This window comes from Pseudomonas sp. PDM15 (assembly GCF_014851565.1).
Lineage (GTDB): Bacteria > Pseudomonadota > Gammaproteobacteria > Pseudomonadales > Pseudomonadaceae > Aquipseudomonas.
On the sequence record NZ_JACVAA010000001.1, the window covers coordinates 222,010 to 336,480 of the forward strand.

The window sequence follows — 114,471 nt, forward strand, 5'->3', positions numbered from 1 at the left end:
GTATCGACTACGACATCGGCCTGGCCGGCGGGCTGAAGAGCATGCTGTTCGGCGGCGAGGGCATCCTGCTCGCGACCCTCAAGGGTACCGGTACCGTGTGGGTACAGAGCCTGCCGTTCTCGCGCCTGGCCGAACGCATCTACGACGCCACCTTCCGCGCCCGCGAGGAAGTGCGTGCCGGCGGCAACAAGTAGCAACCTGCGACATCCCGCCCGCGCGGCAGGCGCGGGCTGCGGGTAAACTGTGCGCCTTCCCGATCAAGAGCCTCTCCCATGAGCGAAGAACGCAACGCCATTCCCCTGATTCTCACCGGCATCGCCAGCATCGTCGGCACCATCGGCGTGCTCTGGTATTACGGTTACGTGCATTTCGCCAAGCAGGAGGATGCACTGCTGCTGGCCGAGTTCACCATGCTCAAGACGGTCGCCGGAGAGGACTACAAGGTTTCGCTCAAGCCTGCCAATCAGGTAGCCCAGTGCATCGATGGCGTGCTGGTGCTGTTCGATACCCAGCAGAAGGGCCTGACCGGCGTGCTGGTGGACGACAAGAAGCAGGCCGTGCGCTGCATGGGCCAGGAAACCCCGCAGGCAGCACAGCAGTAAGTCGCGGCTGCCGAGGAGGAGCGCGATGCAGATCGAAGTCTTCCACGGCGACATCACCACCCTGGCGCTGGACGCCATCGTCAACGCCGCCAACAGTTCGCTGCTCGGCGGTGGCGGCGTGGATGGCGCCATCCACCGCGCCGCCGGCCCCGAGCTGCTGGCCGCCTGCCGCGCATTGGGCGGTTGCCCCACTGGCGAGGCGCGCATCACCCCGGGTTTTCGCCTGCCGGCTCACTGGGTGATCCACACGGTGGGGCCGGTCTGGCAGGGCGGTGAACGTGGCGAGCCGGCGCTGCTGGCCGCCTGTTACCGCAACAGCCTGGCCCTGGCCGATACCCAGGGCTGTTCCAGCATCGCCTTTCCCGCCATCAGTTGCGGCGTCTATGGCTATCCGCCGGAGGCGGCCGCGCGCATCGCCGTGACCGAGCTGCGCCGCCCGCGCCCCGCAGGCAGTATTCTGCAGCGCGCCGTGCTGGTGGCCTTCTCCGCGGAAATGGCAGCCCTCTACCGGGCTGTACTCGGCCCATGAAAAAGCCCCGCCGAGGCGGGGCTTTTTTCACGCAGTACCTTTACAGCCGTGCGCGCGGTGCCACTGGACCCTGGCCGTGGGCGATGGTCACTTCCACCCGCCGGTTAAGGGTGCGCGAGTCGGCGGTGTCATTGCTGGCCACCGGATAGTCCTGGCCGAGGCCATGGGTGGTGATGCGACGCGGATCGACACCCATGGCCACCAGGGCGCTGCGCACCGAGTCGGCACGTGCCTGGGACAGGCGCAGGTTGTGGTCGCGGGTGCCGGTGCTATCGGTGAAGCCTTCCACCACCACCTGACGTTCCGGGTTCTGCAGCAGGTAATTGCCCAGTTCCTGCACGTTCTGCATGCCGGCGCTGGTCAGCTGCGCGCGGTCCACCTCGAACAGCACGTCACCCAAGGTGACCACCGAGCCACGCTCGGTCTCTTGGGCCTGCAGGTGTTGCAGCAGCACGTCGACCTGCTGGTTGCGCGCGTCCAGTTGTGCCTGGGTACGCTGGGCCGGAGCGGTCTTCAGCGCCTCTTCGGCGTTCTTCTGCAGAATGGTTTCCTTGGCCACGTCGATGCGCCGGTTGGCCTGGTAGGCCAGGTGGTCGACCTGCACGCTGCCCTGGCCCGACTCGTAGGCCTGGTTGGCACGGGTCAGCATGTCTCCGGCCTCCTTGGTTTCCACGCCAGCCAGGGTCTGGGCCTGCGGGTTGGCCTGCAGCTCGGCGTAGCCGGCGCGTGCCTTTTCCAGGTTGGGATTCGGTTCGTGGGCGCAGCCCGCCAGCACCAGGGCCAGGGCGGAAAGGGTGAACAGATGGGTCGTACGGTTCATGAGCGTCGCTCCTCCATGGTCACTGCACGATGATCGGGGTACGCGATCCTTCTTCACGGATCTGCTGCACGCCCTGCTGGGCGTCATCCAGGTTGCGCTGTGCCTTGGCGGCCAGCGCACGGCGTTCGGCTACACGGGCATCGGCCTCGGCCTGCTCGATCAGGCGGCGGGCCTGCTCGTATTCCTGGTCCTGCAGCAGCAGCTGGGCCTGGGTCATCTTGTCCTGCGCCGCCTTCATGTCCGCCGGAGCGTACTCGGGGCCGCCAGCGGCCTCGGCACTCTTGATCACCGCGCTGGCGGAAGCGAGCTGTTCGGTGGGCGGGTTGCCGGCGCAACCGGCCAGCGCCAGGCTGCCGCCGATGGCGAGGGTGAGCAGAAGTGTTCTCGGGCTGTTGATCATGGTGTTTGGCTCCATGCAGTTCCATTGTCAAAACGAGTTACCTGCCGGATGTCGGTGGATTGGCGAAGAAGCCTTGCCAATCGCCACCGTTTGCCCCGGCCTAGTGCTGTGACTGCCACCCGAAAACGAACGTTCAAGATTTTTCACGCGTATGAAAAAGGCCCCGGGTGGGGCCTTGGCAGGACGGGCGGCTCAATGCTTGGTGCTGTCGCCCTGCGCGCTCAGTTGTTGCAGGTACTTGCGCGACAGGGCGAGGAAGCGCGGCGTGGGCCCGATGTCCTCGTACAGCGGGTCGCCCTGCTCGTCGGTAGCCACCACCTTGTGGCCCTTGACGTAGGGCAGGCTGGCCTCCAGTTCCTCCAGCGCCGAACTGATCAGTTCGCCGAGCAGCTCCTCGGCGCTGCGCTTCGGATACATCTCGGACAGCGCCGCCAGGCGCGCCGCCGACTCCAGGTCGAGATGGATGTGGTACTGGCTCTGGGTCAGGCGACCCTTGGCGTTCTGCTCCCAATGGCGGGTGAGTTCTCGGATTTTCATAGGCACCTCGATTGCCCTTTCATGGACGGATAGCGGCCCGGGAACATCCTGTAGGCCGGACACGGGCGCTTTTGACGCCCGCAAGGTTGAGACTAGCTTGCTGGCGTTCGACCGCTGGCAGTTCGTCGTGTGCTTGTAAGAATGGGTCGCCCTGTGCAAGCTGAAGGCTCTATCCCGAGGGAGAGAAGGGTCATGGCAGAGATCGATGCGCGCCTGCGCGAAGAGGTTCACCTGCTCGGCGAGCTGCTCGGCGACACCATTCGCAACCAGCTCGGCGAGGCCTTCCTGGCCAAGATCGAGCTGATCCGCCAGGGCTCCAAGGCCGGGCGCAAGGGCTCTTCGGCCGGCGAGCAGCAGTTGCGCGAGACCCTCGCCGCGCTCAGCGACGACGAGTTGCTGCCGGTGGCGCGTTCGTTCAACCAGTTTCTCAACCTGGCCAATATCGCCGAGCAGTACCACCGCATCCGCCGCCGGCGCCCGGACGAGGCACAGCCGTTCGACGACCGCGTGCTGGCCGAGCTGCTGCAGCGCCTGGTGGCGGGCGGCCACAGGCCGGAGCAGCTGGCGCGCCAGCTCGGCCGCGTGGACATCGAGCTGGTGCTCACCGCGCACCCCACCGAGGTGGCCCGGCGCACGCTGATCCAGAAGTACGACGCCATCGCCGCCCAGCTGGCGGCCCTGGACCATGCCGATCTGTCTGCCGCCGAGCGCGAGCAGGCCCAGCTCAAACTGCGCCGGCTGATCGCCGAAGCCTGGCATACCGAGGAGATCCGCCGTAGTCGGCCCAGCCCTGTGGATGAGGCCAAATGGGGCTTCGCGGTGATCGAGCATTCCCTGTGGCAGGCGTTGCCGAGCTTCCTGCGCAAGGCCGACCAGGCCCTGCACGACGCCTGCGGCCTGCGCCTGCCGCTGGAGGCGGCGCCGGTGCGCTTCGCCTCCTGGATGGGCGGCGACCGCGACGGCAATCCGAATGTCACCGCCGAAGTCAGTCGCAAGGTGCTGCTGCTGGCGCGCTGGATGGCTGCCGACCTTTATCTGCGCGATGTCGACCGCCTGGCCGCCGAGCTGTCCATGCAGCAGGCCAGCGACGAGCTGCGCCTGTGCGTCGGCGTGCATCCCGAGCCCTACCGGGCCCTGCTCAAGCAGCTGCGCGAGCGCCTGCGGGCCACTCGTGCCTGGGCCGAAGCGGCGCTGGATAACGAGGTTGCACCCGGCCCCGAGGTGCTGCACGACAACCGCGAACTGCTGGAGCCGCTGGAGCTTTGCTACCACTCTCTGCATGCCAGCGGCATGGGCGTGATCGCCGAGGGCGAGCTGCTCGACTGCCTGCGTCGCGCCGCCTGCTTCGGCCTGTTCCTGGTGCGCCTGGACATTCGCCAGGATGCCGCGCGCCATGCCGCCGCCATGGCCGAGATCACCGATTACCTGGGCCTGGGCAACTATGCCGAGTGGGATGAGGCGCAGCGCCTGGAATTCCTCCTGCGCGAACTGGACAACCGCCGCCCACTGTTGCCGTCCCACCATCGCCCCTCGGCCGAGACCGCCGAGGTGCTGGCAACCTGCCGGGTGATCGCCGCCGCGCCAGCGGCTTCTCTGGGCACCTACGTCATCTCCATGGCCGGTGCTCCGTCCGATGTACTGGCGGTGCAACTGCTATTAAAGGAGGCCGGCCTGCAGCGACCGATGCGGGTTGCACCCTTGTTCGAGACCCTGGCCGACCTGGACAACGCCGGCCCGGCCATCGATCGCCTGCTCGGCCTGCACGGCTACCGCGCGCGCCTGCACGGTCCGCAGGAAGTGATGATCGGCTACTCCGACTCGGCCAAGGATGCCGGTACCACCGCCGCCGCCTGGGCCCAGTACCGCGCCCAGGAGACCCTGGTCAGCGTCTGTCGCAAGCACGAAGTGGAGCTGCTGCTGTTCCATGGCCGCGGCGGTACCGTCGGCCGTGGCGGCGGCCCGGCTCACGCGGCGATCCTGTCGCAGCCGCCGGGCTCGGTGTCCGGACGTTTCCGCACCACCGAGCAGGGCGAGATGATCCGCTTCAAGTTCGGCCTGCCGCAGCTGGCCGAGCAGAACCTCAACCTGTACCTGGCCGCCGTGCTGGAGGCGACCCTGCAGCCACCGCCCGCGCCGGAACCGGCCTGGCGCGCGGCCATGGACCGCCTGGCCGCCGATGGTGTGGCCGCCTACCGCGCGGTGGTGCGCGAGCATCCGCAGTTCGTCGAGTACTTCCGCCAGGCCACGCCGGAGCAGGAGCTCGGCCGCCTGCCGCTGGGCAGTCGCCCGGCCAAGCGCCGCGCCGGTGGGGTGGAGAGCCTGCGTGCTATCCCCTGGATCTTCGCCTGGACCCAGACCCGCCTGATGCTGCCGGCCTGGCTGGGCTGGGAGCAGGCCCTGGATAAGGCCATCCAGGGTGGCGGCAAGGGGCTGCTGGAAGACATGCGCGAGCATTGGCCATTCTTCCGCACGCGTATCGACATGCTGGAGATGGTGCTGGCCAAGGCCGACCTGGCGATTGCCGCGCTGTATGACGAGCGGCTGGTCAGTTCCGAGCTGCGACCGCTGGGTGCGCAGTTGCGCGACCTATTGTCGCAGTGCCGCTCCATGGTGCTGGGTCTGACCCACCAGTCGGAGCTGCTCACCCACAGCCCGGAGACCCGTGAGGCGATCACCGTACGCAACATCTACCTGGACCCGCTACACCTGCTCCAGGCCGAGCTGCTGGCCCGTTGCAGACTGCGTGAGAACCCGGTGGACAGCCCTCTGGAACAGGCTTTACTGGTGAGTGTCGCGGGCATCGCAGCAGGGCTGCGCAACACCGGCTGAAGCCCCGCCGCCTCCGACTTTCGGTGGCTTGTGCCGCACCGAAGCGCTGTGTATTGTGGCCCTCCTTTTGGCCGCTCAGTGACGCCGAAACCCAAATATTGAGATTGGCCCCACGAGGCGAATCCGACGACTTTCTGTCTTTATTTTGAGGAGCACTTCGATGCGCGTGATTCTGCTGGGGGCGCCCGGTGCCGGCAAAGGTACCCAGGCTGGTTTCATCACCAAGAAGTTCGGTATTCCGCAGATCTCCACCGGCGACATGCTGCGTGCCGCGGTCAAGGCCGGCACCGAGCTGGGCCTGCAGGCCAAGAGCATCATGGAAAGCGGCGGTCTGGTCTCCGATGACTTGATCATCAATCTGGTCAAGGAGCGCATCGCTCAGCCGGATTGCGCCAAGGGCTTCCTGTTCGACGGCTTCCCGCGCACCATTCCCCAGGCCGAAGCCCTGAAGGAAGCCGGTGTGACCATCGACAACGTGGTCGAGATCGCCGTCGACGACGAAGAGATCGTCCAGCGCATCGCCGGCCGTCGTGTGCACGAGGCCAGCGGCCGCGTCTACCACGTGGTCTACAACCCGCCGAAGGTGGAAGGCAAGGACGACGAGACCGGCGACGAGCTGGTCCAGCGCAAGGACGACACCGAGGAAACCGTGCGTCATCGTCTGTCCGTCTACCACTCGCAGACCAAGCCGCTGGTGGACTTCTACCAGAAGCTGGCCGCTGCCGAAGGCACCCCGAAGTACAGCGCCATCGCCGGCGTCGGCTCGGTGGACGAGATTACCGCCAAGGTGTTCGCCGCCCTCAACTGATTGGCTGCGCGTCGGCCATGCGTCGTTGGGAAACGGCCTCGGGTGCTCATTTACAGCATGTAAACTCCGCGCCCTCGGCCATTTCCCGCCTAGCCTGGCTCTAGCTCGCTCAAGCAGTCGCACAGTACAACGGCCCGCATTGCGGGCCGTTGGCGTTTATACTGCCCGCCTTTTTCTGTCCCCACCGGATATGCCGATGACCACCCTGCTGGCCCTGGATACCGCCACCGAAGCCTGCTCCGTCGCCCTGCTGCATGACGGCAAGGTGCTCAGCCACTGCGAAGTGGCGCCACGCCTGCATGCCCAGCGCCTGCTGCCGATGATCCACGACCTGCTCGGCGAGGCCGGGGTGGCCCTGGCCGCGGTGGACGCCATCGCCTTCGGCCGCGGCCCGGGTGCCTTCACCGGCGTGCGCATCGCCATCGGCGTGGTCCAAGGCCTGGCGTTCGCCCTCGACAAGCCGGTGCTGCCGGTTTCCAACCTGGCGGTGCTGGCCCAGCGTGCACTGCGCGAGCATGGCGCGCAGCAGGTGGCCGCTGCCATCGATGCGCGCATGGACGAGGTGTACTGGGGTTGCTACGCCGCCGAGCAGGGCGAAATGCGCCTGCAGGGTATCGAAGCAGTGTTGGCACCGGAGCGTGCCGAACTGCCGCGTGGCGCCAGCGGCGACTGGTTCGCCGCCGGCACCGGCTGGGGCACCTACGGCGCGCGCATCGCCCTGACGCCGAGTGGTAGCGACAACGCCATGCTGCCGCATGCCCAGGATCTGCTGAGCCTGGCCACCTTCGCCTGGCAGCGCGGCGAGGCATTGCCGGCCGATGAGGCCCAACCGGTCTACCTGCGCGACAACGTGGCCACGCCCAAAGCCCCCAAGCCCTGAGCTTGCCGCTTCGCTGTCGCGCCTTCCGTCCGCTGCCGGCCTGAGCAAATTGCCATTTTTATCTGGCGCCGCTAAATTGCCACCCACGTATTCCGAGCAGTAACCGATGCGTCTCGACGGCCTCTCTTCCTCTTATTCGCTGGATCGCAGCTCTCGCCCGGGCAGCGCGGTCACGCCTTTCCGCGAGGCACAGCGCGAGGTCGAGCAACGCCGTGAACAACCCGCTTCGCCGTCCGCCACCCAGGGTTACGAGCAGCTCGCCCAGCCGCGCAAGGTACAGGCCGGCAACGCCAGCAGCGACAGCCTGCCGGCGCGCTACCAGGACAGCGTCAGCCAGCAGCAGCGCGGCTTCAGCGCCAAGGCCAACCAGGCTCTGGCCGCCTACGGCAACACCGCCGGCTACACCGAAGACCGCGACGCCAGCGAAGTTCTCGGCCTCGACCTCTACGCCTAAACTGTTTTCGATCTCGCGAGCTAGCGCCAGGCTAGGCGGGTAAGGGACGAGGGCGCGGAGTTTACAGACGCTAAATGAGCACCCGAGTCCCTTACTCAACGACGCATGGCCGACGCGCAGCAGATCGAATGCCTTATTTCCTCGGCTGCCCGTCTTGGAGCGAGCCGGCCTGGCGCGGCAGCTTCTATCCCGCCGACCTGCGCCCCGCCGATACCCTGAGCCACTACGCGGCCACCTTCAATGCGGTGGAGGGCAATACCACCTTCTATGCCCGGCCTGCGCCGCAGACCGTGCAGCGCTGGGCCGAGCAGATGCCGGGGCACTTTCGCTTCTGCGCCAAGCTGCCGCGCGACATTAGCCATAACGGCGATCTGCGCGACCATATCGCCGCCACCACCGACTTCCTGCAGCTGCTGGCGCCGCTCGGCGAGCGGGTCGCGCCCCTGTGGTTGCAGCTACCCGCCAGCTTCGGCCCGTCGCGCCTGGGTGAGTTGCTGGCCTGGCTCGGCGAGTTTTCCGACCGCGCCATTGCCGTGGAGCTGCGCCATCCGGCGTTCTTCGCCAGGGAAGAGGACGAGCGCCTGCTCAATCGCAGCCTGCAGGAACGCGGTGTGGAACGTATCTGCCTGGACTCGCGGGCATTGTTCGCCTGCACTTCGCGCGATGCGGCGGTGCTGCATGCCCAGTCGAAGAAGCCGCGCCTGCCGCCACGGCCGACGGCATTCAGTGCCAGCCCGCAGCTGCGTTTCATCGGCGGGCCGGATCTGGACGCCAACCAGGCCTTCCTCGAACCCTGGCTGGACAAGGTCGCCGCCTGGATCGAGCAGGGCCTGACGCCCCATGTGTTCCTGCATACCCCGGACAACCACCTGGCGGCGGCCCAGGCCCTGCGCTTTCACGCCGCCCTGAGCGAGCGCCTGCCTGGCCTGCCGGCCCTGGCGCAGGTGGAACCCGAAGTGGAGCAGCTCGGTCTGCTCTGACAGGGGCGCGCCTTTCTGTCCGCCATGCGGGCGGCTAGGGTTGCCACTTCACTCAGCGCAAGGAGCAGCACCATGAGTACCCAGCGAGAACGTGGCGAAACCTTCCGGGCTCTGCATCGGGGCGAGGGCCTGCTGGTCCTGCCCAATCCGTGGGACGCCGGTTCGGCGAAGATGCTCGCCCAGCTCGGCTTCCAGGCACTCGCCACCACCAGCGCCGGCCTGGCCTTCTCCCTGGGGCGGCGCGACGCGGAAGGTGCGGTGAGCCGCGACGAATGCCTGGCCAATGCCCGCGCGATAGTTGAGGCGACGCCGCTGCCGGTGGCCGCCGACCTGGAGAATGGCTACGGCGATGCCCCCGAGGACTGCGCGGAAACCATTCGCCTGGCTGCAGGGATCGGCCTGGTCGGCGGCTCCATCGAGGACGCCACCGGGCACGCCGATACGCCTATCTATCCGCAAGACCTGGCCGTGGAGCGCATCCGCGCTGCGGTGGAAGCGGCGCGTGCGCTGGACTTCCCGTTCACCCTGGCCGCGCGGGCGGAGAACTTCCTGCACGGCCGCGCCGATCTGGACGACACCATCCGCCGCCTGGTGGCCTATGCCGAGGCCGGTGCCGACGTGCTCTACGCACCTGGATTGCGCAGCCGCGAGGAGATCAAGGCGGTGGTTGAGGCGGTGGCGCCGCGACCGGTCAACGTGCTGGTCGGCTCACCCAGCCTGCGCCTGTCTTTGGCCGAACTGATCGAGCTGGGGGTGAAGCGGGTCAGCGTCGGCTCCAACCTGGCGCGGGTCGCCTATGGCGAATTCTTCTTCGCCGCCGGCGAGCTGGCCCGCGGCAGCCTGGCGGCGATGGGCGAGGCCATGCCGTTCGACGAGATCAACGACCTGTTCGGCTGACGGCATGCGCCGTGCGTTCTGCTTGCTGGTTCTGTTGATGCTGTTCGGCACACCGCTGGCGATCTACCGCGGCTGGCTGCCCGTGCCGCCAGCATGGAACCCCTGGACGCCGTTGGACGTGCGCCAGCCGCCCAACCTGCTGACCGGCTACAAGCTGATGCGCCTGCAACGCGATCCCGAGCTATGCCGGATGGCGCTGGACAGCAGCGTGCTGCGCTACACGGCGGTGGCGGACAGCGAGCCAGCCGCTGGTTGCGCCGTGGAGAACGCGGTGCGGGTACAGCGCGCCGGTGTGCAGTTCAGTTCGGCGTTCCTCGCCAGCTGCAAGCTGGCCGTGGCCTACGCCCTGTTCGAGGAGCATGGCCTGCAGCCGGCCGCGCGCCAGGCGTTCGGCCAGCCGGTCGCGCGGGTCGAGCATCTGGGCAGCTTCGCCTGCCGCAATATCGGTACCAGCCAGCGTCGCAGCCAGCACGCCAGCGCCAACGCCCTGGATATCGCCGGCTTTCGCCTGAAAGATGGGCGGCGCATCAGTGTGGCCAGGCACTGGGAGGGGGCGGGGCAGGAGGCGCTGTTCCTGCGCCAGGTGCGCGACGCGGCGTGTTCCAGTTTCAATGTCACCCTTGGGCCGGAGTACAACGCCGCCCATCGCGATCACTTCCACCTGGATATGGGGCTATTCCGCCTGTGTCGCTAGCGCCTGGGTAATCGTTAGCGGCGCGCCAGCAACAAGTCGGCGGCCTGGCCGCGGCGGCCGTCGGCGAACTCGAACTGGCCGAGCTGGGCGATCTCGTCGTAGGCGCCAAGGGCCTGCTTGACGTCATGGGCCTGCAGCTCGATGGCGGCCACGCTAGCCTGGGCCAGGCTCTGGGTTTGCTGTTTGCCGGCGGCGTCGAAGCGCAGCAGGCGCAGGCGATCGAACACCGCGTCCTGGGCATCGATGCGGCCATCGCGGTTGTCGTCGTACCTGGCCAACTCGGCAAAACCGTTGGCGGCGCCGTTCTGGTCGCCGAACAGCTCGCGACCATCGTCGATGCGGCCATTGCCATTGCGGTCCAGCGCCAGCAGCTCATCGTCGCCGCTGGGGGCGCTGATCCGGTCGCTACGTCCATCGGCATCCAGGTCGAAGCGCACGGCGTCGTCCAGCCCACGGGTGGTGAAGCCGTTGCTGGCCAGGTCCAGTACCAACGGATCGGTCTTCTGTGGTTGCGGGTTGGAGGTCACGTTCAGCTGGAGCTCGCGTTGCTGAAGTACCTGCTGGAAGCTGGCGGCCTGGGCCATGGCTTCTACCGGTGGAGCGTCGGCGGCTGGTTGGCTTGCCTCTGCGGTCTCCGTGGGAGCGGGCTGATCGCCCTTGGGCATCAGGGTGCGGCGCAGGATCTGGTAATCGAGAGAGTCGCGCAGGCCGGCGTCCAGCTGCTTGTCCAGCGCGGAGGGGCGGGGCGCGGAAAGGGCGTCGAACATGGGGAACTCGTTGCGGCCACCGTTGGCCGCCTCTGGCAGAATAGGGCGTTACTGTTCTATCGGCCGCGCGCCGTCCCTGTTGAGCGTTTTTTGAGCATATTTCCCGATGAGTGACGAGCGGCCTATAACCAGAATTCGAGTCGAGGCCCAGTTGCCCGCATTTGCCGCGTCTGCCGGTCGCTGGGCCGAGCGCCTAGGGCTGCCGTTGGAGGGTGAGGCCGAATTCGCCCTGCAGCTGGGCGAAGAAGGGCTGCAGCTGGCCGAGCTGGGGCCGCAGGCACCAGGGCCGGTGCGGGTGGATTTCGTCGAGGGTGCCGTGGCGCACCGTCGCCTCTATGGCGGCGGCAGCGGGCAGATGATCGCCAAGGCGGTCGGCGTGCAGCCGGGGGTACGCCCGTGCGTGCTGGATGCGACGGCGGGGCTGGGGCGGGATGCCTTCGTCCTGGCCAGCCTGGGTTGCGCGGTGACCATGAGCGAGCGTCAGCCGATCATCGCCGCCCTGCTCGAAGACGGCCTGGCGCGCGCCGCCCATGACGCCGAGGTGGCGCCCATTGCCGCGCAGATGCGTCTGCTGCAGGGCAATGCCATCGAACTGATGCGTGATTGGCAGGGCGAGCCGCCGCAGGTGATCTACCTGGACCCGATGTTCCCGCACCGCGACAAGAGCGCACTGGTGAAGAAGGAGATGCGCCTGTTCCGCCCGCTGGTGGGCGACGATCCGGACGCCCCGGCGTTGCTCGAGGCCGCCCTGGCCCTGGCTAGCCACCGGGTGGTGGTCAAGCGCCCGCGCAAGGCGCCGATCATCGAAGGCGCCAAACCGAGCTACGCGCTCGAGGGCAAGTCCAGCCGCTACGACATCTATCCGAAGAAGGCGCTGAAGTCCTAGGGCCGGTAAGCGCGCACGAACAGTTTCACCACTTCCTGCACGTGCTCCTCGGCCTCCTGGGCGCCGAGCGGCTGGGCGACGCCCATTAGCAGACGGAAGTGGCAGCCACCCTTGATCAGGCAGAAGAAGTGCTCGGCAGCGTGCTGTGGGTTGTCGACCTGCAGCTGGCCGCGGCTGTTGGCCTGCTCCAGCAGATGCTGCATGGCATCGATCACCCGCTGCGGCCCGGCGCTGAAGAACAGCTGCGACAGCTGCGGATTCTGCGCGCCCTGGGCCACCATCAGGCGGTGCATCGCCAGGGATTCCTCGCTGTTGATCAGCGCATTGAAGCCGCGGGCGATGGCCAGCAGGGCCTGCTCGATGCTGCTGTCCGGACGCAGCTCGAAGAACAGCGGCGGCAGCTGCTCCGCGCACTTGGATTCCACTGCGCAGGCGAACAGCGTCTCCTTGTCGGTGAAGTGGCTGTACACCGTGAGCTTGGAAACCCCGGCCTCGGCCGCGATGGCATCCATGCTGCTGCCGTCGTAGCCGTTGTGCATGAACAGGCGCTTGGCGGCTTCCAGAATGGCCAGGCGCTTGGCGGGATCCTTGGGCCGTCCGGGGCCGCCGGTGGACTGAAAAGATTTGTCGGACATTTGGCTTTTTAATACTGGACTGGCGAGTTCGCTATTTTTACTATACCGGGCAGTATAAGTATTCCAAGCATCTTTTGCGAAAGGTCGTCCATCATGCTCCGTCATGCTCTGTCGCTCGCTGTGCCTCTGTCGCTGATCTCCCTGCTGGTTGCCTGTGGCAACGGTGAAACCGTCGAGGCTCCGGCGCGTCCGGCTATGGTGGTGCATCCGCTGCCGGCGGCGGATGCGGTGGATACCTACCCCGGTGAAGTGCGCGCGCGCTTCGAGCCGGAGCTGGCGTTCCGCATCGGCGGCAAGATCGCCAAGCGCCTGGTAGATGCCGGTGACCGGGTACGCAAGGACCAGCCGCTGGCCGAGCTGGACGCTGAGGACGTCAAGCTGCAGCTGGAGGCGGCCCGGGCCCAGGTCAACGCCGCCGAGGCCAACCTCAAGCTGGTGCGTTCCGAGCGTGACCGTTACAAGACCCTGCTGGCTCGCCAGCTGATCAGCCAGTCGCAGTACGACACGGTCGAGAACCAGTACCGCGCCGGTGAGGCACGGGTGAAGCAGATCAAGGCCGAGTTCGATGTGGCCAGCAACCAGGCCGGTTACTCGGTGCTGCGCGCCTCCCAGGATGGTCTGGTGGCGCGCCGCCTGGCCGAAGTGGGTCAGGTGGTGGCCGCCGGCCAGACCGTGTTCACCCTGGCCGTCGATGGCGAGCGTGAAGTGCTGATCAGCGTGCCGGAGCACGCCCTGGAGCGTTTCCGCATCGGCCAGGAAGTCAGCATCGAGCTGTGGTCGCAACCGGACAAGCAGTTCCCCGGGCGCATCCGCGAGCTGTCGCCGGCCGCCGACGCCCAGTCGCGCACCTTTGCCGCCCGCGTCACCTTCATCGATCCCAAGGTCAAGGCCGAAGTAGGGCAGAGCGCCCGTGTGTCGATCACCGCCGATGGCGAGGTGCCGCTGTCGGTGCCGCTGTCCGCGCTCAGCGCGGAGAAGGGCAAGCCCTTCGTCTGGGTCATCGATCCCAAGGAATCAAAGGCCGTGCGCACTCCGGTGCGGGTCGGCGCCTACGGCCAGGAGCGCGTGTCGATCCTGGAAGGCCTGAAGGAGGGCGACTGGGTTGTCGCCGCCGGCGTGCACGTGCTGCTCGATGGGCAGAAAGTGCGTCCGGTGGATCGCGACAACCGCCTGGTTGCACTGGCGCACAAGGAGTAAGCCATGTCCTTCAACCTGTCCGAGTGGGCGCTGCGCAACCGCAGCGTCGTCCGTTACCTGATGCTGGTGCTGGCGGTGATCGGCGCGCTGTCATACACCAAGCTGGGCCAGAGCGAAGACCCACCTTTCACCTTCAAGGCCATGGTCGTACGTACCGACTGGCCGGGCGCCACCGCCGAGGAAGTCTCGCGGCAGATCACCGAGCGCATCGAGAAGAAGGTGATGGAGACCGGTGACTACCAGTTCGTCAATTCCTACTCGCGTCCGGGCGAGTCGGTGGTCACCTTCATGGCCCGCGACGATATCGTCTCGAAGAACATTCCCGAGCTCTGGTACCAGATCCGCAAGAAGGTCGGCGACATCAAGCACACCCTGCCGCCGGGTATCCGCGGGCCGTTCTTCAACGACGAGTTCGGCACCACCTTCGGCAATATCTACGCGCTCACCGGAGAGGGCTTCGACTACGCGGTGATGAAGGACTACGCCGACCGCCTGCAACTGCAGCTGCAGCGGGTCAAGGATGTGGGCAAGGTCGAGCTGCTCGGCCTGCAGGATGAGAAAATCTGGGTCGAGCTGTCCAACGTCAAACTGGCCACCCTCGGTCTGCCGCTGGCGGCCGTGCAGCAGGCGCTGGACGAGCAGAACGCGGTGGCCTATTCAGGCTTCTTCGAGACGCCGACCGACCGCGTACAGATGCGCGTGTCCGGGCGCTTCACCTCGGTCGAGGAGATTCGCGACTTCCCCATTCGCGTCGGCGACCGGACTTTCCGTCTCGGCGACGTGGCCGAGGTGCATCGCGGCTTCAACGATCCGCAGGCGCCGCGCATGCGCTTCATGAGCCAGGACGCCATCGGCATCGCCGTGTCGATGAAGGCCGGCGGCGACATCCTGGTGCTGGGCGAGGCCCTGGAGCACGAGTTCGCCCGCCTGCAGCAGACCCTGCCGGTGGGCATGGAGCTGCACAAGGTGTCCGACCAGCCGGCTGCGGTGAAGACCGGTGTAGGCGAGTTCGTCCAGGTACTGGTCGAAGCGCTGATCATCGTGCTGCTGGTCAGCTTCTTCTCCCTCGGCCTGCGTACCGGCCTGGTGGTGGCGCTATCCATCCCGCTGGTGCTGGCGATGACCTTCGCCCTGATGCACTACTTCGGCATCGGCCTGCACAAGATTTCCCTCGGCGCGCTGGTGCTGGCGCTGGGCCTGCTGGTGGACGACGCGATCATTGCCGTGGAGATGATGGCGATCAAGATGGAGCAGGGCTACGACCGTTTCCGCGCGGCCAGCTTCGCCTGGACCAGCACGGCCTTCCCCATGCTCACCGGTACCCTGATCACCGCCGCCGGCTTCCTGCCGATCGCTACTGCGCAATCCGGCACTGGCGAATACACCCGCTCGATCTTCCAGGTGGTGTGTATCGCTCTGCTGGTGTCCTGGGTCGCCGCCGTGGTGTTCGTGCCGTACTTGGGCGACCGCTTGCTGCCGGACCTGGCCAAGCTGCATGCGAAAAAACATGGCGGCAACCCGGAAGGCCATGACCCCTACTCGACCACCTTCTATCAGACCGTGCGCGAAGTGATCGAGTGGTGCGTGCGTCGGCGCAAGACGGTGATCCTGGTCACCATCGGCCTGTTCGTCGCCTCCATCGTGCTGTTCCGCTTCGTGCCGCAGCAGTTCTTCCCGGCCTCCGGGCGCCTGGAACTGATGGTCGACATCAAGCTCACCGAGGGTTCGTCGCTCAAGGCCACCGAGGATCAGGTCAAGCGTCTGGAGGCCAAGCTCAAGGATCATCCCGGCATCGACAACTACGTGGCCTACGTCGGCAATGGCTCGCCGCGCTTCTATCTGCCGCTGGACCAGCAACTGGCCGCGACCCGCTTCGCCCAGTTCGTCATCTTGGCCAAGAGCATCGAGGATCGCGAGAAGCTGCGCACCTGGCTGATCGAGGTAATGAACGAGGACTTCCCGTTCGCCCGTACCCGTGTGTCGCGCCTGGAAAACGGCCCGCCCGTGGGCTTCCCGATCCAGCTGCGCGTTAGCGGCGAGCACATCGACGAAGTGCGCGCCATCGCCCGCGAAGTGGCGGCCAAGGTGCGCGAGAACCCGCACGTGTCCAACGTGCACCTGAACTGGGAAGAGCCGAGCAAGGTCGTCTACCTCAATATCGACCAGGAGCGTGCCCGCGCCCTGGGCGTGAGCAGCGCCGACCTGTCGCAGTTCCTGCAGAGCTCGCTGACCGGCTCCAGCGTCAGCCTGTTCCGCGAGGACAACGAGCTGATCGAGATCCTCCTGCGTGGAACCGTGCGCGAGCGCCAGGCCCTGGAGCTGCTGCCGAGCCTGGCGGTGCCGACCAGCAGCGGCCAGAGCGTGGCCCTGTCGCAGATCGCCACCCTGGAGTATGGCTTCGAGGAGGGCGTGATCTGGCATCGCGACCGCCTGCCGACCGTCACCATCCTCGGCGACATCTACGGCAACGAGCAGCCGGCCAGCCTGACCAAGCAGATCCTGCCGACTCTGGAGTCGATCCGCGCCGAGCTGCCCAGCGGCTATCTGCTGGAGGTGGGGGGCACCGTGGAGGATTCGACCCGTGGGCAGAAGTCGGTCAACGCCGGCATCCCGCTGTTCATCCTGGTGGTGCTGACCCTGCTGATGCTGCAGCTCAAGAGCATGTCGCGGGCGGCCATGGTGTTCCTCACCGCGCCGCTGGGGCTGATCGGCGTAACCCTGTTCCTGCTGGTGTTCCAGCAGCCGTTCGGCTTCGTCGCCATGCTCGGCACCATCGCCCTGTCCGGCATGATCATGCGCAACTCGGTGATCCTGGTGGACCAGATCGAGCAGGACATAGCCGCCGGTCTGGACCGTTGGCACGCCATCATCGAGGCCACCGTTCGGCGCTTCCGCCCCATCGTGCTGACCGCCCTGGCGGCGGTGCTGGCGATGATTCCGATGTCGCGCAGCGTGTTCTTCGGGCCGATGGCGGTGGCCATCATGGGTGGCCTGATCGTCGCCACGGCGCTGACCCTATTGTTCCTGCCGGCGCTGTACGCAGCCTGGTTCAGGGTCAAGGAGAGCGAGCCGCAGCCCCGTTGAGGTTGTGCGCATGATGAAAAGCCCGGCAGATGCCGGGCTTTTTCATGGTGCTCGGTTATCGGTTTGCGCGGCAGCCTGGCTTCCCGCGACTAAGGTTGTCTGTAGTCAGTGCCTTTTCCTGGTTGCACTGGGTTATGCCTCTCGTCGGAGATATGGGTTGCACTTGGTTGCACCATTGTTGTCGAGCGGTTTACTCTTCGGTCACGCGCGCCACCTGCGCACCACTCAGACAGGATTACCGATGGCTACCACCACCCTCGGCGTGAAACTCGACGACGCCACCCGCGAACGCCTCAAGCAAGCCGCCCAGCAGCTCGACCGCACACCGCACTGGCTGATCAAGCAGGCGATCTTCAATTACCTGGAGCAGGTCGAAAGTGGTCTGACCCCGGCCGAGCATTCCGGCCTGGCCGCCGCGGCAGGTGAAGAGTCGGTCGACGCGCTGAGCGAGCAGGGCCTGCAGGTCTTCCTCGATTTCGCCGAGAGCATCCTGCCGCAGTCCGTGCTGCGTGCCGCCATCACCTCCGCCTATCGCCGCCCCGAGACCGAGGCGCTGCCGATGCTGCTGGAGCAGGCGCGCCTGCCGAAGGAGCTGGCCGAGTCCGCCAACAAGATGGCCCTGGGCATCGCCGAGAAGCTGCGCAACCAGAAGAGCGCCGGTGGCCGTCAGGGCCTGGTGCAGGGCCTGCTGCAGGAGTTCTCCCTGTCGTCCCAGGAGGGCGTGGCGCTGATGTGCCTGGCCGAGGCGCTGCTGCGCATCCCGGACAAGGCCACGCGTGACGCGCTGATTCGCGACAAGATCGCCAACGGCAACTGGAGCCAGCACCTGGGCCAGAGCCCGTCGATGTTCGTCAACGCGGCCTCCTGGGGCCTGCTGATAACCGGCAAGCTGGTATCCACCCACAACGAGGCGGGCCTGTCGTCCTCGCTCAACCGCCTGATCGGCAAGAGCGGCGAGCCGGTGATCCGCAAGGGCGTGGACATGGCCATGCGCCTGATGGGCGAGCAGTTCGTCACCGGTGAGACCATCGGCGAGGCCCTGGCCAACGCCACCAGCATGGAGAGCAGAGGCTTCCGCTACTCCTACGACATGCTCGGCGAGGCCGCGCTGACCGAGGAAGACGCCAAGCGCTACCTGGCGTCCTACGAGCAGGCCATCCATGCCATCGGCAAGGCCTCCCACGGCCGCGGCATCTACGAAGGTCCGGGCATCTCGATCAAGCTGTCCGCCCTGCACCCGCGCTACAGCCGCGCCCAGTACGACCGAGTGATGGACGAGCTGTACCCGATCCTGCTGGGCCTGACCAAGCTGGCCAAGCAGTACGACATCGGCCTGAACATCGACGCCGAGGAAGCCGACCGCCTGGAAATCTCCCTCGACCTGCTCGAGCGCCTGTGCTTCGCCCCGGAACTGGCCGGCTGGAATGGTATCGGCTTCGTCATCCAGGCCTACCAGAAGCGCTGCCCGTATGTGATCGACTACGTCATCGACCTGGCCAAGCGCAGCCGCCACCGCCTGATGATCCGCCTGGTGAAGGGCGCCTACTGGGACAGCGAGATCAAGCGCGCCCAGGTCGAAGGCCTGGAAGGCTACCCGGTGTACACCCGCAAGCCGTACACCGACATCTCCTACATCGCCTGCGCCCGCAAGCTGCTGGCCGTACCGGAAGCCATCTACCCGCAGTTCGCCACCCACAACGCCCACTCGCTGTCGGCCATCTACCAGATCGCCGGGCAGAACTACTACCCGGGCCAGTACGAGTTCCAGTGCCTGCACGGCATGGGCGAGCCGCTGTACGAGCAGGTCGTCGGCTCGATCAAGGACGGCAAGTACAACCGTCCGTGCCGTATCTACGCCCCGGTCGGCAGCCACGAGACGCTGCTGGCCTACCTGGTCCGCCGCCTGCTGGAAAACGGCGCCAACACCAGCTTCGTCAACCGCATCGCCGACCACAGCATCTCGCTGAAAGAGCTGGTGCTGGACCCGGTCGAGCAGGTCGAGCGCATGGCCGCGCAGGAAGGCACCCTGGGCCTGGCGCACCCGCGCATCCCGCTGCCGCGTGACCTGTACGGCGAAGGCCGAGTGAACTCCAGCGGTATCGACCTGGCCAACGAACACCGCCTGGGCTCGCTGAGCTCGGCGCTGCTGTCGTCGACCAACACCAACTACGTCGCCGGCCCGATCCTCGGCTGCGACACGCCGAACCCGGGCCCGGCCGAGCCGGTGCGCAACCCGGCCGACCACCGTGACCTGGTCGGTCAGGTGCATGAGTCCAGCGAAGCCGACGTGAAGAGCGCGATCCTCTGCGCCCTGTCCAGCGGGCCGATCTGGCAGTCGACCCTGCCGGCCGAGCGCGCCGCCGTGCTGGATCGTGCCGCCGACCAGATGGACGGCGAGATCCAGCACCTGATGGGCCTGCTGGTGCGCGAGTCCGGCAAGACCTTCGCCAACGCCATCGCCGAAGTGCGCGAGGCCGTGGACTTCCTGCGTTACTACGCCGCCCAGGCGCGTACCTTCAGCAACGACAGCTACCGTCCGCTGGGCCCGGTGGTGTGCATCAGCCCGTGGAACTTCCCGCTGGCGATCTTCACCGGCCAGGTCGCCGCCGCTCTGGCCGCCGGTAACACCGTGCTGGCCAAGCCGGCCGAGCAGACCCCGCTGATCGCCGCGCAAGCCGTGCGCATCCTGCTGGAAGCTGGCGTGCCCGGTGGTGCCGTGCAGCTGCTGCCGGGCCGTGGCGAGACCGTCGGCGCCCGCCTGGTGGGTGACGAGCGCGTGCGTGGCGTGATGTTCACCGGTTCCACCGAAGTGGCCGGCATCCTCCAGCGCAACATCGCCGGCCGCCTGGACGCCCAGGGCCGCACCATCCCGCTGATCGCCGAGACCGGTGGCCTCAACGCCATGATCGTCGACTCCTCGGCCCTGGCCGAGCAGGTGGTGGTCGACGTGGTCAGTTCCGCCTTCGACAGCGCCGGTCAACGCTGCTCGGCCCTGCGAGTACTGTGCGTGCAGGACGACGTGGCCGACCGCGTGGTGGAGATGCTCAAGGGCGCCATGGCCGAATACAGCATCGGCTCGCCGGAGCGCCTGAACACCGACATCGGTCCGGTGATCGACGCCGAGGCCAAGGCCGGCATCGAGGCACACATCGAGAAGATGCGCGAGAAGGGCCGCAAGGTGTTCCAGGCTGCCCGTTCCAGTGGCGAAGAGCTCAAGCGCGGCACCTTCGTGCTGCCGACCCTGATCGAGCTGGAAAGCTTCGATGAGATGAAACGCGAGATCTTCGGCCCGGTACTGCACCTGGTGCGCTACCAGCGCGAAGACCTCGGCAACCTGCTGCAGCAGATCAACGACAGCGGCTACGGCCTGACCCTCGGCGTGCACACCCGCATCGACGAGACCATCACTCAGGTGGTGGACACCGCCAAGGTCGGCAACCTGTACGTCAATCGCAACATCGTCGGTGCCGTGGTCGGCGTGCAGCCGTTCGGCGGCGAGGGCCTGTCCGGTACCGGTCCGAAGGCCGGCGGCCCGCTGTACATGTACCGCCTGCTGTCGACCCGTCCGCAGGAGGCCGTGGCCCAGCACCTCAAGGGTGACAACGTGCAGGCGCTGACCGCGCCGGCCGACCTGGCCAAGGCGCGTGCCGCCTTCGCCGAGTGGGCGGCCAAGGAGCAGCCGGCCACCGCCGCGCTGTTCGAGCAGTTCAGCGGCCTGTCGCAGAGCTACTCCAGCCACCTGCTGACCGGCCCTACCGGCGAGCGCAACAGCTACACCCTGCTGCCGCGCGAGCGCGTGCTGTGCCTGGCCGAGGAGCGTGGCGACCTGCTGGCGCAACTGGCCGCCACCCTGGCGGTGGGCAGCCGTGCGCTGCTGCCGGAGGCTCATCGCGAGCTGGTTGCCGCGCTGCCGAAAGAGGTGCGGACGCACATTGATCAGGTGGCCGACTGGACCGCGGTCGACGCCGAGTTCGACGCCATCCTGCACCACGGCGATTCCGACCAGCTGCGTGAAGTCTGCCAGCAGGCGGCTCAGCGCAAGGGCGCGATCATCGGCGTGCACGGCCTGAACAAGGGCGAGACCGACATTCCGCTGGAGCGCCTGCTGATCGAGCATGCCCTCAGCGTGAACACCGCGGCGGCCGGCGGCAACGCCAGCCTGATGACCATCGGCTGAGATCAAGCCCGTGCGCAGCGATGCGTGCGGGCGAGATGACCGAACAGGTCGCGCCAGAGAAAGCCGGCTGAAAGCTTTCCCTGGCATGCTGCTCCACAGTTTTGATTGCGGGTGCTTATGGTGCCCGACCCGGCAATGGCGGATCCTCGCCCGCGCCACGCGCCGTACACCCGCAGTGGGGGCTACCCGCCCGGTACGCCGCGTTACTCCCCGAAGCCGGACTCGTTCCGGCACCCGGCAGGGCCACAAGCCCGGCCACAAAAAAAGCCCGGCATTTGCCGGGCTTTTGCTTTTCCGCTGCAGCGCTTTTACAGCGCGCCGAAGACCTTCTTCGCCAGGCTGGTGGCGGCACCGGCTGGGTTCTGGCGGATGCTGGCTTCCTGCTCGGCGATCATCTTGAACAGGCCGTTCAGGGCCTGCTCGGTCACGTAGTTCTCGACGTTGGCGCTCTTAGCGTCGACCACACCTAGGGCGGCGGCCTGGCCGGCGAAGCTGTTGTACTGCTGGGCCACGCCGACCTTGTCGGTGGCCTGCTTGACGATGGGCAGGAACTTGGCGCGGATCTGCTCGCGGCTGGTCTTGTTCAGGTACTGGGTGGCGGAGTCTTCACCGCCGGCGAGGATGGCCTTGGCATCGCTCACGGTCATCTTCTTCACCGCGTCCACCAGAATCGCCTGGGCCTGCGGCACGGCGGCTTCGGCGGCCTTGTTCATGCTCGCTTCCAGCTCTTCCACCTGCTCGCCCATGCCCATCATCTTCATGGTCTGCGCGGCCTTGCCCAGCTTGCCGGGCAGCTCGATGCGCACCTCGTCGTTGTTGCTGAAGCCTCCGGGTTTGCCGAGCTGCTTCACCGCGACTTGCGCACCCTGGGTCAGCGCGTCCTTGAGGCCGCCGCTGGAGTCGCTCTGGGTCAGGTCGGAAAGGGACAGGGCATAGGCGCCAGCGGACAGCAACAGGCCGGCGGCGAGAGTGGTGAGGCGGAGCATGGAGGCTTCCTTACTACGGTGAGGTTCCGGCGAGCTTAGCGGAGTGGGGCGGGGGAGCCAAACCCTGAAGTGGTATCCACTCGCGGCGCTTATGGGATTCTACCCACGCTTTGGTATGGGGCGATTCATCCCGTGCCGCGTGCCAGTTGCGAGAGCCGCACGGCCAGTTCGGCGCGGCGGAAGGGTTTGGCGAGTACCTCGAAGCCATGCATCTGCGCCGGCGACAGGTTCGAGTAGCCGGTGATGATCAGCACCGGCAGGTCGGGCAGGCGCAGGCGCAGCTCCTGGGCCAGCTGGGCGCCGGTCTTGTCCGGCATGATGTGGTCGGTGACCAGTACGTCCGGTACCAGTCCCGCGTCGATCAATTGAAAGGCCGCCGCGGCCGAGGCGGCTTCGCTGACCTCGTAGCCCAGGTCCTGCAGTTGCAGGCTGGTGGTGTGGCGGACCATCTCCTCGTCGTCCACCAGCAGTACCCGGGTCGGCCGGGGCGCCAGCGGGGCATCGGTCGGTTCGCTGCCTTCGCCCGTCGCTGCCCCTTCGGTGATCGGCAGCCAGATGCTCACCTGGGTGCCGAGGCCAGCTTGCGAGGCGATGGCGAGGCCGCCGCCGGACTGGGCGGCCAGGCCCTGCACCATCGACAGGCCGAGGCCCGTACCCTTGCCCACGCCCTTGGTGGAGAAGAAGGGTTCCACGCAGCGGCGCAGGGTTTCCTCGTTCATGCCGCTGCCGCTGTCGCCCACCTTGAGGCAGACGTAGCGCCCGGCGGACAGGCCGCTGACCTGGTCGGCCGCAACCTCGTCCAGCGCCGCGCTGATTTCCAGCCGGCCGCCGTCGCTCATGGCATCGCGGGCGTTCACCGCCAGGTTGAGAATGGCCAGCTCCAGCTGGTGCGGGTCGACCACCACCGCCGGCAGCTGCTGCGGAATCTCGACGGTCACCGCGATCATCGGGCCGATCGAGCGCTCCATCAGTTCGCGCATGCCGTTGACCAGGGCCTTCAGTTCCACCACCTGGGGCTTGAGTGTCTGCCGGCGGGCGAAGGTCAGCAGGCGTCCGACCAGGATGCGCGCGCGATCCGCCGCCTGCAGCGCGCCGTCGACCAGGTCCCTGGAGCGCTCGTCGTTCAGGCGTCGGCGGATCAGTTCCAGGGTGCCCATGATCGGAGTCAGCAGGTTGTTGAAGTCGTGGGCGATGCCGCCGGTGAGCTGGCCGATGGTCTCCATCTTGCGCGCTTCGTGCAGCTGCGCTATCGCGGCCTCGCGCTGTGTGACCATCGAGGCGACGCGTTCCTCCAGGCCCTCGTTCAGCTCGCGCAGCTCTGCTTCGGCGCGCACCCGGGCGCTGATATCCATGCACACGCAGAGCACCCCGCTGGCGTTGTGCTGTTCGTCCAGCAACGGAGTGATCTGGTTCTGCACCCAGACCGGCGTGCCGTCGGGGCGGGCGTAGCGCTTGATGATCTCGAAGGGCGCGCCGTCGTCGAGGTTGCGCTCGCGCTGAAGCTCTTGGGCGGTGAGGTCGTCCGGATGAGTGATGTCCTGCATGCGCAACCCGAGCAGGGCCTCGCGCGGCCGGCCGACGATCTCGCAGTAGCGGTCGTTGACCCGGATGAATTGCCAGTGGCGATCGCACACGGCGATGCCGGCGCTGGCCTGATCGAACATCGCCGACAGCTGCGCCGAGCTGGCGCGCAGTGCCGCCTCCGCCCGCGCATGGCTGATCGAGGCCCAGGCCTGCAGGGCGGCCTCCTGGGCCAGGCGCAGCTCGTGCTCGGCAAAGGGGTGGGGCTGGCGATAGTGAATGACCAGCGTCGCCTCCAGTGCGCCCAGGCGAACGACCGGTACATAGAGCGCGGCGGCCAGGTCGAGCTCGGCGCACAGCGCCGCTTCGCCGACACTCAGCCCGGCCTCGCCGGCGATATTGGCGCGGGCCACGGTCTGCCCGGCGCGCAGCGCCGCCAGCAGGCCGTTGCCGAAATCCCGGTAGCGGTGCACGCCGGCGGCGGAGCGCACGTCCTGGGCGTGATCCCGATGCACGCTGAAGCTCACGCCGTCGCCATTGTCCTCGCCGTAGAACACGCGTGCCGCACCCAGTGCCTCGGCGAGCCGGCGCAGGGCGCTGGCCTCGATCTGCTCCGGCTCGAGGCTGGCGGGCAGCGCCTGGCCGAGGGCCAGCAGGAACGCCTGGCGGCGCTCGAACTGCACGCGCTCGGTGGTCTCGGTGACGATGCACAGCACGCCTCCGACCGAGCCATCCGTCTCGCGCACCGCCGAGTAGGACACGTCGAAGTAGACGGTTTCCCCATGCCCATGGCGTTCGATGTAGAAGGGGCGGTCCTTGGCCGAGAAGGTCTCGCCGGTCTCGCGCACGCCGCGCAGCAACGGTTCGAGGTCGTCCCACAACTCGGTCCAGTTCTCCACGGCCGGGCGACCCAGCGCCCGCGGATGCTTGGCACCGATGCTGGGCGCGTAGGCGTCGTTGTACAGGGCGACGAACTGCGGCCCCCAGAACAGCACGATCTGTGCCTTGGCCGGCAGCACGGTGGCCATCAGGGTCTTGAGGCTGGATGACCAGCCGATGGGAGGCCCCAGGGGCGATTCGGACCAGTCGTGGCTCTGCAGCGAAGCGCTGATGCTCCCGCTATCCAGCGGCTGGTCGGGGTGTTCCAGGGGGACTCGATCTGGGCCGATATCGAAGAGCAGTTCCATGTGTTTGCTCAGCAAGGCAGGAGCTGAGCTCGATTGAGTTCAGTCACCCACTATGAAAGCAGACTGGCCCGTTGCGTTCCATCTGGATGAGGACGTGGCTTCAACACTGCGCAGATAGCCAGCGATCGTTCGCTAAGCGGAGATGATCAGGGGAATTTGTCCATCAGGTCGGCTGGGCCTTCCAGCACACGAGCTGCTGCTGCCACTCCTGGATCTCGGGAAAGTGGCAGCGGACCTGGATGGTGGCTCAATTGGGCGCGTTGAGCGGGCTTCCTTCATCCGGCTTGCTGGGTTGCTCGATGCCGGGGTCGTTGGGATCTCTCCAGTCTTCCGGGCGCTGTTCGTTCGGTGATTGTTCCTCGCCTTCGTCCGGGTAGATTCCCGGCTCGATGGGGGGCACAGGGTCCTGTGGGTCGTCGGCGCCCATGGGGTTGGCGTAGTGGATCTGGGTCATGATTCACCTCCCAGGCCGAGATGGCCTGTAGGGTTTCGATGACTCAGGACTGCGCGCGGTTCAAGCAATCGACGGTATGGTCATGCCGGGTCTCAGGCGCGAAGCGGCATGGGCTGCGCTGCGTCGAACGCCAGGGTCTGGCCGTCCGCGGGAATCAGCAGCCTGTCGTCCACTCCCGCACTGCGCGCCGCGTCTGCCAGCGCCGCTCTGCTGACCGGGCAGTGGCTGATGGCCTCCAGATGGTTGGCCACCACCATGCCCTTGGCCAGCCGGGCGAACTTGATGACCTCCTCGAGCCCCATGATGATGTCGCCACCCAGGTCGAAGCGCGCGCCGCCGGCGGGCACCACGCTGACCTGGGGCTGATGCCGCAGGACGAACTCGCGCACGGTGGGCGTGAGGATGGTGTCGCCGGCCAGGTAGAGGCTGGGTTCGTCGGGCATGTCGATCAGGTAGCCGACGCCGTGCTCCATGAGCTTGCCGACCAGTCCCAGGCCGTGGGTGCAGGCAACCGTGCGGATGCTGCCGCCGAGGAAGGGGCTGGGCTGGTCATGTTGCTGTGGCAGTGGCTGGACGTTCAGGCCCAGCCGCGCGAGATGCGGCGCATCGTGCGGCGTGCAGATCACCGGAATCTGCCTCTCGCGCAGCCAGCGCGTGCCGGCGCGATCCAGGTGGTCGAAGTGGCCGCGCTGGCAGTGGGTGATCAGGCAGTGGGTGACCGACTCGAGCGCGGCACCGGTGCCGGCCGGCAGTTCGACCAGCGGGTTGCGCTGCCGGGCGCCGAACAGGCGCAGCGGCGGCAGCGCGTCCTTGGCGGCCAGCATGGGGTCGACCAGGACGCGGTGCGGGCCGAGCTCGAGAATGATGGTGGCGTTGCGGATTTGCTGGATGTTCATCATGTGCCCCTCTGGGTGGTGGCTCTATGGTGCCGAGCGGGGGGCATCGCCATAATGGCAGGAACAGACATATTCAGTTCCTTTTAAGCCATATCGTTTTGCCGAGAAGAAAACATGCGAATCGGTCTCCTGCTGTTTCCCCGGTGCATGCCCGCCGGGCTGTTCGCCTTTGCCGACCTTCTGCATGCGGCCAACCGACGGACCGGCCGCGGCTTGTTCGAGGCCGACTATGTGGCCTTGCAGGCGGGGCCGGTCGAGTGTGCCCACGGCGTCACCCTGCAGGCGACGGCGTCCCTCGCCGAGCGGGAGCTCGATGCCCTGCTGATCCCGGGCTTCTGGGCAGAATCGGCACGGCAGGTCGACGAGGCGCTGGCCGCGCATGCGCCGCTGGTGCGCGCGCTGTCGATGGGCAACCGGCGCCTGCAGCTGTGGAGCTATTGCACGGGCGTCGGCCTGCTGGCGGCCAGTGGTCGTCTGGATGGCCAGCCGGCCACGGTGACCTGGTGGCTGGCGGAGACGCTGCGCCAGCGTTTCTCCAGGGTGCAGTGGCAGAGCGAGCAGAACTGCGTGTTCAACGCGAACACCGCCACGGCGTCGGGAGTGAATGGTTATCTGCCGATTGCCCAGGCGCTGATCGAGCGCAGCGTCAGCGCCGAGGTCGTCCGCGATCTGAGCAGGCTCATGGTGCTGCCGCGCCCGGTGGTGCCGCATCCTGCGTTTCAGGGCATGAGCCTGATGGAGCAGGGCGGCAAGCTGCTGCGCCAGCTGCATGCCCTGGTCGAGCAGCTGCCGGCCGAGCAGATCACGGTGGCGTTGTTGGCGGGCCGGCTGGGCATGTCGGAGCGCACGCTGGCGCGCAAGGTGCTGGGCGAAACCGGTCAGGCGGTGGCGAGCTACGCCCGGCGGATCAAGCTGAACCAGATCAGCGAGCGTCTCATGCTGACAGCGGCGTCCGTCAGCACCATCAGTGCCGAGCTGGGCTTCAGCAGCGATTCCAACATGCGGCGCATGTTCAAGGAGCTGACCGGGCTGACCCCGGCCGAATACCGACAGCGCTTCGGCAGGCTCTAGCGCTGGGCTTCTAGGGGGTGCGGTACTGTTCCAGTCGGTGTTGCCAGGATGGCGCCTGTTTCAGCGTGCCGATCACCCGATTCAGCTCCGGAAGCAACCGGGCATAACCAGTCGGCACTAGCAGGGAGCGTTGATAGGTGCGCAACGGCGGCTGGGCGACATACAGCTGGCTGCGCAGACCTTGCTGCTCCTGGAAATAGAAATCGAGGGTGCGCTTGCCAATCACGGCGGCGCCTAGCCAGCCACGTTGCAGCCGAAGCAGGTTGGCGCTCTCGCTGATGCCTGCCTCGCGGCTGATCCGCTCCTTGCCGAGCAGGTCGTCCAGCTCCGGGTAGCGATGCCCACTAACCACGCCCAGGCGTCGCCCGCCAAGCTGGTCGGCGGAAAGCCTGCTGACCTCGCCCTGGCTGCGGGAGACCAGTAGGTTGGCATCGTCGATGAAGGCCTCCGTCCATAGATGGCGTGGCGCGTCTCCGAACCAGTCGGGGCTGGTGCCCAGCACGATGCCGTCGAGCTGGTCCTTCGACAACAGATAGTCCAGGCGCCTGCGTGGAATCTGCCGCACGACGAAGCGGTACTGGGGCAGGTAAGCGTTCAATTGCTCGGCCAGGTCGTAATACAGCCCCTGCTGGCGCTTGCCATCGATCACATAGGGTGGCTTGTGCTGATAGCTGAACAGGGTGATTTCCTCGACTGCGTGTGCCGAGGCGCATAGCCAGCAGAGGCTCAGCAGCACAAGCCTGAACGACACCTGCAAGCCGGGTAGAGTCCATCTCATTGACTGATCTCCCTGTTCCGGGCGCCGCACCTGCGGAGATATTTTCTGGCGCGTCTCGGAATGACTGCGTAGCTCTGGCCGTCGCCGGCGCAGGATGAAGCGAATGAGACCTACACAACTGACTGCATTGCCCTCCTCATAATTCCATTGTGGCAGACGCGGCCGGACTGAAGGTGCTGCCGATTCGCCAGGTGGATGCATTGGCGGCGAGGCCGCAGCCGTCGAAGCATCAAAAAAAAGGCCGCATAAGCGGCCCTTTTACTGGTGCTGCGAGTCTCAGACCGGCTCTTGCGCTTCCTCGCCGCGCTCCAGCGCCACCTGGCGTATGGACAGGCGGATTTCCGCCGGCAGCACGCGCTTGGCCGCGCCCTCCACCAGTTCCGCCAGCTGTGGATGGTGGCTGAGCTTGCCTTCGCCATTCTGGCGCAGCACGCCCTGGTCCAGCAGGGTCTGGATGAAGTGGCGGAACAGGCTCTTGTCGAAGAACTCCGGGGCGTTGAGGCCATGCAGGATCGACAAGCGCTGGGCCATGACCACGCAGAGGTTCTCCAGCTCCTCGGCACTCAACGCGTACTGGCCGGCGTTGAGCAGCAGGGCGGTGGCCATGTAGAAGCGCTGCAGGGTCTGCACGATGGCGCGGGCCAGCAGAGTGAGCAGGACGAACTGGCGCGAGCTGGGTGCCGGGCGGATGAACATGTCGTCCTCGCGGCGCAGCAGGCCCTGCTCGACGAAGGCCTCCAGCCACTGGTCGACCACCCCTTCCAGTTCCTCCAGGTCCCAGCGGATGAACAGCTCGGACTGCAGGTACGGATACAGCGCGGTGCTGTAGCGCAGGATCTGCTCGCGGCTCATGCGCGAGCTGCTGAGGAAGAAGCTGGCCAGCAGGGCGGGCAGGGCGAACACGTGCAGCACGTTGTTGCGGTAGTAGGTCATCAGGACGGCGTTCTGCTCGTCCAGGTAGAGGATCTTGCCCAGGGCGTCCTTCTGCTCCGCCAGCAGGTCCATGCTCTGCACGTAGCGGATCAGGTCCTGGCCATCGCCTTCCGGCAGGGTGGCGTGGGGCGAGTAGGGCACCTTGCGCAGCAGCGCCAGGTACAGGTCGAGCACACGGCCCAGGGCCTTCTCGTCCAGCGCCAGCTTGCTGGTGGAGAGCAGGGCCAGGCCGACCAGGTTGACCGGGTTGATCGCCGCCGCCTCGTTGAGGTGCTGCGCCACGCGTTCGCCGAGGCGGTTGGTGGTGCGATTCAGCCACTCGGGGCGGTACTGGTCGCCATAGTCCTGGGTGCGCCAGTCCGGCTGCTCGTGGTCGAGGAACTCGGCCAGCTTGATCGGCTCGCCGAAGTTGACGCGCACGCTACCGAAGCGCTGGCGGCGAATGGCGCCGATGACCTTGAAGATGTCGAAGATCGACTCCTTCTTCTTCGTCGCGCCGCGCAGTTCGCCCAGGTAGGTACGGCCTTCCAGCACGCGCTCGTAACCGATATAGACCGGCACGAAGGCGATCGGCAGGCGCGACGAGCGCAGGAAGCTGCGCAGGGTGATGGCCAGCATGCCGGTCTTCGGCTGCAGGGTGCGGCCGGTGCGGGAGCGGCCGCCCTCGACGAAGTACTCGACCGGGAAGCCCTTGCTGAACAGGGTGTGCAGGTATTCGTTGAACACCGCGGTGTACAGCGGGTTGCCCTTGAAGGTGCGGCGCATGAAGAAGGCGCCGCCACGACGCAGGATGCCGCCGACCACCGGCATATTGAGGTTGATGCCGGCGGCGATGTGCGGCGGCGTCAGGCCGTTGCGGAACAGCAGGTAGGACAGCAGCAGATAGTCGATGTGGCTGCGGTGGCAGGGCACGTAGATGATCTCGTGGCCGTGGGCGATGTCGCGCACCGCCTCCAGGTGGTTGACCTGGATGCCTTCGTACAGCTTGTTCCAGAACCAGCTGAGCACCGTCTCCAGGAAGCGGATGGCGGTATAGGTGTAGTCCGAGGCGATCTCGTTGCCATAGCGCAGGGCCTGGGCCTCGGCCTTCTCCTGGCTGATTTTCTCGCGCTCCATCTCCTCGCGGATGGCCTGGCGCACCAGCGGGCCGTGGATCAGGCCTTTCACCAGGTTGCGCCGGTGCGACACGTCCGGGCCGATCACCGTGGTCTTCAGGTTGCGGAAGTGCACGCGCAGGATGCGCTGGACCATGCGCAGGGTGCGCTCGCGGCCCTTGTTCTGGTCGAGCAGTTCGCGCAGGTGGATCGGTGCGGAGAACTGCACGCGGGTCTTGCGGCCGAGGATCAGGATGCTGACCAGCTTGCGCAGACGCCCGGTGACGGCCCAGGTGTCGGCGAACAGCAGCTTCCACGGGCTGGTCTCGCGATCCGGCGACTGGCCCCAGAACACGCTGACGGGGACGATCTGCGCGTCATCCAGGGCATTGCTGTCGAGGCCGGCGAGGATGCGCTGCAGGGTCGGCGGTGTACCGCGCTTGTCGTGGCCGCCGAACCAGCTGGGTGAGCGGGTCAGGTAGAAGAAGCCGGCCGGCTCCAGCTGGCCGCCGAGCGCCACCGGCAATACCGGGCGCGGCAGGCCGGCCTTGCTGCATTCCCGGTCCACTACCGCCAGGTCCGCTGCCGAGGGCTGCTGCAGTACATAGAACACTGGCTTGCTGCGATCCAGGCGCAGGTTGAAGGACGACTGGTTGATGGTTTCCGAGCGTACCCAGAGGAACAGCAGGCGACGCAGGGCACCAAAGGCGAGGCGGCGGAGCGGGGAGCGGGTCATAGATTGCGGCTGTGAAAAAACGAGCATGCGCTCGGGGCGGCTAGTGTGCCGTATTCGGTGGGCGGCGGCAAAAAGCCCTGCAGGTACAAGTGTTCACCGGCGCGCCGCGGATTTCCTGGCCTGCAGGCCGGCCTGCAACTTTTCCTAATGGCCGTTGTCTTGCCTTGCCGCGGGTCGACTTTTATAGTCCGCCAGCGTTTGCAAAGGCCCCCGAGGTCAGCATGGCCCGGGGCTTATCCCGTAGGGACAAGAGCCATGATCGAAATAAAAAATCTAACCAAGCGTTTTGCCCAACATACGGCCGTCGATGGCCTCAGCTTTCAGGTCCAGCAGGGGGAAGTGCTGGGCTTTCTCGGCCCTAACGGGGCCGGTAAATCCACCACCATGAAGATGCTCACCGGGTTCCTGGCGCCGACTTCCGGCACGGCCAGCATTCTCGGATTCGACATCCAGAGCGACACCCTCAAGGCCCAGCAGCAGATCGGCTACCTGCCCGAAGGCGCGCCCTGCTATGGCGACATGACGGTGCGTGGCTTCCTCGAATTCATCGCGGAAGTTCGTGGTTATCGTGGCGCAGAGAAGAAGCAGCGGGTGCTGCGTGCGGTGGCCCAGGTGGAGCTGGACAAGGTGCTGGAGCAGAGCATCGAGACCCTGTCCAAGGGCTTCAAACGCCGCGTCGGCCTGGCCCAGGCGATCCTCCATGATCCGCGCGTGCTGATCCTCGACGAGCCCACCGATGGCCTCGATCCGAACCAGAAGCATCAGGTGCGCCAGCTGATCCAGAGCCTGGCCAAGGACAAGATCGTGATCATCTCCACCCACATCCTCGAAGAGGTGTCGGCGGTTTGCACCCGCGCCGTGGTGATCGCCGCCGGCAAGCTGGTGGCCGACGGTACGCCGCTGGAGCTGGAGAGCCGCTCGCGCTACCACCAGGCGGTGACCCTGGTCGCCGCTGGTGAGCTGGACCGCCAGGCCCTGGCCGCTCTGCCGGGCGTGATCGCCGTGGAAGACAACGCCGAGGGCAGCCTGACCCTGGTGGCCGCGCCTGGCCAGGTGATCTTCCCGCAGGTCAACGAACTGATCCGCCAGCGTGGCTGGCAAGTGACGGAGCTGGACGTGGAACGTGGCCGGCTCGATGAAGTGTTCCGCAGCCTGACCCGGGGAGAAGCGGCATGAAGCAGTTGCCCGTGATCTTCAAGCGCGAGCTGGCCAGCTATTTCGCCACACCGCTCGCCTACGTGTTCATCCTGATCTTCCTGGTGCTGTCCGGGGTCTTCACCTTCTACCTCGGTGGCTTCTACGAGAGCGGCCAGGCCGACCTGTCGCCGTTCTTCAACTTCCATCCCTGGCTGTACCTGTTCCTGGTGCCGGCCATCGCCATGCGTCTGTGGGCCGAGGAGCGCAAGTCCGGCTCCATCGAGCTGCTGATGACCCTGCCGATCACCCGCGCCGAGGCGGTGCTGGGCAAGTTCCTCGCCGCCTGGGTGTTCGCCGGCATCGCCCTGCTGCTGACCTTCCCGATGATCATCACGGTCAACTACCTGGGGGAGCCGGACAACGGCGCGATCTTCACCGGCTACTTCGGCAGCTGGCTGCTGGCGGGTTCCTACCTGGCCATCGGCTCATGCATGTCGGCCCTGGCGAAGAACCAGGTGATCGCGTTCATCCTAGCCGTCAGCGCCTGCTTCCTGTTCATCGTCAGCGGTTTCCCGATGGTGCTCGATGCACTGGCATGGGCGCCGCAGTGGGCCGTTGACGCGGTCGCCTCGCTGTCCTTCCTGACCCGCTTCGATGCGATCAGCAAGGGCGTGATCGATCTGCGCGACCTGCTCTATTTCATCACCCTGATGGGCGCCTGGCTGGCCGCCACCGCCATCGTGGTCGATCTGAAGAAGGCTGACTGACCATGAAGAAACTGATGTATTCCGGCGCCGGCCTGCTGCTGATCGCCGTGGCCTTCCTGGCCTTCAACATGCTCTCGGCCCTGGGCCTGGGCAACGTACGCCTGGACCTGACCGAGCAGAAGCTCTACACCATCTCCGAGGGTACCGAGCGCATCCTTGGCGAGCTGGATGAGCCGATCAACCTGTACTTCTTCTACTCCGACAAGTCCGCTCGCGACCTGGCCGTGCTGCGTAACTACGCGGTGCGTGTGGAGGAGATGCTCAAGGCCTATGAGCGTGCGGCGAACGGCAAGATCAAGCTGCACATCATCGACCCCGAGCCGTTCTCCGAGGACGAGGACAAGGCTGCCGGCTTCGGCTTGCAGGCCGTGCCGGCGAACCAGAGCGGCGAGCAGATCTACTTCGGCCTGGCCGGCACCAACGCGGTGGACGACAAGCAGGTCATCCCGTTCTTCCCGCTGGATCAGGAGGAGTTCCTCGAATATCAGCTGAGCCAACTGGTGCAGGGTCTGGCCAAGCCGGAGCGCCCGGTGGTCGGCCTGCTCTCGGGACTGCAGCTCAACGGCGGCTTCGACATGATGGCGCGCCAGCCGATGGCGCCCTGGATGGTGATGGAAGAGGTCCGCCAGCTGTTCAAGATCGACAGCCTCAAGGCCGGTATCGACAAGATCCCCGACCAGGTCTCGGTGCTGCTGCTGGTGCATCCGAAGAACTTGCCGCAGCCGACCCTGTACGCCATCGATCAGTTCGTCCTGCGCGGCGGCAAGCTGCTGGTGTTCGTCGACCCGCTCAGCGAGGCGGACAACGCGCCGCCGATGATGCCGGGCGATGACGAAGGCAAGGCCTCCGACCTGGAGCCGCTGTTCAAGGCCTGGGGCCTGCGCATGGTGCCGGACAAGGTGCTCGGCGACGGCTCCTACGCGCTGTCCGTGAGCATGGGCCAGGGCCAGCGCCCGGCGCGCCATGCCGCCTGGCTGGCGCTGCCGAAGCGGGCGATGAACCAGGACGACGTGGCCACCTCCAGCCTGGAGAGCCTGAATATCGCCACCGCCGGTATTCTCGAGCCGCTCGAAGGCGCCAAAACCCAGTTCGTGCCGCTGCTGCAGAGCTCCGAGTACGCCATGCCCTTCGACGCCGCGCGCTTCGCTGCCCTGGGCAACCCGGAAGAGTTGATCCGCGACCTGGAGCCGACCGGCGAGCGTTATGCCATCGCCGCGCGCATCAGCGGCCCGGCGCAATCCGCCTATCCGAACGGCATCGAGGGGCAGAAGCACGGCCTGAAGTCGGCGGAGAACATCAACGTGATCGCCGTGGCCGACACCGATCTGCTCACCGACCGCATGTGGGTGCAGGTGCAGGACTTCTTCGGTCAGCGCGTGCCGCAGCCGTTTGCCGACAACGCCGGTTTTGCCATCAACGCCCTGGACAACCTGTCCGGCAGCGATGCGCTGATCAGCGTGCGTTCGCGCGGCCGCTTCAGCCGTCCGTTCGAGGTGGTCGAGGCCCTGCAGCGCGACGCCGAGGCGCAGTTCCGGGTCAAGGAAGAGGACCTGCAGAAGCGTCTGGCCGAGACCGACCAGAAGCTTGCCTCGCTGCAGCAGCAGGACCCGAGCAAGCCTCTGGAGCTGACGCCCGAGCAGCAGGCCACGGTGCAGCAGTTCATCGCCGAGAAGCTGCGCATCCGCAAGGAACTGCGTGAGGTGCGCTTCCAGCTGAACGCGCAGATCGAGGACCTTGGTCGCACCCTCAAGCTGGTCAACATCCTCGCCGTGCCGCTGCTGCTGACCCTCGGCGTGCTGGCCCTGTGGCTGTGGCGCCGGCGCAAGGCCGCGTGACCCGTGCAAGGGGGGAGGGCGTGGCCCTTTCCCCTTCGCCTTCCCTTTTCGTATTCACCGACTCCTTGATTGAGGAGAACAGCCTATGAATCGTAAAACCCTGTTCGTGCTGGGCGTGCTGGCGCTCGCCCTGGTGGCCGGCTGGTACTTCACCAGCCAGGTGCAGAAACCCCGTGCGTCCGTGCAGGCCGAGGCCTGGTTGCCGGGCCTGCAGGCACCGCAGGTCGAGGCCATCGAGATCCAGCGCGTCGGCCAGCCGCTGGTGCGTCTGCAGCGTCGCGAGTCGGGCTGGGTGCTGCCGGACAAGGCCGATTACCCGGCCGATCAGGCGGCCACCGGCGCGCTGCTCAAGGCGCTGGCCGAGTCGCGCAAGGTCGAGCCGCGTACGGCCAATCCCGAGTTGTACGGGCGTCTCGGCCTGGCCGACAAGGGCGACCCCGAGCAGCAGGGCGTGCGTGTCACCCTGAAGTCCGCGGGTCAGCCGCCGCTGCCGTTGCTGATCGGCAAGCCCGGCCAGCAGTCCGGGCACCTGGTACGCCGCGCCGACGAGGCGCAGAGCTGGCTGGTCAGCCAGCGCATCGAGCTGCCGGCCACCGAGCTGGAATGGCTGGATCGCCGCATCACCGCAGTGCCGTTCAGTGCGGTGCGTGAACTGGATCTGCAGCATGCCTCCGGCGAGCGCCTGAGCCTGGTTCGCGACAAGCCCGAGGATGGCAGCCTGCAGCCGCGCGAACTGCCCAAGGGCAAGCGCCTGGCCTTCGACGGTGCCGCCAACGGCATGGGCCAGTTCTTCGCCGACCTGCGTTTCGCCGACGCCGCGCCGCTGGCGCAGCTGACCTTCGAAGGCAAGCCGACGCTGCAGTTCAGCCTCACCACCTTCGCCGGGAAGACCCTCAAGGGCCGCCTGTATGGCAAGGCCGATCAGCACTGGCTGTTGCTGGAAAAGGGTAGCGGCCTCGCGCCCGAGGAACTGTTCGGACGCAGCGACTGGGCCTATCGGCTGGAAGATTACCAGTACCAGAGCCTGGCCAGAAAGCTGACCGATCTGCTCGCAGCGGACTGATCGAAAAAGCGCTGCAGGCCAGGTTTCACGGGCCTTGCAGACGGCCGAAAAAATCCCTTGGCAAGACGAACGCTTGTTTTATACTCGCGAGGCGGTCGCATCAGGACGCCTTTCGGAATACCGCTCCACGCTCGTGTTGGCCGGGGTCGGAAAGAAGAAGAAGAACGTTTGCGCCGAACCGTCGAAGCCCATCAGGGCAACAACAAAATCGAGAATCGAGGGAAGTGGTAATGGCTGATCGTGAGGTCGGAACCGTCAAGTGGTTCAATGATTCCAAGGGGTATGGCTTCATTCAACGCGAAAGCGGTCCGGACGTATTCGTCCACTACCGCGCCATCCGTGGCGAGGGTCACCGTTCACTGGTTGAAGGCCAGCAGGTCGAGTTCTCCGTGATCCAGGGCCAGAAAGGCCTGCAAGCGGAAGACGTATCGAAGGTCTGACAGAAGACCCGCTGCACAACAAAAGGCCCGTCATCGACGGGCCTTTTGCTTTTCGGAGTTCATGTAGGAGCGAGCTCTGCTCGCGAAGTTCTTCGGCGCAGATTCGCGAGCAGAGCTCGCTCCTACAAAATTGGTGGGGGGCAGATCACTCGGTACGCCAGATAAATTCCTGCTCGCCCTCGGCGTTGACCTTGATCCAGCGGTCGGCGTCTTCCTCGCCCTGTTCCTCGCTCCAGCCGCCGGTGGAGCAGCGGATCTCCACGCCGAGTGCGGCGAAGGCGGCATGGGCGCAGGCGACGTCGTCGGCCCAGGGCGTGGCGTCGCTCTCCAGCATCAGGCTGTGCCACTTGCCCACGGCCTTGGGCAGGAACACCACCGGAATCGCGCCGGCCTGGCACTTGAAGGTCTGGCCACGCTGCTGCCACTCGCTGCAGGAGCCGAAGACCTCGCTCAGCCAGGCAGTGATGGCGTCCTGGCTGGCGTCCTTGAGGTAGATCTCGATATCGGGTTGGCGCATGGCGGGCTCTCTAGATTTTCTCGATCCAATCGTAGCGGATGGAGATGGTTACCTCGAAGGATTCGGCGATTACCGCGGCGCGGCGTTCGGCGCTGGCGCGCCAGCCGTGCGGGGTCATGGCCAGCAGGTCAGCGCGTGCATGGGCATCGGCCAGCGGTAGCGGGAAGCTGATGGTCTCGCTATGGGCCAGGCGCATGCCCGCAGGGATCAGCTCCAGGTGTTTCTGGTCATCGTAGTCGCGCACCTCGTCGTACAGCTTTTGCCGCAGCTGCATCAGGTGCACGCGGGTCGGGCCCATGCGCAGCAGGCCGCCGCCGGGCTTGAGCAAGCGCAGGGCTTCCTGCCAGTCCAGCGGGCTGAATACGCTGGCGAGCAGGTCGCAGCTTTCATCAGCTAGAGGTACGCGGGCCATGCTCGCTACTAGCCAGCTCAGCTGTGGGGCGCGCTTGCAGGCACGTTTCACCGCCTCGCGGGAGATGTCCAGAGCATAGCCGTCGGCATCCGGCAGCAACTCGGCGAGCTGCGCGGTGTAATAGCCCTCGCCGCAGCCGATATCCAGCCAGGTGCGTGGGCTGCGTTCGGCGGCCAGTTCGGCCAGGCGCTTGGCCAGCGGCGCGTAGTGACCGCCGTCGAGGAAGCGCCGGCGTGCCTCGACCATGGCCTGGTTGTCACCAGGGTCGCGGCTGTTCTTGTGCTGCACCGGTAGCAGGTTGTAGTAGCCCTGGCGGGCGCGGTCGAAGCGGTGGTTGGCCGGGCAGGCCAGGCCGTTGTCGACTGCGCTCAGTGGCGCCTGGCAGATCGGGCAGATCAGACTCATGCCAACAACTTCACCAAGGTCTGGTAGTAGACCTCGGTGAGCAGGTCCAGGTCGCTGGCCAGCACCCGCTCGTTGATCTGGTGGATGGTGGCGTTGACCGGGCCCAGCTCGACCACCTGCGTACCCAGGGTGGCGATGAAGCGCCCGTCCGAGGTGCCGCCGGAGGTGGACGGCGTGGTCTCACGACCGGTGACGGACTTGATGCTGGCCGCCACGGCGTCGAGCAGCTCGCCCGGCTGGGTGAGGAACGGCAGGCCGGACAGGGCCCAGTCGATGTGGTAGTCCAGGCCGTGCTTGTCGAGGACGGCGTTGACCCGCTGCTGCAGGCCTTCCACGGTCGACTCGGTGGAGAAGCGGAAGTTGAACACCGCCTTCAGCTCGCCCGGAATCACGTTGGTGGCGCCGGTGCCGGAGTTGAGGTTGGACACCTGGAAGCTGGTCGGCGGGAAGTAGGCGTTGCCGTCGTCCCAGTGCTCGGCGGCCAGTTCGGCCAGGGCGCCGGCGGCCAGGTGGATGGGGTTCTTGGCCAGGTGCGGGTAGGCCACGTGACCCTGCTTGCCGTACACGGTGAGGGTGGCGCCGAGGGAGCCACGGCGGCCGTTCTTCACCACGTCACCGAGCAGGGTGGTGCTGGAGGGTTCGCCGACGATGCACCAGTCCAGACGGTCGCCGCGCTCGCGCAGGCGCTCGACCACGGCCTTGGTGCCATGGTGGGCCGGGCCTTCCTCGTCGCTGGTGATAAGGAAGGCGATGGCGCCCTTGTGGTTCGGGTGGTCGGCGACGAAGCGCTCCACGGCGATGATCATCGACGCCAGGCTGCCCTTCATGTCCGCCGCGCCACGGCCGCAGAGCATGCCCTCGTCGTCCACGCGCACGTCGAACGGCTGGTACTGCCAGGCTTCCAGCGGGCCGGTGGGTACCACGTCGGTGTGGCCGGCGAAGCACAGTACCGGGCCGTCGCCGCCGCGCTTGGCCCAGAAGTTCTCCACTTCCTCGATGCGCATGCGCTCCACCGCGAAGCCGAGTGCAGCCAGGCGGCGCATCATCAGCTCCTGACAGCCCTCGTCGACCGGGGTCACGGAAGGGCGGCGGATCAGGTCGAAGGCGAGCTCCAGGGTGGGGGTGAGGGCGGTCATTGCGGCTCCGGAACAGCGGAAATCAGAAAGGCCGCCATCTTAAAGCAAAACGGCGGCGCAGGGTCCGAAGACGCTGGGCCGCCGTTTCGACGGGTGATGTGCGGTCAGGCCGCGCCAGCCGGCTCGCCGGCGTCCTTTTCCTGCGGCTTGGGCAGGGAGGACAGCATGGCCATCAGCAGTGCCGCCAGGTACGGCAGCGACTGCACCAACAGGGTGGCGACCCAGAACTTCACGTCGGCGTTGCCGATGTCCTGGGCGAAGCTGATGCCGATCGCCGCGCCCCACAGCAGGAGCATGACGAACACCTCTTCGCGGGCCTCGGCCAGGGCCACCATGATGCCGTGGTTGCTGGCCATCTTCGGTGTGCGGAAGAACGGGATTGTCTTGGTGAAGGTCCCGTACAGCACGGCCTTGGCGATGGTGTGCGACAGCGCCAGGCCGGCGATGGCCGCCTGGAACGAGCGCGCCAGGTCCACGCCCACCGCCTTGCGGTAGAGGAACATGATCTTGCCGAACTTGAAGAAGAACAGCGCCAGCGGCGGGATGGCGAAGATCATCAGCGGCGGGTCGACCCGGTTCGGCACAATGATCATCGCGGCCGACCAGAGCAGGGCACCGATGGTGAAGAAGATGTTCAGGCCATCCGCAATCCACGGCAGCCAGCCGGCGATGAAGTGGTAGCGCTGGCCGCGGGTCAGCTCCGAGCCTTCGCCGCGGAACAGGCTGCGCGCGTGGCCCTTCATGATCTGGATGGCGCCGTAGGCCCAGCGGAAGCGCTGCTTCTTGTAGTCGATGAAGGTGTCGGGCATCAGGCCCTTGCCGAAGCTTTCGTGGGCGTAGGCCGCCGAATAACCCTTCTCGAACACGCGCAGACCCAGCTCGGCGTCTTCGCAGATGGTCCAGTCGGCCCACTTCAGCTCGTCCATCACGCTGCGGCGGATCATGGTCATGGTGCCGTGCTGGATGATCGCGTCGCGGTCGTTGCGGGTCACCATGCCGATGTGGAAGAAGCCCTTGTACTCGGCGTAGCAGAGCTTCTTGAAGGTGCTCTCATCACCGTCGCGGTAGTCTTGCGGCGATTGCACCACGGCGATCTGCGGATCGCTGAAGTGCGGCACCATGTGCTTGAGCCAGTTCTTGTTGACGCAGTAGTCGGAGTCGATCACCGCCACCACCTCGGCATCCGGCGCGGTGTGCGGCAGGATGTAGTTCAGCGCGCCGCCCTTGAAGCCCTCGATGGGCGCCACGTGGAAGAAGCGGAAGCGCGGACCCAGTTGCTGGCAATAGGCCTCGACTGGCTCCCACACCTTCGGGTCCTTGGTGTTGTTGTCGATGATGATGACTTCATAGTCCGGATAATCCAGGGCCGCCAGGGCGTCCAGGGTCTGTTTCACCATCTCCGGCGGTTCGTTGTAGCAGGGCACGTGGATCGACACCTTGGGCCGGTACGCGGTGTCGGCCAGCACCGGCAGGAACGGCCGGCGGCGGGTGCGGGTCCACGCCGTTTCGGCCAGCTCGTGGGCCTCGGTGAGCAGGACGATGAACACGCCCAGCGCGCCGATGCCGAGCAGGCCGCCGACGGTCAGGCTGAACCAGGTGCTGTACTGCTGGCTGTAGTCGTAGGCGATCCACACCAGGGCGGAGCCGCCGACGAAGGCGACGAAGGTGAGGAAGGTGCGGCCACGCTGGCGCAGGGCGGAGCCGTCGATCAGCATCAGGGCCAGGGCCAGCAGGCCCATTACCACCGAGGCAACGGCCAGGATGCGCCATTGCGGAATGGCCACCACCGGGCCTTCGAAGGCGAACTTGGCCTGGCGGTCGAGGTTGTACACACCCCAGTAGGCACCTACCGAGCCTTCCTCGCTGGCCTTCCACGGCTGGTCGAAGGCCTCGATGACAAAGTAGTTGTAGCCCTTGGCGTTCAACGTGTTGACCAGGGTGCGCAGGTACACGGCCTGTTCGGCCTGGTCGGCTTCGGCGCCGCCACGGGTGCGGCCGTTGCTCGGCCAGCCCACTTCGGAGAGCAGCAGGGGCTTCTTCGGGAACAGGCGCTTCATGTCCTTGGCGCGCTCGAGGACGAACTCGGTGGAGTCCTCCATCGGCACGAACTCCCAGTACGGCAGCACGTGGGCGGCGATCAGGTCGACGTGTTTGGCCAGCTCGGGGTTTTCCTGCCAGATGTGCCACTGCTCGGAGGTACTCACCGGCACCTTGACCGCGGAGCGCACCCGGTCGATGTAGGCGATCAGGTCCTTGACCTCGATCTCCTGGCGGAACAGTGCCTCGTTGCCCACGGTGACCCGCACCACGCTGCGCGATTCGTTGGCCAGCTCGATGGCCTTGGCGATCTCGCGCTCGTTGCGCTCCAGGTCGTTGCCGATCCACACGCCGAGGGTCACGCGCAGGCCGAATTCCTCGGCCAGGCGCGGGATGTCCGCCAGCTTGCCGTCCACCGAGTAGGTGCGAATGCTGTCGGTCTGTTTGCTCAGCAGTTCCAGGTCGGAGCGGATCTGCGCGTCGCTCGGATAGACGCCGGTCTGCGGGCTCTGCCCGACACGGAACGGCGAGAAGGAGAAGCCGGAGATCTGCTCCGGCCAGTCCGGGGCACTGACCGGACGGTTGTAGAGTGCCCAGAGGCCGGTGAACAGGGCGGCGACCGCCACGATGACCACCAGATTGATACCGAGTTTGCGCGTTGGCATGGCTACTTAGAGGTTCCGCAGAAAGGAACAGGGAAAGGGCCGGCGGACGCCGGTCGGCGCGCATGCTACCCCGCAGCCACTGGCCTGTATAGCACCGCCGGACCTGCGACAGGCGCGCCTGTCCGGCTTGGGCAGGCGCAGCCGCTGTGGAGTTCCATCGCGCGTTGTCACAGGGCGCGCAGGAGGAGGCGTGCACAGGCCGGCAGGTCGATCGCTGGGGACTCGCCGCTGGCGTCGCGGCGCTGCAGCTGGGTCAGCACTTCGTCCACGGCCTCGGCATCCAGTCCGTGGGCGGACAGGCGAGTGGCCACGCCCATGCGCCGGAAGAAGCCCTCGGTGGCGGCGATGGCGGCGACGATGCGCTGCTCCGAGCTACCCTGCAGGCCCCACACCCGTTCGGCGTACTGCAACTGTTTGGCCAGGTGCGTCGGTTCGCGCTCGCTGAGCAGCGCCGGCAGCAGCAGGGCCATGCTCTGTGCATGGTCGAGGTGATAGAGCAGGCTGAGCTGGCGACCGAGCACGTCCAGCCCGTCGTCCTGCAGCGCGCCGCAGGCGAGCAGGCCGCTGCGCGCCTGGCTGGCGCACCACATCAGGTTGGCCCGGCTGGCATAGTCCAGCGGGTTGGCCAGGGCTTTGGGGCCTTCCTCCAGCAGGGTCAGCAGCAGGCCCTCGGCCTGACGGCTCTGCAGCGGCGTGTCGTGGGGCAGGCTGAGGTACTGCTGCAGGGTGTGGACGAAGGTGGCGACCACGCCGTTGCCGATCTGCCGTGGCGGCAGGCTGAAGGTGGCGCAAGGATCGAGCACGGCGAAGCGTGGGTACAGGCATGGGCTGGAGAAGGGCAGGCGCGCCTGCAGGCCGGCGTGGCAGAGCACGCCGTGCGGGTTGCTCTCCGAACCGGTGGCGGCCAGGGTCGGTACGCAGCCCAGGGGCAGGGCGCGGCGGATCGGCGTACCGCTGAGCAGGTCGAACGGCTCGCCGGGGTAGGCGAGGGCAGCGGCGATGAACTTGCTGCCGTCGATCACCGAGCCGCCGCCGACGGCGAGGATGAAGTCGCAGTGCTCGTGGCGGGCCTGCTCCACCGCGCGCAGCAGGGTGTCGTACTGCGGGTTGGCCTCGATCCCGGCGAAGCGGCTGACCCAGTGGCCGGCCAGGGCCTGCTCGACCTCCTGCCACACGCCGTTCTGCAGGATGCTGCCGCCGCCGTGGGTGACCAATACCCGGCTGTCGGCAGGAATATGCTGGGCCAGGCCGGCGATCTGCCCGGCGCCGAACAGGATGCGCGTCGGGTTGTAATAGTTGAAGTTGCGCATGGCGAGCTCTCCGCATGCATCCTTGCACTATAGACAAGGCCCCGCGGCGGCCGGCGCCGCCTTATAATGCCGGCCGGTTTGCGAGGTGGTGCGATGACGACAGATGAACAGCGCTTCGGCGGCATAGCTCGGTTGTACGGGCGCGAGGGGCTGGAACGCCTGGCAGCGGCGCATGTGGCGGTGGTCGGTGTCGGCGGCGTCGGCTCCTGGGCGGCCGAGGCTCTGGCCCGTTCGGGGGTCGGCGAGATCTCGCTGTTCGACCTGGACGACGTGTGCATCACCAACACCAATCGCCAGATCCACGCCATCGACGGCGCGGTGGGCAAGGCCAAGGTCGAGGAGATGGCCGCGCGCATCCGCGCCATCAACCCGGCCTGCAAGGTGCACGCGGTGGCCGACTTCGTCACCCGCGAAACCATGGCCGAGTACATCACCGAGCAGCTGGATGCGGTGATCGACTGCATCGACAGCGTGGCGGCCAAGGCTGCGCTGATCGCCTGGTGCAAACGACGCAAGATCCAGATCGTCACCACCGGTGGCGCCGGTGGGCAGGTCGACCCGACGCAGATTCAGGTCGCCGACCTCAACAAGACCTTCAATGATCCACTGGCGGCCAAGGTGCGCAGCACCCTTCGCCGCGACTACAACTTCTCCCGTACGCCGGGGCGCACCTACAGCGTGCCCTGTGTGTTCTCCACCGAGCAGCTGCGCTACCCCAAGCCGGACGGCACCGTGTGCCAGGCCAAGGGCTTCGTCGGCGAGGGCGTCAAGCTCGACTGCGCCGGTGGTTTCGGCGCGGTGATGATGGTCACCGCCAGCTTCGGCATGGCCGCGGCGGCGCGCATCATCGACAAGCTGGTGGCCGGTGCACGGCGCCCGGCCGAGCGTGCGGGCAAGCCCGACTAGCCTTTTTCCGCGCCGCATGGCGCCCTGAGAGTTCCCATGAACAACAATGACGTGCTGCGCAGCCTGCGCTACCTGCTGGATATCAGCGACGCCCAACTGGCCGGCATCTGCCAGTTGGCCGACTACAGCCTCGCCCCCGAGGCGGTGGCGCCGTTGCTGAAGAAGGACGACGAAGAGGGCTTCCAGCCCTGCACGGATGAGGTGCTGGGGCATTTCCTCGCCGGCCTGGTGCTGCACAAGCGCGGCCGTGACGAGAGTCGTCCGCCGCTGCCGGTGGATGAGCGCCTGACCAACAACATCGTCTTGAAGAAGCTGCGGGTGGCCTTCGAGCTGCGCGACGACGACATGCACGAGATCCTGCGTGCCGCCGATCTCCCGATGACCAAGGCCGAGCTCAGCGCGCTGTTCCGCAGCCCCGAGCACAAGAACTACCGCGCCTGTGGCGACCAGCTGCTGCGCAACTTCCTGCGGGGCCTGACCCAGCGCCTGCGCGGCTGACGGGTGGGGCCGCCCGTCCGTGCGGCTCGGCTAAGCTCTACTGGGTATGGGGTGGCCTGGCCATTCCTGCAGCGGGACGTGTGTCGTGAGGTGCCCAGTGTTCCAGTCGTCTGTCTGCCCCTGCTACAGGTTGTCACGCATATTGCTGCTGCGCTGGCTGCTGCTCGGCATGCTGCTGGCACTCGCCCCGTTGGCGCAGGCCGAGCGCGTGGTGCGTATCGGTACTGGCGACTGGGTCCCCTATGTCGACCAGCATCGCGCGGATGCCGGCGCCCTGGCTCGCTTGGTCAAGGCCGTGTTCGCCGCGGCCGGCCACCGGGTGGAATTCGTTTTCTATCCCTGGGATCGCAACGTGCTGATGCTGCAGCAGGGCGCGCTGGATGCGATCATGCCCTACAGCTGCAGCCCCATGCGCCTTGACTACGGGGTGTGCAGCGAACCGCTGGTGCGTGGCGAGGTGGTGCTGTTCCACCGCAAGGACTTGGTGTTCGACTGGGCCCGCGTCGAAGACCTCAAGAACTACCGCATAGGCACCACCCTCGGCTATTCCTACGGGCCGCAGTTCGACGCCGCCCTGCAGAAGGGCATGCTGCGCATCGAGCAGAACAGCAAGGAAGACACCGCCTTCCGCCTGCTTGAACTCAAGCGCATCGACCTGCACCCGCAGGACCGTGCCGTGGGCTATTCCATGCTGCGCCGCCTGTTCCCCGGCGAGCAGGGCATCACCCACCACCCGCGCTACCTCAACACAGAGCCGCTGCGCCTGCTGTTCCGCAAGAGCGACCCGGAGGCCGAGGAGTTGCTAAGCCGCTTCAACGAGGAGCTGGCGCGCTTCGCTCAGCGCGGCGAGCTCAAGCGTCTGCAGGAGGCGCTGTACTCCGGCGACGCCGACAACTGGAGGCCGCGCCTCTAGCGCGCCGCGCGGCTGGTTAGCAGCGGTAGCAGCAGCGGCAGCACGGCGAGGCCGGACAGCAGGTGCTTGATGCTGTGGCCGGACAGCCACTCGCCACTCAGGTGGAACAGGTCGCCGTCGTTCAGCTCGCACAGCTTGGCCAGGGCATACCAGGCCACGCACAGGCCCAGCCTGAGCGCGTGGGCATCGCGCCGAGGCCGGCAGCAGGCGAGCATGACCAGCAGGAGCATGCCGCCGGCCTGCAGCACTATCCAGGGCAGCAGGTTGTCGTCGGCGCGCCAGGCCAGGAGCGCCGCGCTGCCGCCGAGTGCCACGCCAAGCACGGTCATGCGAGCCGCGCTGAAACCCAGGCGATCGGCAGCGGCCAGGCCGAGAATGGCGGCGAACAGCACCAGCATGCCGAGTCGGTCATAGAGCAGGCCGGCGTCGGCAGGTGCCAGGTGATAGGCGCTGGAGCCGAGGAAGGTCAGCAGCAGCCCCAGGCACAGCAGAAGATAAAGGCCCTTCCAGCGCACGTCGGCGACATGCCGTAGGCGACTCATGCCGAACAGGCCGAGCAGCAGGAACGGCAGATTGCTGAGCACGTCGAGGGCGTGGGGGATGCCGAGCAGGGCGCGCTGGTCGGCGAAGGCGTGGTACAGGGCTGGCTGCTGCACCGCCGGGCCGAAGGCGGCGATGAGGGCCAGGCAGAGGCCGAACAGGCCGAGGATGGCAGTGCTGCCGCTACTGCGTTGTGGTGCCGAGATGCTGTGCATGGCCTGCTCCTTCAGGTCGTTGCTGTGGGCGGCAGTCTGGTTTTCTTCGCAGTGAAAGTCTCTTCCTGGTGTGCTCAGTAGCGTATAACTGCCTATATGGTTCATTAGGACGATACTTATGGGCGCAACAACGGATCTGGTCGATATCATCAAGCGCGAGCTGAAGGCGCAGCAGCTCACCTACGCCGACCTGGCTCGCGAGCTGGGCATGTCCGAATCCAACGTCAAACGCATGCTGGCCAAGGCGGATATGCCGCTGTCGCGGGTGGATGCGATCTGTCGGGTATTGCAGCTGGAGTTCGCCGACCTGGCCCGCCAGGTGGCGGACGCCCAGCCGCTGCTGGCTACCCTGAGCCTGGAGCAGGAGCAGGCCGTGGTGGGCGACGAGAAGCTGCTGCTGGTGGCCATCTGCGTGCTCAGCCAGTGGACCTTCGAGCAGATGGTGACGGCTTATCGCCTGAGCGATGCCGAGGCGGTGCGCGCGCTGATCCGCCTGGACCGGCTCGGGGTGATCGAGCTGAAGCCGCTCAACCGTTATCGCCTGAAACTGGCCAAGACCTTCCGCTGGCAGCCGGATGGCCCGGTGATGCGCTACTTCCGTAAGCAGGCGCTGCAGGACTACTACGCCGGTGACTTCGCCGGCAGCGATGAGGGCCTGCTGCTGGTGCATGGACGCATCAGCCGGGCGCTGGCGCCATCCTTCGTCGAGCGCCTGCAGCGGGTGGCCCAGGAGTTCGCCCAGCAGCACCTGGCCGACCAGAAGCTGGCCGAGAGCGAGCGTGAGGGATACACCCTGGTGCTGGCGATGCGCCGTTGGGAGTTCGCCCTGTTCGAGGCGATGCGCCGCTGATCAGCTCGCCGCCAACTCGCGCATGCGCTGCAGCACGGCGTTCAGGCCGTTGCTGCGCGAGGGGGAAAGCTGGCGGGCCAGGCCCAGCTGGTTGAACCACTCGGACAGATCCAGTTGCTGTAGCTGAGCACTGTCCAGGCCCTCGACCCGGGCCAGCAGCACGGCGAGCAGGCCGCGGATCAGGCGGGCGTCGCTGGCGGCGCGGAACTGCCAGGCGTCGCCGTTGCGCGCGCCGACCAGCCAGACCTGGCTCTCGCAGCCGCTGACCCGGTTGACTTCGCTGTGCTCGGCTTCGCTCAGTGGCTGCAGGCGCTCGCCCCATTGCATCAGCAAACGAGCGCGCTGCTCCCAGCCGGGACAGGCGGTGAAGGCGTCCAGCGCCTCCCGGGCAGCGGCCGGCAGGCTCATCGCAGCAGCTCCAGGGCCTTGTCCAGAGCGGCGAAGAAGCGCTCCAGGTCGGCTCCATCGTTGTACAACCCGAGGGAGACGCGGATGGCGCCGGGCAGGCCCAGCTGTTTGAGCAGCGGCATGGCGCAGTGGTGGCCGGTGCGCACGGCGATGCCCTGGTCGGTCAGCAGGTGGGCCAGGTCGGCGCTGTGCACGCCGTTCACGGTGAAGCAGGCCAGGGCCAGCTGCGGCTCGCCGAGCAGGCGCACGCCGTCGCGCACGGCCAGGCCGGCGAGCAGCTTGGCGTGCAGCGCGGCCTCGTGGCCGGCCACGGCGGCGGCGTCCAGGCTGCTGAGGTAGTCCAGTGTCGCACCCAGGGCGATGACGCCGGAGATCGGCGGCGTGCCGGCCTCGAAGCCTAGCGGGGCAGGGCGGAAGCGGGATTCCTGGTAGTCGGCCTGCAGCACCATCTCGCCGCCGAACTGCCAATGGCGCAGCTGCTCAAGGGCTTCACGCCGCCCATGCAGCAGGCCAACGCCATCCGGGCCGTACAGCTTGTGACTGGAGCAGACGTAGAAGTCGCAGCCCAGTGCCTGGATATCGTGCCGGCCGTGAACCGCGCCTTGGGCGCCGTCGACCACGGTCAGCGCGCCTTGGGCACGAGCCAGGGTGATCAGCTCAAGCACCGGCTGCCAGCGGCCGAGCACGTTGGACAGCTGCGACACCGCCAGCAGGCGGGTGCGGGGGCCGATCAGCGTGGCTGCCTGCTGCAGGTCGACGCTGCCACTGGCGTTCAGCGGCAGGACCACCAGCTCCAGGCCGCGGCGCAGTGCCAGCTGCTGCCATGGCAGCAGGTTGGCGTGGTGTTCGAGGGCGCTGACGACTATCTGCTCGCCCGGCTGGAACAGATGCTCCAGGCCGAAGGCCAGCAGGTTCAGCGATTCGGTGGTGCCACGGGTGAAGACGATCTCCTCACGGCTGGCGGCGTTCAGCCAGGCCACGGCCTTGTCTCGGGTCGCCTCGAAGGCGCGGGTGGCACGCTCGCCGGGCAGGTGCTGGGCGCGGTGCACGTTGGCCGCGCCGCTGCTCAGGTAGCCGAACAGGCTGTCCAGCATGGCCTGGGGCTTCTGCGCGGTGGCGGCGCTGTCCAGGTAGGTCTGGCCTTCGGAGTCGAGGGCCAGGATGCCGGGGAAGTCGGCGCGCCAGGGAGAGGTGAGGGACATGGGCTGCGGCACTGCTGGGAGATGTGCTGAGTATAAATAGACAGGCCGGGCATTAGCCCGGCCTGTTCACCATCACACGGCCGAAAATCGGTCTGAAGCTGCTGCGCTAGGCCATGCGGCTTTGAAATCACGCTCAGGCTGCTCATTTACACTCAGTAAACTGCGCGCCCTCGCCTGATTTCGCCTTGCCTTGCCTGGCCGTCGCTCGCGACGCTTCAGCTCCGATTTTCAGTTATGCGCGTGCAGAGCTTCGTTGAGCTCGATGGCGGTCTTGTTGGTCTTGCACTCCACAGCGCCGGTCTGCGAGTTGCGGCGGAACAGCAGGTCCGGCTGGCCGGCCAGGTCGCGGGCCTTGAGTACCTTGACCAGGTTGTTCTGCTCATCGAGCAGGGCCACCTTGGTGCCGGCGGTGATGTACAGGCCGGATTCCACGGTATTGCGGTCGCCCAGTGGGATGCCGATGCCGGCATTGGCGCCGATCAGGCAGCCTTCGCCGACGCTGATGACGATGTTGCCGCCGCCGGACAGGGTGCCCATGGTCGAGCAGCCGCCGCCCAGATCCGAACCCTTGCCGACGAATACACCGGCGGAAACGCGGCCTTCGATCATGCCCGGACCGGCGGTGCCGGCGTTGAAATTGACGAAGCCTTCGTGCATCACGGTGGTGCCTTCACCGATGTAGGCACCCAGGCGCACGCGGGCGCTGTCGGCGATACGCGCGCCGGCCGGCACCACGTAGTCGGTCATTTTGGGGAACTTGTCCACCGAGAACACTTCCAGCAGCTCGCCCTTCAGGCGGGCCTCCAGCTGGCGCTCGGCCACTTCAGCGAGATCGACGGCGCCCTGGCTGGTCCAGGCCACGTTCGGCAGCAGCGGGAAGATGCCGGTCAGGTTCAGGCCGTGGGGCTTGGCCAGACGATGCGACAGCAGGTGCAGCTTGAGGTAGGCCTCGGGAGTGGAGGTCAGCGCGGCGTCTTCGGCCAGCAGGGTGACCACCAGCGGGCGCTGGCTCTCGGCCAGGCGGGTGAGCAGGGCGGCCTGGGTGGCGTCGATGGCCTTCAGGGCGTTGGCCAGCTCGCCGGCCTGGTTGGTGGTGATGGCGATGGCCTGGTTGCCACCGGCATAGCCCAGCTTCTCGGCGACGGCAGAGACCAGCTCGGCGGCCGGATTGACCAGCGGCAGGGCGTAGAAGACTTCCAGCCAGGTGCCCTGGCGGTTCTGGGTGCCGACGCCGAAGGCCAGGCTGAACAGGGATTGCGACATGGTGTGTTCCTCGTAACTCGAAATAGGGTTGAAATCAGGCGGCGCGCCCGTTCACTTGAATGCTGCGGCGTAGAGATCCGGCTTGAAGCCGACCAGGGTCTTGCCGTCCAGGTCCAGTACCGGACGCTTGATCATCGACGGCTGAGCCAGCATCAGTTCGATGGCCTTGTCCTGGTTCAGGTCGGCTTTCTGCGCGTCGTCCAGCTTGCGGAAGGTGGTGCCGGCACGGTTCAGCACGGTTTCCCAGCCATGTTCGGCGCACCATTTCTGCAGGTTGGCGCGGTCGATGGCGGCAGTCTTGTAGTCGTGGAAGGCATAGCTCACGCCCTGCTCGTCGAGCCAGGTGCGGGCCTTCTTCATGGTGTCGCACGCTTTTATGCCGTAGAGGGTGTAGGACATCGGGGTTCCTCGCGGGGGCGGTCGGCCCACTGCGCTTGCATTGCGTAAAACAGGGGTGGCGATTATGCCATGTCGGACGAGCGACAGCCCGGCATGCTGCCGGAAGATCGTTTCACGATCCTTTCACTCGTGGCCGGGCAGGGTGAGCGTGACGCTCCTACTGCCCGGCCCTCGTGCCGGGCTTCTTTTTCGGCCATCAGCCCTGCACGAAGCGGCGGATGCGTTCGGCTGCTTCGATGCATTCGGCCAGCGGCGCGACCAGGGCCAAGCGTACGCGGCCGGCGCCCGGATTCTCGCCATTCACTTCACGCGATAGGTACGAGCCGGGCACCACGGTGACGTGCTCCTGGGCGAACAGCTCGCGGGTGAAGGCGGTGTCGTCGCCCGGCGTCTTGGCCCACAGGTAGAAGCTGCCGTCCGGGCGCTGTACGTCCAGCACCGGCTGCAGGATCTCCAGCACGGCGTCGTACTTGGCGCGGTACTGGTCGCGGTTGGCGCGCACGTGGGCCTCGTCCTGCCAGGCGGCGACGCTGGCCAGCTGGGTCTGAATCGGCATGGCGCAGCCGTGGTAGGTGCGATACAGCAGGAAGGCCTTGAGGATGTCTGCGTCGCCGGCGACGAAGCCGGAGCGCAGGCCCGGCAGGTTGGAGCGCTTGGACAGGCTGTGGAACACCACGCAGCGCCTGAAGTCGCTGCGGCCCAGCTCGGCGCAGGCGGTCAGCAGGCCGGGCGGTGGATTCTCTTCATCGAAGTACAGTTCGCTGTAGCACTCGTCGGCGGCGATCACGAAGTCGTGCTGGTCGGCCAGGGCGATCAGTTTCTTCAGCTGCTCCATCGGTACCAGCGCACCGGTGGGGTTGCCCGGCGAGCAGAGGAAGAGGATCTGGCAGCGCTGCCAGATGTCGGTCGGCACGGCGTCGAAGTCCGGGTTGAAGCCGTTGTCTTCCAGGCACGGCAGGTAATGCGGCTCGGCGCCGGCCAGCAGGGCCGCGCCTTCGTAGATCTGGTAGAAAGGGTTTGGGCTTACCACGAGCCCCTTGGCCTCGCGGCTGACCACCGTCTGGGTGAAGGCGAACAGTGCCTCGCGGGTACCGTTGACCGGCAGCACATGGCGGGCGGCATCCAGCCAGCCGGCCGGCACGCCGAAGCGGCGCTCGCACCAGGCGGAGATGGCTTCTCGCAGTGCCGGAATGCCGAGTGTGGTGGGATAGACGGCCAACTGGTCGAGATTGTCCGCCAGGGCCTTGGCCACGAAGTCCGGCGACTTGTGCTTGGGCTCGCCGATGGACAGGGCGATCGGGCGCTTGTCCGCCGGCGGGGTGGCGCCGGCGAGCAGGGCGCGCAGCTTCTCGAAGGGGTAGGGCTGCAGCTGGGTCAGGGCGTGGTTCATAGCGTCTCTTTCTTACGGGGGCGGGCAGCCGGCTGGTGCCGGGCCCGGTTCAGATGCTGATCGAGCCGAGGTTGACGGTCTCGCCATTGGCCTGCGACAGCTGCTGGACGATGGCGTCCTGCAGGCGGGCGCACAGCTCCGGGTCGGACAACGGCTGGTTGCACGCGTCGGTGATGAAGAACACGTCCTCCACGCGCTCGCCGAGGGTGGCGATCTTGGCGTTCTGCAGCGACAGGTCGAAGTCGAGGAAGATCTTGCCGAGTCGCGCCAGCAGGCCGGGGCGGTCGGGCGCGGTGATCTCCAGCACGGTGACCGGGCGCTGGGCGTCGTTGTGGATGGTCACCTGCGGCGCGAAGGCGAAGTGCTTAAGCTGGCGCGGTACCCTGCGCTGGATGATGTTCGGGTAGTCGTCCGGGTTCTTCAGCGCTTCCACCAGGCCGTCGCGGATCTCCTTGATGCGCGCCGGATTGTCGCCGATGCGGCCGCCGTCGGCGTCCAGGACGATATAGGTGTCGAGGGTGAACTGGCTGGTGGAGGTGATGACCCGGGCATCATGGATGTTCAGGTTGAGCTGGTCCATGGCGGCCACGGTCACGGCGAAGAAGTCGTGCTGGTCCGGGGCATAGATGAATATCTGGGTGGCACCCTCGAACTCGCGCTGGGCGGTTTCCTTGATCAGCACCAGAGGGTCGTTGCCGGCCGGGTGCTGGAGGATCGCCTCGGTGTGCCAGGCCACGTCGGCCGCGGCATGACGCAGGAAGTAGTCGTCGCCGAGCTGGCTCCACAGCTGTTCGGCGTCATCCTGGTCAATGCCGCCGCGCACCAGGATGTCGATGGCCGAGCTCTGGGTCTGGCGGATCTGCTCTTCGCGATCCAGCGGGTTCTCCAGGCCGCGGCGCAGGGCACGCTTGGTCTCGGTGTACAGCTGGCGCAGCAGGCTGGCGCGCCAGGAGTTCCACAGGCTGGGGTTGGTGGCGTTGATGTCGGCCACGGTCAGCACGTAGAGGTAGTCCAGGCGGGTCTGGTCGCCGACCAGCTGGGCGAAGTCGAAGATCACCTGCGGGTCGGACAGGTCCTTGCGCTGGGCGGTGGTCGACATCACCAGGTGGTTCTGCACCAGCCAGACGATCAGCCGGCTATCCCACAGCGGCAACTGGTGGCGCGCGCAGAAGGCCTCGGCATCCACCGCGCCGAGTTCGGAGTGGTCGCCACCGCGGCCCTTGCCGATGTCGTGATAGAGGCCGGCCAGGTAGATCAGCTCAGGCTTGGGCAGCTTGTCGATGACCTTGCTGGCCAGCGGAAATTTCTCCGCCAGTTCCGGCCACTTCAGCTTGCGCAGGTGCTTGATCAGGTTGAGGGTGTGCGCGTCCACGGTATAGATGTGGAACAGGTCGTGCTGCATCTGCCCGACTATGTGGCCGAACTCCGGCAGGTAGCGGCCGAGGATGCCGTAGCGGTTCATCCGTCGCAGGTTGCGGTGGATGCCCTGGGGCGATTTGAACAGCTCGATGAATAGGCTGGTGTTGCGGATGTCGCGGCGGAATTCGTCGTCGATCAGGCTGCGGCTGTCGCGCAGCAGGCGGATGGTGTCGGCGCGCACGCCCTTGATCTCGGGGTGCTGGGCCATCAGCACGAAGACTTCGAGGATGGCGAACGGAGTGCGCCTGAACACGCCGGGGCTGGTTACCTCGATATAGCCATCGCGCACCTGGAAGCGGCTGTTCAGCGGCTGCGCCTGGCCGCGTTCGCCTTCGCGCAGCAGTACGTCCTCGAAGTGCTGGTTGATCAGCTCGCTAAGCTCGGCGACGCCCATCACCACTCGGTAGTACTTCTGCATGAAGCGCTCGACGGCCAGCTTGCCGTCGCCATCCTCGAAGCCGAGCAGGCCGGCGATCTTGCGCTGGTGGTCGAACAGCAGGCGGTCCTCGGCGCGACCGGCCAGCATGTGCAGGGCGTAGCGCACCTTCCACAGGAATTCCTGGGCCGAGGCCAGCATGCTGTACTCGCTGTCGACCAGGAAGCCCTCTTGCACCAGGGAGTGCAGGTTGAGGCTGCCGAACTGGCGGCGGGCGACCCAGAGGATGGTCTGGATATCGCGCAGGCCGCCGGGCGAGCCCTTCACATTGGGTTCGAGGTTGTATTCGGTGTCGTTGTACTTGGCGTGGCGCGCCTTGGCTTCCTTGCGCTTGGCCAGGAAGAAGTGCTTGCTCGGCCACATCTGCTCGGTGCTGGTGACCTGCTGCATGCGCTGGCGCAGGCGTTCGGGGCCGGCGATGGTGCGGCTTTCCATCAGGTTGGTGACCACCGTCAGGTCGGCGCGGGCCTCCTCGGCACACTCGTCGACGCTGCGCACGCTCTGGCCGACTTCCAGGCCGATGTCCCAGAGTAGGGTGAGGAAGCCTTCGATCGGGGTGCGGAAGACCTCGTGGTCGGCGCTGTCGAGCAGAATGAGTAGGTCGATGTCGGAGTTGGGGTGCAGCTCGCCGCGGCCGTAGCCGCCGACGGCCAGCAGGGCGATGTCGGCGTCCTCGCTCCAGGCGAAGCGCTTCCAGGCTTCCTGAAGGATCTGGTCGACGAACCAGGCGCGGTCCTCGACCAGGCGACGAATGTCGCGGCCCTCGCGGAAGCGCCCGTCGAGCACCTCGCGCGCCTGCTTGATGGCCTTCTTGAAGGCCGCGATGGGACTGGACTTGAGCGCCAATTCCGCCTGGAACTGGCCGCGATCAAACAACTCCGGGTCCATCTGCGGCATGCGTGCCTACCTTCTGTCTATATGTATGGGCTCAGGCCGAGGTGCGCGGCAGGGTATCGTCGCTGCGCAGGGTGAGGATCTCGTAGCCGTCGGCGGTGACCAGCACGGTGTGCTCCCACTGGGCGGAGAGCTTGCGGTCCTTGGTGATGGCGGTCCAGCCATCGCCGAGCAGGCGGGTTTCCGGGCGGCCCTGGTTGATCATCGGCTCGATGGTGAAGGTCATGCCTTCCTTGAGTTCCATGCCGGTGCCGGCGCGGCCGTAGTGCAGCACCTGCGGCTCCTCGTGGAACACCGCGCCGATGCCGTGGCCACAGTATTCGCGTACCACGGAGAAGCCCTGCTTCTCGGCGTGCTTCTGGATCACCTCGCCGATGTCGCCCAGGCGCGCGCCCGGCTTGACCAGCTGGATGCCCTTGTACATGCATTCCTGGGTGACCTGTGCCAGGCGCTGGGCCCACTCCGGCACCTTGCCGACCATGAACATCTTGCTGGTATCGCCGTGGTAGCCGTCCTTGATCACGGTGACGTCGATGTTCAGCACATCGCCATCCTTAAGCGGCTTGTCGTTGGGAATGCCGTGGCAGACCACGTGGTTGATCGAGGTGCAGACCGACTTGGGGAAGCCCGGGCGGCCCGGGGCGGCGCCGTAGTTGAGCGGGGCGGGAATGGCCTTCTGTACGTTGACGATATAGTCGTGGCAGATACGGTCGATTTCCTCGGTGGTGACGCCCGGTTTGACGTGTTCGCCGATCATCTCCAGCACTTCGGCGGCCAGGCGGCCGGCCACGCGCATCTTTTCGATTTCGGCAGGAGTCTTGATGGTGACGGTCATGCGGTCTCTCTCGGCGCCAGCGGCGCTAGGCAAATCGGGGAAGACGGCGATTCTAGCAGAAAGCCGCCCGGCGGCGGCATGGGGCTAAAGTGGGGTTTGGCTAGCCTGTCCGGGCTTTGTGTGGTATAAAACGCGCCGCTTTACGGCCAGTGGGCTCGTAAAGCACTAACCCGCACACGTATCGACACGATTTCCTGGGTGCCCGCAAGGGTTGGAGATTGGGATGCGTGGAGGCCTAACCCGACTTATCAAGGAACTATCATGTCCCAAGTCAACATGCGCGATATGCTGAAGGCCGGTGTGCACTTCGGCCACCAGACCCGTTACTGGAACCCGAAAATGGGCAAGTTCATTTTCGGCGCGCGTAACAAGATCCACATCATCAACCTGGAAAAGACCCTTCCGATGTTCAACGACGCCCTGTCGTTCGTCGAGAAGCTGGCTTCCGGTAAGAACAAGATTCTGTTCGTCGGCACCAAGCGTTCCGCCGGCAAGATCGTCGCCGAAGAAGCCGCACGTTGCGGTTCCCCGTACGTCGATCACCGCTGGCTCGGCGGCATGCTGACCAACTTCAAGACCATCCGTGCTTCGATCAAGCGCCTGCGCGAGCTGGAAACCCAGTCCCAGGACGGCACCTTCGCCAAGCTGACCAAGAAAGAAGCCCTGATGCGCTCCCGTGATCTGGAAAAACTGGATCGCAGCCTGGGCGGCATCAAGGACATGGGCGGTCTGCCGGATGCTCTGTTCGTGATCGACGTTGACCACGAGCGCATCGCCATCACCGAAGCCAACAAGCTGGGCATTCCGGTCATCGGCATTGTCGATACCAACAGCAGCCCGGAAGGCGTTGACTACATCATCCCGGGTAACGATGACGCCATCCGCGCCATCCAGCTGTACATGGGTGCCATGGCCGACGCCGTGATCCGTGGTCGTGGCAACTCCGCTGGCGGCACCGACGAGTTCGTCGAAGAAGCTGCCTCCGAGGCCAGCGAAGGCTGATAACGGGATAAAGCATCCCGTTGCGCGAGAAGGGGGCTAGGCCCCCTTTTTGCCACTTACGAATTTTGTGCCCGACGTGGTCGGGTTGAATGGTTGAAACACCACTTCAAGAGGATTAGGAACATGGCAGAAATCACTGCAGCCCTGGTTAAAGAACTGCGCGAGCGTACCGGCCAAGGCATGATGGAGTGCAAGAAGGCTCTGGTTGCCGCCGGTGGCGACATCGAGAAGGCGATCGACGACATGCGCGCCTCGGGTGCCATCAAGGCCGCCAAGAAGGCTGGCAACGTCGCCGCTGAAGGTGCCATCGCCGCTCGCGTCGAAGGTGGTCGTGGCCTGCTGATCGAAGTCAACTCGCAGACCGACTTCCTGGCCCTGCAGGACGACTTCAAGGCCTTCGTCAAAGAAAGCCTGGACGAAGCCTTCACCCAGAAGCTGACCGACGCCGCTCCGCTGATCGCTTCCCGCGAATCCGCGCGTGAGGCCCTGGTTGCCAAGTGCGGCGAGAACGTCAACATCCGTCGTCTGGCTGCCGTCGAAGGTGACGTCGTAGGTTCCTACCTGCACGGTCACCGCATCGGTGTTCTGGTTGTCCTGAAGGGCGGCAACGAAGAACTGGCCAAGCACGTTGCCATGCACGTTGCTGCTTCCAACCCTGCCGTTCTGAGCCCGTCGGACGTTTCCGAAGAGCTGATCGCCAAGGAAAAGGAAATCTTCCTGCAGCTGAACGCCGAGAAGATCGCCGGCAAGCCGGAGAACATCGTCGAGAACATGGTCAAAGGCCGTATCGCCAAGTTCCTGGCTGAGGCCAGCCTGGTCGAGCAAGCCTTCGTCATGGATCCGGAAGTCAAGGTCGGTGACCTGGTCAAGAAAGCCGGCGCCGAAATCGTTTCCTTCACCCGCTACGAAGTGGGCGAAGGCATCGAGAAGGTCGAGGCTGACTTCGCTGCCGAAGTGGCTGCTCAGGTAGCCGCTGCCAAGCAGTAAGACGGTTCTACACTGTCGCATCGAAGAGGCTGCCCGCTCACGCGTGCAGCCTCTTTTGCAAAGCGCGGGAGCATCCCGCACGAATTCACCGGGCAGTAGTCTGACTGCCGGGTAAGATAAGTAGCCAAACAACGCCGCAGGAGAGATTCGCAATGGCTCAGCAGGTGAGTGGTCGTCAACCTCGCTATAAACGCATTCTGCTCAAACTAAGCGGCGAAGCCCTGATGGGTTCGGAAGAGTTCGGCATCGATCCCAAGGTGCTGGATCGCATGGCGCTGGAGGTCGGCCAACTGGTTGGCATCGGCGTGCAGGTTGGTCTGGTGATCGGCGGCGGCAACCTGTTTCGCGGCGCTGCCCTGTCTGCCGCCGGCATGGATCGGGTCACTGGCGACCACATGGGCATGCTGGCCACCGTGATGAACGCCCTGGCCATGCGCGACGCCCTGGAGCGCTCGAATATCCCGGCGCTGGTCATGTCGGCCATCTCCATGGTCGGTGTGACCGATCACTACGATCGTCGCAAGGCCATGCGCCACCTGGGCACCGGTGAAGTGGTGATCTTCGCCGCCGGCACCGGCAATCCGTTCTTCACCACCGACTCGGCGGCCTGCCTGCGCGCCATTGAGATCGATGCCGACCTGGTGCTGAAAGCCACCAAGGTCGATGGCGTGTACACTGCCGATCCTTTCAAGGACCCCAATGCCGAGAAGTTCGAGCGCCTGACCTACGACGAGGTGCTCGACCGCAAGCTCGGTGTGATGGACCTGACGGCCATCTGCCTGGTGCGCGATCACAAGATGCCGCTGCGGGTCTTCAATATGAACAAGCCTGGCGCCCTGCTGAACATCGTGGTGGGCGGCGCCGAAGGAACCCTGATCGAGGAGGATGCACAATGATCAACGAGATCAAGAAAGACGCCCAAGAGCGCATGGTCAAATCCCTGGAGTCGCTGGGGCGCAACCTGGCCTCCATTCGTACCGGTCGTGCGCATCCGAGCATTCTGGATAGCGTCAAGGTCCCGGCCTACGGCAGCGACATGCCGCTGAACCAGGTTGCTGCGATCACCGTGGAAGATGCCCGTACGCTGAAGATCGTCGCCCACGACAAGACCCTCAGTGCCGCGATCGAGAAGGCGATCATGACCTCCGACCTCGGTCTGAACCCGAGCAGCGCCGGCGCCACCATTCGCGTGCCGATGCCTGCCCTGACCGAAGAGACCCGCAAGGGCTACACCAAGCAGGCGCGTGGCGTTGCCGAAGATGCCAAGGTGGCGGTGCGCAACGTGCGTCGCGATGCCCTGGCCGAGCTGAAGAAGCTGTCCAAGGACAAGGAAATCAGCGAAGACGAAGAGCGCCGCGCCGCCGATGAAGTGCAGAAGCTCACCGACAAGTTCGTTGCAGAAGTCGACAAGGCCCTGGAAGCCAAAGAAGCCGACCTGATGGCGGTGTGATGTGAGCAAGGCCAAGCAGGAAGCGCCGCCGGCGATACCGCGTCATGTCGCCATCATCATGGATGGCAACAACCGCTGGGCGAAGAAGCGCCTGTTGCCCGGCGTGGCCGGGCACAAGGCTGGCGTCGATGCGGTGCGCGCAGTCATCGAGGTGTGTGCCGAGGCCGGCGTCGAGGTGCTGACCCTGTTCGCTTTCTCCAGCGAGAACTGGCAGCGTCCGGCCGAAGAGGTCGGCGCGCTGATGGAGCTGTTCCTCGGCGCACTGCGTCGCGAGGCGCGCAAGCTCAAGGACAACGCCATCAGTCTGCGCATCATCGGTGATCGCTCGCGCTTCCATCCGGAGCTGCAGGCCGCCATGCGCGAGGCCGAACTGCAGACTGCCGGCGAGAATCGCTTCGTTCTGCAGATCGCCGCCAATTATGGCGGCCAGTGGGATATCGCCCAGGCTGCCCAGCGTCTCGCCCGGGAAGTCCAGGCCGGTCACCTGCAGAGCGAAGACATCACCCCCGAGCTGCTGCAGAGCTGCCTGGCCACCGGTGATCTGCCGCTGCCGGACCTGTGCATCCGCACTGGTGGCGAGCATCGCATCAGCAACTTCCTGCTCTGGCAGCTGGCCTATTCCGAGCTGTACTTCTCCGACCTGTTCTGGCCGGATTTCAAGCACGAGGCCATGCGCAAGGCGCTGGCCGATTTCGCTACCCGCCAGCGTCGCTTCGGCAAGACCAGCGAGCAGGTGGAAGCCGAGGCTCGCCAATGCTGAAGCAGCGCATCATCACTGCCCTGATCCTGTTGCCCATCGCCCTGGGTGGCTTCTTCCTGCTCGATGGCTGGGCGTTCGCCCTGTTCATCGGCGCCGTCGTCACCCTGGGTGCCTGGGAGTGGGCGCGCCTGGCGGGGCTGTCCGCCCAGCCGCAGCGCGTTGCCTATGCGCTGGTGGTGGCGGCGTTGCTCTACGGCGCGTACCTGGTTCCGGCTTCGGCGCCCTGGTTACTGGGTGCCGCGGTGCTCTGGTGGCTGGCTGCGACCCTGCTGGTGCTGAACTACCCGGATAGCAGCCGCTACTGGGGCGGCTTGCCCGGCAAGCTGCTGATCGGGCTGCTGATTTTGCTGCCGGCCTGGCAGGGGCTGGTGCAGCTCAAGCAGTGGCCGCAGGCCAACGGTCTTATCATCGCGGTGATGGTGCTGGTCTGGGGTGCTGATATCGGTGCCTATTTCGCCGGCAAGGCGTTCGGCAAGCGCAAGCTGGCGCCGCGCGTCAGTCCCGGCAAGAGCTGGGAAGGTTTCTTTGGTGGTCTGGCGGCCAGCCTGCTGATCACACTGGTGGTAGGTCTGCAGCAGGGCTGGCAGGCCCGCGGGCTGCTGCTGGCGCTGGCCGGTGCGTTGCTGGTGGTGGCCGCTTCGGTGATCGGTGACCTGACCGAGAGCATGTTCAAGCGCCAATCGGGAATCAAGGACAGCAGCAATCTGCTGCCGGGTCACGGTGGCGTGCTGGACCGTATCGACAGTCTGACCGCCGCCATTCCGCTGTTTGCCGTGCTGCTGTGGCTGGCGGGCTGGGGCGCGCAGTGAGTCAGCTGCAACGCATCGTCGTGCTCGGGGCGACCGGCTCTATCGGTCTCAGCACCCTGGATGTGATTGCGCGCCACCCGCAGCGCTACCAGGCCTTCGCCCTCAGTGGCTTCTCCCGTCTGGCCGAGCTTGAACAGCTGTGCCTCAAGCATCGCCCGCAGTTTGCCGTGACCGCCGATGAGGCCAGTGCGCGAACTTTGCAGGGCTGCCTGCAGGATGCGGGCTTGTCGACTCGGGTGCTGGTGGGTGAGGGCGGTCTGTGTGAGGTGGCCGCCCATCCGGAAGTGGATGCGGTGATGGCCGCCATCGTGGGTGCCGCCGGCCTCAAGCCGACCCTGGCTGCTGTTCGTGCGGGCAAGAAGGTGCTGCTGGCGAACAAGGAGGCGCTGGTGATGTCCGGCGACCTCTTCATGCAGGCGGTTCGCGAGCATGGCGCTACGCTGCTGCCGATCGACAGCGAACACAACGCGATCTTCCAGTGCCTACCCGGCGATTATGCTCGTGGCCTCGGCGCGGTCGGTGTGCGCCGCATCCTGCTGACCGCTTCCGGCGGTCCGTTCCGCGAAACGCCGCTGAGCGAGCTGGAGCATGTCTCGCCGGAACAGGCCTGTGCTCACCCGAACTGGTCCATGGGGCGCAAGATCTCAGTGGACTCGGCGAGCATGATGAACAAGGGGCTGGAGCTGATCGAGGCCTGCTGGCTGTTCGATGCGCGCCCCGAGCAGGTCGAGGTGGTGATTCACCCGCAGAGCGTGATTCATTCCCTGGTCGATTACGTGGATGGCTCGGTGCTGGCCCAGTTGGGCAACCCGGATATGCGCACGCCGATCGCCAATGCCCTGGCCTGGCCTGAGCGCATCGATTCGGGGGTGGCGCCACTGGACTTGTTCGCCGTTGCTCGCCTGGATTTCCAGCATCCCGACGAGCAGCGCTTCCCCTGCCTGCGCCTGGCTCGCCAGGCTGCGGAAGCCGGTGGTAGTGCGCCGGCGATGCTCAATGCGGCGAACGAGGTCGCGGTCGCCGCGTTTCTCGAGCGGCGCATCCGCTTCCCGGAGATCGCGCGTATCATCGAGGACACCCTGAATCGCCAGGCGTCGGCTACGGTCGCGGACCTGGATGCGGTGCTGGCGGCGGATGCCCGGGCCAGAACCCTGGCAATCGACTGGTTGAATCGCCACGGGCGCTGAGGCCCGGAGGAAGACGGAATGAGCGGGTTGTACATGATCTTCGGCACCCTGATCGCGCTCGGGGTGCTGGTCACCTTCCATGAGTTCGGTCATTTCTGGGTGGCGCGACGCTGCGGCGTCAAGGTACTGCGCTTCTCCGTGGGCTTCGGCACACCGCTGGTGCGCTGGTACGACCGCCATGGCACCGAGTTCATGGTGGCGGCCATTCCCCTGGGGGGCTACGTGAAGATGCTCGACGAGCGCGAGGGTGATGTGCCGCTCGAGCAGCTCGATCAGGCCTTCAATCGCAAGTCGGTCAAGCAGCGCATCGCCATAGTCGCTGCGGGCCCGGTCGCCAACTTCCTGCTCGCCATCCTGTTCTTCTGGATCATCGCCATGCTCGGCTCGCAGCAGGTGCGCCCGGTGATCGGCCAGGTTGAGCCGGAAAGCCTGGCGGCGTCGGCAGGGCTGCGTGCCGGCCAGGAGATCGTGGCGGTGGATGGCGAGAGCACGCCGGGCTGGTCGGCGGTCAATCTGCAGCTCGTGCGCCGCCTCGGCGAGAGCGGCATCGTTCAGGTGCAGGTGCGCGAGCAGGGTTCGACGCTGGTCGCCGAGCGGCAGCTGGTGCTACGTGACTGGCTGCGCGGCGTCGACGAGCCGGAGCCTCTGGCCTCCCTTGGCATTACCCCGTGGCGCCCGGCGACTCAGCCGGTGGTCAACGAGCTCGACCCGGAAGGACCGGCGCAGAAGGCTGGCGTGCGTCTGGGCGACCGCCTGCTGGCGCTCGACGATCAGCGTCTGGACGAGTGGCAGCAAGTGATCGACTGGGTGCGCACTCGCGCTGGCGATCAGGTGACGCTGCGCCTACAGCGCGATGGTCAGCAGCTTGAATTGCCGGTAACCCTGGGCGCTCGTGGCGAAGGCAAGGCCCGCGGTGGTTACCTCGGGGTGGGGGTTAAGGGCGGCGAGTGGCCGGCGCAGATGCTCCATGAAGTCCGTTTTGGCCCTCTGGATGCGGTCGCCGAGAGCCTGCGTCGTACCTGGAGCATGACCGCGCTAACCCTTGATTCGCTGAAGAAAATGCTGTTCGGCGAGCTGTCGGTAAAAAACTTGAGTGGGCCGATAACCATTGCTAAAGTGGCGGGCGCTTCGGCTCAGTCCGGCGTGGCGGATTTCCTCAATTTCCTCGCCTATCTGAGCATTAGCTTGGGGGTTCTCAATTTGCTGCCCATTCCCGTTCTGGATGGGGGGCATTTGCTGTTCTACCTGGTCGAGTGGGCGCGTGGTCGTCCGCTATCCGAGCGGGTGCAGGGTTGGGGCATTCAGATCGGTATCAGTCTGGTGCTTGGGGTGATGTTGCTGGCCCTGGTCAATGACTTGAGTCGTCTGTAACGAATAGCTGAATTCCGAATCTGCCGCGTATCGCGGCAGTTTCTTTATTATCAGTTGGAATAAGAAAGGACTTCATGAAACGTCTGCTGCTACCTGCGGTCCTCGCCGCCCTGATGATCGCCGAAGTTCACGCCGAGTCCTTCACCATCACAGACATTCGCGTCAACGGCCTGCAGCGGGTTTCCGCCGGCAGCCTGTTCGGTGCTCTACCGCTCAATGTCGGCGATCAGGTCGATGATCGCCGTCTGGTGGATGCCACTCGCTCGCTGTTCAAGACCGGTTTCTTCCAGGACATCCAACTCGGCCGCGAAGGCGACGTGCTGGTGATCAGCGTGGTCGAGCGTCCGTCGATCTCCACCGTCGAGATCGAGGGCAACAAGGCGATCACCACCGAAGACCTGATGAAAGGCCTGCAGCAGTCCGGCCTGGCCGAAGGCGAGATCTTCCAGCGCGCTACCCTGGAAGGCGTACGCAACGAGCTGCTGCGCCAGTACGTGGCCCAGGGCCGCTACTCCGCCGAGATCGAGGCCGAGGTGATTCCTCAGCCACGTAACCGCGTGGCGCTGAAGATCACCATCAACGAGGGTTCGGTCGCCGCCATCCAGCACATCAACGTGGTCGGCAATAGCGTCTTCCCGGACGAAGACCTCACCGCCCTGTTCGAACTGAAGACCACCAACTGGCTGTCGTTCTTCAAGAACGACGACAAGTACGCCCGCGAGAAACTGTCCGGTGACCTGGAGCGCCTGCGTTCCTATTACCTGGACCGCGGCTACATCAACATGGATATCTCCTCCACCCAGGTATCCATCACCCCGGATAAAAAGCACGTCTACATCACCGTCAACGTCGAAGAAGGTGAGAAGTACAGCGTCAGCGAAGTCAAACTCTCCGGTGACCTGAAGGTGCCGGAAGAGGAAGTGAAGAAGCTGTTGCTGGTCAAGGAAGGGCAGACCTTCTCGCGCAAGGTGATGACCACCACCTCCGAGCTGATCACCCGCCGCCTGGGCAACGAAGGCTACACCTTCGCCAACGTCAACGGCGTGCCGCAGCCCAACGACGAAGACAAGACTGTTGCCATTACCTTCGTGGTCGACCCGGGCAAGCGTGCCTACGTCAACCGAATCAACTTCCGCGGCAACACCAAGACCGAAGACGAAGTGCTGCGCCGGGAGATGCGCCAGATGGAAGGCGGCTGGGCCTCGACTTACCTGATCGACCAGTCCAAGACCCGTCTGGAGCGCCTGGGCTACTTCAAGGAAGTCAACGTCGAGACCCCGCAGGTGCCGGGCACCGACGACCAGGTCGACGTCAACTATAGCGTGGAAGAGCAGGCATCCGGTTCGATCACCGCCAGCGTCGGCTTCGCCCAGAACGCCGGTCTGATCCTCGGCGGCTCGATCAGCCAGAACAACTTCCTGGGTAGCGGTAACAAGGTCAGTCTCGGTCTGACCCGCTCCGAATACCAGACTCGCTACAACTTCGGCTTCGTCGACCCCTACTGGACGGTCGACGGCGTCAGCCTGGGCTACAACGCCTTCTACCGCACCACCGACTACGACGAGTTGGACTATGACGTATCCAGCTACTCGGTGGACAGCCTGGGCGCTGGCATCAGCATCGGCTACCCGATCAGCGAAACTGCGCGCCTGAACTACGGCCTGACCATCCAGCAGGACTCGCTGGACACCGGCGACTACACGGTCGATGAGATCCTCGCCTTCATCGATGAGGAGGGCGACAGCTTCCTCAACCTGAAGGCCTCCATCGGCTGGTCCGAGTCGACTCTGAACCGTGGTGTGCTGGCCAACCGTGGCCACTCCCAGAGCCTGGTGCTTGAAAGCACTGTACCGGGCAGCGACCTGTCGTTCTTCAAGCTGGACTATCGTGGCCAGAAGTTCGCGCCCTTGACCCAGTCGACCGCTCTGCGCTTCCACACCGAGCTGGGCTATGGCGACGGCTACGGCTCGACCAACGGCCTGCCGTTCTACGAGCACTACTACGCCGGCGGCTTCAACTCCGTGCGTGGCTTCGAAGATAGCACCCTTGGGCCGCGCAGTACGCCGAGTGTGGCTCGTGACGCTAACGGCAACCCGATTCCGGGTGGTGAAGGCACCGGCCCGGGGGCCGACGGCCGCTATACCGATGACCAGGATCCGCTGCCCTACGGCGGTAACGTGCTGATCCAGGGTGGTGTGGAATACCTATTCCCGCTGCCATTCGTGAAGGACCAGCGTTCGCTGCGTACCGTGCTGTTCTGGGATGTCGGTAGCGTGTTCCTCACCGATTGCCCGACCAAGACAGCCTCTACTCAGAGCATGAACACCAGCGGTTGCGGCAGTATCGATGCGAGCCAACTGGCCAGCTCCGTTGGTGTAGGGGTCACCTGGGTCACCGCTTTGGGCCCGCTGAGCTTCAGTCTGGCGGCACCGATCAAGAAGCCGGACGATTCCGATCCGCAGATATTCCAGTTCTCTCTGGGCCAAACTTTCTAATTTGCTAGACAACAGTGTTTTGTTGCAGGAGTGCATCGTGCGTAAGTTGACTCAACTGGTTCTGGTTGCCGCCACCCTGATGGCAACCCCGGCCTTCGCCGAGATGAAAATCGCGGTGATGAATTATCAGATGGCCCTGCTCGAGTCCGATGCCGCCAAGAAATACGCCGTGGATGCCGAGAAGAAGTTCGGCCCGCAGCTGAGCAAGCTCAAACAGCTCGAATCCGATGCCAAGCGTATTCAGGACCGTCTGGTGAAGGATGCCGAGAAGATGCAGCAGGCCGAGCGTGAGCGCCTGGAGCTGGAATTCAAGCAGAAGGCCCGCGATTTCCAGTTCCAGTCCAAGGAGCTGAACGAAGCCAAGGCGATCTCCGACCGCGACATGCTCAAGCAGCTCAAGCCGAAGCTGGACAAGGCCGTCGAGGAAGTGATCAAGCAGGGCAACTATGACCTGGTCCTGGAGCGTGGCGCCGTGGTCGACGTCAAGCCGCAGTACGAGATCACCCGTCAGGTCATCCAGCGCATGAACTCGCAGCGCTGAGCATGAGCGCCGTGGTCTTCACCCTCGGCCAGCTGGCCGAGCGTCTCGGCGCCACCTTGCGTGGCGCCGCGGACAAGCCGATTCGCGGTCTGGCGACCCTGCAGGACGCCGGCCCCGATCAGCTGAGTTTCCTGGCCAACACGCAGTACCGCAAGTTCCTGGCCGAGACTCGCGCCGGCGTGGTGCTGCTGACCGCCGCCGACGCCGAGGGTTACGCCGGTGATGCTCTGGTGGTGGCCAGCCCCTATCTGGCCTTCGCCCAGCTTTCCCATCTGTTCGATAGCAAGCCCGTATCCGCTGCCGGTGTGCATCCGACTGCGCTGATCGCTGCTGATGCTAAGGTCGATCCAAGTGCCAGTATCGGCGCTTATGTGGTGATCGAGAGCGGTGCGCAGATCGGTGCGGCCGTCACCATCGGTGCCCACTCCGTGATCGGTGCGCGCAGCGTGGTGGGCGAGGGCGGCTGGCTGGCGCCTCGCGTCACTCTCTATCACGATGTGAGGATCGGTAAGCGCGTGGTCATCCAGTCCGGCGCCGTACTTGGTGGTGAGGGCTTCGGCTTCGCCAACGAGAAAGGTGTGTGGCTGAAAATCGCGCAGATTGGTGGCGTGGTGCTGGGCGACGACGTGGAAGTCGGGGCCAATACCACCATCGATCGTGGCGCCCTGGCCGACACGGTGATTGGCAACGGCGTGAAGCTGGATAACCAGATCATGATCGCGCACAACGTGCAGATCGGCGACCACACCGCCATGGCCGGCTGCGTCGGTATTTCCGGCAGCACCAAGATCGGCAAGCACTGCATGATCGCCGGTGGCGTCGGCATGGTTGGTCATATCGAAGTGTGTGACAACGTGTTCGTGACCGGCATGACCATGGTCACCCGCTCGATCACCGAGCCGGGCGCCTATTCTTCCGGTACTGCCATGCAGACTGCGGGTGACTGGAAGAAGAGCGCCGCCCGCATCCGTCAACTGGACGACATGGCGCGGCGCCTGCGCGAGCTGGAAAAGCGCCTCGCCGCCGTGACCCCGGACGACCAGGCCACATCTGATGCCTGATCGTGCCCAGGCACGCCCCTTTTTTTAGTACAGGCTTTCTGCAAATGATGGACATCAACGAGATTCGCGAATATCTGCCGCACCGCTACCCGTTTCTGCTGGTAGACCGCGTCGCCGAGCTGGATATCGAAGGCAAGACCATTCGCGCCTACAAGAATGTCAGCATCAACGAGCCGTTCTTCAATGGTCACTTCCCCGAGCACCCGATCATGCCGGGTGTGCTGATCATCGAAGCCATGGCCCAGGCGGCCGGCATCCTCGGCTTCAAGATGCTCGATGTTAAGCCGGCCGACGGCACCCTGTATTATTTCGTCGGCTCCGACAAGCTGCGCTTCCGTCAGCCGGTCATGCCGGGCGATCAGCTGGTGCTCGAGGCCAAGTTCCTCAGCGTCAAGCGCAGCATCTGGAAATTTGCCTGTCAGGCCAGCGTCGATGGCAAGGAAGTCTGCTCGGCCGAAATCATCTGTGCGGAACGCAAGCTATGAGTTTGATCGACCCTCGCGCCATCATCGATCCGTCGGCCAAGCTGGCGGATGACGTTCAGGTCGGCCCCTGGTCGATCATCGGACCGGATGTGGAAATCGGCGAGGGTACGGTGGTTGGCCCGCATGTGGTCCTCAAGGGCCCGACCGTCATCGGCAAGCACAACAAGATCTACCAGTTCTCTTCGGTCGGTGAAGACACCCCGGACCTGAAGTACAACGGCGAGCCGACCCGGCTGGTGATCGGCGATCACAACGTGATTCGCGAAGGCGTGACCATTCACCGTGGCACGGTGCAGGACCGCTCCGAAACCACCATCGGCGACCACAACCTGCTGATGGCCTATGTGCACATCGGTCACGACAGCGTGATCGGCAACCACTGCATCCTGGTCAACAACACCGCGCTGGCCGGCCATGTGCACATGGACGACTGGGCGATCCTCTCCGGCTTCACCCTGGTCCACCAGTTCTGCCGCATTGGCGCCCACAGCTTCTCCGGCATGGGCACCGCCATCGGCAAGGACGTACCGGCCTACGTCACCGTGTTCGGCAACCCGGCCGAGGCGCGCAGCATGAACTTCGAGGGCATGCGTCGCCGTGGCTTCAGCGCCGAGGCCATCGCCGCTCTGCGTCGGGCCTACAAGGTGGTGTATCGCCAGGGGTTGACCGTCGAGCAGGCGCTGGCCGAGCTGGCCGAGTCCGCCGCGCAGTTCCCGGAAGTGGCGGTGTTCCGCGATTCCGTCCAGGCGTCGACCCGCGGCATCACCCGCTGATCATGAGCCGTCCCCTTCTCGTTGCGCTGGTGGCCGGAGAGGCCTCCGGCGACATCCTCGGCGCCGGCCTGATGCAGGCGCTCAAGCAGAAACATCCGCAGATCGAGTTCATCGGCGTCGGCGGTCCGCGCATGGAGGCCGAAGGTCTGGTATCGAGCTTCCCCATGGAACGTCTGGCGGTCATGGGCCTGGTCGAGGTACTTGGTCGTCTGCGTGAGCTGCTGGGCCGTCGCAAGCGCCTGGTCAAGGAGCTGATCGCCGCGAAACCGGATGTGTTCATCGGTATCGATGCCCCGGATTTCAACCTGACCCTTGAGCTCAAGCTGCGCCAGGCCGGGATCAGGACCGTGCACTATGTCAGCCCGTCCGTCTGGGCCTGGCGGCAAAAGCGCGTGCTGAAGATCCGCGAAGCCTGCGACCTGATGCTGACGCTGTTCCCCTTCGAGGCGCGCTTCTACCTGGATCATCAGGTGCCGGTGCGTTTCGTCGGCCATCCGTTGGCCAATACCATTCCGCTGCAGGCCGATCGCGACGGTGCGCGCGAAGCCCTGGGCCTGACGCCGGACGACAGCGTGGTTGCGCTGTTGCCGGGCAGCCGTGGCGGCGAGGTGGCGCGTCTCGGTGAGCTGTTCCTCGATGCCGCCGAGCGGCTGCGCGCGTTGCGGCCGGGTGTGCAGTTCGTGCTGCCCTGCGCCAACGTCGAACGCCGCGCCCAGCTGGAAGCCATGCTCGCCGGGCGCAACCTGCCGCTGCGCCTTCTCGACGGTCGCTCCCACGAGGCCCTGGCGGCCTGCGACGCGGTGCTGATCGCCTCCGGTACCGCCACTCTCGAAGCCCTGCTGCACAAGCGGCCGATGGTGGTGGCGTACAAGGTGGCGCCGCTGACCTACCGCATCCTAAAGCGCCTGGTGAAGAGCCCCTATATCTCGCTGCCCAATCTGCTGGCCGAGCGCATGCTGGTGCCGGAGCTGATCCAGGATGCCGCAACACCCGACGCTCTGGCCCAGACCCTGGCGCCGCTGCTGGACGATGGCGCGGTACAGACCTTGGGCTTCGACGTGATTCATCGCGCCCTGCGCCAGGATGCCTCGCAGCAGGCCGCCGACGCCGTGCTCAAGCTGGTGGTGCAGGCCTGATGCAGCTCGGACTGGATTTCGCCCTGGTCGAGGAGCTGGTCGCCGGTGTCGACGAAGTCGGCCGCGGTCCGCTTTGCGGGCCGGTGGTTACCGCCGCGGTAATCCTCGATCCGGCTCGGCCGATTGCCGGCCTCAACGATTCGAAGAAGCTCACCGAGGCGCGCCGCGAGAAACTCTTCGACGAGATCCGCGAAAAGGCCCTGGCCTGGTGCATCGCCCGCGCCGAGGTGGAAGAGATCGACCAGCTGAACATCCTGCATGCCACCATGCTGGCCATGCAGCGCGCAGTGGAGGGTTTGAGCGTTACCCCGAAGCTGGCGCTGATCGATGGCAACCGCTGCCCGAAACTGGCGGTGCCCAGCGCGCCGGTGGTGGGTGGCGATGCTCAGGTGCCGGCCATCGCGGCGGCGTCGATCCTGGCCAAGGTCAGTCGTGATCGCGAGATGGCCGAGATGGAAAAACTCTATCCGGGCTACGGCATCGCCGGGCACAAGGGCTATCCGACGCCCGTCCATCTGGAAGCCCTCAAACGCCTGGGTGCCACGCCCATCCATCGGCGCTCGTTTGCGCCGGTACGCAATGTGCTGGAAGGGATCGAATAAGCACCACATGGCTGGTTCGCAAGCTGTTGTTTAAGTCGAGGCCCGGTACAATCCGGGCCTTATCGTTTCTGTGTCACCAACGGGATTGTCATGACCGCTACCTTCGTCCATCTGCGCCTGCACACCGAGTTTTCCCTGGTCGACGGGCTGGTACGGGTCAAGCCGCTGGTCAAGGCCGTGGCCGGGGCAGGCATGCCGGCGGTGGCCGTCACCGACATGAGCAACATGTGCTCGCTGGTGAAGTTCTACAAGACCGCCATGGGCGCCGGCATCAAGCCCATCTGCGGCGCCGATATCTGGCTGGCCAGCCTGGACGAGGATGGACCGCTGTCGCGTCTGACCCTGCTGGCGATGAACGCCCAGGGCTATCGCAACCTCACCGAGCTGATCTCCCGCGGCTGGGCCGAAGGGCAGGACAATGGCCTGGTGATCATCCAGCGCGATTGGGTCAAGGAGGCGGCCGAAGGCGTGATCGCCCTGTCCGGTGCCCGTGAGGGTGAAGTGGGCATGGCCCTGCTGGCCGGTGAGCCGGGGCGTGCCGAGGCCCTGCTCAATGAATGGTTGGCGGTATTCCCGGAGCGCTTCTACCTGGAGGTGCAGCGTACCAACCGGGTCAATGACGAGGAGCATCTGCATGCGGCGGTAGCGCTGGCCACGCGCACCGGCGTGCCGCTGGTGGCGACCAACGACGTGCGCTTCCTCAAGCCGGGCGACTTCGAGGCCCACGAGACCCGCGTGTGCATCGGCGAGGGTCGCACCCTGGATGACCCGCGCCGCCCGCGCAACTACTCCGAGGAGCAGTACCTCAAGTCGCCGGAGGAGATGGCCGAGCTGTTCGCCGACCTGCCCGAGGCGCTGGAGAACACGGTCGAGATCGCCAAGCGCTGCAACATAGACGTGCAGCTGGGCAAATACTTCCTGCCGGACTTCCCCACGCCCAACGGCATGGCTATTGACGACTACCTGCGCCACGCCTCCTTCGAGGGCCTGGAAGAGCGCCTCGCGGTGCTGTGGCCGAAGGACACCACGCCGAATTACGAGGAGAAGCGCCAGGTCTATGTCGACCGCCTGAACTTCGAGCTCGACATCATTATCCAGATGGGCTTCCCCGGTTACTTCCTCATCGTGATGGACTTCATCAAGTGGGCGAAGAACAACGGCGTGCCGGTCGGCCCGGGCCGGGGTTCGGGCGCCGGCTCGCTGGTGGCCTACGTGCTGAAGATCACTGACCTCGACCCGCTGGCCTATGACCTGCTGTTCGAGCGCTTCCTCAACCCCGAACGTATTTCCATGCCCGACTTCGACGTCGACTTCTGCATGGACGGCCGCGACCGAGTGATCGATTATGTGGCCGAGAAGTACGGCCGCAATGCGGTGAGCCAGATCATCACCTTCGGCTCCATGGCGGCCAAGGCGGTGGTACGCGACGTGGCGCGGGTGCAGGGCAAGTCCTACGGCCTGGCCGACCGCCTGTCGAAGATGATCCCCTTCGAGGTCGGCATGACCCTGGAGGCGGCCTACGAGCAGGAAGAGGTGCTGCGCGACTTCCTCAAGGCCGACGAGGAAGCCCAGGAGATCTGGGACATGGCCCTCAAGCTCGAGGGTGTGGTGCGCGGCACCGGCAAGCACGCCGGTGGCGTGGTGATCGCGCCGACCAAGCTGACCGACTTCGCACCTACTTCCTGCGATGAAGAGGGCGGCGGCCTGGTCACCCAGTTCGATAAGGACGACGTGGAGGCAGCCGGCCTGGTGAAGTTCGACTTCCTCGGCCTGCGTACTCTGACCATCATCAAGTGGGCGATGGAGACCATTCATCGCATCCAGAAACGCGAGGGTGCGTCGGACGACGAACTGATCAACATCGACTTCATCCCGCTGGATGACAAGAAGACCTACGACATGCTGCAGAAGGCGGAGACCACCGCGGTCTTCCAGCTCGAATCTCGCGGCATGAAGGAGTTGATCAAGAAGCTCAAGCCTGACTGCCTGGAAGACATGATCGCACTGGTGGCGCTGTTCCGCCCCGGTCCGCTGCAGTCGGGCATGGTGGATGACTTCATCAACCGTAAGCACGGCCGCGAGCAGCTCTCCTATCCGCACCCGGACTACCAGTACGCGGGCCTCGAGCCGGTGCTAAAGCCCACCTACGGCATCATCCTGTACCAGGAACAGGTGATGCAGATCGCCCAGGTGATGGCGGGCTACACCCTCGGCGGGGCGGACATGCTGCGCCGCGCCATGGGCAAGAAGAAGCCCGAGGAGATGGCCAAGCAGCGCGGCGGCTTCATCGAGGGCTGCGCGAGCAACGGCATCGATGCCAACCTGGCGGGCAACATCTTCGACCTGGTGGAAAAGTTCGCCGGCTACGGCTTCAACAAATCCCACTCCGCCGCCTACGGCCTGGTCTCCTACCAGACCGCCTGGCTCAAGGCGCACTACCCGGCGCCGTTCATGGCCGCGGTGCTGTCGGCGGATATGCACAACACCGACAAGGTGGTGATCCTCATCGAGGAGTGCCGCAGCATGAAGCTGCGCCTCGATGCGCCGGACGTGAATACCTCGGAATTCAAGTTCACCGTCAACGAAGACGGGCGCATCGTCTACGGCCTCGGCGCGGTCAAGGGCGTGGGCGAGGGGCCGGTCGAGGCGATCGTCGAGTGTCGCGCCGAGGGCGGTCCGTTCAAGGACCTGTTCGACTTCTGCAACCGCGTCGACCTCAAGCGCATCAACAAGCGCACCCTGGAGGCGCTGGTGCGTTCCGGTGCGCTGGATCGCCTCGGTCCGTATTACCAGGACGAACTCAAGGCCTACCAGGCCAGCGTCGACCGCAACCGTGCGGTGCTGCTGGCGGCCATGGAGGAGGCGGTACAGGCCGCCGAGCAGACTGCACGTAGTCACGACAGCGGTCACATGGACCTGTTCGGCGGCGTGTTCGCCGAGCCGGAGGCGGATCTCTATATCAACCACCGCAATGCTCGCGAGCTGTCGATCAAGGAGCGCCTGAAGGGCGAGAAGGATACCCTCGGCCTGTACCTCACCGGGCACCCGATCGACGAATACGAAGGCGAGGTGCGCCGCTTCGCGCGCCAACGCATCGTCGAGCTGCGCGCGGCCCGTGACACCCAGACCATCGCCGGGCTGATCGTGGCCCTGCGGGTGATGAAGAACAAGAAGGGCGACAAGATGGGCTTCATCACCCTCGACGACCGCTCTGGGCGGATCGAGGCCTCGCTGTTCGCCGATGCCTTCGCCAGCGCCCAGGCACTGTTGCAGACCGACGCCCTGGTGGTGGTCGAGGGCGAGGTGAGCAACGACGAGTTCTCCGGCGGCCTGCGCCTGCGCGCCAAACGGGTGATGAGCCTGGAAGAGGCTCGCACCGGCCTGGCCGAGAGCCTGCGTATTCGCGCCCCGCGCGAGGCGCTGCAGGGCGATCGTCTGCGCTGGCTGGGCGAGCTGTTCGGCAAGCACAAGGGCGCCTGCCCGCTGACCCTGGACTACAGCGGCAGCGAGGCCAAGGCCGTGCTGCAGTTCGGCGAGCAATGGCGCATCGATCCGGCAGACAACCTGATCCAGGCCTTGCGTGACCAGTTCGGCAAAGACAACGTCTTCCTCCAATACCGCTGAACGGCAGGCCTCGGGCCTGCCGCGTTCGGCCTCGACCACGGGCGCACTATCCCTTAAGGTAGGCGCCACATGGAACACCGCCCGGCCCTTGGGCCGCCGATGCTAGACGGACGCCTATGAACCCGAACTTCCTCGACTTCGAACAGCCGATTGCCGACCTGCAAGCCAAGATCGAAGAGCTGCGCTTGGTGGGCAACGACAACGCGCTGAATATCAGCGACGAGATTTCCCGCCTGCAGGACAAGAGCAGCGCGCTGACCGAGACCATCTTCGGCAACCTCAGTAGCTGGCAGATTTCCCAGTTGTCGCGCCACCCGCGCCGTCCCTACACACTCGACTACATCGAGCATCTCTTTACCGAGTTCGACGAGCTGCACGGCGATCGTCACTTCTCCGACGACGCCGCCATTGTCGGTGGTACCGCGCGCCTGGATGGCCAGCCGGTGATGGTCATCGGCCACCAGAAGGGCCGCGAAGTGCGCGAGAAGGTGCGTCGCAACTTCGGCATGCCGCGTCCCGAGGGCTATCGCAAGGCCTGCCGCCTGATGGAGATGGCCGAGCGCTTCAAGCTGCCGATCCTCACCTTCATTGACACGCCGGGCGCCTACCCGGGCATCGACGCCGAGGAGCGCAACCAGAGCGAGGCCATCGCCTGGAACCTGCGCGTGATGGCGCGCCTGAAGACCCCGATCATCGCCACCGTGATCGGCGAGGGAGGTTCCGGCGGCGCGCTGGCCATCGGCGTATGCGACCAGCTGAACATGCTGCAGTACTCCACCTACTCGGTAATCTCGCCGGAAGGTTGCGCCTCGATCCTGTGGAAGACCGCCGAGAAGGCGCCGGATGCGGCCGAGGCCATGGGCATCACCGCCGAACGCCTGAAGGGCCTGGGTATCGTCGACAAGGTGATCGCCGAGCCGCTGGGCGGCGCCCACCGCGATCCGGCCACCACTGCCCAGTCGATTCGCACGGAGCTGGCCGAGCAGCTCGACATGCTGCGCAAGCTGGACAGCGCCAAGCTGCTGGAGCGCCGCTACGAGCGCCTGATGAGCTACGGCATCGCCTGATTGGCGTCATGTATCAACCACGGGCCTTCGGGCCCGTTGTTGTTTAAGCTGGCGGCATGACCTCGCTCGAATCTTCCCTGCTCGACTCATTGGCTTCCTGGCGTAGCGCGCCGGCGTGGCGTATCGCCCTGTCTGGCGGGCTGGATTCGACCGTGCTGCTGCACCTGCTGGCACGCCTGCGCGAGCGGGAGGCGCTGCCGCCGCTGTCGGCCGTGCATGTTCACCATGGTTTGCAGGCCATCGCCGATACCTGGCCGGCCCATTGCCAGTCGCTCTGTGACGAGCTGGCCGTGCCGCTGCGTATCGAGCGGGTGCAGGTGGATGGCGGCGCCAGTCTGGAGCGGGCGGCGCGCGAAGCGCGGTACGCTGCGTTCGAGCGGCAGATAGGGGCGGGCGAGATCCTGCTGACCGGCCAGCATCGTGACGATCAGGCCGAGACCCTATTATTCCGCCTGCTGCGTGGCGCCGGCGTGCGTGGTCTGGCCGGCATGCCGCTGTCTCGCCGTCTCGCCGCCGGATGGCTGGTACGCCCGCTGTTGCAGGTGCCGCGTGCGCAGCTGGAGGCCTATGCCCGCCAGCATGACCTGCGTTGGGTGGAAGATCCGTCCAATGCCGATACCGGGCTGGCGCGCAATTTCCTGCGCCATGAGGTATTTCCCGTGCTGGCGCGTCACTGGCCACAGGCCGGCGCCAGTCTGGCGCGGACCGCCGAACATATGCGCGAGGCCGAGCAATTGCTCGCCGAACTGGCTGAGCAGGATTTGGCCACCGTTCGTGGCTCGGGTGCGTTTGATTGGCTGAATCTGCCGTCCGTGCAGCTGCAGCCCCTGATCGCGTTGTCCGAGGTGCGTCAACGCAACGCGCTGCGGCATTGGCTGGCGCCGTATAGCCGAATGCCGGATAGCGAACATTGGGCCGGTTGGGTCGATCTACGTGACGCCACTGTGGATGCCGCTGCGCTTTGGCGTCTGGATGGCGGCGAGCTGAGGCGCGCCGACGGGCGGTTGTGGTTGCTCTCCGGTGAGTGGCTGCAACAGCCGCCGCCGCCCGCAGCCTGGACCGATCCGGCGCAGCCGCTGTGCTTGCCCGGCAATGGTCGGGCGCAGATTGAAGGAGTAGGACCTGCCGCCCCGCTGCAGTTGCGTTATCGCCAGGGCGGCGAGGTCATGGCGCTGGCGGGGCGCGGCCATCGCGATCTCAAGCGTCTGCTCAACGAGCGCGGCGTGCCGGCATTCGTGCGCGGGCGCCTGCCGCTGCTGTATCGCGGCGACGAGCTGCTGGCCGTGGCCAACCTGCCGGGTCTGGATGGTCCGCCGTCGGCAGAGTGGCAGTTGCACTGGCTGCCGCCGACCAACGCACAAGGTTTGAGCTGAAAGGGCCTTTCCGGTAGACTACGCTCCCGTCTTGTTACTGCTTCTGTGGGCTCCCTCGGAACCCGCAGTGGCATGCTTATTTCAGGTTGGTCAAGGACCGGCCTGCGCTTTTACCCCGGCGGCGCTGACCGCTTGAACGCTGACTTCTAGGATTTTTCATGACGCGCTACATCTTCGTCACGGGCGGTGTTGTTTCTTCTTTGGGGAAAGGCATCGCCTCGGCTTCTTTGGCGGCCATCCTGGAGGCGCGGGGCCTGAAGGTCACGATGCTCAAGCTGGACCCCTACATCAACGTCGATCCGGGCACCATGAGCCCGTTCCAGCACGGTGAGGTGTTCGTCACTCACGACGGCGCTGAGACCGACCTCGACCTGGGTCACTACGAGCGGTTCATCCGCACCACGATGACCAAGAACAACAACTTCACCACCGGCCGCGTTTACGAAGACGTGCTGCGCAAGGAGCGCCGTGGTGACTACCTGGGCGCTACCATCCAGGTGATCCCGCATATCACCGACGAGATCAAGCGCCGCGTCATCAAGGGCGCCGGCGATGCCGACGTGGCCATGGTCGAGATCGGCGGTACCGTGGGCGATATCGAGTCCCAGCCGTTCCTCGAAGCCGCGCGTCAGCTGCGCGTGGAGTTGGGCGCCAAGCGTGCCATGTTCATGCACCTGACCCTGGTGCCGTACATTGCCACCGCCGGCGAGACCAAGACCAAGCCGACCCAGCACTCGGTCAAGGAGCTGCGCTCCATCGGCGTGCAGCCGGACGTGCTGGTGTGCCGCTCCGATCACGAGATCGACCTGGCCTCGCGGCGCAAGATCGCCCTGTTCACCAACGTCGAAGAGCGCGCGGTCATCGCGCTGGAAGACGTCGACACCATCTACAAGATTCCGTCGGTGCTGCATGCCCAGGGCCTGGACGACATCGTCGTCGAGCGCTTCGGCCTGCAATGCAACCCGGCCGACCTCTCCGAGTGGGACCGCGTGGTGGATGCCAAGCTGAACCCGGAGAAGGAAGTCACCATCGCCATGGTCGGCAAGTACATGGAGCTGCTGGATGCCTACAAGTCGCTGATCGAGGCGATGGGCCACGCTGGCATCCAGAACCGTACCAAGGTCAAGCTGCGCTACATCGACTCCGAAGAGATCGAGAACGAAGGCACCGCCAAGCTGGAAGGTGTCGACGCCATCCTGGTGCCGGGCGGCTTCGGGCTGCGCGGTGTGGAAGGCAAGATCAAGACCGTGCAGTACGCCCGCGAGAACAAGATTCCCTACCTGGGCATCTGCCTCGGCATGCAGGTGGCGGTGATCGAGTACGCCCGCAATGTGCTGGGCTGGAAGGACGCCAACTCCACTGAGTTCGATCAGAACAGCGGCCATCCGGTGGTCGGTCTGATCACCGAATGGCAGGACGCCACCGGCGCTACCGAGACCCGTACCGACGCTTCCGACCTGGGCGGCACCATGCGCCTGGGCGCCCAGGACTGCCAGCTGATCGACGGCTCCAACGTGCGCGAGTGCTATGGCAAGGACGTGATCGTCGAACGCCATCGCCACCGCTATGAGGTGAACAACAATCTGCTGCCGCAACTGGAGCAGGCCGGCCTGAAGATCACCGGTCGCTCCGCCGACGGTGCGCTGGTCGAAGTGGTCGAGGCTCCGGATCATCCGTGGTTCGTCGCCTGCCAGTTCCACCCGGAATTCACTTCCACCCCGCGTGACGGCCACCCGCTGTTCAGCGGCTTCGTCAAGGCCGCGCTGAAGCAGGCCGGCAAGGCATAAGGCAAAGGACATGACCCAGAAGATCATCAAGGTCGGCGATATCGAGATCGCCAACGACAAGCCGTTCGTGCTGTTCGGCGGCATCAACGTCCTCGAATCGCGCGATCTGGCGATGCAGGCCTGCGAAGAATACGTGCGGGTCACCGAGAAGCTCGGCATCCCCTACGTGTTCAAGGCCAGCTTCGACAAGGCCAACCGCTCCTCCGTCACCTCCTTCCGTGGCCCGGGCCTGGAAGAGGGCATGAAGATCTTCGAGGAAGTGAAGAAGACCTTCGGCGTGCCGGTGATCACCGACGTGCACGAGCCGCATCAAGCTGCGCCAGTGGCCGAGGTCTGCGACATCATCCAGCTGCCGGCCTTCCTCTCGCGGCAGACCGACCTGGTGGTGGCCATGGCCAAAACCAACGCCGTGATCAACATCAAGAAGGCCCAGTTCCTTGCGCCCCAGGAGATGAAACACATCCTGACCAAGTGCGAAGAGGCCGGTAACGATCAGCTGATCCTCTGCGAGCGCGGTTCCTCCTTCGGTTACAACAACCTGGTGGTGGACATGCTCGGCTTCGGCATCATGAAGCAGTTCAACTACCCGGTGTTCTTCGACGTCACCCACGCCCTGCAGATGCCGGGCGGCCGCGCCGACTCCGCCGGTGGCCGCCGCGCCCAGGTCACCGACCTGGCCAAGGCCGGCATGAGCCAGGGCCTGGCCGGCCTGTTCCTCGAAGCCCATCCGGATCCGAACAACGCCAAGTGCGACGGTCCTTGCGCCCTGCGCCTGGACAAGCTGGAACCCTTCCTCAGCCAGCTCAAGCAGCTGGATGATCTGGTCAAAAGTTTTGCCCCGATCGAGACGGCATAAGCCCCTCGATCCCGCACCTTTCAACTGTTGGAGCTAGCAAGAATGGCAAAGATCGTCGACATCAAGGGCCGTGAGGTTCTCGACTCCCGTGGCAACCCCACCGTAGAAGCCGATGTAATCCTCGAAGGCGGCATCATCGGCAGCGCCTGCGCGCCGTCCGGTGCCTCCACCGGTTCCCGTGAAGCGCTGGAACTGCGCGATGGCGACAAGAGCCGTTACCTGGGCAAGGGCGTGCTCAAGGCCGTGGCCAATATCAACGGCCCGATCCGCGACCTGCTGCTGGGCAAAGATGCCCGTGAGCAGAAGACTCTCGACCTGGCCATGATCGAGCTGGACGGCACCGAGAACAAAGGCAAGCTGGGCGCCAACGCCATCCTCGCTGTGTCCCTGGCCGCTGCCAAGGCCGCCGCTCAGGCCAAGGGCGTGCCGCTGTACGCACATATTGCCGACCTCAATGGCACTCCGGGCGTCTACTCCATGCCGGTACCGATGATGAACATCATCAACGGCGGCGAGCACGCCGATAACAACGTCGACATCCAGGAATTCATGGTGCAGCCGGTCGGCGCCAAGAACTTCGCCGACGCCCTGCGCATGGGCGCCGAGATCTTCCACCACCTGAAAGCCGTGCTGAAGGCCCGTGGCCTGAATACCGCCGTGGGTGACGAGGGCGGCTTCGCGCCGAACCTGGCCTCCAACGAAGACGCCCTGGCCGCCATCGCCGAAGCCGTGGCCAACGCCGGCTACAAGCTGGGTGACGACATCACCCTGGCCCTGGACTGCGCTTCTTCCGAGTTCTTCAAGGGCGGCCAGTACGACCTGGAAGGCGAAGGCAAGGTATTCAGCGCCGAAGGCTTCGCCGACTACCTGGCCGGCCTGACCCAGCGCTACCCGATCATCTCCATTGAAGACGGCATGGACGAGTCCGACTGGGCTGGCTGGAAAGTCCTGACCGACAAGATCGGCGACAAGGTGCAGCTGGTCGGCGACGACCTGTTCGTGACCAACACCAAGATCCTCAAGCGCGGCATCGACGAGAAGATCGGCAACTCGATCCTGATTAAGTTCAACCAGATCGGCTCGCTGACCGAAACCCTGGAAGCCATCCAGATGGCCAAGGCCGCCGGCTTCACCGCGGTGATCTCGCACCGTTCCGGTGAGACCGAGGACAGCACCATCGCCGACCTGGCCGTGGGCACCGCCGCCGGCCAGATCAAGACCGGCTCCCTGTGCCGTTCGGATCGCGTCTCCAAGTACAACCAGCTGCTGCGTATCGAAGAGCAGCTCGGCGGGAAAGCGCCTTATAAAGGCCGCGCCGAGTTCCGCGGCTAAGCCGGGAATGGTAAAAGGGGCAGCGCAAGCTGCCCTTTTTCATATGGATATTTCTGTACCGATGTCGAAAGCTCCCTACTGGCTGTTTGTCGCCCTCGTGCTGGTGCTGGCCGGCCTGCAGTATCGCCTGTGGGTGGGTGAGGGCAGCCTGGCCCAGGTGACCGAGCTCAAGCGCCAGATCGCCGATCAGCAGGGCGAGAACGAGCGCTTGCTCGAGCGCAACCGCATCCTCGAGGCCGAAGTGCTGGAGCTGAAGAAAGGCACTGAGACCGTGGAAGAGCGCGCCCGCCACGAGCTGGGCATGGTCAAAGAGGGCGAGACCCTCTATCAGCTGGCCGAATGAACAACCCCGAACTTCCCGCCTTCTGGGTGGTGATTCCCGCCGCCGGTATCGGCTCGCGCATGCGTGCCGACCGCCCCAAGCAGTATCTACAGCTGGCCGGGCGGACCATCCTCGAACACAGCCTCTACTGTTTCCTCGATCATCCGCAGCTCAAGGGCCTGGTGCTTAGCCTGGCATCGGACGATCCCTTCTGGCCGACCCTGGCCTGTGCCAATGACCCACGCATCTGCCGCGCCGCCGGCGGTGCCGAGCGTGCCGAATCGGTGCTGGCAGGCCTGCTGCAGTTGCTGGAGCTGGGCGCCGAAGCCGATGACTGGGTGCTGGTGCATGACGCCGCGCGGCCCAATCTGGCGCGCAGCGACCTCGATGGTCTGCTCGGTGAGCTGGCGAACGATCCGGTCGGCGGCCTGCTGGCCGTGCCGGCTCGCGATACGCTCAAGCGCGCCGGTGCCGATGGCCGGGTAGCCGAGACCGTGGACCGCAGCCTGATCTGGCAGGCCTATACGCCGCAGATGTTCCGCTTCGCTGCCCTGCATCGGGCCCTGGCCGATGCGCTGGTGGCCGGTGTGGCCATCACCGACGAGGCCTCGGCCTTGGAATGGGCTGGGCAGGCGCCAAAGCTGGTGGAGGGACGGGCGGACAATCTCAAGATCACCCGCCCGGAAGACCTGGAGTGGCTGCGCCAGCGCTGGGCGCACAAGGTCTGACAGCGGTGTAGCCCGGACTTCAGTCCGGGGTCTGTCATCTGTCCCGGACTGAAGTCCGGGCTACCGTTCCTAACGCCGTCCGCTGACTCTCGTTAGACCCGGAACTGATTGATCAGCCGCCGCTGTTGCTCGGCCAGCTTGGTCAGCTCGGCGCTGGCACCGCTGGCCTCGTCGGCGCCGCCCGCCACCTCGGCGGCCACCTGGCCGATATTGGTGACATTGCGGTTGATGTCCTCGGCTACCGCGCTCTGTTCCTCGGCGGCGCTGGCGATCTGGGTGTTCATGTCGTTGATCACCGACACCGCCTGGGTGATGTTTTCCAGCGCCGAGGCGGCAATCTGCGCCTGCTGCACGCTGTCGTCGGTGCGCGCCTGGCTCTGCTCCATCACGGTCACCACCTCGCGGGTGCCGTGCTGCAGCTGCTGGATCATGCTCTGGATCTCTTCGGTGGCCTGCTGGGTCTTCTGCGCCAGGTTACGCACCTCGTCGGCCACCACGGCGAAACCGCGGCCCTGCTCGCCGGCCCGCGCCGCCTCGATGGCGGCGTTGAGCGCCAGCAGATTGGTCTGCTCGGCAATGCCGCGGATTGCTACCAGGATGGCGTTGATGTTCTCGCTGTCCTTGGCCAGGGTCTGCACCACACTCACGGCGCGGCCGATCTCGCCAGCCAGGGCGGAAATCGCCTTGGCCGTGCCCTCGACGATGCGCTTGCCATCGTTGGCCGAGCGGTCGGCATGACTGGCCGCTTCCGCCGCCTGGGTGGCGTTGCGCGCCACGTCCTGGGCGGTGGCGGTCATCTCGTGCACGGCGGTGGCGACCTGGTCTATCTCGGCCATCTGCCGCTGCACGCCCTGATTGGTGCGGATGGCGATGTCGGCGGTGTGCTCGGAGGAGTCGCTGACCTTCTGCACCGAGGTGACCACGTCGCGGATCATGTTCTGCAGCTTGTTGAGGAAGGTGTTGAAGCCGCTGGCGATCTGCCCTAGCTCGTCGGCGCGGTCCACCTGCAGGCGCACTGTGAGGTCGCCGTCGCCCTTGGCAATATCGTCGAGCATGGCAGCCATGTCCTTCAGCGGGCGGGCGATGCCGTAGCCGACGAACCAGATCACCAGCAGACCGAGGGCTGCCACTACCAGACCGACCAGGGCCATGCCCAAGGTGTCCTGATTGGCCTGCTCGGTCAGTTCGCCCTGTAGCTGGCGTAGTTCGGCCAGCACCGCCTCGGTGGGCAGTTCGATGGCCAGGGCCCAGCGGGTCTCGGTGCCGGCCACGCGGAAGGGTTGCAGCAACTGGATCTTCTGGCTCTGCTCGTCCAGGCGCAGGATGGTTTCGTCGCTGGCGTTCTGCTTGAGTTGCTGCAGCAGCTCGGTGCCGACCGCCTTCTCGGCAGGCTGGGTGATCAGGCTGGCGTTCTTGGTGGCGGCGATCAGGTTGCCGTTGGCGGAGATCAGCGCCAGCTCACCGGCCCCGGAATAGAGCTGCTGCTTGGCCTGGTTGAGCAGTTCCTGGATGAAGTCCAGGGCCAGGTCGTTGCCCACGATGCCCTTGAATTGACCGCCGACCATGATCGGCGCGTTGAACGAGGCGACCAATACCTGTTTGCCGCCGAAGTCATAGGCCGCGGGGTCGATCACGCAGGGCTTGCCGGTCTCTTTCGGGCACAGATAGTACTCGCCGGTGCGCACGCCAGTGGCCTGGCGCTCCTGGCCTTCCATCAACTCGACGGTGAGCGGCTCGCGCTTGAGTTGGCCGCCGTCGCGGTACCACCAGGGCATGAAACGGCCGCTGGCGTCGTAGCCGTTGTCCTTCTGGCCGGTGTAGAGATCGTCGTCCTGATCGAAGGCATTGGCCTCCCACCCGATATACAGATCGATCAGGTCCGGATTGTCTTTCAGGTATTCGCCGATCAGCGCGCTCAACTCCTCGCGGCTGGTGCCCAGTACGGTGCCATCGGGCATGTTCTGGCCTAGGCGGCTGTTCAGCGTGGCGATGGATTTGGCCAGCAGCATGGGTTGCTCGAACTGGCGCTGCAGTTTGCCAACCTGGGCATCGGCGATGGCGCGCAGGCGCTGATGGATAGACTCCTGCAATAGTTCCTGGGTGCGCTGTTGCACCAGGGTTTGCGTGCGTGTCCCGGCGAACAGGGCGTACAGCACCAACGCCACTACCACGGCCAGAATGCTTGCTCCGGCCAGGAACGCCACGGAGAACTGGATGGACTTGAAGCGCATAGGAACTCCACATCATCGGGTTGTGCCTGTCCCTGGCTTATCGGCCGCGCCGCATAAAAGCATTAGCGCCTCTGCAACTAGCAAAGATCGCCAGCGGTCAGAGTGCAAGCGGGAGCATTGTCCCGTTGCGTCTGGCGGCCTAGCATACGGCGCCTGTATTACCCGGAGATTCGATATGCACAGCCTGTTTCGCCTGACTGCCCTGGCCAGCCTTTCCCTGCTGGCGTCTTGCCAAGCCGTGAATACCACCAGCGGCGGCGCGGTGGGCGTGGAGCGCAAGCAGTACATGTTCAGCATGCTGTCTGCTCAGGAAGTGGACAGCATGTATTCCCAGGCCTATCAGCAGACCCTCAGCGAGGCCTCCAGCCAGGGTGTGCTGGACAAGAGCAGCCGGAATGCGCAGCGGGTGCAGACCATCGCTCGCCGCCTGATCGCCCAGGCGCCGGTGTTCCGTGCCGACGCCGCGCAGTGGGACTGGCAGGTCAACCTGATCGACAGTGAAGAGCTCAATGCCAACTGCGGCCCGGGCGGCAAGATCATCGTCTACAGCGGCCTGATCGAGCAGTTGCAGCTGACCGATGCCGAGCTGGCGGCGGTGATGGGCCACGAGATCGCCCACGCCCTGCGCGAGCACAGCCGCGAGGCCATGTCCAAGGCCTATGGCACGCAGATGGCGACTCAGGTGGGGGCGGCTCTACTGGGACTGGGCGAGGCCGGCAAGCAGGTGGCCGATACCGGGGTGGAATACCTGATGACTCTGCCCAACAGTCGTTCCAACGAGAACGAGGCGGACATCATCGGTCTGGAGCTGTCGGCGCGCGCCGGCTACGACCCGAACGCGGCGGTCAGTCTGTGGCAGAAGATGAGCAAGGCCGGCGGCGGGGCGCCGCCGGAGTTCATGAGCACCCACCCGTCGTCGGGCAGCCGCATCGCCGCGCTGCAGGCGGCCATTCCCAAGGTGATGCCGCTCTACCAGCAGGCCAAGAAGTAACGAAAAACGGCGCCCGTGGGTGCCGTTGTCCTATCAGGGTAGGGCCTTCTCGGCGAAGGACCGGGTTTCCAGGCCGAGCTGGGCGCGGAAGCTCTCCATGTCGAACATGGTGCAGATCTCGCGGATATCGCCGTTCGGCGCCAGGGTCCAGAAAGCCATGGCCGAGATGCTAAGCACCTTATCGCTGGGCGGATAACCCAAGGCCGGCTTCTCGATGGTGCCAATCAGGGTGCTCCAGGTCACCACCTTGTTGCCCTCGGCGATGCAATCCTCGATCACCACTTCCATGTCCGGCATGGCGCTGCGGATGTCCTGCACCATCTGGGCGAAGGCGGCGCTGCTCAGTGGGCGGCCGATGAACGAACTCTTGTAGAGGAAGTCCGGGCCGTGCATCTGCTCGGCCAGCGCCATGCGCCCGCGGTTCCAGGTCAGATCGATGTGCTGGCGCACGCGTTTCTTCATTTCATCCAGGGACATGTACTGCTCCTTCAGCACCGGACTGCGCAATTCGTTGCTCAGGTTACCCAGTACTGCGACGCGATACACGCCCCGTTTGTATGCCAGTTCTCGTGACCTGTGATCACAGACCGCCGACGAACCCTAGTGCCTGACAGGCTGCATAGATGGCCAGGGCGGCGAAGGCGAGGGCGGCCAGGCGACGAATGAGCGCCAGCGGCAGACGATCGGCAGCGAAGTTGCCCATCAGCACCACCGGCACATTGGCGATCAGCATGCCCAGGGTGGTGCCGATCACCACCATGAGGAAGTCCGGGTACTGCGCCGCCAGCATCACGGTGGCGATCTGGGTCTTGTCGCCCATCTCGGCGAGGAAGAAGGCGATCAGCGTGGTGAGGAAGGGGCCGAAGCGCTTGAGGTGGGATTCCTCGTCATCGTCCAGCTTGTCCGGCACCAGGGTCCACAGGGCGACGGCGGCGAAGCAGGCGGCGAGAATCCAGCTCAGGGTGGTGGACGAGAAGAAGCCGGCGACCCAGTTGCCCACGGCACCTGCGGCGAAGTGGTTGGCCAGGGTGGCCAGGACGATGCCCCAGATGATCGGCCAGGGGCGACGGAAGCGGCAGGCCAGCAACAGGGCGAGCAGCTGCGTTTTGTCGCCGATTTCGGCGAGGGCAACGATTCCGGTGGGGACCAGCAGGGATTCCAACATCAGGCGTTCCTACAGGGGCGGGTTTGACTGTTCTATGACACGTACTACCTCCCCGCCCCGGGTTGAGGTGTGCGTGTCATAGGTCTTGTCAAACCCCAGGCCGCGCGGGCCTTGGGTCGCATGCGCCATGCTCTGCTGAGCAAGTGTGTTGACGCATGCCGGGTGAGCTGGCGCTCACGGGAGACTACTCCCCTAGGACGGCGCGCATTGTGCCCAAGCCGCCCGCGCGGGGCAAGTTCAGTCGTCGCCGCCGCGCACGTCCATCTCGCTGTAGCGCACCAGCCGGCTGCCGTGTTTCAGGCGGTAGCCGAGCCAGATGGCGAGGAACAGCGGCAGGCTGATGTAAGTGGCGACCAGGCCGGCCCAGTCGATGTGCTCGCCGACGAAGGCCTGGTAGTTCTGCCCCAGGGTGATGGCCAGGCACAGGGCGAAGGCGAACAGCGGACCGAAGGGGAACAGCTTGGCCCGATAAGGTAAGTCTTCCAGACGCCCGCCCTGGGCCAGGTAGCCCTTGCGGAAGCGGTAGTGCGATACGGCGATGCCCAGCCAGGCGATGAAGCCGCACATCCCTGAGGTGTTGAGCAGCCAGGTGTACAAGGTGCTGTCGCCAACGATGGAGGTGAAGAAGCACAGCGCGCCGACCAGCGTGGTGGCGTACAGCGCGTTGCGCGGCACGCCGCTGTTGGACAAGCGGGCGAACAGGCGCGGCGCCTTGCCCTGCCTGGCCAGGTTGTAGAGCATGCGGGTCGAGGCGTACATGCCGGAGTTGCCGGCCGAGAGGATGGCGGTGAGGATCACCGCGTTCATCACGCTGGCCGCTGCGGCAAAGCCGGCGCGCTCGAACAGTAGGGTGAAGGGCGACACGCTGATGTCGCTGGCGTCGTTCTGCAGCAGGCAGGGGTCGGTGTAGGGGAGCAGCATGCCGATCACGAAGATGGCCAGGATGTAGAACATCAGGATGCGCCAGAACACCTGGCGGATGGCGATGGGGATGTTCTTGCGCGGGTTCTCCGACTCGCCGGCGGCGATGCCGATCAGCTCGGTGCCCTGGAACGAGAAGCCGGCGATCATCGCCACCCCGACCATGGCCTGCAGGCCGCCGACGAAGGGCGCGTCGCCCGCGGTGAAGTTGCTGAAACCTGGCGATTCGATGCCGCCCATCATGCCGAGGATGGTAGCCAGGCCGATGCCGATGAACACCACGACGGCCAGCACCTTGATCAGGGCGAACCAGAACTCGCTCTCGCCGAAGCCCTTCACCGAGACGAAGTTGAGCAGGAACATCAGGCCGAGGAACAGGCCGCTCCAGTAGAGGCCGGGCACCTCCGGCAACCAGAAACTCATTATCAGCTGCGCCGCCACCAGCTCGGCGGCGATGGTCACCGCCCAGTTGTACCAGTAGTTCCAGCCCTGAGCGAAACCGAAGCCTTCGTCGACGAAGCGGCTGCCATAGGTGCTGAACGAACCGGATACCGGCATGTGCGCCGCCATCTCGCCCAGGCTGGTCATCAGGAAGTACACCATCACCCCGATCAGCGCATAGGCCAGCAGGGCGCCGCCTGGGCCGGCAGTGGCCACGGTGGCGCCGGAGGCAACGAACAGGCCGGTGCCGATGGAGCCGCCGATGGCGATCATGTTCAGGTGGCGGGGTTTGAGCGCGCGCTGCAGGTGCGGTTGCTGGGTACTACTGTCGGTCACGGAAAATAGCTCCGGAGCGTCGGCCCGGGGCGGACGCTCGAGTGAGGTGGAGAGAGGGTCAGCGGCGGGCGCTATAGATGCGGAAGCCGTCGGCCTCGCTCAGGGTCTTGCAGGGGCCCAGGTGCTGTTCGATCAGCGGCGGGTACTTGAGGAAGCTGTTGGCCACCAGGCGCAGCTCGCCACCCTTGTCCAGGTGCCGAGCGGCCTGGCGCAACAGGTGCTCGCTGGCCTGGTAGTCGGTATGCACACCGGTGTGGAAGGGCGGGTTGCTGATAATGGCCGCCAGGCCTTGCGGTGCTGCATCGATGCCGTCGCCGGCGATCACCTCGGCGTCCAGGCCGTTGGCGGCCAGGGTTAGGCGGCTGCTCTCGATGGCGAAGGCGTCCACGTCGAGCATGCTCACTTGGCTATGCGGATAGCGGCGCTTGAGCGTGGCACCGAGCACGCCAGCGCCGCAGCCGAAGTCGAGCAGGTGACCCTGCGGCAGGCCATCCAGCTGCTCTAGCAATAGGGCGCTGCCGCGGTCCAGACGGCCGTGGCTGAACACGCCGGGTAGGCTCAGCACCTGCAGCGGGCCGTCGGCGAGATCCAGCTCGAAGCGCTGGGCCAGCCCGTGCAGGTCCGGCGCTGCCGGGGCGTTGTCCACCGTCACCTGCCACAGCTGGCAGTGGCGTGCGCTGTCCAGCTTGCGCGGCCTGCCATAGACGGCCAGTTGTTTGGCGGCGCGCTCGATGCCGCCGCGCTTCTCACCGACCAGGTACAGCTCGCGGCCGGCCAGGCGTGCAGCCAGGGCCTGCAACAGGTAGTCGGTGAGTTCGCGGGACTTGGGCAGGAACAGTACCGCGCCAGCGAAGGAGTGCTCGGGCACGCCGGTGCCGAACTGGCTGCGCCCGGCGAAGCGTGCTTCCAGGGTGTTCTGCTCGCCGGCATGCCAGCTCCAGCCATGGGCGTGGGGCAGCTGGCCGAGCAGGTCGTCGGCCGGCAGGCCGGCCAGCAGCAGATCGCCCTGGAACAGCTCCGCCTGGCGCAACAGCACCTCGCTTCGTGGGTCCATGGCGATCTCCGGGTAGAAAAGGGCGCGTAGTTTACCCGCTGACCACTCGCTTGGGCGTACCGGCGAAGAAGGCGCTGGCGTTCTCCGACAGCTGACCGACGATGCGCTGGCGTGCCTCGCGGCTGCCCCAGGCGTTGTGCGGGGTGATGATCAGGCGCGGGATGTCCGCCGCCAGCAGCGGGTTGCCGTTACGTGGCGGTTCGTCGCTGAGCACATCGAAGGCCGCGCCACCCAGCTGGCCGGCGCGCAGGGCATCGGCCAGGGCCTGCTCGTCGACCAGGCCGCCGCGGGCGGTATTGAGCAGCAGCGCACGGGGCTTCATCAGCGCCAGCTCGGCGGCGCCGATCAGGTGGCGAGTCTGTTCGGTCAGCGGGCAGTGCAGGCTCAGGGCATCGACCTGTGGCAATAGCGCATCGAGCGGCAGGCGGTCGGCGCGGGCCGGCCGGCCGGGCAGTGCGCCATACAGCACGTGCATGCCCAGGGCCTCGGCCAGGCGGGCGAAGGCACCGCCCAGCTCGCCGTGGCCGAGGATGCCGAGGGTCTTTCCCTCCAGTTCTATGATCGGGAAGTCGAGCAGACAGAACTGGCTGGCGCGCTGCCAGGCGCCGTCACGGACCGCGGCCTGGTAATCCGGCAGGCGGGTGGCCAAGGCGAGTAGCAGCATCAATGCATGCTGCGCGACCGAGGCGGTGCCATAGCCTTGGCAGTTGGCGACCGTGATGCCACGGGCGCGGGCGGCGGCCAGGTCGACGTTGTTGGTGCCGGTGGCGGAAACCAGGATCAGCCTGAGCTCGGGGCAGGCGGCCAGGGTGTTGGCATCCAGGCGCACCTTGTTGCTGATCGCCACCTGGGCGCCCTGCAGGCGGTCGGCGGCCTGTTCGCTGGTGGAGGCGTCGTGCAGGACCAGCTCGCCGAATACCTGGCGCAGCGGCGCCATGTCTAGATCGCCGAGATCGAGGGAGGCGTGATCGAGGAAGACCGCGCGAGGGTTGTTGGTCATCGGCTGTACCTGTTGCGAATACGAAGGACTGGCGTAAGGTTGCCAGCCTATTGTCCTGATTCCCACTATTCGGAGGTCGCATGTACTGGGCGGAGTTTTTGACCGTGGCGCTGATCCATCTGCTGGCCGTGGCCAGCCCGGGACCGGACTTCGCCATCGTCGTACGCGAGAGCGTGGCCTACGGTCGCCGTGCGGGCACCTGGACGGCGCTGGGCGTGGGCACCGGCATCTTCGTCCATGTGGCCTATTCGCTGCTCGGTATTGGCCTGATCGTGTCGCAGTCCATCGTGCTGTTCAACGCGCTGAAGTGGCTGGCGGCGGCCTACCTGTTCTACATCGGCATCAAGGCCCTGCGGGCCAAACCGGCGGTGCCCGGCGCGCTTGACGTGGCGGCAGAGGCTGGCGAGCGCTCACCGCGCGGCGCCTTCATGACCGGCTTCGTGACCAATGGCCTGAATCCCAAGGCGACGCTGTTCTTCCTCTCGCTGTTCACCGTGGTGATCAATCCGCACACGCCGTTGGCGGTGCAGGCCGGCTACGGCGTGTACCTGGCGTTCGCCACGGCGATCTGGTTCTGCCTCGTGGCATTGCTGTTCAGCCAACGCCGGGTGCGCGCCGGTTTCGCGCGCATGGGCCACTGGTTCGACCGACTGATGGGGGCGGTGCTGGTGGGGCTGGGGATCAAGCTGGCCTTTACCGAGTTGCGTTGATCAGCCGCCCATAAAAAAGCCCCGCCTAGGCGGGGCTTTTCATTTGCGTACTACTTACAGCAGTTCGATGGCCACCGCGGTGGCTTCGCCGCCGCCGATGCACAGCGAGGCGACGCCACGCTTGCCGCCCTTGTTGCGCAGGGCGTTGATCAGGGTGACGATCAGGCGCGAGCCGGTGGAGCCGACCGGGTGGCCCTGGGCGCAGGCGCCGCCGTAGACGTTGACCTTGGCGTGATCCAGGCCGTGCTCGCGCATGGCCAGCATGGTGACCATGGCGAAGGCTTCGTTGATCTCGTAAAGATCGACGTCTTCCTTGCTCCAGCCGGTCTTCTTGAACAGGTTGCTCATGGCGCCGATCGGCGCGATGGTGAACTCGCTCGGGTCCTGGCTCTGGGTGGCGTGGGCGACGATCCTGGCCAGCGGCTTGAGGCCACGCTTGGCCGCTTCCTCGGCGGTCATCAGGACCAGGGCGCTGGCACCGTCGGAGATCGAGCTGGCGTTGGCGGCGGTGATGGTGCCGTCCTTCTTGAACGCCGGCTTGAGGCCGGGGATCTTGTCCAGGTTGGCGGTCAGCGGCTGCTCGTCGTCCTTCACCACGACTTCGCCCTTGCGGTTGGTGACGGTGACCGGAACGATCTCGCTGGCCAGCTCACCGCTCTGGATGGCGGCCTGGGCGCGTTTCAGCGACTCGATGGCATAGGCGTCCATCTCTTCACGGGTGATGCCGTACTTGTCGGCGGTCTCCTGGGCGAAAGAGCCCATCAGGCGACCGGTGCGGGCGTCTTCCAGGCCGTCGAAGAACATGTGGTCCTTGATCTCGCCATGCCCCATGCGCAGGCCGCTGCGGGCCTTCTCGATGATGTACGGCGCGTTGGACATGCTTTCCATGCCGCCGGCGACCATCACCTGGTTGCTGCCGGCCTTGAGCGCGTCGAACGCCTGCATCACGGCCTTCATGCCGGAGCCGCACAGCTTGTTGATGGTGGTGCAGCCGGTGGCGGACGGCAGGCCGGCGTTCAGCGAGGCCTGGCGGGCCGGGCCCTGCTTGAGGCCGGCGGGCAGTACGCAGCCCATGATCACTTCCTGTACGTCGGCGGGCTGGATACCGGCACGGGCCACGGCCTCCCGGATGGCGGCGGCCCCCAGATCCACGGCGGGGATGCTGGACAGGCTGCCCTGGAAGCCACCCATGGGGGTGCGGGCGCCGCTGACGATGACGATATCGGACATCGGTATTACCTCTGGAGAGTGAAGCCGGGACGGCAGGTATGAGTCGATTCTACTGCGTGACCAAAGATGGCCAAAGAGTCACCGGCAAAATCATCCTTTGGGTGGATTAAGCCAGTGGCAGAGCGGTTCTAGATTGTCGACCAACAAAAAACGCAGAACAACAGGTTACCGCCATGCTGCAGACCCGTGTCATTCCCCCGACAGAAAACGCCAACCAGGCCCCGCTGCTGATCAAGCGCCTGCTGCTCTCCGGCAGCCGCTACGAGAAGACCCGCGAGATCGTCTACCGCGACCAGCTGCGCTACAGCTATGCCACCTTTAATGAGCGGGTGGCGCGCCTGGCCAATGTGCTGAGCGATGCCGGGGTGGAGGCCGGTGACACCGTGGCGGTGATGGACTGGGACAGCCACCGTTATCTGGAGTGCATGTTTGCCATCCCAATGATCGGCGCGGTGCTGCACACCATCAACATTCGCCTGTCGGCCGACCAGATCCTCTACACCATGAACCATGCCGAGGATAAGTTCGTGCTGGTCAACAGCGAGTTCGTGCCCCTGTACAAGGGCATCGAGAGCCAGCTGACCACGGTGGAGAAGACCATTCTGCTCACCGATGGCGCCGAGAAGACCGCCGAGCTGCCCAATCTGGTCGGCGAGTACGAGAATCTGCTGGCGGCCGCCAGCTCGAAGTACGACTTCCAGGATTTCGACGAGAACTCGGTGGCGACCACCTTCTACACCACCGGTACCACCGGTAACCCCAAGGGCGTGTACTTCACCCACCGCCAGCTGGTGCTGCACACCCTGGCCGAAGCCAGCGTGCTAGGCAGCGTGGACAGCGTGCGCCTGCTCGGCACCAACGACGTGTACATGCCGATCACGCCGATGTTCCATGTGCATGCCTGGGGCATTCCCTACGCGGCCACCATGCTCGGCATCAAGCAGGTCTACCCGGGGCGCTACGATCCCGAACTGCTGGTGCAGCTGTGGCAGAAGGAAAAGGTCACCTTCTCCCACTGTGTGCCGACCATCCTGCAGATGGTGCTCAACGCTAAGGCAGGGCAGGGGCAGGACTTCGGCGGCTGGAAGATCATCATCGGCGGCAGCGCACTCAATCGCGCCCTGTACGAGGCGGCCAAGGCGCGTGGCATTCAGCTCACCGCGGCCTACGGCATGTCCGAGACCTGCCCGCTGATCTCCTGCGCCCACATCAACGAAGAGCTAAAGGCCGGCAGTGAGAGCGAGCAGATCACCTACCGCATCAAGGCCGGCGTCCCGGTGCCGCTGGTGGAGACCGCGTTGATGGGCCCGGACGGCCAGCTGTTACCGGCGGACGGCGAGACCCAGGGCGAGCTGGTACTGCGCGCTCCGTGGCTGACCATGGGCTACTTCAACGAGCCGCAGAAGAGCGCAGAGCTGTGGGAACACGGCTGGCTGCACACCGGTGACGTCGCCACCCTGGATGATCTCGGCTACATCGATATCCGCGACCGCATCAAGGACGTGATCAAGACCGGGGGAGAGTGGTTGTCGTCCCTGGAGCTGGAAGATCTCATCAGTCGTCATCCAGCCGTGCGCGAAGTCGCCGTGGTCGGTGTGCCCGATCCGCAATGGGGTGAGCGTCCCTTCGCCCTGCTGGTGTTGCGCGAGGGCCAGAGCCTGGATGCCAAGGGGCTCAAGGAACATCTCAAGCCGTTCGTGGAACAGGGCTGCATCAACAAGTGGGCGATACCCAGCCAGATCGCACTTGTTACCGATATTCCCAAAACTAGTGTGGGCAAGCTGGATAAGAAGCGAATTCGTCTTGATATCGCTCAGTGGCAGGCGGCGGGGAGCGCATTCCTGTCTACGCTGTGAGCCCTGAGGGCGGGGCGCATTAGCCATTTTGTGCCCCATCCGAGCAAACGCTTGGCTTGTTAATTGCTGTCGCGTGATGAATCTGGCCGGCTCGCATTCGCGTGACCGGCCGGTCTAGAGAGGCCGGGGACTGGAAATCACACTTTAGGGGGATCAAGCCCGGGGGGGTGGTAGCTATAGTCCGCGGCATCCATAACAAAAAACACATGGAGTAGCGTCGATGACAACCACTAAACCGTTCTGGCGTATGGCCAAACTGCCTCTGGCAGTCAGCCTTGCCTCAACCCTCGCTGCCCCGGCTTTCGGTGTCACCTTCAATATCGGTGAGATCGAGGGTCAGCTCGATTCCTCTCTGTCTGTTGGTGCCAGCTGGTCGGTGCGTGGCGCCGATCCGGATCTGGTCGGTGTTCGTAACGGCGGCGAAGCCTCTTCGCAAACCGGCGACGATGCCCGCTTGAATTTCAAGAAGGGTGAGACCTTCTCGAAAATCTTCAAGGGCCTCCACGACCTCGAGCTGAAGTATGGCGACACCGGTGTGTTCATCCGTGGCAAGTACTGGTATGACTTCGAGCTGAAGGATGAGCATCGCCTGCTCTACGACATCGACGACAGCAACCGCAAAGAGGCTGCGCAGTCCTCCGGCGCCCAGATTCTCGACGCCTTCGTCTACCACAACTATGCCATCGCCGATCAGCCGGGCTCTGTTCGTCTGGGTAAGCAGGTCGTGAGCTGGGGTGAAAGCACTTTCATTTTCAACTCGATCAACGCGATCAACCCGGTTGACGCCGCTGCTTTCCGCCGCCCTGGAGCCGAGATCAAGGAAGGCCTGATCCCGGTCAACATGTTCTACGTCTCGCAGAGCCTGACTGACAACCTCTCGGCTGAAGCCTTCTACCAGATCGAGTGGGACCAGAGCGTTGCCGACAACTGCGGTACCTTCTTCTCCGTCGATGTGGTGCAGGATGGCTGCGTCGATCGTCTGGCCGCGCAGGGTTCCGACCTCCGGCCGCGCGATGTCAGCGGGACCCCGGCTACCAATCCGAACTACAACGACTATCGTTACCTGGGGCGCAAGGGTGACGAGGATGCACGTGACAGCGGGCAGTGGGGTGTGGCCTTGCGCTGGTTCTCCCCAGAGCTGAACGACACCGAGTTTGGCTTCTACACCATGAACTACCACAGCCGTACCCCGATCCTGTCATACGTGGCGGGCGACCCCGGCCTGTACGACTTGGAGAACCCGGTCACCGGCGAACTGAGCGGCAAGTATTACCTGGAATATCCGGAAGATATCCGTCTGCACGGCGTTAGCTTCTCGACCAACGTTGGCTCTACTGCCGTGTCCGGTGAGCTGAGCTACCGGCCGAACATGCCAATGCAACTCAACACCACTGACCTGACCGTTGCCTCGGTTGCTCAGGCTGGCCCGCTGATCTGGGATAACAGCCCAATCTATACCAGCGGTCATGCTGCTCAGGGTGCGGGTGAAACCATCAAGGGCTATGTGCGCAAGCCGATGACCCAGGCTCAGATGACTGTCACTCAGTTCGTTGACCAGGTCATGGGCGCCGAGCGTCTGACTCTGGTGGGCGAGGTAGGTTATACCCATGTGAGCAACCTGAGCGAAAACGAGTTGCGCTTTGGCCGCGCCCCGGAGTTCGGCAATGGTGAGATTCCGAATAACTCCCTGTGCGAGGGACTGCTGAACGCCCCGAATCCGCAGAATTGTGATGGCAAGGGCTTCTTTACCAACACCTCCTGGGGCTACCGCGCTCGCGTCATCCTCGATTACAACGACGTGTTCGCCGGCATCAACCTGAAGCCGAACCTGTCCTGGTCCCATGATGTGGATGGCTACAGCCCGACTTTCACCGAAGGCAACAAGGCCATCAGCGTCGGTGTCGATGCTGAATACCAGAATACCTATACCGCCAGCCTGGCCTACACCGACTTCTTCGGTGGCGAATACAACACCAACACTGACCGCGACTTCGTGGCGCTCAGCTTTGGCGTGAACTTCTAAGGTCGGGATCAATAGGAACGTATGCACATGAAAGCAACAAAAAATCTGCTGCAATTCGGGGCTCTTGCCCTTTCCATGCTGGCCACCAGCGTAATGGCCGCCGTTTCCGCCGATGAGGCTGCCAAGTTGGGCACCACGCTGACCCCGCTGGGCGCCGAGAAGGCCGGTAATGCCGACGGTTCGATCCCAGAGTGGACCGGCGGTCTGCCGCAGAACGCCGGCACTGCCGATGGCCGCGGCTTCCTGTCCGATCCCTTCGCCAGTGAACAGCCGCTGTTCACCATCACCGCGCAGAACGTCGATCAGTACAAGGACAAGCTGACCCCTGGTCAGCAGGCCATGTTCAAGCGCTACCCGGATAGCTTCAAGATCCCGGTGTACCCGACCCATCGTTCCGCCACTGCGCCCCAGAGCGTACTGGACGACGTGAAGGCCAACGCCACTAACACCAAGCTGGTCGAGGGTGGTAACGGTCTGGAAAACTTCAAGACCGCCTATCCCTTCCCGATCCCGCAGAACGGCCTGGAAGCGATCTGGAACCAGATCACCCGCTATCGCGGTGGCAGCGTACGTCGTCTGGTGACCCAGGCTACTCCGCAGGCCAACGGTTCCTATAGCCTGGTGTACTTCCAGGATGAGTTCACCTTCCCGACCAGCCTGACCGACTACGATCCGAGCAAGCCGAGCAACATCCTGTTCTACTTCAAGCAGCGTGTAACCGCTCCGGCGCGTCTGGCCGGTAACGTTCTGCTGGTCCATGAGACCCTGAACCAGGTGAAGGAGCCTCGTCTGGCCTGGCTGTACAACGCCGGTCAGCGTCGCGTGCGCCGTGCTCCGCAGGTGTCGTATGACGGCCCAGGTACCGCCGCCGACGGTCTGCGTACTTCCGACAACTTCGACATGTACAACGGTGCTCCTGACCGTTACGACTGGAAGCTGAACGGCAAGAAGGAGATCTATATTCCGTACAACTCCTACCGCATGGACTCGCCCAAACTGAAGTACGCCGACATCATCAAGGCCGGCCACCTGAACCCGGAGCACACTCGCTACGAGCTGCACCGCGTCTGGCACGTGACCGGTACCCTGAAGGCCGGCGAGCGTCACATCTACGCCAAGCGTGATGTATTTATCGACGAGGACAGCTGGCAGGCCGCGGTCATCGACCACTACGACGGTCGTGGTGCCCTGTGGCGTGTCGCCGAGGCTCATTCCCAGTACTACTACGACAAGCAAGTGCCGTGGTACACCGTGGAAACCCTGCACGACATCATCTCTGGTCGCTACCTGGCCCTTGGCATGAAGAACGAGGAGAAACAGTCCTACGACTTCAACTACAAGGCTGCCAGCACGGATTACACCCCGGCAGCTCTGCGTCAGGCTGGCGTGCGTTAATCATCGCTCCACCCCTGAAAAAGCCGGCCTTGTGCCGGCTTTTTCTTTTTGTGGCGGACGGGGTGGGCTTCAAATGCGCGGCGCAAGGGGATAGGCTGCGGGCATTTCACGTCCAGCCCAGACCGCCTAAGTGACCGATCTTTCCAGCTCGCCCGGCCTCGCCAGCGTCCCGGTTCCTACCGGCGAGCCGCGTTTCTTCAGACCTCCGCTACCGGCCGGCCATGTGCGTCGGCCGCGCCTGTGCGAGCGTCTGGAACAAGGCATGGCCGGGCGCCTGCTACTGGTTTGCGCACCGGCTGGATTCGGCAAGAGCTCCTTGGCCGTGGAGTTCTGCGAGCGTCTGCCCGCGCAGTGGCAGAGCCTGTGGCTGAGCCTGAATCGTCGCGACAGCGATCCCGGACGCTTCCTCGAGCGTCTGCTGGAGGGGCTGCGCCAGCATTTCCCGCGGATCGGCGAGGAGGCCCTGGGTATGCTGAAGATGCGCCAGCGCCACCAGCCCTTCGCCTTCGAGGAGTGGCTGGACGGCCTGCTCGACGAGCTGGGCGAGCACCTCGATCCGCACCACCCGCTGCTGCTGGTGCTGGACGACTACCACTTGGCTCAGGGCGCGGTGCTGGATCGCTGCCTGCAGTTCTTCCTCAACCATCTGCCGGCCGGCATGCTGGTGCTGGTGACCAGCCGTCAGCGTCCCGACTGGCATCTGGCGCGCCTGCGCCTGTCGCGGCAACTGCTGGAGCTGCAGGAGCAGGACCTGCGCCTGACCCTGGACGAGACCCGCGAGCTGTTCTGCGCCCAAGGTGCCGAGCTGCCCGGCGAGGCGTTGGACAGTCTGTTGCAACGCAGCGAGGGCTGGGTTGCGGGCCTGCGCCTGTGGCTGCTGGCCGCCAGCGAGGGCGAACGCGATCTGCACGGCGCCCAGGGCATGATTCGCGACTATCTGCTGGAAGAGGTCATCGAGCGTCAGCCTCCCGAACTGCAGGCCTTCCTCTACGACACCGCCTGCCTCGAGCGCTTCTGCGCCGAGCTGTGCGATGCGGTGCGCGACAGCCACGACAGCAGCGCCATCCTCCAGCACCTGCAAGCTCACCAGGTGTTCCTGGTGCCGCTGGACGATCAGGGTCGCTGGTTCCGCTATCACCATCTGTTTTCCGACCTGCTGCGGGCCAACCCGGCCAGCCAGCTGTCGCAACCCCCGGCACGCCTGCATTTGCGTGCGTGCCGCTGGTTCAGCAGTCAGGGCCAGCTGGACGAGGCGGTCGAGCAGGCGCTGCGTGCCGGGCAGCCGGATGTGGCGGCCAGCCTGGTGCAGAACTTCTCCGAAGAGCATCTGCTGGCCGAACAGAACGTCGCCATGCTGCTGCGTTGGAAGATGGACCTGCCGGACAGCCTGCTGACCAGCACGCCGCGCCTGATCCTGCTGTATAGCTGGGCCCTGGCACTGGCCTGCCAGCTGGATGCGGCGGAGGACCTGGCCAATAACCTGGTGCGCTTCCTGCCGGCTCCCACCGCGGCCGAGCAGCAGTCGCTGCTGGCCCAGTGGCTGGCCGTCAGTGGGGTAATCGCCCGAGGCCGTGGCGACAGCCAGAATGCCGAACTCTATTGCGCCGAGGCCCTGGCAGGCATGCCGGCGCAACACTACGGCTCGCGCCTGCTGTGTCTCTCCACCCTGGCCAACCTGGCGGTGGTGCGTGGCGACCTGTGGCGCGCGCGTGGCCTCAATCGCGAGGCACTGGAGCTGGCGCAACGGCAGGACAACCCGTTGTTCGAGGCCTTCTGTCATTACGATCGCGGCCGGGTCCTGCTGGCGCGCGGCGAGATACTGCGGGCGCTGGAAGAGGTGCGTGCCGGGCTTGAGCGTCTGCGTGGTCTGTCGCAGCAGCGGGTCTACGCAGTGCGCGCGCGTCTGACTCTCTATGAAGGATTCCTGCTCGCCCTGCGTCTGCAGCCGGAGGAGGCCAGCCGCCGCCTGCAGGCCGGCATCGCCGAGGCGCGCAGCTGCCGCGACATCAGCCTGCTGATCGGCTACTGCATCCTGGCCAGCCAGGAGGGCAGGGCGGGTCGTTTCAATGAGGCCTTTGCCCAGTTGGCCGAGGCCGAGCGCCTGATGCATATCTGGGACGTGCCGCCGGTGTATTACCTGGCGATGATCACCGTGACCAAGTGCGAGCTGTGGCTCAGCCAGGGCCAGGTCGATCTGGCCAATGCCTGGCTGCTGCGTCTGGCGGAGACCTACGGTGGTGAGCAGGCGGCCGCCGCGCCGGAGTTTCATCCGCAGTTGCCGCTGCATATCGAGCTGCAGCGCGCAGCGCTCGAGCGTCGTCAGGGCCAGCCGGAAGCCGCCGAGCGGCGCCTGCGCGCCCTGGTGCTGCGTGCCCAGGCCCAGGGTGGGCAATTGCTGGGCGTATTCGCCCAGGTGCAGTTGAGCCTGCTGCTGTTTGCCGGTGGGCGCGAGCGTGATGCCCAGCAGCAGTTGCTGACCAGTTTCGAGACAGCCCGGGGCGGTACGCTGCTGCCGTTCTATGAGCTGCTCGCCCACCAGCCGACATGGTTGCGGGCGCAGTTGCAGACGGCGCCAGCAAGCCCGCTGAGCGAGGCCCTGCGCCAGCGCCTGCCGGCGGAAGTCGAGGCCGAGCCGCTGCCCAGTGGCGCGACGGAAGCGCTCAGCACCCGCGAGTTGGCGGTGCTGCGCCTGATCGCCCTGGGTTGCTCCAACCAGGAGATCAGCGAGCGCCTGTTCATCTCCCTGCACACGGTCAAGACCCACGCCCGCCACATCAACAGCAAGCTCGGCGTCGAACGGCGCACCCAGGCGGTGGCCCGAGCCAAGGGCTTGGGCCTGCTCAGCTGATTTCGGCCACCGCGTCGAACTCGCGGCGTGTCTCCAGGATCAGTTGCAGGTTGTCGTGCTGCCAGGGATGGAAGTCCGCCCGGTAGAAGTCGAAGTAGGCGCGCACCAGCGGGCGCAGGATGCCACGACTGCCCCATAGCCAGGTCAGGCCATCGCGCCAGATGCGCCAGCTCGCCAGCAGACCGTCGCGGCGCAGCATGTGCACCAGCCCCTTGATCGTATCCAGGGTAAAGAAGAAGGTGCTCTGCAGCATGGCGCGACGACGCATCCACAGTTGCCCGCAGACCTGCTGGTAGAGGTCGAAGGCCACCGCCTTGTGTTCGCTCTCCTCCAGCGCGTGCCAGCGCCACAGACGCGCCATGTCCGGATCTGCCCCGGCCAGCCAGTCGGGGTTCTGCAGGATGGCGTCGGCCATGATCGCCGTCAGGTGCTCCACTGCCGTGGTGGCCGCCAGGTGCACCTTGGGTGGCAGGTGCTTGCGCACGAAGGCCAGGCGCCGCTTCAGGCGGCGCTCCAGATAGTCGAGGTCATAGCCGGTGGCGCGCAGGGCGTCGCTGTAGTGCTGGTGTTCGCGGCTGTGATGCGCCTCCTGGCCGATGAAGCCGCGGATTTGCGCCAGCTGCTGCGGGTCGCTCACCTGTTCGCGGTAGGCACGTACCGAGTCGATGAAGAAGCGCTCGCCATCGGGGAAGAGCAGCGACATGGCATCGAAAAAATGGCTCTTGAACGCGTCGCCGCCGTGCCAGTGGCGAGCCCAGGGCGAGGGCAGGTTGAACTCGGGCTGGCGCGGCGTGATCTGCAGGTCGTGCGGGGTAGGGCTGTGCATGCGGCCTCCCATCTTGTTGTTATGGCTTGGTCGGACTATGGGCTTGCCGGCTTTTCGCGGACAAGGTTATCTTCAGCCAATATTCAGGTCATATCCGGCCACTGGCGACTATGGCGAACGCTGATGAGCAGACCCCTGAACCTGCATTCCGAACTAGTGCCGATTACCTATGCCGAGGCGCTGCTGCAGCTGGCCGGTGAGTTCGGTGTCGAGCGTGAGCGCCTGCTCGGCACTGCCAGCTTGCGTGCGGAGCTGCTGCTCAACCCTACGGGCCGGCTGTCCCTGGCCAACTTCCACCAGCTGGCCGGTGCCGCCTTGCTGTTGTGCGACGAGCCGGCCCTGGGCCTGCTGCTCGGCCTGCGCCTGAACGCCTCGGCCCACGGCATTCTCGGCTACGCGCTGCTATCCAGCGCCAACCTCGGGCGCGCCGTGCAGTTCGCGTTGAGGTACTACCGGGTGCTGGGGCTGACCTTCGAACTGGAACTGGTGGACAACCCGGATTCGCTGGAGCTGCGCGCCAGCGAGTCGATTCCACTGGGCGTGCTCGGTCGCTTCGCTGCCGAAGGTCTGTTCGGCAGCCTGTACGGCATTGCCCAGTTCCTCCTTGGCGAGCGTCCGCAGGACGTGCAGGTCGGCTTCGCCTATTCCGCGCCCGAGCATGCCGCCCGTTATGAAGAGGCTTTCGATGTGCGGGCCCAGTTCGATCAGCCTTGGCACTGGTTCCGTCTGCCGCGTCATTACCTGGATCGCCCCATGGCCCTGGCCAACCCGGCCACCATGCAGATGTGTGAACAGCAGTGTGAGGCGCTGCTGGCCACCCTGGATGTACAGGAGGGGCTGCTCAGCCGCCTGCGCCGCTTGTTGCTGGCCCGTCCCGGTGATTTTCCAAATCTCGACAGCGCCGCAAGTGCCTTGCACACCAGCGGGCGTAGCCTGCGCCGGCACCTGTCCGCCGCCGGCACCAGCTACCAGCAGGTGCTGGACGAGGTGCGCAAGCGCCTGGCCCTGCAGTATCTGGAAACCACCCACCTGCCGTTGTTCGAGATCGCCCTGCTGTTGGGCTTCAGCGACCCGTCCAACTTCCGCCGGGCCTTCCGCAAATGGACGGGCAGGGCACCGAAGGATTATCGTGCGCGGCCCGTGCCAGCCGAGGAGACCTCCAGATGACCGCCGCCCCGCAACCCAGCCTGATCCGCGAGACCTTCCCGGTCGGCCCGCTGCAGTGCAACTGCACCATCATCGGCGACCCGGTAAGCAAGAAGGCCATAGTCGTCGATCCGGGCGGCAACCCCGACCTGATCATGGCGCGCCTGGAGGCCCACGGCCTCAAGGTGGTCAGCATCATCCACACCCATGCGCACCTGGACCATTTCCTCGCCTCCGGACAGATGAAGGAAAAGACCGGCGCCAGCCTGCACCTGCACAAGGAAGACCAGTTCCTCTGGGACAACCTGGAGATGCAGTGCCAGATGTTCGGCGTGCCCTACACCCCGGTGCCGGCGCCGGACCAGTGGCTGGCCGACGACGAGGAGCTGGCCTGCGGCTGCGGTGTGGCCCTGCATACTCCCGGACACACGCCCGGCTCCACCAGCTTCTGGTTCCCCGAGGCCAAGCTGCTGATCGCCGGCGATACCCTGTTCCGCCGCGGCATCGGCCGCACCGATCTGTGGGGCGGCGACTACGCCACCATCGAGCGCTCGATCAAGCGCCTCTACACGCTGGATGAGGACGCCACCGTGGTCACCGGCCATGGCCCGGACACCCGCCTGGGCGACGAGATGCGCGAGAATCCGTTCATTCGCGCCTGACCGGGAATCTTTGTCTGCCGCTTCGCTCTAACTCGTTGTCGGCTCTTTCGCCGCCAACCCGCTCCAGGAGTACTCCCATGTCTACCCCCTCACGCCTGACTCTCGCCGCCCTGCTGTTGGCGCTGCTGACTGGCTGTGCCTCGCAGAATCCCTATGAAAACCAGCCCCAGCAGAGCTCCGGGGGCATGAGCAAGACCGCCAAGTACGGCGGCCTGGGCGCGCTGGCCGGTGCCGTGGCCGGTGCCGCGATCAACCACGACAACCGGGGCAAGGGCGCGCTGATCGGCGCCGCGGTGGCCGGCGCGGCCGGTGCCGGCTACGGCTACTACGCGGACAAACAGGAAGAGGAGCTGCGCCGCAGCATGGAAGGCACCGGCGTGGAAGTGCAGCGCCAGGGCGACACCATCCAGCTGATCATGCCCGGCAACATCACCTTCGCCACCGACTCGGCGGACATCGCCAGCAGCTTCTACAGCCCGCTGAACAACCTGGCCACGTCCTTCCGCCAGTACAACCAGAACAGCATCGAGATCGTCGGCCACACCGACAGCACCGGCAACCATGCCTACAACATGAGCCTGTCGCAGCGCCGCGCGCAGAGCGTGGCCAACTATCTGATGGCCCAGGGCGTCGACGCCTCGCGCCTGAGCACCCGTGGCGCCGGCCCGGATCAGCCGGTGGCCAGCAATGCCACGGCCGATGGTCGCGCGCAGAATCGCCGGGTCGAAGTCACGCTGCGTCCGTTGCCTGGCGCTCAGTACTGATCTGACGCTGTAAAAGAAAGGCCCCGCGAGGGGTCTTTCGCGTTTCTGGGTGATGGCTAAATTCCTTCTTTCTTGCTCGTCTACCTGGGTAAATTCCTGACTACACTCTCAGCAGACAACGCGCTCAGCCGCGTGCGAGTCGGTGTGCCTCAGGTGAGCGAGAGGCATGCCGGGGCAGGATCAGGAGACCTCATGGACGACACCGCTCCCACCTTCCACTCCCGAAAACCCTGGATTCCACTGCTGATCAGTCTGGTTCTGCTGATCGGTCTCGGCGCCCTGGTGTTCTGGCAATGGCGCACCCTCGAACAGAGCAACCGTCAGACCCAGGAGCAGCGTTTCGCCTTGGCGGTAGACGGGGTCGAGCTCAGCGTGCGTGAGCGCATGCGGGCCTACGAAATGGTGCTGCGCGGCATGGCCGGGTTGATGGCCGGCAGCGACCAGGTCTCCAACGAGGAGTGGCAGCGGGCTACCGATCAGCTGCAGTTGCAGGAGCAGTACCCAGGCATCCAGGCGCTGTCCTGGAACCGATACCTGCGGGCCGGCGAGCTGAGCGCCTTCGTCGAACGGGCCCGCACGGCGGGGCGTAGCGACTTCCAGGCTTACCCATCGGGTGAGCGTGAGGCTTATCTGGTGGTCGAGTTCATCAACCCTCTGGACTGGCGCAACCGTCGCGCGCTGGGCTTCGATATGTACAGCGAGGCGACCCGCCGTACGGCCATAGAGCGCGCCCGCGACAGCGGCGAGGCTGTACTCACAGGTCCTTTGCGTCTGCGCCAGGAAACCGAGAAAGACGCGCAGACCGGCATGCTTCTGTACTTGCCGGTGTTCCGCCTCAATGCCCCGCTGAGCACCCCTGACGAGCGCCGCGAAGTGCTGCATGGCATGGTTGCTGGCACCTTCCGTGTGGCCGACCTGATGCACGGCATCCTCGGTAATGGCGGCAGCCAGTTCGAGGTAGAACTGCTCGATCTGGCCGATACCGCCCAGCCTCTGCTCAGCAGGAGCGGCATGCAGTCCCACAAACCGCGTTTCCGGGCCCAACGCACACTGAGCATCTATGGCCGGGAATGGCAACTCAATGTGGGTAGCACTGCAGCCTACGAGGCTGCTTTGGGGGACGCAGATCTGCCCATCAGTCTGGGTACCGGCCTGCTGGCCGCATTGCTGCTGTCGCTGCTGGTCGGCGGCTTCCTGTTCCTGCGTGATCGCGCCCTGGGCGACAGCGAGCGGCAGCGCCAGAAGCTGCGCGAGAGCGAGGGGCGCTTTCGCCTGGTGGTCGAGGCCTCGCCCAATGCCATCGTGCTGGTCGACGGCAGCGGCAAGGTGGTCATGGTCAACCGCCAGGTAGAGCTGTTGTTCGGTTACGAGCGCGACGATCTGCTCGGCCAGCCGGTGGAGCGTCTGCTGCCGGAACAACTGCGCCAGGGCCATCCGGCCATGCGCCAGGCCTTCATGAAGGCCCCCGAGCAACGGCGTATGGGCGGCAACCGCGAGCTGTTCGGCCAACACCGCGATGGTCGCCTGATTCCCCTGGAGGTCGGTCTGGCGCCGATCCGCGTCGGCGAGGAGATGCTGGTGCAGGCGGTGATCATCGACATCAGCGAGCGCAAAGCCGCCGAAGAGCGCTTCCGTCTGGTGGTGGAAGCCTCGCCCAATGCCATCGTGCTGGTCGACGGCAAGGGCCGGTTGAGCATGGTCAACCGCCAGACCGAGCAGATGTTCGGCTACGAGCGCGCCGAGATGCTCGGCCAGCCGGTGGAGATGCTTCTGCCGGAAGCCGCCCGCGCCCAGCACCCGAGCTTGCGTGACGGCTTCATCAAGGATCCGTCGCCGCGGCGCATGGGGGGCAACCGCGAGCTGTTCGGCCAGCACCGCGATGGTCGGTTGATTCCCCTGGAAGTCGGCCTGTCGCCGATCCGTGCCGACGGCGAGCGCCTGGTGCAGGCGGTGATCATCGACATCAGCGAGCGCAAGGCCGCCGAACAGCGCCTGCGCGAGCAGGCCGAGCAGCTGGCCCTGGCCAACCGCTACAAGTCGGAATTCCTCGCCAACATGTCCCACGAGCTGCGCACGCCCCTCAACAGCATCCTGATCCTCAGCGAGCAGCTGCGCCACAATGTGGCCGGCAACCTGACCGAGAAGCAGGTCAAGCATGCGGACATCATCTACAAGGCCGGCAACGACCTGCTGCAGCTGATCAACGACGTGCTCGACCTGGCCAAGATCGAGGCCGGGCGAGTGCAGCTCAAGCTCGAGCCGCTGAACATCCACGATCTGCTGGTGGAGCTGGATTCCAGCCTGCGGCCGATGGCCGAGATCAAGGGGCTGCGCCTGCTCACCCACCTGGAACCGGGCGTAGCGCGGATGATCCACAGCGACCGCGGGCGCCTGCAGCAGATCCTGCGCAACCTGCTGTCCAACGCCCTCAAGTTCACCGAGCACGGCGATGTGGAGCTGAGCATCGGCCAGTCGCCGGTATCCCTCGACGACGAGCGCGAGACCCTGCAGTTCATCGTGCGCGACAGCGGCATCGGCATTGACCCGGCGCAGCACGAGCGCATCTTCCAGGCCTTCCAGCAAATCGACGGCTCCACCAGTCGCCGTTTCGGTGGCACCGGCCTGGGACTGGCCATCACCCGCCAGTTGGTCGAGGTTCTGGGTGGGCAGATCAGTTTGGAGAGCACGCCAGGGCGGGGCTCGCGCTTTATCGTGCGGCTGCCGGTGGTGGCGCTGAATCCGGTGGAGAAGGAGGACGAATCGCTCAGTGCCACACCGCAACGCAGTGGCAGCGGACCGGCGATGCTGATCGTCGAGGACGATCCCAACTTCGCCGCGGTGATTGCCGAGGAGGCCCAGGCCCACGGCTTCTCCAGCGTGCACTGCCGCAACGGTAAGCAGGCCATCGGCCTGCTGCAGAGCGAGCGCTTCGTCGCGGTGATCCTCGACATCCTGCTGCCGGACATCAGCGGCTGGCAGATATACCGACGCCTGCGCGGGTTGGTGCAATACCGCGACGTGCCGGTGCACATTGTCTCCTGCGTGCCGCAACCGCAGGACTGGCACAGCGACGGCACGCGCTATCTGGTCAAACCGGTGGCGCGCCAGGACCTGGAGCGGGTGTTCGAGGATATCGCCCTGGTCAGTTCACCTGAACGCAGCCTGCTGTTGGTGGAGGACGTCGAGGTGGAGCGCGAGCATTGCCGCGAGCACCTGATCCAGATGGGTTTCCGGGTCACCGCCGTGGCCAGTGCCGAGCAGGCTCGCCAGGCCTACGTTGCAAAGCCTTTCGACGCCCTGGTCATCGACCTTGATCTACCCGACCAGGATGGCTTCGACCTGCTCGAGGCGCTGCATCGCGAACGCGCCCTGCAGGACACCCAGGTAGTGATCAATACCGGCGTGGATGTGACCCGCCAGGACCTGCAGCGCCTGCGTCGCTACTCGGCAGTGGTGGTGCGCAAGAGCGGTGACGACCTCAGCCCGCTCAGCGCAGCGCTGCAGGGCTTCCTCTCCACCGTGCGCGAGCCCCAGGCCGATGGCTCGGAGCTGTCAGGCAAGCGCGTGCTGCTGGTGGACGACGACATCCGCAATATTTACGCGATGACCGCTCTGCTCGATGAGCTGGGCCTGGCGGTGGTGCCAGCCAAGGATGGCGAAGAGGCCCTGGTGGCCTTCGATCGCGAGCCTGTCGACCTGGTGCTGATGGACATGGCCATGCCCAACATGGATGGCTACACCGCCACCCGCATCCTGAAAGATGAACGTGGCTGCGGCGTACCGGTCATAGCCCTCACGGCACATGCCATGAAGGGCGACCGCGAGAAGTGCATCACCGCCGGCTGCGACGACTATCTGGCCAAACCGGTGGGGCGCCAGGAACTGCTGGAAATGCTCCATCGCTGGCTGGCGGCATCGGCGCAGCCGCGTCGCCGGGTGCGGGGCTGAGAGGATGAAAGCGCTGCCGAAGAGGAGGGCTGCATGTCGCAGTTGCAACTTGAGTCGTTAGCGGAGCAGCAGATTCTGCTGGTGGTCGACGACCGCGAGGAGAATCTGGTGGCCATGGAGGCGCTGCTCGGCAACGAGGGCTGGAACGTACGCACCGTCGATTCTGGCGAGGCGGCGCTGCGCTGCATGATGGACGAGGATGTCGGCCTGGTCCTGCTCGATGTGCAGATGCCGAAGATGGATGGCTTCGAGGTGGCCCGCCTGATGCGCGGCAGCCCGCATACCCGGCATACGCCGATCATCTTCCTCTCCGCCATCGCCCACACCGAAGCATCGGTGCTGCAGGGCTACGCCATCGGCGCGGTGGACTTCATCCTCAAACCTTTCGACCCCAAGGTGCTCAAGCACAAGATCGGGACCCTGTTGGAGCAGGAGCGCCATCGCCACGAGCTGCTGCAGCTGACCCAGCAGCTGGACCGCGAGCGCGCCTTCAACGCCTCGGTGCTCGACAATGCCTCCGAAGGCATCCTGGTGATCGACAAGGACGGCTTGATCAGCTTCGCCAACCCGGCCATGGCGCAGATGCTTCAGGGCGAGGTGGCCGATCTGCAGGGCAGCGCGCTGCTGTCCTACCTCAAGTCGCCGGAGATGCCCGGCGAATGGCAGGACAGCGAGTTCTATCAGCACTGGCGTGTCGGCCAGACCTATCGCATCCACGACGCAGTGCTCGGCACCCTGACCGGCGGCTATCTGCCGGCGGCGCTGTCCTGCTCGCCACTGCCGCAGTACCAGAACTCCATGGTGCTGATCGCCCTGGACATGTCGGTGGTGCGCAACCTGCACGCCCAGCTGGAGTCCCAGGCCGTCACCGACGCGCTGACCGGTCTGTACAACCGCCGTGGCTTCCACCAGGCGCTGGACACGGCCCTGTCGCGGGTTGATCGCAGCGGCAAGCGCATGGCGGTGTTGTATCTGGATCTGGACGGCTTCAAGCGGATCAACGACTCCCTCGGCCATGACGCCGGCGACCAGATACTGCGCAAGGTCGCCGAGCAGCTGAAGCATTGCCTGCGCCCCTACGACATCGTGGCGCGCATGGGCGGCGACGAGTTCACCGCGCTGCTAGATACCCTCGACCATCCCGAGGACGCGGCGCGGGTGGCGGAGAAGCTGATCGAGCTGATCTCGGTGCGGCACCAGCTGGACGGCGTGGAGGTCACCCTGGGCGCCAGCATCGGCATCTCCTGCTTCCCCGAATGTGGGCAGACGGTGGACGGCCTGCTGCGCTCGGCCGACATGGCGATGTACGAGGCCAAGCGCGCCGGCCGGCAGCAGTACCGCTTCTTCTCGCCGGAAATGAACGGCCGCGCTCGCTCGCGACTGATGCTGGAGGAGAGCCTGCGCACGGCCATCGAGCAGGACGACTTCGTGCTGGTCTACCAGCCGCAGATCGACCTGGCCAGCGGCCGCCTGCGTGGCTTCGAGGCCCTGCTGCGCTGGGAGCACCGGGTCGCCGGTACGATTTCGCCTGGGGTGTTTATCCCGCTGCTGGAGGAGACGCGCCTGATCAATCGCCTGGGCGACTGGATCTTCAACCAAGGCATCCGCCAATGCCGGGCCTGGCGCGCCCAGTTTGGTGAGCAACTGCTGCTGAGCCTCAACGTCAGTCCGGTGCAGTTCGGCATGCCACAGCTGGTGGACGATCTGCGGCGGATGCTGGAACTGCACCAGCTCCAGCCGTCACAGCTGGAAGTGGAGGTCACCGAGAGCGCGCTGATGCAGGACCTCGACACCACCCGCGAGCAGCTGCGCCAGCTGCGCGAGCTGGGTGTACGCATCGCCATCGACGACTTCGGCACCGGCTATTCGTCGCTGGCCTACCTGCGCCACTTCGAACTCGACACCCTGAAGATCGACCGTCTGTTCATCGCCAACATGCTCGACTCGCCCAAGGATGCGGCAATCGTCAGCACCATCATCGACCTGGGGCACCACCTGGGCCTGGAAGTGGTCGCCGAAGGCGTGGAGACCCTGGAGCAGCGCGACTGGCTGATCGCCCATCGCTGCACCACCATGCAGGGCTTCCTGGTGGCGCCGGGGCTGCCAGTGGAGCGCGCCGGCGCATTTCCCCCGCGTCTGGACTGGAGCAGCTGGCGGCCCGACGAGCCGACGCTGGTGGTGCGCTGAGCTTTAGCTGCGGCCGGGGAACTGTTGGTGCAGCTCGCCCAGCTGGGCATCCTTGGCCTGCCATAGCTGGTTGACCCACTGCTGGAACTGCAGGCGGTATTCCTCGTCCTGGTCGTAGTTGCGGCCGATGAATTCGGCGGGTATGGCCAGCTTGTCGAAGCGCACCACCACTTGGTCCAGACGGCCGCAGAGCAGGTCCCAGAAGCCCGGGTTGCCGGACGGGTAGTGGATGGTGACGTTGACGATGGCGTCCAGTTGCTCGCCCATGGCGTCCAGCACGAAGGCGATGCCGCCTGCCTTGGGCTTGAGCAGGTACTTGAAGGGCGACTGTTGCTGGGCGTGCTTCTGCGGAGTCAGGCGGGTGCCTTCGAGGAAGTTGAACACCGACACCGGGTTGCTCTTGTAGCGGGCGCAGGCCTTGCGCGTGGTGGCCAGGTCCTGACCGCGTTTCTCCGGGTACTTGGCCAGGTATTCCTTGCTATAGCGCTTCATGAACGGGAACTCGAGCGCCCACCAGCACAGGCCGATCACCGGCACCCAGATCAGCTCCTGCTTGAGGAAGAACTTCAGCAGCGGCATGCGCCGGTTGAGCAGGTACTGCAGCACCAGGATGTCTACCCAGCTCTGGTGGTTGCTGGTGACCAGATAGGAGTGGCGCATGTCCATGCCCTGGATGCCCTCGACATCCCTGCGGGTGTCACGCACCAGGTTCATCCAGAACTTGTTCACGCTGATCCAGAACTCGGCGATGCCGTGCATCACGAAGCGCAGGCCGCGCTGAATCGGCGGGATCGGCAGCAGCAGCTTGAGCAGCGCCACGGCGAACAGCGGCCAGCAGCAGATCAGGGTATTGAGGGCCAACAGCAGCGCGCTGATGACACCGCGCAGAGGGGCGGGCAGGAATTGCAGCATGGGCTCGAATGGCTCCTGGTCAGGGGGCTTTCTGTGCGCCCCGATGCGGTCGAGAACCTGCAGCACTCCTTGCGGCAAGTCGGTCCGGCGCCAAGGTTAACGCTTGTACACTGAACGGCAAGTGCTGCGGTTGACTTGAGGGTCAGCCAGGCGTTGCCGGCCAGGCGCGACGGGGGGGCGGATTCTAGCGCAGCATCTCGTAGACGGGTGAAACCCGAGTCGGCTCCACCCCTCTACGAAGGGCCTTAGCTTTCGCGTACTGCCTGGATCGCGGTGAGGGCGATGGTGTAGACAATGTCGTCCACCAGAGCGCCGCGCGACAGGTCGTTCACCGGCTTGCGCAGGCCCTGCAGCATGGGGCCGACGCTGACGCAGTCGGCGCTGCGCTGCACTGCCTTGTAGGTGGTGTTGCCGGTGTTCAGGTCGGGGAACACGAACACCGTGGCGCGCCCGGCCACCGGGCTGTCCGGCGCCTTCTGCCGGCCGACGCTGGCGATGGCGGCGGCGTCGTATTGCAGCGGACCATCGATCAGCAGGGCGGGGTTGGTTTCACGGGCCAGGCGGGTGGCGTCGCGCACCTTTTCCACTTCGGCGCCGCTGCCGGAATCGCCGGTGGAATAGCTGATCATCGCCACCCGTGCCGGCACGCCGAAGGCCTCGGCGGAGGCGGCGCTCTGCAGGGCGATCTCGGCCAGCTCGGCGGCATTCGGGTCGGGGTTCACCGCGCAGTCGCCGTACACCAGCACCTGGTCCGGCAGCAGCATGAAGAACACCGAGGAGACCAGCTTGTAGCCGGGCGCCGTCTTGATCAGCTGCAGGGCCGGGCGGATGGTGTTGGCGGTGGTGTGGATGGCGCCGGAGACCAGGCCGTCGACTTCGTCCAGGGCCAGCATCATGGTGCCCAGCACCACGCTGTCCTCCAGCTGGGCCAGGGCCATGGGCGCGTTGAGGCCCTTACCCTTGCGCAGTTCGACCATGGGCTGCACGTAGCGCTCGCGAATCAGGTCCGGGTCGAGAATCTCCAGCCCCTCGGGCAGCTCGATGCCCTGGGCCTTGGCAACGTTGTGCACGTCTTCCGGCTTGGCCAGCAGCACGCAGCGGGCGATGCCACGGGCCTGGCAGATGGCGGCGGCCTGCACGGTGCGGGGCTCGCTGCCTTCCGGCAGGACGATGCGCTTGTTGGCCGCCTGGGCGCGGCGCACCAACTGGTAGCGGAACGCCGGTGGCGACAGGCGCAGCTCGCGCGGGGTGCCGCAGCGCTGCTTGAGCCAGTCGTGATCGATGTGCCCGGCGACGAACTCGGTGACCTTCTCCGCACGCTCGCGGTCGTCCACCGGGATTTCCTTATTCATGCGGTTGAGGTTGGTCGCGGTGTCGTAGGAGCCGGTGCTCACGCTCATCACCGGCAGGCCGCCCTGCAGTGCGCCCTGGCACAGTTCGAGGATGCGCGGGTCCGGCGGGAAGTCGCTGCACAGCATCAGTCCGGCCAGCGGTACGCCGTTCATCGAGGCCAGGCTGGCGGCGAGGATGATGTCATCGCGGTCGCCAGGGGTGACCACCAGCACGCCGGGCTTGAGCAACTGCACCGTGTTGGGCACGGCACGGGCGCACAGCACGATCTTCTGCACGCGGCGCTGTTCGTAGTCGCCGGCGTTGAGAATCTGCGCGCCGAGCAGTTCGGCCACGTCGCGGGTGCGTGGGGCGTTCAGTTCGTCCTGCCAGGGAATGCAGCCGAGCAGGTGGAAGTCGCCGCCGCGCAGCAGTGGCGAGAGTTGGCCGAGCTGCTCGGTGAAGGCCTCCACGCCTTCCGGGTGGCGCACCTTGTTGAGGATCACGCCGATCACTTTCGGGTCCTTCGGCCCGCCGAACAGCTGGGCCTGGATCTCGATGCGGTCGGACAGCTCGGTGAGGTTTTCCGGCTCCTCGCCCTCCGGTGCCGAGACCAGGATGATCTCGGCGTCCAGGCTCTTGGCCAGGTGCACGTTGACCCTTGCGGCATAGCTGGCGTGGCGGGTCGGCACCATGCCCTCGACGATCAGCACATCCATGCCCTGAGCGGCCTGCTGATGCAGGCTGACGATTTCCTCCAGCAACTCGTCCAGGTGGCCATCGCCGAGCATGCGCTCGACCTGGGCCAGCGGCAGCGACTTGGGTGGCAGCAGGCCGTGGGTGCGCGCGATCAGTTCGCTGGAGCGCTCCGGGCCTGAGTCGCCAGGATGCGGCTGAGCGATCGGCTTGAAGAAACCGACCTTCAGCCCGGCGCGCTGCAGGGCGCGGACCAGGCCGAGGCTGGTGGAAGTGAGGCCGACGCCGAAACCGGTGGGGGCGATGAAGAAGGTATGCATGGGCGTTCCTTGGTTCGTACCGCTCGCCGTCATGCGGTGAGCAGGGCCAGGGTGTCGAGGGCGATCTGCCGTTCCTCGTTGGTCGGCACCACCAGCACCCGTAGGTGGCCGTGGGCCTGGATGTTGCCGGCGACGCCGCGGATGCAGCGCGCATTGGCTTCCTTGTCGAGGGCGAGATTCAACAGCTTCAGGTGGGCCACCGTCTTGCTGCGGATCAACGGCGAGTTCTCGCCGATGCCGCCGGTGAAGATCAGCCCGTCCAGCTGGGGCAAGGCGCAGCTCATGGCCGCCAGGGACTTGGCCAGGCGGTAGCAGAACACCTCGATGGCCAACGTCGCGCCGGGGTGGCCCTGCTCGCGGGCCTGCTCCAGGCTGCGCATGTCGTTGGACAGGGCGGACAGGCCGAGCAGGCCGCTGTCCTTGTTCAGCATGTTGTCGATCTGCTCCAGGCTCCAGCCCAGGGTGCGTGCCAGGTGGCCGTGCAGGTTGGGGTCGATGTCACCGCTGCGGGTGCCCATCACCAGGCCTTCCAGCGGGGTCAGGCCCATGCTGGTGTCGCGGCTCTTGCCATCGACGATGGCGCAGGTGGAGCAACCGTTGCCCAGGTGCGCCGACAGCCAGCTGCTGTCGCCGCTGGACAGCCCGGCCATCTCCGCCGCGCGGCGGCTGACGAAGCGGTGGCTGGTGCCGTGGAAGCCGTAGCGGCGCACGCCGTGCTCGCGGTACAGGTACTCCGGCACGGCGTAGCGATAGGCGTGCTCGGGCAGGCTCTGGTGGAAGGCGGTGTCGAACACCGCGACCTGGGTGAGGTTGGGGAACAGCTTGAGCGCCGCCTCGATGCCCAGCAGGTTGGCCGGGTTGTGCAGCGGTGCCAGCGGCGCGGTGGCGCGGATCGCCTGCAGGCTGTGGGGATCGATGCGGCAGGCGGCGGTGAACTGCTCGCCACCGTGTACCACCCGGTGACCGATGCCGTGCAGCTTGCCGCCGGCGGCGCCCTGCACCAGCGGCAGTAGTTGATGCAGCGCGGTGCGGTGGTCGCCGCCTGGCAGCATCAGGCTGTCCTTCTCGCCGCCGCGTTGCCAGTGCAGCACCGCGTCCGGGCTGCCAAGGCGCTCGGCCAGGCCGCTGAGGGTGAATTGCGAGTGGGCCTCGTTGACCAGGGCGAACTTGATCGACGAGCTGCCGCAGTTGATGACCAGGATATTGCGTGCCGGCATGACTATTCCCTATTCGATTGCGCGCACCAGCCACAGGCAAACGGCTGGCCCAGAAGACGCTGGCGCTGCACGGGGTCGGTGACCCAGGCCCGATTCTGCCACGGCGGCTGATGCCGCAGGTGCTGCGTATGGCCGCAGGACAGGTCGGCCACCCAGTGGCCATCCTCGTCCTGGTGAAAGCCCAGCAGCAGGATGGCCGGCGCGTCCCGTCCGTCAGGCGCGCGGTCGCTTTCGGCCGGTATGGCGGGTAAACTTGCTCCCTTTCCAATCTCTAGCAAAAGGTTTCCCCTCCATGCTGATCGCCGCCAACAAGGCTGTCTCCATCGACTATACCCTGACCAACGATGCCGGTGAGGTGATCGACAGCTCCGCCGGCGGCGCCCCGCTGGTGTATCTGCAGGGTGCGGGCAACATCATCGTCGGCCTGGAAAAGGCCCTCGAGGGCAAGCAGGTCGGTGACGAGCTGAGCGTGGCCATCGAGCCGGCCGAAGCCTACGGCGAATACAGCGCCGAACTGGTCGCCACCCTGAACCGCAGCATGTTCGAAGGCGTCGACGAGCTGGAAGTGGGCATGCAGTTCCACGCCTCCGGCCCGGACGGCGGCATGCAGATCGTCACCGTGCGTGACATCGACGGCGACGACGTGGTCGTCGACGGCAACCACCCGCTGGCTGGCCAGCGCCTGAACTTCCAGGTCAAGGTGGTCAACGTGCGCGAAGCCAGCGCCGAAGAAGTCGCCCATGGTCACATCCATGGCGAAGGCGGCCACCATCACTGATCTGTGATCGGGCCCAGCAATACGACTTATGGTCGTTCCAAGCCAGGCCCCGGCTGCTAAGCTGAGTTAACCGAAAAGGCGCCCACGGGCGCCTTTTTTGTCCCCTGCGCAGGCTCAAGGAGTCAGTCATGAGTGCCTTTCACGATCTCAATCTGCGCGCGCTGGATGGCCAGGATCTGCCACTGGCGCCGTACAAGGGCCAGCTTGTGCTGGTGGTCAATGTCGCCTCCAAGTGCGGCCTGACTCCGCAGTACGCCGGCCTCGAAGCGCTGCACCAGCAGTACCACGAGCGCGGCTTCACCGTGCTGGGCCTGCCGTGCAATCAGTTCGCCGGCCAGGAACCGGGCAGCGAAGACGAGATCCGCGAGTTCTGCAGCCTCAACTACGGGGTGACCTTTCCGCTGGGCAGCAAGCTGGAGGTCAACGGCCCCGGTCGCCATCCTCTGTATCGCCTGCTGGCGGGCGAGGGCGCCGAGTTCCCCGGCGACATCACCTGGAACTTCGAGAAGTTCCTGGTCGGCCGCGACGGTCGCGTGCTGGCGCGCTTCTCGCCGCGCACCACGCCGGACGATCCGGCGCTGATCCAGGCCATCGAGAAAGCCCTAGGCTGATTGCGCCATTCATCCGGCCGATTTCTCCCGGCCGTCTTGCCCTCTCGGCACCCCGATAGCCTAATCGGGGCATCTGCCGAGGAGGCCCGCGATGACCAGTTTCTCCCCTGACGATCTCAGCCCCACGGCCTCGCCCGCGGCGTTGCGTGCGCTGATCGAGAGCCGTCGTTCGGTGCGCCGTTTCACCGCCGAAGCGGTGCCGGACGAGGTGATCCGCGACTGCCTGGAACTGGCTGTGCTCGCACCCAACTCCTGCAACCTGCAGCCGTGGAGCTTCCAGGTGGTCCGTGACCCGGCGCTGCTGGCGCGGTTGCACCCGGTGTGCATGAGCCAGAACGCCGCCAAGGCGCCGTTGATCATCGCCTTGCTGGCCCGCCCGGATACCTGGAAACAGGCCTGCGC

At 65.6% G+C, this 114,471-nt stretch carries 97 protein-coding genes, 1 pseudogene and 1 riboswitch (2 of these 99 cut by a window edge); of the genes and pseudogenes, 61 read left to right on the top strand and 37 right to left on the bottom strand.

Annotated features, from left to right (window positions below):
• The 3 genes from IB232_RS01075 to IB232_RS01085 form a co-directional block, all read left to right on the top strand.
• Positions 1-194: the 3' end of a TIGR00266 family protein gene (locus IB232_RS01075; protein ID WP_192396721.1), read on the top strand. 556 nt of this gene lie to the left of the window's left edge; only the last 194 of its 750 coding nucleotides appear in the window; its start codon lies beyond the left edge, outside the window; the stop codon is at positions 192-194.
• A gap of 78 nt (positions 195-272) precedes the next feature.
• Positions 273-602 carry a hypothetical protein gene (locus IB232_RS01080; protein ID WP_192396722.1) on the top strand — a complete coding sequence of 110 codons (330 nt, stop codon included), beginning with the start codon at positions 273-275 and terminating at the stop codon, positions 600-602.
• A gap of 25 nt (positions 603-627) precedes the next feature.
• Positions 628-1,131 carry an O-acetyl-ADP-ribose deacetylase gene (locus IB232_RS01085; RefSeq protein WP_192396723.1) on the top strand — a complete coding sequence of 168 codons (504 nt, stop codon included), beginning with the start codon at positions 628-630 and terminating at the stop codon, positions 1,129-1,131.
• Positions 1,132-1,171: 40 nt separating this feature from the next.
• Here IB232_RS01085 and IB232_RS01090 read toward each other — a convergent pair whose 3' ends face one another.
• The 3 genes from IB232_RS01090 to IB232_RS01100 form a co-directional block, all read right to left on the bottom strand.
• Positions 1,172-1,951, bottom strand: a complete 780-nt coding sequence (locus IB232_RS01090; protein ID WP_192396724.1) for an OmpA family protein — start codon at positions 1,949-1,951, stop codon at positions 1,172-1,174.
• 19 nt (positions 1,952-1,970) lie between these two features.
• Positions 1,971-2,351, bottom strand: a complete 381-nt coding sequence (locus tag IB232_RS01095; protein ID WP_225592074.1) for a DUF4398 domain-containing protein — start codon at positions 2,349-2,351, stop codon at positions 1,971-1,973.
• Positions 2,352-2,543: 192 nt separating this feature from the next.
• On the bottom strand, positions 2,544-2,888 hold the full coding sequence (locus IB232_RS01100) for a pilin assembly protein (RefSeq protein ID WP_192396726.1): 345 nt from the start codon (positions 2,886-2,888) through the stop codon (positions 2,544-2,546).
• A 192-nt stretch (positions 2,889-3,080) separates the two neighbouring features.
• On the opposite strand from IB232_RS01100, the gene ppc reads away from it, so the two are divergent.
• From ppc to IB232_RS01135, 7 genes are all read left to right on the top strand, one after another.
• A complete protein-coding gene (gene ppc, locus IB232_RS01105; protein ID WP_192396727.1) occupies positions 3,081-5,717 on the top strand; it encodes a phosphoenolpyruvate carboxylase in 2,637 nt (878 codons plus the stop codon).
• A gap of 160 nt (positions 5,718-5,877) precedes the next feature.
• Positions 5,878-6,525: an adenylate kinase gene (adk, locus tag IB232_RS01110; protein ID WP_192396728.1), complete on the top strand. Its 648-nt coding sequence runs from the start codon at positions 5,878-5,880 to the stop codon at positions 6,523-6,525.
• 196 nt (positions 6,526-6,721) lie between these two features.
• A complete protein-coding gene (gene tsaB / locus IB232_RS01115) occupies positions 6,722-7,405 on the top strand; it encodes a tRNA (adenosine(37)-N6)-threonylcarbamoyltransferase complex dimerization subunit type 1 TsaB (RefSeq protein ID WP_192396729.1) in 684 nt (227 codons plus the stop codon).
• Positions 7,406-7,511: 106 nt separating this feature from the next.
• A complete protein-coding gene (locus IB232_RS01120; protein WP_192396730.1) occupies positions 7,512-7,859 on the top strand; it encodes a hypothetical protein in 348 nt (115 codons plus the stop codon).
• Positions 7,860-7,987: 128 nt separating this feature from the next.
• Positions 7,988-8,839, top strand: a complete 852-nt coding sequence (locus IB232_RS01125; protein WP_192396731.1) for a DUF72 domain-containing protein — start codon at positions 7,988-7,990, stop codon at positions 8,837-8,839.
• A gap of 72 nt (positions 8,840-8,911) precedes the next feature.
• Positions 8,912-9,736: an isocitrate lyase/PEP mutase family protein gene (locus IB232_RS01130; protein WP_192396732.1), complete on the top strand. Its 825-nt coding sequence runs from the start codon at positions 8,912-8,914 to the stop codon at positions 9,734-9,736.
• Positions 9,737-9,740: 4 nt separating this feature from the next.
• Positions 9,741-10,430, top strand: coding sequence for an extensin family protein (locus tag IB232_RS01135; RefSeq protein ID WP_192396733.1), 690 nt, complete (start codon positions 9,741-9,743; stop codon positions 10,428-10,430).
• 14 nt (positions 10,431-10,444) lie between these two features.
• Here IB232_RS01135 and IB232_RS01140 read toward each other — a convergent pair whose 3' ends face one another.
• Positions 10,445-11,197, bottom strand: coding sequence for a hypothetical protein (locus tag IB232_RS01140; protein WP_192396734.1), 753 nt, complete (start codon positions 11,195-11,197; stop codon positions 10,445-10,447).
• A gap of 106 nt (positions 11,198-11,303) precedes the next feature.
• On the opposite strand from IB232_RS01140, the gene IB232_RS01145 reads away from it, so the two are divergent.
• On the top strand, positions 11,304-12,083 hold the full coding sequence (locus IB232_RS01145) for a class I SAM-dependent methyltransferase (RefSeq protein WP_192396735.1): 780 nt from the start codon (positions 11,304-11,306) through the stop codon (positions 12,081-12,083).
• On the opposite strand, the gene IB232_RS01150 is transcribed toward IB232_RS01145, so the two are convergent.
• A complete protein-coding gene (locus tag IB232_RS01150; RefSeq protein ID WP_192396736.1) occupies positions 12,080-12,718 on the bottom strand; it encodes a TetR/AcrR family transcriptional regulator in 639 nt (212 codons plus the stop codon). The genes IB232_RS01145 and IB232_RS01150 overlap by 4 nt on opposite strands.
• A 93-nt stretch (positions 12,719-12,811) precedes the next feature.
• On the opposite strand from IB232_RS01150, the gene IB232_RS01155 reads away from it, so the two are divergent.
• The 3 genes from IB232_RS01155 to putA all read left to right on the top strand — a co-directional run bounded on the left by IB232_RS01155 (position 12,812) and on the right by putA (position 21,176).
• On the top strand, positions 12,812-13,915 hold the full coding sequence (locus IB232_RS01155) for an efflux RND transporter periplasmic adaptor subunit (RefSeq protein ID WP_192396737.1): 1,104 nt from the start codon (positions 12,812-12,814) through the stop codon (positions 13,913-13,915).
• A gap of 3 nt (positions 13,916-13,918) precedes the next feature.
• A complete protein-coding gene (locus tag IB232_RS01160; protein WP_192396738.1) occupies positions 13,919-16,999 on the top strand; it encodes an efflux RND transporter permease subunit in 3,081 nt (1,026 codons plus the stop codon).
• A 241-nt stretch (positions 17,000-17,240) separates the two neighbouring features.
• On the top strand, positions 17,241-21,176 hold the full coding sequence (putA, locus tag IB232_RS01165) for a trifunctional transcriptional regulator/proline dehydrogenase/L-glutamate gamma-semialdehyde dehydrogenase (RefSeq protein ID WP_192396739.1): 3,936 nt from the start codon (positions 17,241-17,243) through the stop codon (positions 21,174-21,176).
• Positions 21,177-21,484: 308 nt separating this feature from the next.
• Here putA and IB232_RS01170 read toward each other — a convergent pair whose 3' ends face one another.
• The 4 genes from IB232_RS01170 to IB232_RS01185 form a co-directional block, all read right to left on the bottom strand.
• Entirely contained in the window at positions 21,485-22,162 is a 678-nt protein-coding gene (locus IB232_RS01170; protein WP_192396740.1) for a DUF4197 domain-containing protein, read from the bottom strand.
• A 125-nt stretch (positions 22,163-22,287) separates the two neighbouring features.
• Positions 22,288-24,870 (bottom strand): PAS domain-containing protein, encoded by a 2,583-nt coding sequence (locus IB232_RS01175; RefSeq protein ID WP_192396741.1) that lies wholly within the window; start codon positions 24,868-24,870, stop codon positions 22,288-22,290.
• Positions 24,871-25,117: 247 nt separating this feature from the next.
• Positions 25,118-25,324 carry a hypothetical protein gene (locus IB232_RS01180; protein ID WP_192396742.1) on the bottom strand — a complete coding sequence of 69 codons (207 nt, stop codon included), beginning with the start codon at positions 25,322-25,324 and terminating at the stop codon, positions 25,118-25,120.
• A 92-nt stretch (positions 25,325-25,416) separates the two neighbouring features.
• Positions 25,417-26,220, bottom strand: coding sequence for an MBL fold metallo-hydrolase (locus tag IB232_RS01185; protein WP_192396743.1), 804 nt, complete (start codon positions 26,218-26,220; stop codon positions 25,417-25,419).
• 114 nt (positions 26,221-26,334) lie between these two features.
• Between IB232_RS01185 and IB232_RS01190 the strand changes: the two genes are divergently transcribed.
• Positions 26,335-27,291, top strand: a complete 957-nt coding sequence (locus IB232_RS01190) for a GlxA family transcriptional regulator (RefSeq protein WP_192396744.1) — start codon at positions 26,335-26,337, stop codon at positions 27,289-27,291.
• 10 nt (positions 27,292-27,301) lie between these two features.
• Here IB232_RS01190 and IB232_RS01195 read toward each other — a convergent pair whose 3' ends face one another.
• Both IB232_RS01195 and plsB read right to left on the bottom strand, forming a co-directional pair.
• A complete protein-coding gene (locus IB232_RS01195; RefSeq protein ID WP_192396745.1) occupies positions 27,302-28,069 on the bottom strand; it encodes a substrate-binding periplasmic protein in 768 nt (255 codons plus the stop codon).
• A gap of 276 nt (positions 28,070-28,345) precedes the next feature.
• Positions 28,346-30,832 (bottom strand): glycerol-3-phosphate 1-O-acyltransferase PlsB, encoded by a 2,487-nt coding sequence (gene plsB / locus IB232_RS01200; protein WP_192396746.1) that lies wholly within the window; start codon positions 30,830-30,832, stop codon positions 28,346-28,348.
• A 255-nt stretch (positions 30,833-31,087) separates the two neighbouring features.
• On the opposite strand from plsB, the gene IB232_RS01205 reads away from it, so the two are divergent.
• The 5 genes from IB232_RS01205 to IB232_RS01225 all read left to right on the top strand — a co-directional run bounded on the left by IB232_RS01205 (position 31,088) and on the right by IB232_RS01225 (position 36,074).
• Positions 31,088-32,008, top strand: coding sequence for an ABC transporter ATP-binding protein (locus IB232_RS01205; protein WP_192396747.1), 921 nt, complete (start codon positions 31,088-31,090; stop codon positions 32,006-32,008).
• A complete protein-coding gene (locus tag IB232_RS01210) occupies positions 32,005-32,736 on the top strand; it encodes an ABC transporter permease subunit (RefSeq protein WP_192316304.1) in 732 nt (243 codons plus the stop codon). The genes IB232_RS01205 and IB232_RS01210 overlap by 4 nt, the downstream gene beginning before the upstream one ends.
• 2 nt (positions 32,737-32,738) lie before the next feature.
• Complete coding sequence (locus IB232_RS01215; RefSeq protein ID WP_192396748.1) at positions 32,739-34,571, top strand: GldG family protein; 1,833 nt, start codon at positions 32,739-32,741, stop codon at positions 34,569-34,571.
• An 85-nt stretch (positions 34,572-34,656) separates the two neighbouring features.
• Complete coding sequence (locus IB232_RS01220; protein WP_192396749.1) at positions 34,657-35,634, top strand: DUF4340 domain-containing protein; 978 nt, start codon at positions 34,657-34,659, stop codon at positions 35,632-35,634.
• Positions 35,635-35,864: 230 nt separating this feature from the next.
• Positions 35,865-36,074 (top strand): cold-shock protein, encoded by a 210-nt coding sequence (locus tag IB232_RS01225; RefSeq protein WP_137974306.1) that lies wholly within the window; start codon positions 35,865-35,867, stop codon positions 36,072-36,074.
• 145 nt (positions 36,075-36,219) lie between these two features.
• Here the strand turns inward: IB232_RS01225 and IB232_RS01230 are convergent, their stop codons facing one another.
• The 5 genes from IB232_RS01230 to IB232_RS01250 form a co-directional block, all read right to left on the bottom strand.
• Complete coding sequence (locus IB232_RS01230) at positions 36,220-36,591, bottom strand: hypothetical protein (protein ID WP_137974307.1); 372 nt, start codon at positions 36,589-36,591, stop codon at positions 36,220-36,222.
• A 10-nt stretch (positions 36,592-36,601) separates the two neighbouring features.
• Positions 36,602-37,408, bottom strand: a complete 807-nt coding sequence (locus IB232_RS01235; RefSeq protein WP_192396750.1) for a putative RNA methyltransferase — start codon at positions 37,406-37,408, stop codon at positions 36,602-36,604.
• Complete coding sequence (dapE, locus tag IB232_RS01240; protein ID WP_192396751.1) at positions 37,405-38,544, bottom strand: succinyl-diaminopimelate desuccinylase; 1,140 nt, start codon at positions 38,542-38,544, stop codon at positions 37,405-37,407. The genes IB232_RS01235 and dapE overlap by 4 nt, the downstream gene beginning before the upstream one ends.
• Before the next feature lie 104 nt (positions 38,545-38,648).
• Positions 38,649-41,246: a glycosyltransferase gene (locus IB232_RS01245; RefSeq protein WP_192396752.1), complete on the bottom strand. Its 2,598-nt coding sequence runs from the start codon at positions 41,244-41,246 to the stop codon at positions 38,649-38,651.
• Positions 41,247-41,413: 167 nt separating this feature from the next.
• On the bottom strand, positions 41,414-42,556 hold the full coding sequence (locus IB232_RS01250) for an iron-containing alcohol dehydrogenase (protein ID WP_192396753.1): 1,143 nt from the start codon (positions 42,554-42,556) through the stop codon (positions 41,414-41,416).
• Positions 42,557-42,649: 93 nt separating this feature from the next.
• Between IB232_RS01250 and tcdA the strand changes: the two genes are divergently transcribed.
• The 3 genes from tcdA (at position 42,650) to IB232_RS01265 (ending at position 44,873) form a co-directional block, all read left to right on the top strand.
• On the top strand, positions 42,650-43,462 hold the full coding sequence (gene tcdA, locus IB232_RS01255; protein WP_192396754.1) for a tRNA cyclic N6-threonylcarbamoyladenosine(37) synthase TcdA: 813 nt from the start codon (positions 42,650-42,652) through the stop codon (positions 43,460-43,462).
• Between the two features lie 36 nt (positions 43,463-43,498).
• The gene (locus IB232_RS01260; RefSeq protein ID WP_192396755.1) at positions 43,499-43,960 is read left to right on the top strand and encodes a DUF1456 family protein; all 462 of its coding nucleotides are present in this window, start codon (positions 43,499-43,501) and stop codon (positions 43,958-43,960) included.
• Positions 43,961-44,102: 142 nt separating this feature from the next.
• On the top strand, positions 44,103-44,873 hold the full coding sequence (locus IB232_RS01265; protein WP_225592075.1) for a substrate-binding periplasmic protein: 771 nt from the start codon (positions 44,103-44,105) through the stop codon (positions 44,871-44,873).
• On the opposite strand, the gene IB232_RS01270 is transcribed toward IB232_RS01265, so the two are convergent.
• Positions 44,870-45,628 (bottom strand): hypothetical protein, encoded by a 759-nt coding sequence (locus IB232_RS01270; RefSeq protein WP_192396756.1) that lies wholly within the window; start codon positions 45,626-45,628, stop codon positions 44,870-44,872. The two genes, IB232_RS01265 and IB232_RS01270, sit on opposite strands and share 4 nt — an antisense overlap.
• Positions 45,629-45,746: 118 nt before the next feature.
• On the opposite strand from IB232_RS01270, the gene IB232_RS01275 reads away from it, so the two are divergent.
• Positions 45,747-46,478 (top strand): helix-turn-helix domain-containing protein, encoded by a 732-nt coding sequence (locus IB232_RS01275; protein ID WP_192396757.1) that lies wholly within the window; start codon positions 45,747-45,749, stop codon positions 46,476-46,478.
• On the opposite strand, the gene IB232_RS01280 is transcribed toward IB232_RS01275, so the two are convergent.
• The 7 genes from IB232_RS01280 to map form a co-directional block, all read right to left on the bottom strand.
• Positions 46,479-46,886, bottom strand: coding sequence for a SufE family protein (locus IB232_RS01280; RefSeq protein ID WP_192396758.1), 408 nt, complete (start codon positions 46,884-46,886; stop codon positions 46,479-46,481).
• A complete protein-coding gene (locus tag IB232_RS01285) occupies positions 46,883-48,088 on the bottom strand; it encodes an aminotransferase class V-fold PLP-dependent enzyme (protein ID WP_192396759.1) in 1,206 nt (401 codons plus the stop codon). Before IB232_RS01285 ends, IB232_RS01280 begins: the two co-directional genes overlap by 4 nt.
• Positions 48,089-48,316: 228 nt before the next feature.
• Positions 48,317-49,351, bottom strand: a complete 1,035-nt coding sequence (gene dapD, locus IB232_RS01290) for a 2,3,4,5-tetrahydropyridine-2,6-dicarboxylate N-succinyltransferase (RefSeq protein WP_192396760.1) — start codon at positions 49,349-49,351, stop codon at positions 48,317-48,319.
• Between the two features lie 51 nt (positions 49,352-49,402).
• Positions 49,403-49,750 carry an ArsC family reductase gene (locus tag IB232_RS01295; protein WP_192396761.1) on the bottom strand — a complete coding sequence of 116 codons (348 nt, stop codon included), beginning with the start codon at positions 49,748-49,750 and terminating at the stop codon, positions 49,403-49,405.
• Between the two features lie 196 nt (positions 49,751-49,946).
• Positions 49,947-51,140, bottom strand: coding sequence for a succinyldiaminopimelate transaminase (gene dapC, locus IB232_RS01300; RefSeq protein WP_192396762.1), 1,194 nt, complete (start codon positions 51,138-51,140; stop codon positions 49,947-49,949).
• Positions 51,141-51,189: 49 nt separating this feature from the next.
• Entirely contained in the window at positions 51,190-53,892 is a 2,703-nt protein-coding gene (locus tag IB232_RS01305; RefSeq protein ID WP_192396763.1) for a [protein-PII] uridylyltransferase, read from the bottom strand.
• A 31-nt stretch (positions 53,893-53,923) separates the two neighbouring features.
• Positions 53,924-54,724 carry a type I methionyl aminopeptidase gene (map, locus tag IB232_RS01310; RefSeq protein WP_192396764.1) on the bottom strand — a complete coding sequence of 267 codons (801 nt, stop codon included), beginning with the start codon at positions 54,722-54,724 and terminating at the stop codon, positions 53,924-53,926.
• A 261-nt stretch (positions 54,725-54,985) separates the two neighbouring features.
• On the opposite strand from map, the gene rpsB reads away from it, so the two are divergent.
• From rpsB to ispD, 23 genes are all read left to right on the top strand, one after another.
• Positions 54,986-55,726 carry a 30S ribosomal protein S2 gene (gene rpsB, locus IB232_RS01315; RefSeq protein ID WP_043306949.1) on the top strand — a complete coding sequence of 247 codons (741 nt, stop codon included), beginning with the start codon at positions 54,986-54,988 and terminating at the stop codon, positions 55,724-55,726.
• A gap of 123 nt (positions 55,727-55,849) precedes the next feature.
• Positions 55,850-56,713: a translation elongation factor Ts gene (tsf, locus tag IB232_RS01320; RefSeq protein ID WP_192396765.1), complete on the top strand. Its 864-nt coding sequence runs from the start codon at positions 55,850-55,852 to the stop codon at positions 56,711-56,713.
• Positions 56,714-56,865: 152 nt separating this feature from the next.
• Positions 56,866-57,609 carry a UMP kinase gene (gene pyrH / locus IB232_RS01325; RefSeq protein WP_192396766.1) on the top strand — a complete coding sequence of 248 codons (744 nt, stop codon included), beginning with the start codon at positions 56,866-56,868 and terminating at the stop codon, positions 57,607-57,609.
• The gene (frr, locus tag IB232_RS01330) at positions 57,606-58,163 is read left to right on the top strand and encodes a ribosome recycling factor (RefSeq protein WP_043306946.1); all 558 of its coding nucleotides are present in this window, start codon (positions 57,606-57,608) and stop codon (positions 58,161-58,163) included. The genes pyrH and frr overlap by 4 nt, the downstream gene beginning before the upstream one ends.
• A gap of 1 nt (position 58,164) precedes the next feature.
• Complete coding sequence (gene uppS / locus IB232_RS01335; protein ID WP_192396767.1) at positions 58,165-58,923, top strand: polyprenyl diphosphate synthase; 759 nt, start codon at positions 58,165-58,167, stop codon at positions 58,921-58,923.
• Positions 58,917-59,732, top strand: a complete 816-nt coding sequence (locus IB232_RS01340) for a phosphatidate cytidylyltransferase (protein WP_192396768.1) — start codon at positions 58,917-58,919, stop codon at positions 59,730-59,732. The genes uppS and IB232_RS01340 overlap by 7 nt, the downstream gene beginning before the upstream one ends.
• On the top strand, positions 59,729-60,919 hold the full coding sequence (gene ispC / locus IB232_RS01345) for a 1-deoxy-D-xylulose-5-phosphate reductoisomerase (RefSeq protein WP_192396769.1): 1,191 nt from the start codon (positions 59,729-59,731) through the stop codon (positions 60,917-60,919). Before IB232_RS01340 ends, ispC begins: the two co-directional genes overlap by 4 nt.
• 18 nt (positions 60,920-60,937) lie before the next feature.
• Entirely contained in the window at positions 60,938-62,290 is a 1,353-nt protein-coding gene (gene rseP / locus IB232_RS01350) for a sigma E protease regulator RseP (protein WP_192396770.1), read from the top strand.
• A gap of 74 nt (positions 62,291-62,364) precedes the next feature.
• The gene (gene bamA, locus IB232_RS01355; RefSeq protein ID WP_192396771.1) at positions 62,365-64,785 is read left to right on the top strand and encodes an outer membrane protein assembly factor BamA; all 2,421 of its coding nucleotides are present in this window, start codon (positions 62,365-62,367) and stop codon (positions 64,783-64,785) included.
• 37 nt (positions 64,786-64,822) lie between these two features.
• A complete protein-coding gene (locus tag IB232_RS01360; protein ID WP_192396772.1) occupies positions 64,823-65,326 on the top strand; it encodes an OmpH family outer membrane protein in 504 nt (167 codons plus the stop codon).
• Positions 65,327-65,328: 2 nt separating this feature from the next.
• Entirely contained in the window at positions 65,329-66,387 is a 1,059-nt protein-coding gene (gene lpxD, locus IB232_RS01365; RefSeq protein ID WP_192396773.1) for a UDP-3-O-(3-hydroxymyristoyl)glucosamine N-acyltransferase, read from the top strand.
• Between the two features lie 44 nt (positions 66,388-66,431).
• Complete coding sequence (fabZ, locus tag IB232_RS01370; protein WP_192396774.1) at positions 66,432-66,872, top strand: 3-hydroxyacyl-ACP dehydratase FabZ; 441 nt, start codon at positions 66,432-66,434, stop codon at positions 66,870-66,872.
• Positions 66,869-67,645 (top strand): acyl-ACP--UDP-N-acetylglucosamine O-acyltransferase, encoded by a 777-nt coding sequence (gene lpxA, locus IB232_RS01375; RefSeq protein WP_137974334.1) that lies wholly within the window; start codon positions 66,869-66,871, stop codon positions 67,643-67,645. The genes fabZ and lpxA overlap by 4 nt, the downstream gene beginning before the upstream one ends.
• Positions 67,646-67,647: 2 nt before the next feature.
• Positions 67,648-68,781 (top strand): lipid-A-disaccharide synthase, encoded by a 1,134-nt coding sequence (gene lpxB / locus IB232_RS01380; RefSeq protein ID WP_192396775.1) that lies wholly within the window; start codon positions 67,648-67,650, stop codon positions 68,779-68,781.
• Positions 68,781-69,383: a ribonuclease HII gene (rnhB, locus tag IB232_RS01385; protein ID WP_192396776.1), complete on the top strand. Its 603-nt coding sequence runs from the start codon at positions 68,781-68,783 to the stop codon at positions 69,381-69,383. The genes lpxB and rnhB overlap by 1 nt, the downstream gene beginning before the upstream one ends.
• A 90-nt stretch (positions 69,384-69,473) precedes the next feature.
• Entirely contained in the window at positions 69,474-73,007 is a 3,534-nt protein-coding gene (gene dnaE, locus IB232_RS01390) for a DNA polymerase III subunit alpha (RefSeq protein WP_192396777.1), read from the top strand.
• A 116-nt stretch (positions 73,008-73,123) separates the two neighbouring features.
• A complete protein-coding gene (locus tag IB232_RS01395; RefSeq protein ID WP_192396778.1) occupies positions 73,124-74,074 on the top strand; it encodes an acetyl-CoA carboxylase carboxyltransferase subunit alpha in 951 nt (316 codons plus the stop codon).
• A gap of 56 nt (positions 74,075-74,130) precedes the next feature.
• Complete coding sequence (gene tilS / locus IB232_RS01400; protein ID WP_192396779.1) at positions 74,131-75,447, top strand: tRNA lysidine(34) synthetase TilS; 1,317 nt, start codon at positions 74,131-74,133, stop codon at positions 75,445-75,447.
• Positions 75,448-75,605: 158 nt separating this feature from the next.
• Positions 75,606-77,234 (top strand): CTP synthase, encoded by a 1,629-nt coding sequence (locus IB232_RS01405; RefSeq protein WP_192396780.1) that lies wholly within the window; start codon positions 75,606-75,608, stop codon positions 77,232-77,234.
• 10 nt (positions 77,235-77,244) lie between these two features.
• Complete coding sequence (gene kdsA / locus IB232_RS01410; RefSeq protein ID WP_192396781.1) at positions 77,245-78,090, top strand: 3-deoxy-8-phosphooctulonate synthase; 846 nt, start codon at positions 77,245-77,247, stop codon at positions 78,088-78,090.
• A 42-nt stretch (positions 78,091-78,132) separates the two neighbouring features.
• On the top strand, positions 78,133-79,422 hold the full coding sequence (gene eno / locus IB232_RS01415) for a phosphopyruvate hydratase (RefSeq protein WP_192396782.1): 1,290 nt from the start codon (positions 78,133-78,135) through the stop codon (positions 79,420-79,422).
• Between the two features lie 61 nt (positions 79,423-79,483).
• A complete protein-coding gene (gene ftsB, locus IB232_RS01420; RefSeq protein WP_137974343.1) occupies positions 79,484-79,765 on the top strand; it encodes a cell division protein FtsB in 282 nt (93 codons plus the stop codon).
• On the top strand, positions 79,762-80,472 hold the full coding sequence (ispD, locus tag IB232_RS01425) for a 2-C-methyl-D-erythritol 4-phosphate cytidylyltransferase (protein WP_192396783.1): 711 nt from the start codon (positions 79,762-79,764) through the stop codon (positions 80,470-80,472). The genes ftsB and ispD overlap by 4 nt, the downstream gene beginning before the upstream one ends.
• Positions 80,473-80,564: 92 nt before the next feature.
• Here ispD and IB232_RS23835 read toward each other — a convergent pair whose 3' ends face one another.
• A complete protein-coding gene (locus tag IB232_RS23835) occupies positions 80,565-81,407 on the bottom strand; it encodes a methyl-accepting chemotaxis protein (protein WP_412547706.1) in 843 nt (280 codons plus the stop codon).
• Positions 81,408-81,422: 15 nt separating this feature from the next.
• Positions 81,423-82,703, bottom strand: a pseudogene (locus tag IB232_RS23840) (HAMP domain-containing protein); the annotation flags it as partial.
• 175 nt (positions 82,704-82,878) lie between these two features.
• Here IB232_RS23840 and IB232_RS01435 point away from each other — a divergent pair.
• Positions 82,879-83,694 carry a M48 family metallopeptidase gene (locus IB232_RS01435; protein ID WP_192396785.1) on the top strand — a complete coding sequence of 272 codons (816 nt, stop codon included), beginning with the start codon at positions 82,879-82,881 and terminating at the stop codon, positions 83,692-83,694.
• Positions 83,695-83,727: 33 nt separating this feature from the next.
• Here IB232_RS01435 and IB232_RS01440 read toward each other — a convergent pair whose 3' ends face one another.
• The 5 genes from IB232_RS01440 to IB232_RS01460 all read right to left on the bottom strand — a co-directional run bounded on the left by IB232_RS01440 (position 83,728) and on the right by IB232_RS01460 (position 88,611).
• Positions 83,728-84,171, bottom strand: coding sequence for a ketosteroid isomerase-related protein (locus IB232_RS01440; RefSeq protein ID WP_192396786.1), 444 nt, complete (start codon positions 84,169-84,171; stop codon positions 83,728-83,730).
• Between the two features lie 103 nt (positions 84,172-84,274).
• Positions 84,275-84,856 (bottom strand): TMEM165/GDT1 family protein, encoded by a 582-nt coding sequence (locus IB232_RS01445; protein WP_192397253.1) that lies wholly within the window; start codon positions 84,854-84,856, stop codon positions 84,275-84,277.
• Positions 84,857-84,950: 94 nt separating this feature from the next.
• A riboswitch (yybP-ykoY riboswitch) is annotated at positions 84,951-85,064 on the bottom strand.
• A 32-nt stretch (positions 85,065-85,096) separates the two neighbouring features.
• Entirely contained in the window at positions 85,097-86,494 is a 1,398-nt protein-coding gene (locus tag IB232_RS01450; protein WP_412547707.1) for an amino acid permease, read from the bottom strand.
• A gap of 121 nt (positions 86,495-86,615) precedes the next feature.
• Positions 86,616-87,611, bottom strand: coding sequence for a class I SAM-dependent methyltransferase (locus IB232_RS01455; RefSeq protein ID WP_192396788.1), 996 nt, complete (start codon positions 87,609-87,611; stop codon positions 86,616-86,618).
• Positions 87,612-87,642: 31 nt separating this feature from the next.
• Positions 87,643-88,611, bottom strand: a complete 969-nt coding sequence (locus tag IB232_RS01460) for a 2-hydroxyacid dehydrogenase (RefSeq protein ID WP_192396789.1) — start codon at positions 88,609-88,611, stop codon at positions 87,643-87,645.
• An 80-nt stretch (positions 88,612-88,691) separates the two neighbouring features.
• Between IB232_RS01460 and IB232_RS01465 the strand changes: the two genes are divergently transcribed.
• Positions 88,692-89,321, top strand: coding sequence for a LysE family transporter (locus IB232_RS01465; protein WP_192396790.1), 630 nt, complete (start codon positions 88,692-88,694; stop codon positions 89,319-89,321).
• 54 nt (positions 89,322-89,375) lie between these two features.
• Here IB232_RS01465 and IB232_RS01470 read toward each other — a convergent pair whose 3' ends face one another.
• Complete coding sequence (locus IB232_RS01470; protein ID WP_192396791.1) at positions 89,376-90,551, bottom strand: thiolase family protein; 1,176 nt, start codon at positions 90,549-90,551, stop codon at positions 89,376-89,378.
• Positions 90,552-90,724: 173 nt separating this feature from the next.
• On the opposite strand from IB232_RS01470, the gene IB232_RS01475 reads away from it, so the two are divergent.
• The 4 genes from IB232_RS01475 (at position 90,725) to IB232_RS01490 (ending at position 98,673) form a co-directional block, all read left to right on the top strand.
• On the top strand, positions 90,725-92,407 hold the full coding sequence (locus IB232_RS01475) for a fatty acid--CoA ligase (RefSeq protein WP_192396792.1): 1,683 nt from the start codon (positions 90,725-90,727) through the stop codon (positions 92,405-92,407).
• A gap of 220 nt (positions 92,408-92,627) precedes the next feature.
• The gene (locus IB232_RS01480) at positions 92,628-94,430 is read left to right on the top strand and encodes a DUF1302 domain-containing protein (RefSeq protein WP_192396793.1); all 1,803 of its coding nucleotides are present in this window, start codon (positions 92,628-92,630) and stop codon (positions 94,428-94,430) included.
• Positions 94,431-94,457: 27 nt separating this feature from the next.
• Positions 94,458-95,825 carry a DUF1329 domain-containing protein gene (locus tag IB232_RS01485; RefSeq protein WP_192396794.1) on the top strand — a complete coding sequence of 456 codons (1,368 nt, stop codon included), beginning with the start codon at positions 94,458-94,460 and terminating at the stop codon, positions 95,823-95,825.
• 130 nt (positions 95,826-95,955) lie between these two features.
• Positions 95,956-98,673 carry a LuxR C-terminal-related transcriptional regulator gene (locus IB232_RS01490; protein WP_192396795.1) on the top strand — a complete coding sequence of 906 codons (2,718 nt, stop codon included), beginning with the start codon at positions 95,956-95,958 and terminating at the stop codon, positions 98,671-98,673.
• On the opposite strand, the gene IB232_RS01495 is transcribed toward IB232_RS01490, so the two are convergent.
• Positions 98,666-99,499: a metal-dependent hydrolase gene (locus IB232_RS01495; protein WP_192396796.1), complete on the bottom strand. Its 834-nt coding sequence runs from the start codon at positions 99,497-99,499 to the stop codon at positions 98,666-98,668. The two genes, IB232_RS01490 and IB232_RS01495, sit on opposite strands and share 8 nt — an antisense overlap.
• Before the next feature lie 123 nt (positions 99,500-99,622).
• On the opposite strand from IB232_RS01495, the gene IB232_RS01500 reads away from it, so the two are divergent.
• From IB232_RS01500 to IB232_RS01520, 5 genes are all read left to right on the top strand, one after another.
• Positions 99,623-100,666, top strand: coding sequence for an AraC family transcriptional regulator (locus IB232_RS01500; RefSeq protein ID WP_192396797.1), 1,044 nt, complete (start codon positions 99,623-99,625; stop codon positions 100,664-100,666).
• Positions 100,663-101,307 (top strand): MBL fold metallo-hydrolase, encoded by a 645-nt coding sequence (locus IB232_RS01505; protein ID WP_192396798.1) that lies wholly within the window; start codon positions 100,663-100,665, stop codon positions 101,305-101,307. Before IB232_RS01500 ends, IB232_RS01505 begins: the two co-directional genes overlap by 4 nt.
• A gap of 77 nt (positions 101,308-101,384) precedes the next feature.
• On the top strand, positions 101,385-102,071 hold the full coding sequence (locus IB232_RS01510; RefSeq protein ID WP_192396799.1) for an OmpA family protein: 687 nt from the start codon (positions 101,385-101,387) through the stop codon (positions 102,069-102,071).
• A 192-nt stretch (positions 102,072-102,263) separates the two neighbouring features.
• The gene (locus tag IB232_RS01515) at positions 102,264-106,019 is read left to right on the top strand and encodes a CHASE domain-containing protein (protein ID WP_192396800.1); all 3,756 of its coding nucleotides are present in this window, start codon (positions 102,264-102,266) and stop codon (positions 106,017-106,019) included.
• A gap of 33 nt (positions 106,020-106,052) precedes the next feature.
• A complete protein-coding gene (locus IB232_RS01520; protein WP_192396801.1) occupies positions 106,053-108,206 on the top strand; it encodes a putative bifunctional diguanylate cyclase/phosphodiesterase in 2,154 nt (717 codons plus the stop codon).
• A gap of 3 nt (positions 108,207-108,209) precedes the next feature.
• Here IB232_RS01520 and IB232_RS01525 read toward each other — a convergent pair whose 3' ends face one another.
• The 4 genes from IB232_RS01525 to IB232_RS01540 form a co-directional block, all read right to left on the bottom strand.
• Entirely contained in the window at positions 108,210-109,118 is a 909-nt protein-coding gene (locus IB232_RS01525) for an acyltransferase (protein ID WP_192396802.1), read from the bottom strand.
• 245 nt (positions 109,119-109,363) lie between these two features.
• Positions 109,364-111,463: a phosphate acetyltransferase gene (pta, locus tag IB232_RS01530; RefSeq protein WP_192396803.1), complete on the bottom strand. Its 2,100-nt coding sequence runs from the start codon at positions 111,461-111,463 to the stop codon at positions 109,364-109,366.
• Positions 111,464-111,492: 29 nt separating this feature from the next.
• Complete coding sequence (locus IB232_RS01535; RefSeq protein ID WP_192396804.1) at positions 111,493-112,680, bottom strand: acetate kinase; 1,188 nt, start codon at positions 112,678-112,680, stop codon at positions 111,493-111,495.
• A 2-nt stretch (positions 112,681-112,682) separates the two neighbouring features.
• Positions 112,683-112,958, bottom strand: coding sequence for a DUF3565 domain-containing protein (locus tag IB232_RS01540; protein WP_192396805.1), 276 nt, complete (start codon positions 112,956-112,958; stop codon positions 112,683-112,685).
• Between the two features lie 14 nt (positions 112,959-112,972).
• Here IB232_RS01540 and IB232_RS01545 point away from each other — a divergent pair, with 14 nt between their 5' ends.
• The 3 genes from IB232_RS01545 to IB232_RS01555 all read left to right on the top strand — a co-directional run.
• The gene (locus IB232_RS01545; protein ID WP_192396806.1) at positions 112,973-113,458 is read left to right on the top strand and encodes an FKBP-type peptidyl-prolyl cis-trans isomerase; all 486 of its coding nucleotides are present in this window, start codon (positions 112,973-112,975) and stop codon (positions 113,456-113,458) included.
• A 128-nt stretch (positions 113,459-113,586) separates the two neighbouring features.
• Positions 113,587-114,069, top strand: a complete 483-nt coding sequence (locus tag IB232_RS01550) for a glutathione peroxidase (RefSeq protein WP_137974368.1) — start codon at positions 113,587-113,589, stop codon at positions 114,067-114,069.
• A 91-nt stretch (positions 114,070-114,160) separates the two neighbouring features.
• Positions 114,161-114,471: the 5' end (the start) of a nitroreductase family protein gene (locus tag IB232_RS01555; protein ID WP_192396807.1), read on the top strand. 427 nt of this gene lie beyond the right edge of the window; only the first 311 of its 738 coding nucleotides appear in the window; its start codon is at positions 114,161-114,163; its stop codon lies off the right edge, out of view.

Bases quoted from the DNA above. Each gene is read 5' to 3' on its own strand.
- IB232_RS01515 (WP_192396800.1), top strand. From the start codon at position 102,264: ATGGACGACACCGCTCCCACCTTCCACTCCCGAAAACCCTGGATTCCA.
- IB232_RS01270 (WP_192396756.1), bottom strand. From the start codon at position 45,628: ATGCACAGCATCTCGGCACCACAACGCAGTAGCGGCAGCACTGCCATC.
- IB232_RS01235 (WP_192396750.1), bottom strand. From the start codon at position 37,408: ATGAGTCTGATCTGCCCGATCTGCCAGGCGCCACTGAGCGCAGTCGAC.
- IB232_RS01525 (WP_192396802.1), bottom strand. From the start codon at position 109,118: ATGCTGCAATTCCTGCCCGCCCCTCTGCGCGGTGTCATCAGCGCGCTG.
- IB232_RS01435 (WP_192396785.1), top strand. From the start codon at position 82,879: ATGCACAGCCTGTTTCGCCTGACTGCCCTGGCCAGCCTTTCCCTGCTG.
- IB232_RS01275 (WP_192396757.1), top strand. From the start codon at position 45,747: ATGGGCGCAACAACGGATCTGGTCGATATCATCAAGCGCGAGCTGAAG.
- IB232_RS01470 (WP_192396791.1), bottom strand. From the start codon at position 90,551: ATGTCCGATATCGTCATCGTCAGCGGCGCCCGCACCCCCATGGGTGGC.
- IB232_RS01520 (WP_192396801.1), top strand. From the start codon at position 106,053: ATGTCGCAGTTGCAACTTGAGTCGTTAGCGGAGCAGCAGATTCTGCTG.
- IB232_RS01295 (WP_192396761.1), bottom strand. From the start codon at position 49,750: ATGTCCTACACCCTCTACGGCATAAAAGCGTGCGACACCATGAAGAAG.
- bamA (WP_192396771.1), top strand. From the start codon at position 62,365: ATGAAACGTCTGCTGCTACCTGCGGTCCTCGCCGCCCTGATGATCGCC.
- IB232_RS01090 (WP_192396724.1), bottom strand. From the start codon at position 1,951: ATGAACCGTACGACCCATCTGTTCACCCTTTCCGCCCTGGCCCTGGTG.
- IB232_RS01120 (WP_192396730.1), top strand. From the start codon at position 7,512: ATGCGTCTCGACGGCCTCTCTTCCTCTTATTCGCTGGATCGCAGCTCT.
- IB232_RS01480 (WP_192396793.1), top strand. From the start codon at position 92,628: ATGACAACCACTAAACCGTTCTGGCGTATGGCCAAACTGCCTCTGGCA.
- IB232_RS01475 (WP_192396792.1), top strand. From the start codon at position 90,725: ATGCTGCAGACCCGTGTCATTCCCCCGACAGAAAACGCCAACCAGGCC.
- IB232_RS01495 (WP_192396796.1), bottom strand. From the start codon at position 99,499: ATGCACAGCCCTACCCCGCACGACCTGCAGATCACGCCGCGCCAGCCC.
- IB232_RS01170 (WP_192396740.1), bottom strand. From the start codon at position 22,162: ATGCTCCGCCTCACCACTCTCGCCGCCGGCCTGTTGCTGTCCGCTGGC.
- eno (WP_192396782.1), top strand. From the start codon at position 78,133: ATGGCAAAGATCGTCGACATCAAGGGCCGTGAGGTTCTCGACTCCCGT.
- kdsA (WP_192396781.1), top strand. From the start codon at position 77,245: ATGACCCAGAAGATCATCAAGGTCGGCGATATCGAGATCGCCAACGAC.
- ppc (WP_192396727.1), top strand. From the start codon at position 3,081: ATGGCAGAGATCGATGCGCGCCTGCGCGAAGAGGTTCACCTGCTCGGC.
- IB232_RS01185 (WP_192396743.1), bottom strand. From the start codon at position 26,220: ATGAACATCCAGCAAATCCGCAACGCCACCATCATTCTCGAGCTCGGC.
- IB232_RS01205 (WP_192396747.1), top strand. From the start codon at position 31,088: ATGATCGAAATAAAAAATCTAACCAAGCGTTTTGCCCAACATACGGCC.
- rpsB (WP_043306949.1), top strand. From the start codon at position 54,986: ATGTCCCAAGTCAACATGCGCGATATGCTGAAGGCCGGTGTGCACTTC.
- putA (WP_192396739.1), top strand. From the start codon at position 17,241: ATGGCTACCACCACCCTCGGCGTGAAACTCGACGACGCCACCCGCGAA.
- IB232_RS01135 (WP_192396733.1), top strand. From the start codon at position 9,741: ATGCGCCGTGCGTTCTGCTTGCTGGTTCTGTTGATGCTGTTCGGCACA.
- IB232_RS23835 (WP_412547706.1), bottom strand. From the start codon at position 81,407: ATGATCCGCGACGTGGTCACCTCGGTGCAGAAGGTCAGCGACTCCTCC.
- IB232_RS01465 (WP_192396790.1), top strand. From the start codon at position 88,692: ATGTACTGGGCGGAGTTTTTGACCGTGGCGCTGATCCATCTGCTGGCC.
- IB232_RS01145 (WP_192396735.1), top strand. From the start codon at position 11,304: ATGAGTGACGAGCGGCCTATAACCAGAATTCGAGTCGAGGCCCAGTTG.
- IB232_RS01140 (WP_192396734.1), bottom strand. From the start codon at position 11,197: ATGTTCGACGCCCTTTCCGCGCCCCGCCCCTCCGCGCTGGACAAGCAG.
- IB232_RS01125 (WP_192396731.1), top strand. From the start codon at position 7,988: ATGCCTTATTTCCTCGGCTGCCCGTCTTGGAGCGAGCCGGCCTGGCGC.
- IB232_RS01155 (WP_192396737.1), top strand. From the start codon at position 12,812: ATGCTCCGTCATGCTCTGTCGCTCGCTGTGCCTCTGTCGCTGATCTCC.
- adk (WP_192396728.1), top strand. From the start codon at position 5,878: ATGCGCGTGATTCTGCTGGGGGCGCCCGGTGCCGGCAAAGGTACCCAG.
- map (WP_192396764.1), bottom strand. From the start codon at position 54,724: ATGACCGTCACCATCAAGACTCCTGCCGAAATCGAAAAGATGCGCGTG.
- lpxB (WP_192396775.1), top strand. From the start codon at position 67,648: ATGAGCCGTCCCCTTCTCGTTGCGCTGGTGGCCGGAGAGGCCTCCGGC.
- IB232_RS01095 (WP_225592074.1), bottom strand. From the start codon at position 2,351: ATGATCAACAGCCCGAGAACACTTCTGCTCACCCTCGCCATCGGCGGC.
- IB232_RS01280 (WP_192396758.1), bottom strand. From the start codon at position 46,886: ATGAGCCTGCCGGCCGCTGCCCGGGAGGCGCTGGACGCCTTCACCGCC.
- IB232_RS01500 (WP_192396797.1), top strand. From the start codon at position 99,623: ATGAGCAGACCCCTGAACCTGCATTCCGAACTAGTGCCGATTACCTAT.
- IB232_RS01180 (WP_192396742.1), bottom strand. From the start codon at position 25,324: ATGACCCAGATCCACTACGCCAACCCCATGGGCGCCGACGACCCACAG.
- IB232_RS01545 (WP_192396806.1), top strand. From the start codon at position 112,973: ATGCTGATCGCCGCCAACAAGGCTGTCTCCATCGACTATACCCTGACC.
- IB232_RS01510 (WP_192396799.1), top strand. From the start codon at position 101,385: ATGTCTACCCCCTCACGCCTGACTCTCGCCGCCCTGCTGTTGGCGCTG.
- rseP (WP_192396770.1), top strand. From the start codon at position 60,938: ATGAGCGGGTTGTACATGATCTTCGGCACCCTGATCGCGCTCGGGGTG.
- IB232_RS01505 (WP_192396798.1), top strand. From the start codon at position 100,663: ATGACCGCCGCCCCGCAACCCAGCCTGATCCGCGAGACCTTCCCGGTC.
- IB232_RS01175 (WP_192396741.1), bottom strand. From the start codon at position 24,870: ATGGAACTGCTCTTCGATATCGGCCCAGATCGAGTCCCCCTGGAACAC.
- IB232_RS01085 (WP_192396723.1), top strand. From the start codon at position 628: ATGCAGATCGAAGTCTTCCACGGCGACATCACCACCCTGGCGCTGGAC.
- tilS (WP_192396779.1), top strand. From the start codon at position 74,131: ATGACCTCGCTCGAATCTTCCCTGCTCGACTCATTGGCTTCCTGGCGT.
- fabZ (WP_192396774.1), top strand. From the start codon at position 66,432: ATGATGGACATCAACGAGATTCGCGAATATCTGCCGCACCGCTACCCG.
- IB232_RS01260 (WP_192396755.1), top strand. From the start codon at position 43,499: ATGAACAACAATGACGTGCTGCGCAGCCTGCGCTACCTGCTGGATATC.
- plsB (WP_192396746.1), bottom strand. From the start codon at position 30,832: ATGACCCGCTCCCCGCTCCGCCGCCTCGCCTTTGGTGCCCTGCGTCGC.
- pyrH (WP_192396766.1), top strand. From the start codon at position 56,866: ATGGCTCAGCAGGTGAGTGGTCGTCAACCTCGCTATAAACGCATTCTG.
- dapC (WP_192396762.1), bottom strand. From the start codon at position 51,140: ATGAACCACGCCCTGACCCAGCTGCAGCCCTACCCCTTCGAGAAGCTG.
- IB232_RS01225 (WP_137974306.1), top strand. From the start codon at position 35,865: ATGGCTGATCGTGAGGTCGGAACCGTCAAGTGGTTCAATGATTCCAAG.
- tsf (WP_192396765.1), top strand. From the start codon at position 55,850: ATGGCAGAAATCACTGCAGCCCTGGTTAAAGAACTGCGCGAGCGTACC.
- ispD (WP_192396783.1), top strand. From the start codon at position 79,762: ATGAACAACCCCGAACTTCCCGCCTTCTGGGTGGTGATTCCCGCCGCC.
- IB232_RS01150 (WP_192396736.1), bottom strand. From the start codon at position 12,718: ATGTCCGACAAATCTTTTCAGTCCACCGGCGGCCCCGGACGGCCCAAG.
- IB232_RS01535 (WP_192396804.1), bottom strand. From the start codon at position 112,680: ATGCCGGCACGCAATATCCTGGTCATCAACTGCGGCAGCTCGTCGATC.
- IB232_RS01195 (WP_192396745.1), bottom strand. From the start codon at position 28,069: ATGAGATGGACTCTACCCGGCTTGCAGGTGTCGTTCAGGCTTGTGCTG.
- IB232_RS01450 (WP_412547707.1), bottom strand. From the start codon at position 86,494: ATGATCGCCATCGGCGGCTCCATCGGCACCGGCCTGTTCGTTGCCTCC.
- IB232_RS01080 (WP_192396722.1), top strand. From the start codon at position 273: ATGAGCGAAGAACGCAACGCCATTCCCCTGATTCTCACCGGCATCGCC.
- IB232_RS01550 (WP_137974368.1), top strand. From the start codon at position 113,587: ATGAGTGCCTTTCACGATCTCAATCTGCGCGCGCTGGATGGCCAGGAT.
- IB232_RS01285 (WP_192396759.1), bottom strand. From the start codon at position 48,088: ATGTCCCTCACCTCTCCCTGGCGCGCCGACTTCCCCGGCATCCTGGCC.
- IB232_RS01340 (WP_192396768.1), top strand. From the start codon at position 58,917: ATGCTGAAGCAGCGCATCATCACTGCCCTGATCCTGTTGCCCATCGCC.
- IB232_RS01190 (WP_192396744.1), top strand. From the start codon at position 26,335: ATGCGAATCGGTCTCCTGCTGTTTCCCCGGTGCATGCCCGCCGGGCTG.
- lpxA (WP_137974334.1), top strand. From the start codon at position 66,869: ATGAGTTTGATCGACCCTCGCGCCATCATCGATCCGTCGGCCAAGCTG.
- IB232_RS01100 (WP_192396726.1), bottom strand. From the start codon at position 2,888: ATGAAAATCCGAGAACTCACCCGCCATTGGGAGCAGAACGCCAAGGGT.
- IB232_RS01250 (WP_192396753.1), bottom strand. From the start codon at position 42,556: ATGCGCAACTTCAACTATTACAACCCGACGCGCATCCTGTTCGGCGCC.
- IB232_RS01220 (WP_192396749.1), top strand. From the start codon at position 34,657: ATGAATCGTAAAACCCTGTTCGTGCTGGGCGTGCTGGCGCTCGCCCTG.
- IB232_RS01395 (WP_192396778.1), top strand. From the start codon at position 73,124: ATGAACCCGAACTTCCTCGACTTCGAACAGCCGATTGCCGACCTGCAA.
- IB232_RS01455 (WP_192396788.1), bottom strand. From the start codon at position 87,611: ATGGACCCACGAAGCGAGGTGCTGTTGCGCCAGGCGGAGCTGTTCCAG.
- tcdA (WP_192396754.1), top strand. From the start codon at position 42,650: ATGACGACAGATGAACAGCGCTTCGGCGGCATAGCTCGGTTGTACGGG.
- IB232_RS01485 (WP_192396794.1), top strand. From the start codon at position 94,458: ATGAAAGCAACAAAAAATCTGCTGCAATTCGGGGCTCTTGCCCTTTCC.
- tsaB (WP_192396729.1), top strand. From the start codon at position 6,722: ATGACCACCCTGCTGGCCCTGGATACCGCCACCGAAGCCTGCTCCGTC.
- dnaE (WP_192396777.1), top strand. From the start codon at position 69,474: ATGACCGCTACCTTCGTCCATCTGCGCCTGCACACCGAGTTTTCCCTG.
- rnhB (WP_192396776.1), top strand. From the start codon at position 68,781: ATGCAGCTCGGACTGGATTTCGCCCTGGTCGAGGAGCTGGTCGCCGGT.
- IB232_RS01405 (WP_192396780.1), top strand. From the start codon at position 75,606: ATGACGCGCTACATCTTCGTCACGGGCGGTGTTGTTTCTTCTTTGGGG.
- lpxD (WP_192396773.1), top strand. From the start codon at position 65,329: ATGAGCGCCGTGGTCTTCACCCTCGGCCAGCTGGCCGAGCGTCTCGGC.
- IB232_RS01130 (WP_192396732.1), top strand. From the start codon at position 8,912: ATGAGTACCCAGCGAGAACGTGGCGAAACCTTCCGGGCTCTGCATCGG.
- dapD (WP_192396760.1), bottom strand. From the start codon at position 49,351: ATGTCGCAATCCCTGTTCAGCCTGGCCTTCGGCGTCGGCACCCAGAAC.
- IB232_RS01160 (WP_192396738.1), top strand. From the start codon at position 13,919: ATGTCCTTCAACCTGTCCGAGTGGGCGCTGCGCAACCGCAGCGTCGTC.
- IB232_RS01305 (WP_192396763.1), bottom strand. From the start codon at position 53,892: ATGCCGCAGATGGACCCGGAGTTGTTTGATCGCGGCCAGTTCCAGGCG.
- IB232_RS01440 (WP_192396786.1), bottom strand. From the start codon at position 84,171: ATGTCCCTGGATGAAATGAAGAAACGCGTGCGCCAGCACATCGATCTG.
- ftsB (WP_137974343.1), top strand. From the start codon at position 79,484: ATGTCGAAAGCTCCCTACTGGCTGTTTGTCGCCCTCGTGCTGGTGCTG.
- pta (WP_192396803.1), bottom strand. From the start codon at position 111,463: ATGCATACCTTCTTCATCGCCCCCACCGGTTTCGGCGTCGGCCTCACT.
- IB232_RS01215 (WP_192396748.1), top strand. From the start codon at position 32,739: ATGAAGAAACTGATGTATTCCGGCGCCGGCCTGCTGCTGATCGCCGTG.
- frr (WP_043306946.1), top strand. From the start codon at position 57,606: ATGATCAACGAGATCAAGAAAGACGCCCAAGAGCGCATGGTCAAATCC.
- IB232_RS01210 (WP_192316304.1), top strand. From the start codon at position 32,005: ATGAAGCAGTTGCCCGTGATCTTCAAGCGCGAGCTGGCCAGCTATTTC.
- IB232_RS01245 (WP_192396752.1), bottom strand. From the start codon at position 41,246: ATGCCAACGCGCAAACTCGGTATCAATCTGGTGGTCATCGTGGCGGTC.
- IB232_RS01230 (WP_137974307.1), bottom strand. From the start codon at position 36,591: ATGCGCCAACCCGATATCGAGATCTACCTCAAGGACGCCAGCCAGGAC.
- dapE (WP_192396751.1), bottom strand. From the start codon at position 38,544: ATGACCGCCCTCACCCCCACCCTGGAGCTCGCCTTCGACCTGATCCGC.
- IB232_RS01460 (WP_192396789.1), bottom strand. From the start codon at position 88,611: ATGACCAACAACCCTCGCGCGGTCTTCCTCGATCACGCCTCCCTCGAT.